Annotated in this window: 89 protein-coding genes, 1 tRNA gene and 2 pseudogenes (2 of these 92 running past the window's edge); 46 read left to right on the forward strand and 46 right to left on the reverse strand. The window is 58.2% G+C overall.

Annotated features, from left to right (window positions below; genetic code table 11):
• Positions 1-442: the beginning of a 2-oxoadipate dioxygenase/decarboxylase HglS gene (hglS, locus tag GNF76_RS04470; protein WP_155581974.1), read on the reverse strand. The gene continues 947 nt to the left of window position 1, outside the view; only the first 442 of its 1,389 coding nucleotides appear in the window; the start codon lies at positions 440-442; its stop codon lies beyond the left edge, outside the window.
• Between the two features lie 196 nt (positions 443-638).
• On the opposite strand from hglS, the gene GNF76_RS04475 reads away from it, so the two are divergent.
• On the forward strand, positions 639-3,275 hold the full coding sequence (locus tag GNF76_RS04475) for an MGH1-like glycoside hydrolase domain-containing protein (protein ID WP_155581975.1): 2,637 nt from the start codon (positions 639-641) through the stop codon (positions 3,273-3,275).
• 54 nt (positions 3,276-3,329) lie between these two features.
• On the opposite strand, the gene GNF76_RS04480 is transcribed toward GNF76_RS04475, so the two are convergent.
• Both GNF76_RS04480 and GNF76_RS04485 read right to left on the reverse strand, forming a co-directional pair.
• On the reverse strand, positions 3,330-3,644 hold the full coding sequence (locus tag GNF76_RS04480; RefSeq protein WP_155581976.1) for an SCP2 sterol-binding domain-containing protein: 315 nt from the start codon (positions 3,642-3,644) through the stop codon (positions 3,330-3,332).
• Positions 3,645-3,701: 57 nt separating this feature from the next.
• Positions 3,702-4,412, reverse strand: coding sequence for a histidine phosphatase family protein (locus GNF76_RS04485; protein ID WP_178123177.1), 711 nt, complete (start codon positions 4,410-4,412; stop codon positions 3,702-3,704).
• A 192-nt stretch (positions 4,413-4,604) separates the two neighbouring features.
• On the opposite strand from GNF76_RS04485, the gene sohB reads away from it, so the two are divergent.
• A complete protein-coding gene (gene sohB / locus GNF76_RS04490; protein WP_155581977.1) occupies positions 4,605-5,627 on the forward strand; it encodes a protease SohB in 1,023 nt (340 codons plus the stop codon).
• 7 nt (positions 5,628-5,634) lie between these two features.
• Positions 5,635-5,996, forward strand: a pseudogene (locus tag GNF76_RS04495) (type 2 periplasmic-binding domain-containing protein); the annotation flags it as partial.
• Positions 5,997-6,104: 108 nt separating this feature from the next.
• On the opposite strand, the gene GNF76_RS04500 reads toward GNF76_RS04495, so the two are convergent.
• From GNF76_RS04500 to GNF76_RS04535, 8 genes are all read right to left on the reverse strand, one after another.
• Positions 6,105-7,976, reverse strand: coding sequence for an L-tyrosine/L-tryptophan isonitrile synthase family protein (locus GNF76_RS04500; protein WP_155581978.1), 1,872 nt, complete (start codon positions 7,974-7,976; stop codon positions 6,105-6,107).
• A gap of 297 nt (positions 7,977-8,273) precedes the next feature.
• Complete coding sequence (gene dhaL / locus GNF76_RS04505) at positions 8,274-8,918, reverse strand: dihydroxyacetone kinase subunit DhaL (protein ID WP_155581979.1); 645 nt, start codon at positions 8,916-8,918, stop codon at positions 8,274-8,276.
• Between the two features lie 3 nt (positions 8,919-8,921).
• On the reverse strand, positions 8,922-9,923 hold the full coding sequence (locus GNF76_RS04510; RefSeq protein ID WP_155581980.1) for a dihydroxyacetone kinase subunit DhaK: 1,002 nt from the start codon (positions 9,921-9,923) through the stop codon (positions 8,922-8,924).
• A 172-nt stretch (positions 9,924-10,095) separates the two neighbouring features.
• Positions 10,096-11,205 carry an MDR/zinc-dependent alcohol dehydrogenase-like family protein gene (locus GNF76_RS04515; RefSeq protein ID WP_155581981.1) on the reverse strand — a complete coding sequence of 370 codons (1,110 nt, stop codon included), beginning with the start codon at positions 11,203-11,205 and terminating at the stop codon, positions 10,096-10,098.
• Positions 11,206-11,233: 28 nt separating this feature from the next.
• Positions 11,234-11,989 carry an SDR family oxidoreductase gene (locus GNF76_RS04520; protein WP_155581982.1) on the reverse strand — a complete coding sequence of 252 codons (756 nt, stop codon included), beginning with the start codon at positions 11,987-11,989 and terminating at the stop codon, positions 11,234-11,236.
• 152 nt (positions 11,990-12,141) lie between these two features.
• Positions 12,142-13,149: a substrate-binding domain-containing protein gene (locus GNF76_RS04525; protein ID WP_155581983.1), complete on the reverse strand. Its 1,008-nt coding sequence runs from the start codon at positions 13,147-13,149 to the stop codon at positions 12,142-12,144.
• 54 nt (positions 13,150-13,203) lie between these two features.
• A complete protein-coding gene (locus tag GNF76_RS04530; protein ID WP_155581984.1) occupies positions 13,204-14,196 on the reverse strand; it encodes an ABC transporter permease in 993 nt (330 codons plus the stop codon).
• Positions 14,193-15,680 (reverse strand): sugar ABC transporter ATP-binding protein, encoded by a 1,488-nt coding sequence (locus tag GNF76_RS04535; RefSeq protein ID WP_155581985.1) that lies wholly within the window; start codon positions 15,678-15,680, stop codon positions 14,193-14,195. The genes GNF76_RS04530 and GNF76_RS04535 overlap by 4 nt, the downstream gene beginning before the upstream one ends.
• A gap of 283 nt (positions 15,681-15,963) precedes the next feature.
• On the opposite strand from GNF76_RS04535, the gene rpiB reads away from it, so the two are divergent.
• From rpiB to GNF76_RS04555, 4 genes are all read left to right on the forward strand, one after another.
• On the forward strand, positions 15,964-16,425 hold the full coding sequence (gene rpiB, locus GNF76_RS04540) for a ribose 5-phosphate isomerase B (protein ID WP_155581986.1): 462 nt from the start codon (positions 15,964-15,966) through the stop codon (positions 16,423-16,425).
• A 63-nt stretch (positions 16,426-16,488) separates the two neighbouring features.
• A complete protein-coding gene (locus tag GNF76_RS04545; RefSeq protein ID WP_155581987.1) occupies positions 16,489-17,469 on the forward strand; it encodes a sugar-binding transcriptional regulator in 981 nt (326 codons plus the stop codon).
• 394 nt (positions 17,470-17,863) lie between these two features.
• On the forward strand, positions 17,864-19,432 hold the full coding sequence (locus tag GNF76_RS04550; protein WP_155581988.1) for a TerC family protein: 1,569 nt from the start codon (positions 17,864-17,866) through the stop codon (positions 19,430-19,432).
• 39 nt (positions 19,433-19,471) lie between these two features.
• The gene (locus GNF76_RS04555; RefSeq protein ID WP_155581989.1) at positions 19,472-20,314 is read left to right on the forward strand and encodes a PhzF family phenazine biosynthesis protein; all 843 of its coding nucleotides are present in this window, start codon (positions 19,472-19,474) and stop codon (positions 20,312-20,314) included.
• On the opposite strand, the gene GNF76_RS04560 is transcribed toward GNF76_RS04555, so the two are convergent.
• Positions 20,250-20,654 carry a thioredoxin family protein gene (locus tag GNF76_RS04560; protein WP_155581990.1) on the reverse strand — a complete coding sequence of 135 codons (405 nt, stop codon included), beginning with the start codon at positions 20,652-20,654 and terminating at the stop codon, positions 20,250-20,252. The genes GNF76_RS04555 and GNF76_RS04560 overlap by 65 nt on opposite strands.
• Before the next feature lie 345 nt (positions 20,655-20,999).
• Here GNF76_RS04560 and GNF76_RS04565 point away from each other — a divergent pair, with 345 nt between their 5' ends.
• From GNF76_RS04565 to GNF76_RS04600, 8 genes are all read left to right on the forward strand, one after another.
• The gene (locus GNF76_RS04565; RefSeq protein WP_155581991.1) at positions 21,000-21,848 is read left to right on the forward strand and encodes a transporter substrate-binding protein; all 849 of its coding nucleotides are present in this window, start codon (positions 21,000-21,002) and stop codon (positions 21,846-21,848) included.
• Between the two features lie 52 nt (positions 21,849-21,900).
• Positions 21,901-22,563: an amino acid ABC transporter permease gene (locus GNF76_RS04570; RefSeq protein WP_155581992.1), complete on the forward strand. Its 663-nt coding sequence runs from the start codon at positions 21,901-21,903 to the stop codon at positions 22,561-22,563.
• A gap of 9 nt (positions 22,564-22,572) precedes the next feature.
• A complete protein-coding gene (locus tag GNF76_RS04575; protein WP_155581993.1) occupies positions 22,573-23,235 on the forward strand; it encodes an amino acid ABC transporter permease in 663 nt (220 codons plus the stop codon).
• Positions 23,232-24,017, forward strand: coding sequence for an amino acid ABC transporter ATP-binding protein (locus GNF76_RS04580; protein WP_155581994.1), 786 nt, complete (start codon positions 23,232-23,234; stop codon positions 24,015-24,017). Before GNF76_RS04575 ends, GNF76_RS04580 begins: the two co-directional genes overlap by 4 nt.
• A 15-nt stretch (positions 24,018-24,032) precedes the next feature.
• On the forward strand, positions 24,033-24,422 hold the full coding sequence (locus tag GNF76_RS04585) for a RidA family protein (RefSeq protein WP_155581995.1): 390 nt from the start codon (positions 24,033-24,035) through the stop codon (positions 24,420-24,422).
• A gap of 191 nt (positions 24,423-24,613) precedes the next feature.
• On the forward strand, positions 24,614-25,378 hold the full coding sequence (locus GNF76_RS04590; RefSeq protein ID WP_155581996.1) for an IclR family transcriptional regulator: 765 nt from the start codon (positions 24,614-24,616) through the stop codon (positions 25,376-25,378).
• Positions 25,379-25,395: 17 nt separating this feature from the next.
• Complete coding sequence (locus GNF76_RS04595) at positions 25,396-26,604, forward strand: amino acid deaminase (protein ID WP_155581997.1); 1,209 nt, start codon at positions 25,396-25,398, stop codon at positions 26,602-26,604.
• Positions 26,605-26,704: 100 nt separating this feature from the next.
• Positions 26,705-27,625 (forward strand): sugar kinase, encoded by a 921-nt coding sequence (locus tag GNF76_RS04600; protein WP_155581998.1) that lies wholly within the window; start codon positions 26,705-26,707, stop codon positions 27,623-27,625.
• Positions 27,626-27,703: 78 nt separating this feature from the next.
• On the opposite strand, the gene GNF76_RS04605 is transcribed toward GNF76_RS04600, so the two are convergent.
• The 13 genes from GNF76_RS04605 to GNF76_RS29760 all read right to left on the reverse strand — a co-directional run bounded on the left by GNF76_RS04605 (position 27,704) and on the right by GNF76_RS29760 (position 44,662).
• Positions 27,704-27,979 (reverse strand): peptidylprolyl isomerase, encoded by a 276-nt coding sequence (locus GNF76_RS04605; protein ID WP_010564624.1) that lies wholly within the window; start codon positions 27,977-27,979, stop codon positions 27,704-27,706.
• A gap of 53 nt (positions 27,980-28,032) precedes the next feature.
• Positions 28,033-30,570: a PAS domain-containing hybrid sensor histidine kinase/response regulator gene (locus tag GNF76_RS04610; protein WP_155581999.1), complete on the reverse strand. Its 2,538-nt coding sequence runs from the start codon at positions 30,568-30,570 to the stop codon at positions 28,033-28,035.
• Between the two features lie 139 nt (positions 30,571-30,709).
• Positions 30,710-32,665: an acetoacetate--CoA ligase gene (locus tag GNF76_RS04615; RefSeq protein ID WP_155582000.1), complete on the reverse strand. Its 1,956-nt coding sequence runs from the start codon at positions 32,663-32,665 to the stop codon at positions 30,710-30,712.
• 173 nt (positions 32,666-32,838) lie between these two features.
• Complete coding sequence (hbdH, locus tag GNF76_RS04620; RefSeq protein ID WP_155582001.1) at positions 32,839-33,612, reverse strand: 3-hydroxybutyrate dehydrogenase; 774 nt, start codon at positions 33,610-33,612, stop codon at positions 32,839-32,841.
• A 7-nt stretch (positions 33,613-33,619) separates the two neighbouring features.
• Complete coding sequence (locus GNF76_RS04625; RefSeq protein WP_155582002.1) at positions 33,620-35,011, reverse strand: GntP family permease; 1,392 nt, start codon at positions 35,009-35,011, stop codon at positions 33,620-33,622.
• A gap of 299 nt (positions 35,012-35,310) precedes the next feature.
• On the reverse strand, positions 35,311-36,711 hold the full coding sequence (locus tag GNF76_RS04630; protein WP_155582003.1) for a sigma-54 interaction domain-containing protein: 1,401 nt from the start codon (positions 36,709-36,711) through the stop codon (positions 35,311-35,313).
• Positions 36,712-36,845: 134 nt separating this feature from the next.
• A complete protein-coding gene (locus GNF76_RS04635; protein WP_155582004.1) occupies positions 36,846-38,423 on the reverse strand; it encodes an ABC transporter ATP-binding protein in 1,578 nt (525 codons plus the stop codon).
• A 14-nt stretch (positions 38,424-38,437) separates the two neighbouring features.
• Positions 38,438-39,460: an ABC transporter permease gene (locus tag GNF76_RS04640; protein ID WP_155582005.1), complete on the reverse strand. Its 1,023-nt coding sequence runs from the start codon at positions 39,458-39,460 to the stop codon at positions 38,438-38,440.
• A complete protein-coding gene (locus GNF76_RS04645; RefSeq protein WP_155582006.1) occupies positions 39,460-40,521 on the reverse strand; it encodes a microcin C ABC transporter permease YejB in 1,062 nt (353 codons plus the stop codon). Before GNF76_RS04645 ends, GNF76_RS04640 begins: the two co-directional genes overlap by 1 nt.
• Positions 40,521-42,389, reverse strand: coding sequence for an extracellular solute-binding protein (locus tag GNF76_RS04650; protein ID WP_155582007.1), 1,869 nt, complete (start codon positions 42,387-42,389; stop codon positions 40,521-40,523). The genes GNF76_RS04645 and GNF76_RS04650 overlap by 1 nt, the downstream gene beginning before the upstream one ends.
• Before the next feature lie 136 nt (positions 42,390-42,525).
• Positions 42,526-42,807 (reverse strand): peptidylprolyl isomerase, encoded by a 282-nt coding sequence (locus GNF76_RS04655; protein WP_155582008.1) that lies wholly within the window; start codon positions 42,805-42,807, stop codon positions 42,526-42,528.
• Between the two features lie 286 nt (positions 42,808-43,093).
• Entirely contained in the window at positions 43,094-44,173 is a 1,080-nt protein-coding gene (locus GNF76_RS04660) for a 3-deoxy-7-phosphoheptulonate synthase (RefSeq protein ID WP_155582009.1), read from the reverse strand.
• A gap of 354 nt (positions 44,174-44,527) precedes the next feature.
• Positions 44,528-44,662, reverse strand: coding sequence for a hypothetical protein (locus GNF76_RS29760; protein ID WP_257034150.1), 135 nt, complete (start codon positions 44,660-44,662; stop codon positions 44,528-44,530).
• A gap of 149 nt (positions 44,663-44,811) precedes the next feature.
• On the opposite strand from GNF76_RS29760, the gene GNF76_RS04665 reads away from it, so the two are divergent.
• The 16 genes and pseudogenes from GNF76_RS04665 to GNF76_RS04740 all read left to right on the forward strand — a co-directional run.
• On the forward strand, positions 44,812-45,261 hold the full coding sequence (locus GNF76_RS04665; protein WP_155582010.1) for a GNAT family N-acetyltransferase: 450 nt from the start codon (positions 44,812-44,814) through the stop codon (positions 45,259-45,261).
• 80 nt (positions 45,262-45,341) lie between these two features.
• Positions 45,342-45,707, forward strand: coding sequence for a helix-turn-helix domain-containing protein (locus GNF76_RS04670; RefSeq protein ID WP_155582237.1), 366 nt, complete (start codon positions 45,342-45,344; stop codon positions 45,705-45,707).
• Between the two features lie 151 nt (positions 45,708-45,858).
• Positions 45,859-46,500 carry a response regulator transcription factor GacA gene (gacA, locus tag GNF76_RS04675; protein WP_008436066.1) on the forward strand — a complete coding sequence of 214 codons (642 nt, stop codon included), beginning with the start codon at positions 45,859-45,861 and terminating at the stop codon, positions 46,498-46,500.
• 1 nt (position 46,501) lies between these two features.
• Positions 46,502-48,325: an excinuclease ABC subunit UvrC gene (uvrC, locus tag GNF76_RS04680; RefSeq protein WP_155582238.1), complete on the forward strand. Its 1,824-nt coding sequence runs from the start codon at positions 46,502-46,504 to the stop codon at positions 48,323-48,325.
• Between the two features lie 32 nt (positions 48,326-48,357).
• Positions 48,358-48,918, forward strand: a complete 561-nt coding sequence (gene pgsA / locus GNF76_RS04685) for a CDP-diacylglycerol--glycerol-3-phosphate 3-phosphatidyltransferase (RefSeq protein WP_155582011.1) — start codon at positions 48,358-48,360, stop codon at positions 48,916-48,918.
• A 63-nt stretch (positions 48,919-48,981) separates the two neighbouring features.
• Positions 48,982-49,057: transfer RNA gene (locus tag GNF76_RS04690), tRNA-Gly, on the forward strand.
• A gap of 546 nt (positions 49,058-49,603) precedes the next feature.
• Positions 49,604-50,923: a purine-cytosine permease family protein gene (locus GNF76_RS04695; RefSeq protein WP_155582012.1), complete on the forward strand. Its 1,320-nt coding sequence runs from the start codon at positions 49,604-49,606 to the stop codon at positions 50,921-50,923.
• A 752-nt stretch (positions 50,924-51,675) separates the two neighbouring features.
• Positions 51,676-52,209, forward strand: coding sequence for a fimbrial protein (locus GNF76_RS04700; RefSeq protein WP_155582013.1), 534 nt, complete (start codon positions 51,676-51,678; stop codon positions 52,207-52,209).
• 71 nt (positions 52,210-52,280) lie between these two features.
• On the forward strand, positions 52,281-53,027 hold the full coding sequence (locus GNF76_RS04705; protein ID WP_155582014.1) for a fimbrial biogenesis chaperone: 747 nt from the start codon (positions 52,281-52,283) through the stop codon (positions 53,025-53,027).
• Positions 53,028-53,062: 35 nt separating this feature from the next.
• Positions 53,063-55,660, forward strand: a complete 2,598-nt coding sequence (locus GNF76_RS04710; protein ID WP_155582015.1) for a fimbria/pilus outer membrane usher protein — start codon at positions 53,063-53,065, stop codon at positions 55,658-55,660.
• Positions 55,657-56,736: a fimbrial protein gene (locus GNF76_RS04715; RefSeq protein ID WP_155582016.1), complete on the forward strand. Its 1,080-nt coding sequence runs from the start codon at positions 55,657-55,659 to the stop codon at positions 56,734-56,736. Before GNF76_RS04710 ends, GNF76_RS04715 begins: the two co-directional genes overlap by 4 nt.
• 155 nt (positions 56,737-56,891) lie before the next feature.
• A complete protein-coding gene (locus tag GNF76_RS04720; RefSeq protein ID WP_178123178.1) occupies positions 56,892-58,364 on the forward strand; it encodes an EAL domain-containing protein in 1,473 nt (490 codons plus the stop codon).
• 320 nt (positions 58,365-58,684) lie between these two features.
• Entirely contained in the window at positions 58,685-59,350 is a 666-nt protein-coding gene (locus GNF76_RS04725; protein ID WP_155582017.1) for a response regulator transcription factor, read from the forward strand.
• Positions 59,347-61,746, forward strand: coding sequence for an ATP-binding protein (locus GNF76_RS04730; protein WP_155582018.1), 2,400 nt, complete (start codon positions 59,347-59,349; stop codon positions 61,744-61,746). The genes GNF76_RS04725 and GNF76_RS04730 overlap by 4 nt, the downstream gene beginning before the upstream one ends.
• Positions 61,743-64,166, forward strand: a complete 2,424-nt coding sequence (locus GNF76_RS04735; protein WP_155582019.1) for an ATP-binding protein — start codon at positions 61,743-61,745, stop codon at positions 64,164-64,166. The genes GNF76_RS04730 and GNF76_RS04735 overlap by 4 nt, the downstream gene beginning before the upstream one ends.
• Before the next feature lie 119 nt (positions 64,167-64,285).
• A pseudogene (locus GNF76_RS04740) lies at positions 64,286-64,636 on the forward strand (TolC family protein); the annotation flags it as partial.
• A 170-nt stretch (positions 64,637-64,806) separates the two neighbouring features.
• Here GNF76_RS04740 and gspM read toward each other — a convergent pair.
• The 16 genes from gspM to GNF76_RS04820 all read right to left on the reverse strand — a co-directional run bounded on the left by gspM (position 64,807) and on the right by GNF76_RS04820 (position 81,956).
• Entirely contained in the window at positions 64,807-65,271 is a 465-nt protein-coding gene (gspM, locus tag GNF76_RS04745; RefSeq protein ID WP_155582021.1) for a type II secretion system protein GspM, read from the reverse strand.
• 3 nt (positions 65,272-65,274) lie between these two features.
• A complete protein-coding gene (gene gspL, locus GNF76_RS04750; protein WP_155582022.1) occupies positions 65,275-66,351 on the reverse strand; it encodes a type II secretion system protein GspL in 1,077 nt (358 codons plus the stop codon).
• 4 nt (positions 66,352-66,355) lie between these two features.
• The gene (gene gspK, locus GNF76_RS04755; RefSeq protein WP_155582023.1) at positions 66,356-67,228 is read right to left on the reverse strand and encodes a type II secretion system minor pseudopilin GspK; all 873 of its coding nucleotides are present in this window, start codon (positions 67,226-67,228) and stop codon (positions 66,356-66,358) included.
• Positions 67,221-67,823: a type II secretion system minor pseudopilin GspJ gene (gene gspJ / locus GNF76_RS04760; protein WP_155582024.1), complete on the reverse strand. Its 603-nt coding sequence runs from the start codon at positions 67,821-67,823 to the stop codon at positions 67,221-67,223. The genes gspK and gspJ overlap by 8 nt, the downstream gene beginning before the upstream one ends.
• Positions 67,820-68,194 carry a type II secretion system minor pseudopilin GspI gene (gene gspI, locus GNF76_RS04765; protein WP_155582025.1) on the reverse strand — a complete coding sequence of 125 codons (375 nt, stop codon included), beginning with the start codon at positions 68,192-68,194 and terminating at the stop codon, positions 67,820-67,822. The genes gspJ and gspI overlap by 4 nt, the downstream gene beginning before the upstream one ends.
• Complete coding sequence (gspH, locus tag GNF76_RS04770; RefSeq protein ID WP_178123179.1) at positions 68,178-68,648, reverse strand: type II secretion system minor pseudopilin GspH; 471 nt, start codon at positions 68,646-68,648, stop codon at positions 68,178-68,180. Before gspH ends, gspI begins: the two co-directional genes overlap by 17 nt.
• A gap of 1 nt (position 68,649) precedes the next feature.
• On the reverse strand, positions 68,650-69,084 hold the full coding sequence (gene gspG / locus GNF76_RS04775) for a type II secretion system major pseudopilin GspG (RefSeq protein WP_155582027.1): 435 nt from the start codon (positions 69,082-69,084) through the stop codon (positions 68,650-68,652).
• Between the two features lie 12 nt (positions 69,085-69,096).
• The gene (gspF, locus tag GNF76_RS04780) at positions 69,097-70,311 is read right to left on the reverse strand and encodes a type II secretion system inner membrane protein GspF (RefSeq protein WP_178123180.1); all 1,215 of its coding nucleotides are present in this window, start codon (positions 70,309-70,311) and stop codon (positions 69,097-69,099) included.
• 2 nt (positions 70,312-70,313) lie between these two features.
• Positions 70,314-71,798 carry a type II secretion system ATPase GspE gene (gspE, locus tag GNF76_RS04785; protein ID WP_155582028.1) on the reverse strand — a complete coding sequence of 495 codons (1,485 nt, stop codon included), beginning with the start codon at positions 71,796-71,798 and terminating at the stop codon, positions 70,314-70,316.
• Positions 71,795-73,696 carry a type II secretion system secretin GspD gene (gspD, locus tag GNF76_RS04790; RefSeq protein WP_155582029.1) on the reverse strand — a complete coding sequence of 634 codons (1,902 nt, stop codon included), beginning with the start codon at positions 73,694-73,696 and terminating at the stop codon, positions 71,795-71,797. Before gspD ends, gspE begins: the two co-directional genes overlap by 4 nt.
• Entirely contained in the window at positions 73,693-74,241 is a 549-nt protein-coding gene (locus tag GNF76_RS04795) for a type II secretion system protein N (RefSeq protein WP_155582030.1), read from the reverse strand. Before GNF76_RS04795 ends, gspD begins: the two co-directional genes overlap by 4 nt.
• The gene (locus GNF76_RS04800; RefSeq protein WP_155582031.1) at positions 74,238-74,759 is read right to left on the reverse strand and encodes a cytochrome b; all 522 of its coding nucleotides are present in this window, start codon (positions 74,757-74,759) and stop codon (positions 74,238-74,240) included. Before GNF76_RS04800 ends, GNF76_RS04795 begins: the two co-directional genes overlap by 4 nt.
• Positions 74,760-74,822: 63 nt before the next feature.
• On the reverse strand, positions 74,823-76,313 hold the full coding sequence (gbpA, locus tag GNF76_RS04805; RefSeq protein ID WP_155582032.1) for an N-acetylglucosamine-binding protein GbpA: 1,491 nt from the start codon (positions 76,311-76,313) through the stop codon (positions 74,823-74,825).
• A gap of 232 nt (positions 76,314-76,545) precedes the next feature.
• Entirely contained in the window at positions 76,546-80,127 is a 3,582-nt protein-coding gene (locus GNF76_RS04810; protein WP_155582033.1) for an ATP-binding protein, read from the reverse strand.
• Positions 80,128-80,143: 16 nt separating this feature from the next.
• Positions 80,144-80,770, reverse strand: a complete 627-nt coding sequence (locus GNF76_RS04815) for a response regulator (protein WP_155582034.1) — start codon at positions 80,768-80,770, stop codon at positions 80,144-80,146.
• A gap of 223 nt (positions 80,771-80,993) precedes the next feature.
• Complete coding sequence (locus GNF76_RS04820; protein ID WP_155582035.1) at positions 80,994-81,956, reverse strand: hypothetical protein; 963 nt, start codon at positions 81,954-81,956, stop codon at positions 80,994-80,996.
• Between the two features lie 310 nt (positions 81,957-82,266).
• Between GNF76_RS04820 and GNF76_RS04825 the strand changes: the two genes are divergently transcribed.
• The 5 genes from GNF76_RS04825 to GNF76_RS04845 all read left to right on the forward strand — a co-directional run bounded on the left by GNF76_RS04825 (position 82,267) and on the right by GNF76_RS04845 (position 87,334).
• Positions 82,267-83,190, forward strand: a complete 924-nt coding sequence (locus tag GNF76_RS04825) for an ABC transporter ATP-binding protein (RefSeq protein ID WP_155582241.1) — start codon at positions 82,267-82,269, stop codon at positions 83,188-83,190.
• Positions 83,187-83,921: an ABC transporter permease subunit gene (locus tag GNF76_RS04830; protein WP_155582036.1), complete on the forward strand. Its 735-nt coding sequence runs from the start codon at positions 83,187-83,189 to the stop codon at positions 83,919-83,921. The genes GNF76_RS04825 and GNF76_RS04830 overlap by 4 nt, the downstream gene beginning before the upstream one ends.
• A 10-nt stretch (positions 83,922-83,931) precedes the next feature.
• Positions 83,932-85,779, forward strand: coding sequence for a GldG family protein (locus GNF76_RS04835; RefSeq protein ID WP_155582037.1), 1,848 nt, complete (start codon positions 83,932-83,934; stop codon positions 85,777-85,779).
• A gap of 339 nt (positions 85,780-86,118) precedes the next feature.
• On the forward strand, positions 86,119-86,748 hold the full coding sequence (locus GNF76_RS04840) for a response regulator transcription factor (RefSeq protein ID WP_155582038.1): 630 nt from the start codon (positions 86,119-86,121) through the stop codon (positions 86,746-86,748).
• A gap of 157 nt (positions 86,749-86,905) precedes the next feature.
• Positions 86,906-87,334: a hypothetical protein gene (locus GNF76_RS04845; protein ID WP_155582039.1), complete on the forward strand. Its 429-nt coding sequence runs from the start codon at positions 86,906-86,908 to the stop codon at positions 87,332-87,334.
• On the opposite strand, the gene GNF76_RS04850 is transcribed toward GNF76_RS04845, so the two are convergent.
• The gene (locus GNF76_RS04850) at positions 87,318-90,986 is read right to left on the reverse strand and encodes a transporter substrate-binding domain-containing protein (RefSeq protein ID WP_155582040.1); all 3,669 of its coding nucleotides are present in this window, start codon (positions 90,984-90,986) and stop codon (positions 87,318-87,320) included. The genes GNF76_RS04845 and GNF76_RS04850 overlap by 17 nt on opposite strands.
• A 219-nt stretch (positions 90,987-91,205) precedes the next feature.
• On the reverse strand, positions 91,206-92,414 hold the full coding sequence (locus tag GNF76_RS04855) for an EAL domain-containing response regulator (protein ID WP_155582041.1): 1,209 nt from the start codon (positions 92,412-92,414) through the stop codon (positions 91,206-91,208).
• A gap of 280 nt (positions 92,415-92,694) precedes the next feature.
• Between GNF76_RS04855 and GNF76_RS04860 the strand changes: the two genes are divergently transcribed.
• Complete coding sequence (locus GNF76_RS04860; protein WP_155582042.1) at positions 92,695-95,955, forward strand: hybrid sensor histidine kinase/response regulator; 3,261 nt, start codon at positions 92,695-92,697, stop codon at positions 95,953-95,955.
• A 94-nt stretch (positions 95,956-96,049) separates the two neighbouring features.
• Here GNF76_RS04860 and GNF76_RS04865 read toward each other — a convergent pair whose 3' ends face one another.
• From GNF76_RS04865 to GNF76_RS04875, 3 genes are all read right to left on the reverse strand, one after another.
• Entirely contained in the window at positions 96,050-99,409 is a 3,360-nt protein-coding gene (locus tag GNF76_RS04865; RefSeq protein ID WP_155582043.1) for a two-partner secretion domain-containing protein, read from the reverse strand.
• Positions 99,410-99,462: 53 nt separating this feature from the next.
• Positions 99,463-101,136: a ShlB/FhaC/HecB family hemolysin secretion/activation protein gene (locus GNF76_RS04870; RefSeq protein WP_155582044.1), complete on the reverse strand. Its 1,674-nt coding sequence runs from the start codon at positions 101,134-101,136 to the stop codon at positions 99,463-99,465.
• Between the two features lie 470 nt (positions 101,137-101,606).
• Positions 101,607-102,230: a response regulator transcription factor gene (locus tag GNF76_RS04875; RefSeq protein ID WP_155582045.1), complete on the reverse strand. Its 624-nt coding sequence runs from the start codon at positions 102,228-102,230 to the stop codon at positions 101,607-101,609.
• A gap of 391 nt (positions 102,231-102,621) precedes the next feature.
• On the opposite strand from GNF76_RS04875, the gene GNF76_RS04880 reads away from it, so the two are divergent.
• The 9 genes from GNF76_RS04880 to GNF76_RS04920 all read left to right on the forward strand — a co-directional run.
• The gene (locus GNF76_RS04880; RefSeq protein ID WP_155582242.1) at positions 102,622-103,182 is read left to right on the forward strand and encodes a fimbrial protein; all 561 of its coding nucleotides are present in this window, start codon (positions 102,622-102,624) and stop codon (positions 103,180-103,182) included.
• A gap of 26 nt (positions 103,183-103,208) precedes the next feature.
• Positions 103,209-103,973: a fimbrial biogenesis chaperone gene (locus GNF76_RS04885; RefSeq protein WP_155582046.1), complete on the forward strand. Its 765-nt coding sequence runs from the start codon at positions 103,209-103,211 to the stop codon at positions 103,971-103,973.
• 151 nt (positions 103,974-104,124) lie between these two features.
• Entirely contained in the window at positions 104,125-106,755 is a 2,631-nt protein-coding gene (locus tag GNF76_RS04890; protein WP_425502789.1) for a fimbria/pilus outer membrane usher protein, read from the forward strand.
• Complete coding sequence (locus GNF76_RS04895; protein WP_155582047.1) at positions 106,755-107,489, forward strand: fimbrial biogenesis chaperone; 735 nt, start codon at positions 106,755-106,757, stop codon at positions 107,487-107,489. The genes GNF76_RS04890 and GNF76_RS04895 overlap by 1 nt, the downstream gene beginning before the upstream one ends.
• 148 nt (positions 107,490-107,637) lie before the next feature.
• Positions 107,638-110,658 (forward strand): two-partner secretion domain-containing protein, encoded by a 3,021-nt coding sequence (locus GNF76_RS04900; protein WP_178123181.1) that lies wholly within the window; start codon positions 107,638-107,640, stop codon positions 110,656-110,658.
• A gap of 243 nt (positions 110,659-110,901) precedes the next feature.
• The gene (locus GNF76_RS04905; protein WP_155582048.1) at positions 110,902-111,960 is read left to right on the forward strand and encodes a fimbrial protein; all 1,059 of its coding nucleotides are present in this window, start codon (positions 110,902-110,904) and stop codon (positions 111,958-111,960) included.
• Positions 111,961-112,346: 386 nt separating this feature from the next.
• Complete coding sequence (locus GNF76_RS04910) at positions 112,347-112,895, forward strand: fimbrial assembly protein (protein ID WP_155582049.1); 549 nt, start codon at positions 112,347-112,349, stop codon at positions 112,893-112,895.
• A gap of 438 nt (positions 112,896-113,333) precedes the next feature.
• Positions 113,334-115,232: a TcfC E-set like domain-containing protein gene (locus tag GNF76_RS04915; protein WP_218585280.1), complete on the forward strand. Its 1,899-nt coding sequence runs from the start codon at positions 113,334-113,336 to the stop codon at positions 115,230-115,232.
• A 25-nt stretch (positions 115,233-115,257) separates the two neighbouring features.
• On the forward strand, positions 115,258-115,343 hold the 5' portion of the coding sequence (locus tag GNF76_RS04920; protein WP_218585281.1) for a hypothetical protein. 583 nt of this gene lie beyond the right edge of the window; 86 of the gene's 669 nt are visible here — the first part of the coding sequence; it begins with the start codon at positions 115,258-115,260; its stop codon lies off the right edge, out of view.

Genomic DNA, 115,343 nt, shown 5'->3' on the forward strand with positions numbered 1-115,343 from the left:
GGGCAAACGCCCGCAGCTCAAGGTTTTCGATCAGTTCCAGGCGCAGCAACGAGGTGAAGACCCGGAACGGGCTGGCCTGCAAGGCGCTTTCATGCACGGCGCGAAAGGCCGTGGAGTGCACCGGAACCCCGGCCGGGGTCAGGTCGTAGTAACCCACCGGTTGCATGCCCATGACCGCAAACAGGCGACGGATGGTGGCCAGCTCCTCGGCGGTGCCCAGGCGGATGGCGCCGTGGCGCTCCATGTCCAGGCGCTGGATTTCACCGGTGCGGTGCAGTTGTTGTGCCAGGGCAAGGTCGGTCTCCAGTACACGCGCATTGGTCTCGGCCACCAACTCCATCAAGGCACCATACAGCGGCACTTCCTCTCGGTACATGTCGGACATGGCTTTGGAGAAGCCTTTGCGGATCTCGTCGGGACTGACATGGCGGGCACTTGGCATAGAAAAATTCCTGGCAGCGGTTTAGAAGGGCGTGGCCGTTTCCTTGATTTTGTTGGGTGCACCGACGGCTTGCAAACGAAGATTCCTCGGGACTTCATTCTGCAAATGAATGAGTGGAACCTATTCGCCTTCATGTGCATCTCACCGTCGATGGGCTCTACACTGGCCTCCACCTCAATGTGCGACGGAAGAATCGATGACGGCCAAGCCTGCGACGAACATTCTGCAAACGATTGAAGGCCAGCGCCTGGCCGCCGAAGACGGTGAGCGTTGGCGCCAATGGGGGCCTTACCTCAGCGAGCGGCAATGGGGCACGGTACGCGAGGACTACAGTGCCGACGGTGATGCCTGGCGCTATTTCCCCCACGAACATGCCCGCAGCCGCGCTTACCGCTGGGGCGAGGATGGCCTGGCGGGCTTTTCCGACAAGGCCCAACGCTGGTGCCTGGGCCTGGCACTGTGGAACGAGCACGACCGGATCCTCAAGGAACGCCTGTTCGGCCTGAACAACGCCGAAGGCAACCACGGCGAAGACGTCAAGGAACTGTACTTTTTCCTCGATGGCGTCCCCAGTCACGCCTACATGCGCATGCTCTATAAATACCCTCACGCAGCGTTCCCCTACGATGACCTGATCACCGAGAACGCCCGGCGTGGACTGGAGGATGCCGAATACGAAATCCTCGACACCGGGGTCTTCGAAGACAACCGTTACTGCGACGTCAGCGTCGAATACGCCAAGCACCAACCCGACGACGTGTTCATGCGGGTGACCGTGCACAACCGCTCGGGCCAGCCGACCCGCTTGCAAGTATTGCCGCAGCTCTGGGCGCGCAATGACTGGAGCTGGACGGCCGATTCGCCCAAGCCGCAATTGCGCCTGGAGGATGATCACGTCGTAGCACGCCACCATGAGCTGGCGGACCGTCACCTCAGCGCCTGGGGCCAGGATGGCGTGGAGTGGCTGTTCTGCGAGAACGAAACCAACTTTCCCAAACTCGATGCCACTCCGGCGCCGGGGCCGTTCAAGGACGGGATCAATGACTATGTCGTAGAGGGCGTGCAAACGGCGATTCGCCGGGATACGGGGACCAAGGTCGCAGCGCGTTTCATCCTTGAGTTGGCGAGCCAGGAAAGCAAAATCCTGTACCTGCGCTTCGCCCCGGCAGACGCACCTCAGGTCAATGCCCGCAAATTGTTCGAACAGCGCCGCCAGGAGGCCGACGACTTCTACGCCACCCTGCAACAAGGCATCACTGACGAAGACGCGCGTAATGTGCAGCGCCAGGCGCTGGCCGGGTTGCTGTGGTCCAAGCAGCTGTATTACTTGGATGTGAACCAGTGGCTCGACGGCGATCCGGCCCAGCCCGCGCCACCGCCCGAGCGCCTGCATATCCGCAATACCCATTGGCGGCATCTGTCCAACTTCGACATCCTGTCCATGCCTGATACCTGGGAATACCCGTGGTACGCGTCCTGGGACCAGGGCTTCCAGGCGGTGGCCTTTGCCCTGATCGATCCGGGGTTCGCCAAGCAACAATTGCTGTTGTTGGTGAAGGACCGCTTCATGCACCCCAACGGTCAGTTGCCGGCCTACGAGTGGCGCTTCGATGACGCCAACCCGCCGGTCCATGCCTGGGCCAGTTGGCGGGTGTATCAACAGGACAAGGCGCTGACCGGCGTCGGCGACATGGATTTTCTGGAGCGGATCTTCCACAAGCTGCTGCTGAATTTTTCCTGGTGGGTCAACCGCAAGGACGCCGAGGGTCGCAACCTGTTCCAGGGCGGCTTCCTGGGGTTGGATAACATTGCCTTGTTCGACCGCTCGGCCGACTTGCCGCCCGGCTATCAACTGGACCAGGCCGACGGCACCGCCTGGGTCGCCGCCTATGCCCTGGACCTGATGCGTATGGCGCTGGAACTGGCCAAGCGCAACGTGGTGTACGTCGACATCGCGGTGAAGTTTTTCGAGCATTTCCTGTATATCGCCGGAGCTATCAACCGGGTCGATGACAGCGCCGAAGGCCTGTGGGATGAGCAGGACCAATTCTTCTACGACGTGCTGCACCGTCCTGATGGCCGGAGCGAACCGGTGCGCCTGCGTTCGATCGTCGGCCTGATGCCGTTGTTTGCGGTGCTGGTGCTGGAACAGCGTGAACACGAAGGATTGGAAGGCTTGCGTGACCGTCTGGTGGGCTTTATGAAACACCGACCGGACCTGGCGAAACTGGTCTCACGCTGGAACGAACCGGGGCAGGGCAACCGTCTGTTGCTGGCGTTGTTGCGCGGAGAGCGCACCAAGGACTTGCTCAAGCGCATGCTCGATGACGCGGAGTTCCTTTCGGCCTTTGGCGTGCGCTCGCTGTCCAAGGCTTATGCCGAGCACCCTCTGGCGCTGAAGATGAACGGCAATACCTTGTGTGCCCGCTATACCCCTGCAGAGTCCGACTCACGCTTGTACGGCGGCAATTCCAATTGGCGCGGGCCGTTGTGGATGCCGGTCAACTACATGCTGATCGAGTCGTTGCGGGAATTTCACCGGTACTACGATGAAAACTTCTCGGTGGAGTACCCCACCGGCAGCGGTTACCTGTCGTCACTGGAAGAGGTGGCCGACAGCCTCAGCCAACGCCTGACCCGGCTGTTCTTGCGCGATGAAAATGGCCTGCGACCGTCCATGGCCGGTTACCCGCAGTTGGAGGCCGACCCGGCCAGTCGCGACCTGGTGCTGTTCCATGAGTACTTTCATGGTGACACGGGGCGCGGCCTTGGGGCTTCGCACCAGACGGGGTGGAGTGCGTTGGTGGCGTTGTTATTGCAGCCCAGGGCCTGAAATAAAAATCCCGCCTGAAAAGGCGGGATTTGGTCTAGCCAAGGTTGCCCTTGATCAGGCCGGGAACAGTTCGCTCAGCTTCATCGCCAGCATCATGTCGCCTTCGGTGCGCAGTTTGCCGCCCATGAAGGCCTGCATGCCGTCGGTGGAGCCGTCGACGATACCTTTCATGGTTTCGCCGTCCATGACCAGGGTCACTTGGGCGTCAGGGTTTTCGCCTTCCAGCAGTTCGCAGGTCTTGTCTTTGACCACCAGCGAGAAGTTCTGGGTGTCGTCGATACGGAAACCGAACACCAGGTCCAGGCCGTCGGCAGCGGCTGGGTTGAATTTGGCTTTCATTGCTTCTACGGCTTTAGCTACGTCAGTCATGGTTTCGATCCTTTTATGGGTGAGTCCAGTGACCTTGGGGTCACGGTTGGCCGCAATTCATCGGAAAGTGATGAGCTGCGGCGCCTTCAACAGTTGCAAGTGGGTATGGCTGTTGAAGGAAGCCAGTGCCACCTCGCGACCACGGAACTTCAGCTGGTTGAGCGAGGTGTTAACAATCTGCCAGTTCAATTCGAAGGCCTGGGCTGCAGGCATCCGGGTAATCAGGTGGAGCAGGGCGGTGATGGTGCCGCCGGAGGTAAACACGGCGATCTTGTCGCGATTGTCGGCAGCCTCAAGGATGCGTTGCAAGCCACCCTGTACTCGTTCGACAAACCCCAGCCAGCTTTCCAGGCCCGGTGGATCATACGTACCGGCGAGCCAGCGCTCGACGATCAGGGCGAAGATGCGTTGGAATTCGCTGCGGTTTTGTGGGGCGTTACGCAGGATCTCCAGGGCTTCGGGTTCGCTGTTCAACAGGTCCGGGAGCAAGGCGCGGATGATCGCGTCGGCATCGAATTCGTTGAACGCGCTGTCGATTTCCAGGGCCGGCACCGGCAGGCCCAGGGCGCTGTACTGTTCTAATACGGCCGTGGCGGTGTGCTGCTGGCGACGCAGGTCGCCGGACACGCAACGGTCGAAGTTCAGGCCCAGTTCTGCCAGGTGGCTGCCGAGGACTTGCGCCTGCTGCACGCCGATGGGCGACAACACGTCATAGTCGTCTGCACCGAAGGAGGCCTGGCCATGTCGAATCAAATAGATGCTGCCCACGTCCGTTTTCCCGGTACGTTGAAAGTCTGGCGAGGTTATGAGGATGCCGGGGAGCTGTCAATGAAAAAACATACGCTTGTTTTAAAAGGTCGTTAGAGCTTTGCTGCTGGCGGTTTGATCACTGGCTCCCCGGCAATCCCGTCGGTATGCTTGGGCAATTCGCGCCTGGCGCACCGCATGTGAAGGAGTCTTATGGAGTTTCTGGCTGAGTACGCAAGTTTTTTGGCTAAAACAGTCACCCTGGTGGTCGCCATTCTGGTGGTCCTGGCAAGCTTTGCGGCGTTGCGCAGCAAAGGCCGTCGCAAGGCGGCAGGCCAGTTGCAGGTCAGCAAGCTCAATGATTTCTACAAGGGCCTGCGTGAGCGCCTGGAGCAGACCTTGCTGGACAAGGATCAACTCAAGGCCCTGCGCAAGTCTGAAAGCAAGACCGAGAAGAAGAGCAAGAAAAAGCCCGAGACCAAGCCACGGGTATTCGTGCTGGATTTCGACGGCGACATCAAGGCTTCAGCTACCGAAAGCCTGCGCCACGAAATCACCGCGCTGTTGAGCCTGGCCACCCCCAAGGATGAAGTGGTGCTACGCCTTGAAAGCGGCGGCGGGATGGTCCACAGCTATGGCCTGGCGTCTTCGCAACTGGTGCGTATCCGCCAGGCGGGCGTACCGCTGACGGTGTGCATCGACAAGGTTGCCGCGAGCGGCGGCTATATGATGGCGTGCATTGGCGAGAAGATTATCAGTGCGCCGTTCGCCATCCTCGGCTCCATTGGCGTGGTTGCCCAGTTGCCCAACGTCAACCGTCTGCTGAAAAAGCATGACATCGACTTTGAAGTGCTGACGGCCGGTGAATACAAACGCACCCTGACGGTGTTTGGCGAAAACACCGAGAAGGGCCGGGAGAAGTTCCAGGAAGACCTGGACATCACCCACCAGTTGTTCAAGAACTTCGTTGCACGTTACCGCCCACAGCTGGCCATTGATGAAGTCGCCACCGGTGAAGTCTGGCTGGGTGTCGCGGCCCTGGACAAACAATTGGTGGACGAACTGCAAACCAGTGACGAATACCTGGCCTCCAAGGCCAAGACCGCCGAGCTGTACCACCTGCACTATGCCGAGCGCAAAAGCCTGCAAGAGCGGGTTGGCCTGGCGGCCAGCGGTTCGGTGGACCGGGTGTTGTTGACCTGGTGGAGTCGCTTGACCCAGCAGCGGTTCTGGTAATAACCGGTCGACAGTGTATTCAGGGGTATTGCAACGTCAGGTTCAGGCGTTCTGCGCTGACGTCTCCGATGTCAGCCTCAATGTGGGCGAGAGCCCAATGGCGAGGTGATCGGGATTGGTAATGGAAGGGCGTTATGACATCCCTGCGCCGATGGCGTGGGGGCGGTACGCTTGAACAGCGAAGGCTTTGTCTTGACGCTGCCTCAGGCATCCCGGTTGCTGGGGTTGAAGGCGACCAACTGCGGGCACTTGCAGAATGAGACGCTCATCCTGCCCGATCAGATCAGCGGCACGCTGCAAGTCGCCGCTCAGAGCGGTTATACGCCGCGCCTGGGGTCTCGGTCGGGTGGGGTGGTGGCGGTGATTGCGTCGTATGTTGACCGGGTCATGCGACCTCAATGAATAACCGTTTAAGTGACCTTAGGGACAATGCTCATGCTTGATCAGCACTCTCGGTCGATTCGTCTTTGTCGTTACTTACACTTCCCTGACCGTTGATTGTACAGCGGGGAGCTCTGGTTGCAGCTGAATTCGCCAAAGCTCTCGGTGGCCTTTGAATGCTGTTCGCCCGTGTAGGACTGTATGATTATTTACCAAAACAATGTCCCCGGTCCGAAATTCAAGAGTGAGATGATTTGCGTCGTTCAACGCGATGGCTGTTATTTCTTTTTCCAGTGTAGTGATGTCGTCATATAAGGGTGACTCTAATATTCTTGAATAATTGAATTGCACGCTGCCGGGATGGCTCTCCTCATCCCACATCTGCCACCAACGCAGTAGCTCTTTTTCTGTTCCAGGTACCGTCATGATGAGAGGGTAGTTTCTTTCTGTTCCACCAAAATAGGAGAGCCTGGTTCTATAAGCCAGTGTGGTTTCACGAAATGCTTTTCTCTTTCTTCCATTTATGGTGAGAGGAACCATGGAAGAGTTAATAATGGTGCTCAGGCCGCCCTCGGAGCTTTCATTGCTTTTGCAGTAGAGCAAGAACTCTTTCGGTGTGTATTCGTGATATTTGTGCTTGGTTTGATCGATTTTCATATAAGGTGGAGGAGAAACCATGTCCCAATGAAAAGGTAATGCTTCTTCTGATGTTACGGAAGATGTATATCCTTGTGTCTCTAACTCTGGCTTTACAATGTGGGTGGCGCCAAAGCTCCATTCCAAAAACTGACCTCTTCCCGAATACCATGATTCTAGATCATTGACTGTTTCAAATGTCTTTAAGTTTCGAAAAATTAATATGCCGAACTCATTCAATAAATTGCTTATTGCGATGTTGCTGATTTCGGATATGTTAAGGTCTGTGCTCGTGCTTTCGATGAATAAAGCGAAGTCCTCTTTGCGTAATGAGAATTTTATTTTTTTTAAGTATTCTCTCGAGTTAGGGTTTGGTGTTGGAAGCTCCAATAAAAGCCATGCTCTGTCTTCAAAATAAATTGGAGATATAATGCTCTGATGATTCTCGCCTTGGCAGGTCGCAGAATTTCGTCTATCGATCAGGTATTTTCCGGTTGCTGCTGAGAACGTTACGCAGTTATGCCAGGGTGTCTTGAATAAGCTTTTATCAAAAAGTTGGAGTGTATGCTTTGCGCTCTCATCAGGATGATGGTGAATACTCAAGCGGATATGGTGTGGAAAGGTCTGATGGAGAAAATTATCTAGCGCGACGCCTTGCGTCATCATGCCTCGGGCGATTTCCGAGATTCGTTTGTTTCTTTTGGACTTTCCAAGTGAACCGATAAGGGCTTTCTGATCGTCACCCATAAATTTTTTTAGTGAAATGTATTTTTTACGTACACTGCTATCGGTAGCGATTACTTTGTCTAGTGTGCTTTCATATGTTTCATCCCCGTAGAGTTCCCATAGAATATCCATTTGCTCGTCATCGTTGTACGAGGCGAAGGCCTCATGGTCTGACAGTGATTTCAGTTCCAGCGCACCATCGCAGTTGAAAGCATTGATTATTTTTTTCAAGCCTTCTCGATAGCGATAATAACTTTTTGCTTCTACGGATATATATTTTGAAAATGTGTGGTAGTCTGAGAATATGGTGAATTTTACGCCGTGTTCATATACTTCTTCGATTTTTCTTATGGTAGACACGATTTTTTTCAGAGCGAGCCACTCAGCCATGTCAGGAGTGTCGGATAGGCATTTTTCTGCGCTGATGCTCTTACATGGAAAGGCAGGAAGAAGAAATTTTAACGGTTGGTTGCAGGTGATGCTGTCAATCACTTGTTGTTTGAGTAGCTTGTAGCCGTAGGTGGATTTGTCGCGGCTCAAAAAAAGCTCTTCGTACATGATGCCGACTAACTCGTTTGAAATTTTTTCTGTTTTGAACGTTTGCATTTAAGGATTGCCGCTCTTTACTGGGTGAATAGAGTGTGGTTTGTGCGGATGCGGTTGGCGGGGTTGCTTGTGGGCGGTTTTATGTGTGGTTTAGTTGATGCTAAAACCCATGTAAGTCATTGTTAAGCGGTGAGCTTAAGGTTGAGAATTTATATCAATTTGATATTGCGCAATCTGTAGGAAAAATCTCGATTACGCTTTTTGGGGGGCAAGTGGGCTTTTTGAAGGGGCAGGAGAGGGAACTCTTTGGCTTATAGGGGCTGGCATTGCACCGGTGCCCCGTTGAGCTATCAGGTTTTATAAAAGTCTAGGCTGCACCGAATCCGCCAGCCGGGTCAGGATCAAACAGCACGACACTGCCCCCGCATCCAGTACTCCTAACGAACGTTCCCCCAGTCGGCTGGCGCGGCCGATTTTCGCCACAAGGTCCTTGGTTGAGTCACGCCCTTGAGACGCCGCACTTTTCATCGCGTCCAGGGCGTCGCTGAACGATGCGCCGGACGCATGGGCCTGCTCAAACGCTTCCACCGCCGGAATCAGGGTGTCCATCAAACACTTGTCACCCACGCCCGCTTCGGTGATGTCTTGCAAGGACGTGAGGCCGCCCCGCAACAAGTGAGCAAAGGTGGTGGCATCAATCTCGTCGCTGCCGCGTACTTCATCTGCCATGCCAATAAACAGGCTGCCATACAGCGGCCCCATGGAGCCGCCGATGCCTTCCATCAGGCTCAAGGTCAGCTCGTCCAGGGCTTCGGCCAGGGTCAATTGGCGGCCTTCAATGGTACGGCCGCAATGGGCAAAACCCTTGGCCATGTTGATGCCGTGGTCACCATCACCGATGGCGCCGTCGACTTCACTCAAATAGTCGCGGTTGGCGACGATCACGCTCACCAGGTCAGTGATGATGGCGCTGCCGTCATGGGTGGAGAAATGCTGGTTCATGGTTCACTCCGCCTGGGTCATGCCGATGGAGCGGCAAGGGTGGTCGATCAGGGTTTTCAGCTCGGCATCCAGGCCCAGCAAGGTCAAGGTCACGCCCATCATCTCCAGCGACGTGAAGTAGTTGCCGACGTAGCAGCGATGGATCTTCAGGCCCTTGGCCTTGAGCTGTTGCTCGACCTCGGCGTAGAAAATATACAGCTCCATCACCGGCGTTGCGCCCAGGCCCGAAACCAGCACCACCACGCTGTCGTCCTGGCTGAAATCACGGTCGGCGAGAATCGGCGCCAGCATGCGTTCGGCCATGGCGGCGGCGGACTCGATGGGGATCACTTCAATGCCCGGCTCGCCGTGATGGCCGATGCCCAGTTCCATCTGGCCGTCCGGGATCTGGAAATTCGGCTTGCCCACCGCCGCAATGGTGCAGGGCGTAAGGCCGATGCCGATGGAGCGGCAGTGGTCGACGGCTTTCTGTGCGACACGAATCACCCCGTCCAGGTCGTAATGCTGCGCGGCGGCGGCACCGCCAACTTTCCACATGAAGATTTCCCCGGCCACGCCACGACGCTTGGCGATGTCGGCTTTAGGCGCCGAGGCTACGTCGTCGTTGGCGACCACGGTGCGGATCTGCATGTCTTTGCTGGCGGCCATTTTCATTGCCAGCTTCACGTTCATATTGTCGCCGGCATAGTTGCCGTACAGGCACGCCACACCGGCCCCGTGGTCGGCAGCGCGGAAGGCGTCGAAGAAGCTTTTGGCGGTGGGCGAAGAAAAAATCTCGCCGACGGCCACGGCATCTACCAGGCCAGGGCCCACGTAGCCGAGAAAGGCGGGTTCATGGCCGGAGCCGCCGCCGGTGACGATGCCTACCTGGCCCTGGCGGGAAGGTTTGGCCTTGCTGATGACCCGGGGATTGCTGCCGCTTTGGCACAGCTCTGGATGGGCGACCAGAATGCCGCGCAGCATATCCTCGACCACGTGGTCCGGATCATTGATCACTCGATTCATAACGCGGTTTCCTGTGTTCTTGTTTTAATGTGTGGGCCGGTTTTTTGTGGGAGTCGGGCTTGCCCGCGATGCAGGCGACTCGGTCTGTCATGAGCACCGAGTCGATGCTATCGCAGGCAAGCCAGCTCCCACACAAGCCTGGCTCCCACAGAGATACGTGTCGTTGCGAAAATCAGGGTTCGAGTACGACTTTAAGGGACTTGTCCCCGCGCTCCATCACCGCAAATGCTTCCTTGAAGTCCGCGAGCGCAAATGTGTGGGTCACCACGTCGCGCATGTCGATCTTGCGGTTACCGATAAAATCGATGGCCCGCGGGTACATGTACGGGCCCAGGTGTGAGCCCAGCACGTCCAGTTCCTTGCGGTCGCCGATGATCGACCAATCTACCGTGGCCTCGTCGTTGAAGACGCTGAATTCGACGAAACGCCCCAGTTTGCGCAGCATCGCCAGGCCCTGGTTGACCGCCTTGTGATGCCCGGTGGCTTCGATATAGATGTCGCAGCCATAACCGTCGGTGATCTCGCGGATCTTCGCCATCACATCGACTTCGGCCGGGTTCCACACCTCGTCCGCGCCCATGCGCAAGGCGAGGGCGGCGCGTTCGGGTTTCATGTCGAGGACGATGAGTTTTTTCGGGTTGCGCATGCGCACCGCGCCGATAATCCCCAGGCCCAGTGTGCCGGCCCCGGCGACCACCACGATGTCATCGAAATCGACGTTGGCCCGTTCGGCGGCGTGCAGCGAGCAGGCCAGCGGTTCGATCAGGATCGCTTCCTCCGGGGCGATGGAATCCGGCACTTTGTGGATGATGCCTTCCTTGGTGAAAATCATGTACTGGGCCATGGCGCCCTGGACGTTGTTCTGGAAGCCGTAGAGGTCGTGTTTCTGGCACATCCAGTACTGACCGTGATTGCAGAAGCGGCAACCCCAGCACGGCACGATCTGTTCGGAAATCACTCGGTCACCGACCTTCACTCCGCGCTTTTCAGCGCCCGGGCCGAGGGCGACCACGCGGCAGACAAACTCATGACCGGGGATCATCGGTGGCTTGACGTAGCGTGGCTGCTCGGCGTCGCCCCAGAACGACGGCGCGCCGCGATAGGTCTTGATATCGCCCATACAAATGCCGCACAGCTCGACCTTGGTGAGGATTTCATCGGGGCCGGGTGTCGGCACGTCGACGGTTTCCAGGCGGTAGTCTTCGGGGCCATGGCAGACCACGGCTTGCATGGTCTTGGGGATGACGGGAGACAGTTGTTCGGACGTGCGTTCGGTGGACATGACGATAAACCTCACGACAAAAGGTGAATTATTGAATGCTGTAGCCGCCGTCGATCATCACGTTTTCGCCGGTGATCATCTTGGCGGCATCGCTGAGCAGGTACAGCGCCAGCCCGGCGATTTCCTCCGGCAGGGCGAAGCGGCCCGCCGGGATCTGCAATTTGGCGCGTTCGCCCAGCTCGCCCGCCCAGGCCTTCTTGCCCAGGGCGGTTTCAACGATGGTGGGGGAGATGGCGTTGACGTTGATGTGCGGCGCCCATTCCATGGCCAGCACCTTGGTCATGCCGACGATGGCCGCCTTGCTCGCGCAGTAGGCGACGTGGCGATCGAGGCCGATCACCGCCGCCTGGGAAGCCAGGTTGATGATGCGTCCGCTGCCCTGGGCAAGCATGTGCCGGGCGCAGGCCTGGGCCACGAAGAAGCTGGCCTTGAGGTTGATGTCGAGGGTGGTGTCCCAGGCGTTTTCGCTGACGTCCACGGCCTTGTCCAGCATCACGACACCGGCGCTGTTGACCAGGTAATCCAGGCGTTTGAAGTGATCGAACACGTAATCGACGGTGCTTTGCACCTGATCGAGCTGGCGCAGGTCCACGGCAATGCCGATGTTCCCGGCGCCGAGGCTGGCGGCCACGTCGACGACGGCCGGGTCACGGTCGAGCAGGGCGACCCGCGCGCCGCGTTCCACCAGCAGGCTGGCACAGGCCAGGCCAATCCCGGCGGCCCCGCCGGTGATCACGGCGCAGCGGCCGGTGAGGTCGAAGGCCTGATTCCAGAATCCAGACATGAACATGACTCCTTCTTGCTGACAGTGCAGATCTAATGGTGGACTCGGTTAAGTGTGGGAGCTGGCTTGCCTGCGATGGCATCGATCGGATGCACCTGATGCACCGAGGTGCCTGCATCGCAGGCAAGCCAGCTCCCACATTGACCGCGTTGCTACTTACCGCCACTGACTTGCTGATACAGCGCATCGGCATTGGCGTTGGTCACCGGTACCCACGGCAGGATGTAGTTCTTGTCGGTACCGTCACCCCATTTCACGTCCTTGGCATAGCGCTCCCAGATCACCGACTTGGGTTTGTAATCCTTACCGGCCAGGGCGCGCAGCGCGACATCGAGCGCACCTTGGGATTGGGCCTGGGCGTCTTGCAGGAAGGTGATGACTTCATCTTTCTTCACGGCCTGGATCGCATCCGGCATGCCGTCGATGGACGTCACCGGCACATCCTTGAATGACAAACCGTGGGACTTCAGCGCCTGCACGGCACCCAGGGCCATGTCGTCGTTCTGCGCGATCACCCCGTTGATGCCTTTGGGGTGGGCGTTCAGCCAGTCTTCCGTCAAGGTCAGGGCTTGGGCGCGGTCCCAGTTGGCGGTCTTTTTCTCGATGATCTTGATGTCCGGGTGCTTGCTCAGTACTTCCATCTCGCCCTTTTCCCGGTCGATCTGCGCCGACTGGCCAATCGGGCCCTGGATGATTACCACGTTGCCCTTACCCTTGAGCTTATCGACCATGGCCTGGGCCTGCAGGCGACCGCCCTCCACATCGTCGTTGCCCACGTACGGCACGTTGGCGTCGGCGACCTTGGCATTGGAGGCGATCACGACCACGTCATTGGCCATGGCCGCCTTCACGGTGCCGACACCGGCCTTGGTGTCGATCGGCACAAAGAGGATGGCGTCGTAGTGCTGGGTCACCATGTTTTCAATCTGGTTGTTCTGGGTCAGCGCGTCGTAGTTGCCGTCGAACACGGTCAATTGCACGGTGCCGTCCTTGACCGCCGGGTGTTCCTTCAGCTCGCGGACCCAGTTCTGCATGAACTGGCCCTTGAGCCCGTACACGGCGGCGCCGATCTTGTAGGTCTTGCCATCGGCGGCCAGGGCGATGCTGCTGGCGAGCAGGGAGAGTGCCGCGACGGCGGCTAAAGTCGTACCCAATTTCATGATGAGAACTCCGGTTATTGTTATGGTCGTTCAGTTCGGTTCAGAGCACAGGGACTAGCGTTTTTTCTTGCGCCACACGTCAATCAGCACGGCGAGCACGATGATCAGGCCCTTGGCGACCTGCTGGTAATAGGAGGACACGCCGAGCAGGTTCAGGCCGTTGTTGATCACCCCGATCAGCAGGGCGCCGAACAGCGTGCCGACGATGCTGCCGGTGCCGCCCGAGAGGCTGGTGCCACCGATCACCACGGCGGCGATGGCGTCCAGCTCATACGACATGCCGGCCTGGGGCAGGGCGGAGGTGGTGCGTGCCGACAACACCACGCCGGCCAGCCCGGCGAGCAGCCCGGACACCACGTACACCGAAAACATCACCTTGCGTACGCCGATCCCCGAGGTGCGTGCGCTCTTCTCGTTGCCGCCCACCGCATACACGTAGCGGCCGTAGGTGGTGTAGCGCAGCACCATCCAGAAAATCAGCGCCACCACCGCGAAGATGATGATCGGCACGCCGATCGGGCCGATCTTGCCGATGCCCAGCGCCAGGTAGGCGTCGGGCAGGTCGGTGACGGGGCTGCCGTCGTTGAGGATGAAGGTCATGCCTCGGGCTACGCTCAGCATGCCGAGGGTGGCGACAAAGGGGGGGATCGACAGGTTGGCAACCATGAAGCCGTTGACCACCCCGAGCATGGCGCCGGCAAACATCCCGGCACTGACCGCCGCCAGCAGGCCGTAGCCTTGGGTGGCGACCATCGCGCTACACAGCCCGGCAAAGGCCAGGATCGAGCCCACTGACAGGTCGATGCCCTTGGTCAGGATCACATAGGTCATGCCCACCGCGAGAATGCCGTTGATGGAGGTCTGGCGCAGGATGTCCATCCAGTTGCGCCAGGTCATGAAGTATTCGCTGGAAAACGCCATCACCACGCACAGCAGGATAAACACCAGCGGCAGGCCGAAACGGTCGAGGGACAGGCGCAGGCGGCTGCGCGGGGCGGCCTTGACTGGAGCGGCGACGGGTGTGGACAGGGTTGTTTTGGCGTTCATGAGGCAAGACTCAACAAGGCTTCCTGGGAAAGGGCGGTGTCAGTGCTGATGGTCACCAGTCGGCCGCCCTTGAAGACAGCGATTCGATCGCTCAGGTGCAGCAGTTCCGGTGCTTCCGACGACACCACAATGGCCGCACCACCGGCGCGCACGAATTGGTCCAGCAGGTGATAGATCTCCTGCTTGGCACCTTCATCGATACCGCGCGTGGGTTCGTCGCAGAGCAGGCAGATCGGCTGGGTCGACAGGCATTTGGCGAGCACCACTTTCTGCTGGTTGCCGCCGCTCATGGACTCCACCGGCAGCTCCAGGGAGGTGGTCTTGATCTGCAGGCGCTTGACCATGTCCTGGGCCAGTTGGTTTTCCTTGCGGGCATTGATCAGTGACCAACTCGACAGCTGCTTGTAGGCCGACAGCGCGATGTTGGAGAGGATGCTGCCACTGAGCACCAGGCCGCTGTCTTTGCGGTCTTCGGTGACCAGGGACATGCCGGCGCGAATGGTCGCCTTGGGCAAGCCGACGGGCATCGGTTTGCCTTGCAGGGTGACGCTGCCGGAGTCGGGTGTGGTCAGGCCGTAAATGCAGTTGAGGAACTCGCTGCGCCCGGAGCCCATCAGGCCATAGATGCCCAGAATTTCGCCCTGGCGCAGTTGCAGGCTGATGTCCTGGAACTCGCCGGCACGGCTCAGGCGGTCCACGTCCAGGCAGCACTCGGTAGCACATTCGCGGCCGACCTTGTGATCGATCCGCGTCAGTTCCTGGCCAACGATGCCGCGCACCAGATGCGCACGATCGATATCGGCCATGCGTCCGGTTTCGACGAAGGCGCCGTCGCGAAAGATGCTGTAGTCATCGGCAATCTGCGCCAGCTCGCTGAGGCGATGAGACACATAAACGATGCCGGCGCCACGGGCCGTCAGGCGGCGGATGGCCTTGAACAGGGTTTCTGCCTCACGCTCGCCGATGGCGGAGGTGGGCTCATCCATGATCATTACCTGGCAGTCGTGGCTGAACGCCTTGGCGATCTCCACCAGTTGGATCTGCGCCACGCTGAGGCGATGCATGGGGCTGGTGGCGTCCACCTCGAACTCCAGGCTTTCCAGCAACTCCCGAGTGCGGCGGTTCAATTCCTTGCTGTCGACGATGCAACCGGCATGGCGCGGTTCGCGGCCCAGCCAGATGTTTTCGGCGACGCTCATGTAGGGAATTGGTTCCAGCTCCTGGGTGATCATCGCGATCCCCGCCGCCAGGGCCTCACTGGGCCGATGGAAATGCACGGGCGAACCGTTGAGCGCGATGGTGCCGGCATCACGCGCCGTGATGCCCATCAGGATGCTGAGAAAAGTTGATTTGCCTGCGCCATTGCCGCCGCACAGGGCGTGAACGCTGCCGGCCCGCAGAGAGAGGCGCCCGTCACGCAGGGCAGGGATCCCGGCGTAGGCCTTGGCGACGTGTTCAGCCTGGAGCAGTAATGGCGTGGCCATCGGCGTGTCCTCGTGCTGTGAATTCTTATTAGGTCGCACAGTCATGTTTCGCTGTGATCATATGTGTATCAAATGAAATTCTGATCAGTCAATCTCTTTCATGGAAAAGATGTAAAAGCCTCTGTTTGCGCAAATCATGCCCTTTTAGAGGGCTTTGACTGGCGAGTCAGTTAAATCTTGCTTGACAGGGGGAGGCGAATATCTGAGAAATAGCTGATAGAAATTTCATAGAGTGATCATTTGATCAATCTTAAGCAGGACCACGGCAGCGGAGCCAGACGCCATGAACACACCCTTCCCGGTGGCTATCGGATGCGATGAAGCGGGTTACGAGCTCAAAGAACTGTTGAAGCGCCATATCGAAGCCCTGGGCTACCCGGTGACCGACTTTGGCACCCATTCCACTGCGCCGGTGCTGTACCCGGACATCGCCCTGGCGGTGGCCACCGCGATCAATGCCGGGCAGCAGCGACTGGGGGTATTGGTGTGCGGCACGGGGATTGGCATGGCCATTTCCGCCAACAAGGTCCTGGGGATTCGCGCAGCCCAGGCCCATGACACCTATTCGGCGGAGCGGGCACGCAAGAGCAACGATGCGCAGATCCTGTCCATCGGCGCGCGGGTGATCGGCGCGGAACTGGCGAAAAGCGTCGTCAAGTCGTTCCTGGAATCGGAGTTCGAGGCGGCGCGTTCCGGGGCCAAGGTCGACCGTATCAATGCGATCGAGCGCGACGGGCATCAGTAGTGGACGTGACGGGTCTATAGTCGGGAGAATGCGCCTTTGACGCCGAAACGGAAGCCCGTGCCCATGAGTGACAGTACCCAGCGCATTGCCAGCGATATCGATCTGATGACCGAAGTGGCGATGCTCTATTACCTTGAGAACGTCACTCAGGAAGCCATCGCCAAGCGCTTCGACCTGTCTCGGGCAAAAGTCAGCCGCCTGCTCAAGCGCGCACGGGATGAAGGGATTGTCGAGGTGCGGGTGCTGCAGCATCCGGCGATGAATAACGAACTGGAGCAGGCGCTGGTGCAGCGCTTCCAGTTGGACCGTGCGCTGATTGCGGTCGACCACAGTGACCCGGACACCCAGCGTTCGGCCGTTGCCAGCCTGGTGGCCAACTACCTGAACAAGACCTTGAGCGACGGCATGATTGTCGCCGTGGGCATGGGCCGTAACGTCGGCGCGGTGGCCGACAATGTGTTTTTGCCGGTGACCCGCAACTGCACGTTTGTCTGTGCCATCGGCGGTTCGCTCAAGGCCGGCGAATACATGAACCCCGACCACATCTGCCGACGCCTGGCCTTGCGTTTTGGCGGCGAGAGTGAAAGCTTGTACGCCCCGGCCCTGGTGGCCAACCCGGAGCTGCGCGGGGTGCTGATCAGCAACGACACCGTGCGCTCCACCCTGGACCGCGCCCGCCGTGCCGACATGGCGCTGATCGGCATTGGCGACATGAGCGAAAACAGCAACATGGTGCGCATGGGTTGGTTCTCGCCCCAGGAGATTGCCCAGGCCCGGTTGTCCGGCACCGTGGGTGACATGATGGGGTACGACTTCATTGATATTCACGGCCAGCCTGCGATCAACGCGATTCAGGGGCGGGTGATCGGCTTGACCGTGCAGGAGTTGTTTCGGATTCCGGACGTGGTGGCGATTGCCAGTGAAAACACCAAGGCGGCGGCGACGTTGGGGGCGTTGCGGTCGGGTGTGATCAATACATTGGCGACTACCGTGACCAATGCCCACACCATCCTGGCACTGGATGATGCGACCCGAAAAAACTGACACCCCATTGATCGAAATGTGGGAGCTGGCTTGCCTGCGATAGCGGTGGGTCAGCTTGCCTATTTATTGGCGGGTATGCCGCTATCGCAGGCAAGCCAGCTCCCACACGGGTATTTGGGTGCTTGCAGGTACAGATCTTGTAATAGTTTTGCGTTGTAGGGAATTTGCCTTTCGCCTGTACGATTCAAGTCCTTTTTCCGCTACAGGATTTGCATGAACACCCTCTCGGAGCCTCCCAGTCGTCTTTCCCCAAGACACTCGCCGTCCCCGTTCCCGCTGAGCGCCCGCATCCGGGCCAAGCATCCGGTCTTTCGATTATCAATGTTCTCCCGGTCTTCTGACCGCATCTTGCCGTGTCCGGCATTCTGAAAATTTTTAACGAGACGACATTGATATGGAATGGTTAGCGGATCCAACGGCCTGGCTCGGCCTGTTGACGTTGATTGTGTTGGAACTGGTGCTGGGCATCGACAATCTGGTGTTTATCGCGATCCTGGCGGACAAGCTGCCGCCGGAGCAGCGTGACCGTGCGCGGCTGATTGGCTTGTCCTTGGCCTTGCTGATGCGCCTGGGCCTGTTGGCGAGTATTTCCTGGCTGGTGACCCTGACCCAGCCGTTGTTCGAGGTGTTCGACAAGAGCTTCTCCGGTCGCGACCTGATCATGCTGTTTGGTGGTGTGTTCCTGCTGTTCAAGGCCACCATGGAATTGCATGAGCGCCTCGAAGGCCACATCAGCGTGCGCACCGGTAATGCCGCTTACGCCATGTTCTGGCCGATCGTGGCGCAGATTGTGGTGTTGGACGCGGTGTTCTCCCTGGACGCGGTGATTACCGCCGTGGGCATGGTGGACGAGTTGGCGGTGATGATGATCGCCGTGATCATCTCCATCGGCCTGATGATCATCGCCAGCAAGCCGCTGACCCGCTTCGTCAATGCGCACCCGACGGTGATCATGCTGTGCCTGGGCTTCCTGATGATGATCGGCTTTGCCCTGACCGCCGAAGGCTTGGGCTTCCACATTCCGAAAGGCTACCTGTACGCGGCCATTGGTTTCTCGATCCTGATCGAGGTGTTCAACCAGATCGCCCGGGCGCGCCGCAAGCAATCTGCCCAGGGCGCGTTGCCGATGCGTGAGCGTACGGCGCATGCGGTGATGCGCCTGCTGGGTGGCCGGACTCTGGCGGTGGAAGAGGTGGGTGAAGAGGTGGCTGACCTGCTGGGTGAAACGGATGCCAGCCAAGGTCCGCTATTCGACCGTCGCGAGCGTGTGATGATCAGCGGCGTGCTGCAATTGGCCGAGCGGCCGATCCGCAGCCTGATGACGCCGCGCGCCAACGTCGACACCATCGACCTGGCGGACGATGCCGACACGATTCGCCTGAAGCTGATGCACTCTTCCTATTCGCGCCTGCCGCTGATCCGCAATGGCGCGATCGATGAGCCGCTGGGCTTTGTGCACAAGAAAGAACTGCTCAAGGAATACTTGGCCGGTCATGAGCCCGACCTTGAGCTCCTGGCCCGTCGGGCGGTGAATCTGCTGGAGAGCTTTTCGATCCTCAATGCCCTGGAGCAGATGCGTCAGGCGTCAACTCACATTGCGTTCGTGATCAACGAATTTGGTGATTTCATGGGCGTATTGAGCATGACCGACATCCTCGAATCCATCGCTGGCGAATTGCCGGACGCCAGTGAAATCGAAGGGCCGGATGTGGTGGAGGAAGAGGGTGGGTTCAGGGTCAGTGGTGCCTTGAATCTCAGCCTGATCCGTCAGCGTACCGGCTTCAAGTCGGTGGAGACGCAGGACTATCAGACGCTGGCCGGGTTGGTCATGAGCCTGCTGGACCGCCTGCCGGTGGTGGGCGATAGCCTGGAGCATGAAGGTTGGCGCCTGACGGTGGCGGCGGTGGAAGAGCGGCGGGTGACCCAGGTTCGCCTGGTTCCTTTGGATGCGCAGTTTCGATAGGATCTCAAACCTGCCCACTCCTTCAAAAGGCCATGTGCAATGATCCTGGATGTTCTGAAAATCGCAGCGTTTTCCGATGGTGAGCAAGGCGGCAATCCCGCTGGTGTATGGATTGGCGACACGCTGCCAGATGTCGAGGATATGCAGCGCACCGCGCATGAGGTGGGTTATTCGGAAACGGTGTTCGCGTGTCCGCAAGAGGATGGTTGGCGGGTGCGTTACTTTTCGCCGGAAACCGAGGTGCCGTTTTGCGGGCATGCCACCATCGCCCTCGGTGCCGCCTTAAGCCTGGCGTTGGGAGATGGTGAGTTTCACCTGAGCTTGAACAATGGCGATATCACCGTCAGCGGCCGCAGCGAAGGCCAACTGATCGAGGCGGCGTTGCAATCGCCGCCGACCCGCAGCGGCCCGGCCAGTGATGCGCTGGTGACGGCGGGCCTGGCATTGTTCGGCTACAGCCGCAATGATCTGGACCCAGGCCTGCCGCCCGCGCTGATCAATGGCGGGGCGACTCATCTGGTATTGGCCCTCGACAGCCGTGCCAAGCTCAGTCAGATGCACTACGAGCTGGGCGCCGGCCGGCGCTTCATGACCGATGCCGGGCTGGTGACCGTGCTGTTGGTATTCGCTGAGGGGCCGACGTTGTTCCATACCCGCAACCCGTTTGCTTCGGGTGGGGTGTATGAGGACCCGGCAACCGGTGCGGCGACGGCGGCCTTTGCCGGTTACCTGCGGGACCTGGGTTGGCCGCACGAGGGCTGCATCAATATTGTCCAGGGTGAGGACATGGGCAGCCGCTCGCGGTTGCAGGCGCAGATTACCGATGAGAAGGGGGCGTCGATTCGGGTGTCGGGGACGGCTCGGTTGATGTTGGAGGACTGATCTCCATACCCGTGGCGTAGCGGCTGAATGTGTCCTTCACGGTTTGCTCCTGGTCTTCCTGGGGGCCAAACCCCTTGAGCTTCTCGACCATCTGGCCGTTTTGAAATATCAACAGCGTAGGGGTGCCGGTTACATCCGGGTGTCGTGGGGTCTGGGCGGTGTCCAGTACCAGGCTTTTCACGGTATTGGCATATTTTCCGGCAATGCGTTCAAAGAGCGGCCCGGCTTCCCCGCACGCCGGGCAGTGCTCGGAGATAAACAGCATGAAAACCGGCAAGGGTGTGCTCAGTTCCCGTTGGTAGTCCTCTGCATTGGCGATGACTGCCGTCGCAATCCCCATGATGATCTCCTTGAGCGAATAGGCCGGATGGCACCTTTGCTCACGCTAATCCACGAGACTGAACCGGTCTACTGTCAGAATTCACAGGTCCCCTGTGCGCGGTAACGTCACATTTGCGCACTTAAATGTGGCCCGTCCCCGATGTGTGTGGCCAACGGTAGCAATGTGATTCCAGCTGCAGGCTGACTTCCACTTCCGTCACCAATCTTTATCTATCTGATTTTAAAAGAGTTAATTAACTACGTATTTTTCCTACAGGTGCTGTGGCACACTTTCTGCTGTCTATTCCGTTGTTACATACTAAGTTCCGGTATAGCGGAATACACAACTCCTGGAGTGCTTGTCATGCATCACCGACCTTCCGTGTTTAAAGCGTGTGTTTTTCTCTTCGCCGCATCGGCGTCCCTCGCAAGCGTTGTGCAGGCGGCGGACAGCAAGCTCGACAATGTGCTCAAGCGTGGGCACCTGATCGTGGGTACAGGCAGTACCAATGCGCCGTGGCACTTCCAGGGAGCGGATGGCAAGTTGCAAGGTTTTGATATCGACATCGGCCGCATCGTGGCCAAGGGATTGTTCAACGATCCAAGCAAGGTCGAGTTTGTGGTGCAGTCCTCCGACGCGCGGATTCCCAACCTGTTGACCGACAAGGTCGACATGAGCTGCCAGTTCATCACCGTCACCGCCAGCCGTGCACAGCAGGTGGCGTTCACCCTGCCGTACTACCGCGAAGGCGTTGGCCTGCTGCTGCCGACCAACAGCAAGTACAAGGAAATCGAAGACCTGCAAGCTGCGGGCGACGGCGTCACCGTGGCGGTGCTGCAAAACGTCTACGCCGAAGAACTGGTGCACCAGGCGCTGCCCAAGGCCAAGGTCGACCAGTACGACAGCGTCGACCTGATGTACCAGGCGGTGAACTCCGGCCGCGCCGACGCTGCTGCCACTGACCAATCCTCGGTCAAGTACCTGATGGTGCAAAACCCTGGCCGCTATCGCAGCCCGACCTACGCCTGGAGCCCGCAGACCTACGCCTGCGCCGTCAAACGTGGCGATCAGGACTGGCTGAACTTCGTCAACACCGCACTGCATGAAGCCATGACCGGCGTTGAGTTTCCGACGTACAAGGCGTCGTTCAAGCAGTGGTTTGGTGTAGACCTGCCGGAGCCGGCGATTGGTTTTCCGGTCGAATTCAAATGATGTGTGAGCATGGGGTGTCGCTCGCGGCGCCCCGAACAAGGTACTGCTGACCATGAACTATCAGTTGAACTTCGCCGCCGTATGGCGCGATTTCGATACCTTGCTGGCGGGGCTCGGTCTGGGCCTTCAACTGGCATTGCTGTCGATCGCCATCGGCTGCGTGATTGGCCTGCTGGCAGCGTTTGCCCTGCTGTCCAAACACCGTGCGCTGCGCATCCTGGCGTCGGTGTATGTGACGGTGATCCGTAATACGCCGATCCTGGTGCTGATCCTGTTGATCTACTTCGCCTTGCCGAGCCTGGGGATTCGCCTGGACAAGATTCCCTCGTTCATCATCACCCTGTCGTTGTACGCCGGTGCCTACCTGACCGAAGTGTTCCGTGCCGGGCTGTTGAACATTCCCAAGGGCTTGCGTGAAGCGGGGTTGGCCATCGGCTTGGGCGAGTGGCGCATCCGGGCCTACATCACCGTGCCGGTGATGCTGCGCAATGTGTTGCCTGCGCTGTCGAACAACTTCATCTCGCTGTTCAAGGACACCTCCCTGGCGGCCGCGATTGCGGTGCCGGAGCTGACCTATTACGCCCGCAAGATCAACGTCGAAAGCTACCGGGTGATTGAAACCTGGCTGGTGACGACCGCGCTCTACGTGGCTGCCTGTTACCTCATCGCCATGCTGCTCCGTTACCTGGAACAGCGTCTGGCGATCCGTCGCTAAGGAGTTCCCATGTACGAATCCCCCAGCTGGCTGCATGAGTTGTGGATCGCCCGGGAAACCCTCTGGGCGGGGTTCCAGGCCAGCGTATCTGTCTCGGTGCTGGCGATTATCTTCGGCACTTTGATCGGCATTGTGGCCGGGTTGGTCCTGACCTACGGCAAGTTCTGGATGCGGGCGCCGTTCCGGTTATATGTCGACCTGATCCGTGGTACGCCGGTGTTTGTGCTGGTGTTGGCCTGCTTTTATATGCTGCCGGCGCTCGGGTGGCAGATCACCGCGTTCCAGGCCGGTGCCGTAGGCCTGACGCTGTTTTGCGGCTCCCACGTTTCGGAAATTGTGCGCGGCGCACTGCAAGCTATTCCCCGTGGGCAACTGGAAGCGGGCAAGGCCATCGGCCTGACCTTCTACCAGTCTCTGGGCTATGTGCTGTTGCCCCAGGCGCTGCGGCAGATCCTGCCGACCTGGGTCAACTCGTCCACGGAAATCGTCAAGGCCTCGACGCTGCTGTCGGTGATCGGCGTGGCCGAATTGCTGCTCAGCACGCAACAGGTGATCGCCCGGACCTTTATGACTCTGGAGTTCTATCTGTTCGCCGGATTTCTGTTTTTTGTCATCAACTACGCCATCGAGTTATTCGGGCGCTACATTGAAAAGCGGGTGGCCTTGCCATGACTCAATCTCACACTGCAACCCAGCCACTGCTGAATATCTGCGGCCTGCGTAAACAATACGGCCCGGTGGAAGTGCTCAAGGGCGTCGACCTGTCGATGCAGCGCGGCAACGTGGTCACGCTGATCGGCTCCAGCGGTTCGGGCAAGACCACGCTGCTGCGTTGCGTCAACCTGCTGGAAGAGTTCCAGGGCGGGCAGATCACCCTGGATGGCGAGTCCATCGGCTACAGCGACATTGCCGGCAAGCGTGTACGCCACCCGGAAAAAGTCATCGCCCGGCACCGGGCCATGACCGGCATGGCGTTCCAGCAATTCAACCTGTTCCCTCACCTGACGGCGTTGCAGAACGTCACCCTGGGCCTGCTCAAGGTCAAGAACATGAGCAAGGACGAAGCGGTGGCGCTGGCCGAAAAATGGCTGGAGCGGGTCGGCTTGCTGGAACGACGCAATCACTTTCCGGGTCAGTTGTCGGGTGGTCAGCAACAGCGCGTGGCGATCGCCCGGGCGATTGCCATGAACCCCAGCTTGATGCTGTTCGATGAAGTGACCTCGGCGCTGGACCCGGAGCTGGTGGGCGAAGTGCTCAGCGTGATCAAGGGCCTGGCGGAAGAGGGCATGACCATGTTGCTGGTCACTCACGAGATGCGGTTTGCCTATGAAGTCTCGGACAAGATTGTGTTCATGAACCAGGGCCGGATTGAAGAGCAGGGGCCGCCCAAAGACATTTTTGAACGCCCACAGTCGCCGCGGTTGGCGGAATTTCTGAAAAATATTCGTTTTTAATCAAGGAGAACCTTTATGAGCATTACTCGTTACGGCACTGGTAGCACCGCCGGCGGTGGCCAGCCTCGTCCTTTCGCCCGCGCCGTGGAAGCGGATGGCTGGTTGTACGTGTCGGGCCAGGTGCCGGCGGTGGATGGCGAAATCATCCAGGGCGGGATCGTCGAGCAGACTCGCCAGACTATGCGCAATGTGGTCGCCATTCTGGAAGAAGCCGGTTATGCGATTGAAGATGTCGTGCGGGTGGGTGTGTGGCTGGAAGACCCGCGGGATTTCTGGAGCTTCAACAAGGTGTTCGGTGAGTACTTCAGCCCTGAGCATGCACCGGCGCGGGCCTGTGTGCAGGCGAACATGATGGTGGATTGCAAGGTTGAGATTGATTGCGTGGCGTATAAGAAGAAAGGCTAAATGCACTGCTTTCCTGAATGCACATGATTCAAATGTGGGAGCGGGCTTGCTCGCGAAAGCGTTACGCCAGCCACTGATGCATCAACTGACACATCGCTTTCGCGAGCAAGCCCGCTCCCACAGGGGATTGTGCATCGAGAGCCCCTTGTGTTCGCCCAGCCATATGACTTTTGACGGGACCTGACACTGCCATGACCGAAGACACCATCAAACGCCGCGCCAAAGGTCTGGACCGGGCGTTCGATATCCTCGATTTCCTCAAGGAAGTCGGCCAGCCCCTGCGTCCGAATGATATCGCCAGCGGCATTGGCAGCCCGAAATCCACGGTCTACGAGCTGGTGGCTTCCTTGCTGGAGCGGCGGATTCTCGAGACCGTGGGCAAGGACGGCCACGTCTACCTCGGCCGCCAGCTGTACTTCCTCGGCCAGGCGCACTTGCGCCATTTTGACCTGACTCGCGAAGCCGACCATGCCTTGCAGGAAATCGTCAGCCAGACCCACGAAACCGCGCAGATGTGCCTGCTCAACGGCCGCAAGTACACGGTGGCGCTGATGCGTGAGGGCGAGCGGCATTTCCGTATTTCCTCCGATATCGGCGAGAACGCCCCCATCCCCTGGACCGCTTCCGGCCGCCTGTTGCTGGGGCACCTGAGCGACCAGCAAATCATTGATCTGATCGACCACGATGACTTCATCCTGCCGGACGGACAGCGCCTGCCCCTGGAGACCTTCCTCGGGCAAATCCGCCAGGCCACCCTTGATGGATTCTTCTCCTTCGACAGCGTGGCCGACACCTTTACCCATTGCTTTGCCGCCCCGGTACGGGACGCGCAAGGTATCAGCATTGCGACCCTGTGCATCGTCGCCCCACGGGACGATGCGCGGACAAACTACAACGACTACCGCCGGGTGTTGATTGAAAGTGCCAACAACCTGGCCCGTCGCATCAACGAATAGCGAATTGGAGTATCCCCATGCCTGCCCTCAATGCCGTTGAAAAAGGCGCCGCCCAAATCGGTGCTCACCTGGTCCGCGACGTCAGCCTGCCTGCGTTGGTGCTGCACCGTGAGGCCCTGGAACACAACATCCGCTGGATGCAGGCATTTGTCAGCAACAGCGGCGCGCAACTGGCGCCACACGGCAAGACCAGCATGATGCCGGCGTTGTTCCAGCGTCAGTTGGAGCAGGGCGCCTGGGGCATCACCCTGGCCACTGCGGTGCAGACCCGCGCCGCGTATGCCGGTGGTGTACGCCGAGTGCTGATGGCCAACCAACTGGTGGGTGCGCCGAACATGGCGCTGATTGCCGACTTGCTGGCCGACCCGGACTTCGACTTCCATTGCATGGTCGACCACCCGGACAACGTCGCTGATTTGGGCGCGTTCTTCGCCGCCCGTGGCTTGCGCTTGAATGTGATGATCGAATACGGCGTGGTCGGCGGCCGTTGCGGGTGTCGCAGCGAGCAGGAAGTGTTGGCCCTGGCCAAGGCGATCAAGGCCCAACCGGCGCTGGCCCTGACCGGCATTGAAGGTTACGAAGGCGTGATCCATGGCGACCACGCCGTCAGCGGCATCCGTGAGTTCGCCGCCAGCCTGGTGCGCCTGGCAGTGGACCTGCAGAACAGCGGCGCTTTCGACCTCGGCAAGCCGATCATCACCGCTTCAGGGTCGGCCTGGTACGACCTGATCGCCGAGTCCTTCGAAGCCCAGAACGCTGCCGGACGCTTCCTCAGCGTGTTGCGCCCAGGCAGCTATGTGGCCCATGACCACGGCATCTACAAAGAGGCGCAATGCTGCGTGCTCGACCGTCGCAGCGACCTCAACGAAGGCCTGCGCCCGGCCCTGGAAGTCTGGGCGCACGTGCAATCCATGCCGGAACCGGGATTTGCGGTGGTTGCGCTGGGCAAGCGCGACGTGGCCTACGACGCCGGCTTGCCTGTGCCGCTGCTGCGTTACAAGGCCGGCGTGCTGCCGGCGGTGGGTGAGGACGTGAGTGCGTGCAAGGTCACGGCGGTGATGGACCAGCATGCGTTCATGACGGTGGCCCCCGGGGTTGAGCTGAAGATTGGCGACATCGTCTCCTTCGGCACCTCCCATCCGTGCCTGACCTTCGACAAGTGGCAGGTGGGTTGCCTGGTGGATGAGCAGTTGCAGGTGGTCGAAAGCCTGCATACCTGCTTCTAGACCTGGCCGCGCAAGCCGGCTCCCACATTGGAATGCAATCCCATGTGGGAGCTGGCTTGCCTGCGATGAGGCCCTCAAGCCCACCAAGAGAGTTTCCTGCATGAACACACCTCCACGCATCGCCCTCATCGGCGAATGCATGATCGAACTGCAACACCGCGCTGACGGCAGCTTGCAACAGAGCTTCGGCGGCGACACCTTGAATGCGGCGGTGTACCTGCGTCGCGAACTGGGTGAAGGGCCTGTTGTGGATTACGTCACGGCGCTGGGCGATGACAGCTTCAGCGATGCCATGTGCAAGCAATGGGCTGAGGAGGGCCTGGGTTTGGGTATGGTGCAACGTCTGCCGGGGCGTTTGCCGGGCTTGTATTGCATCCAGACCGACGCCCGAGGGGAGCGCAAATTCCTCTACTGGCGCAACGAAGCAGCCGTGCGCGACTGCTTCACCACCCCGGCAGCGGAGCCGATCCTGGCGGCGTTGCCGGCTTATGACGTGCTGTATTTCAGCGGTATTACCCTGGCCGTGCTGGGCGAGGTTGGGCGCGAGCGCCTGTTGCACACCCTGATCGAAACCCGCAAGCGCGGTGGCAAGGTGGTGTTCGACAACAACTACCGTCCGCGCTTGTGGGCCAGTGTCGACGCGGCGCGTGCGGCTTACCACAAGGTTTTGGCGCAGGTGGACATCGCCTTGCTGACCGAGGATGACGAGCGAGCGTTGTTTGGTTACGCAGACAGCGAACAGGTGTTCGCGGCGTATCCAGAGATCACCGAGGTGGTGCTCAAACGTGGGGCTGATGAATGCCTGATTCGTTGTGAGGGCGAGCGCTTTGCCGTGCCGGCGCGGGTGGTCGAGAAGGTGGTTGATACGACGGCGGCGGGGGATTCGTTCAGTGCGGCGTACCTGGCCAGTCGGCTCAAGGGTGGCACGCCTGCGCAGGCGGCATTGGCCGGGCATCGCTTGGCCAGCCGGGTGATTCAGGTGCCGGGGGCGTTGATTCCGCGCAGTTGGTCGAAGGCCTGAATGTTGAAAACGGTGGAGATCAAATGTGGGAGCGGGCTTGCTCGCTCCCACATGACACTGTGAGGCAGCGGCTACAGATCAATCCCGGTAGAACACCTGCACCAGGTGATAACCAAACTTGCTCTTGATCGGCCCGTGCACCACTTTCACGGGCTTTTTGAAGATCACCGCATCAATCACGCCCACCATCTGCCCCGGCCGCACTTCACCCAAATCACCGCCGCGCTTGCCGGACGGGCAGGTGGAGTATTTCTTGGCCAGCACATCAAACGCTTCGCCCTTGGCAATGCGTTGCTTGAGTTGTTCAGCTTCTTCGCTGGTTTTCACCAGGATATGGCGAGCTTGGGCTTTCATGAGGCGGTTACCTTGCAACGGTCGAACGTAAGGGCGCGCGATTATGCCTGAACTCATTCATCGACGCTGATCATGCTGCGGATTTTATTGGCCAGCAGGTCAATCGAAAACGGCTTGGCCACCATGTCCATGCCTTCCTCCAGGAAGCCCTGGCGCTCGGCGGCTTTCTCGGCATAGCCGGTCATGAACAGCACTTTGAGCCCCGGGCGATATTGACGGGCGATTTCCGCCAGTTGCCGGCCATTCATGCCCGGCAGGCCGACATCGGTCACCAGCAGGTCCACCCGCAAGTCGGATTCAAGTAACGGCAACGCCGCGCGGGCATCGACGGCCTGATGGGCGGTGTAGCCCAATTCATCCAGCACGTTGACCACCAGCATACGCACGGCCTCGTCGTCTTCAACCACCACTACGGCTTCTCCGGCCAGGGCCACAGGGGCTTCTGCGAGGCTCTCGGGTTTGCTGGTTTCCAGGGCGGTGCCATGCAGGCGCGGCAGGTACACGCGCACGCAAGTCCCCACGCCCGGGGTGCTTTGAATGGTTACATGGCCGCCGGACTGTTGGGCAAAACCATAAATCATCGACAGGCCGAGTCCGGTGCCCTGGCCAATCGGCTTGGTGGTGAAGAACGGGTCGAAGGCCTTGGCCAGGATCGAGGGGGTCATGCCGGCACCGTTGTCGCAGACGCCGAGCATCACGTAGTCACCGGCCTTGACCGGTTCGAGCGTGTTGATGTCGGTGTCGTTGAGGTAACTGTTGGCGGTCTCGATGCGCAGCTCACCGCCTTCAGGCATGGCGTCACGGGCGTTGATCACCAGGTTGAGCAGGGCGTTTTCCAGTTGGCTGGCGTCGGTGTTCACCGGCCAGATGTCGCTGCCCAGTTGCACCTTGAGTTCGATATGGGCGCCCTTGGTGCGGCGAAACAACTCTTCCAGGGACGTGACCAGATGGTTGGGGTCAATGGGCCTGCGGTCCAGGGATTGGCGTCGGGAGAAGGCCAGCAGGCGGTGGGTCAGTGCCGCTGCGCGATGGGCGGAGGACACGGCGGCGTCGGTGAACCGGCCGATTTCCGCACTGCGCCCGGCAGCGATATAGCGTTGCATCAAGTCCAGGCTGCCGATGATCCCGGTGAGCATGTTGTTGAAGTCGTGGGCGATGCCGCCAGTGAGTTGGCCGACCGCTTCCATCTTCTGTGCGTGGCGCAGGGCATCTTCGGCACGTGCGCGTTCGAACATCTCGTTTTGCAGGCGCTGGTTGGCTTCGGCCAGCGCCTGGGTACGCTGGTCGACCCGTTCTTCGAGGTTTTCGTTGAGGTGGCGCAGCGCCTCTTCGGTCAGCTTGCGCTCGGTCTCATCGATGACAAAGATGTAGAAACCGTTGACCGAGCCGTCATTGCTGAAGCGCGGCAAGTACTTCATCAAGGCCTGCCGTGGCCGGCCGTCCCGATGGGGCGTGACGGTGACAAAACTGCAGGCCTTGCCCTTGAGGGCGGCGGCGATCTTGTCGGCGCGCCCGGCGTAGACCTCTTCGCCCACCACTTCGAGAATACTCTTGCCGTAGAGCTCCTGCGGGGTCATGCCGTACCAGTCCAGGTAGGCGCTGTTGTTCAGGCGAAAGCGCTGGTCGTGGTCGACATAACCGATCAGCACCGGCATGGCGTTGATGATCAGTTGCAGCTCGGTCTGGCTTTGGCGTAGGGCCTGCTCGGTGTGCTTGCGTTCGGTCAGGTCCAGGGCGGCACCGAGAAAGCGCGCCGGGCGCCCATGGTGATTCTTGTAGCAGCGGCCTCGGGCAAACACCCAGCGCACTTGGCCATCGGCTTGCAGCAGGCGGTATTCTTCGGCGTATTCGGTGCCGTGGGTGATGCAATGCTTGATGCTGCGGGTGACCATGCCCCGGTCTTCGGGGTGCACGCCTTGCAGGTATGCGCTGATGGGCAGCAGGCCTGCGTCGCAGGCGTCGACACCATGCAAGTGGGCAAAATGGGCGTCGGCAATAAAGCGGTCTTCGCCGATGTCCCAGTCCCAGGTGCCCACGGCATCGGTGGCGGCCAGGGCCAGTTGCAGGCGTTGCTCGGTGTTGTGCTGGGCCTTGAGGCTTTGTTCGGAGCGTTGTTGCAGTTCCAGGGTGATCCGGCGGCGCTCGTTGGTCTCGATGGCGGTGGCCAGGATTCCGGCGACGGCACCGCGTTCGTCGCGAATCGGGCTGTAGGTCAGGTCCAGCCAGATCTCGGTGTCGCGGCCATGGCGTTGCAGGACAAAGCGTTGGTCGCTGAAGGTGCGCACCTCGCCGTTCAGCACGGCGCTGTAGATTGGATCGGTGAAGCTTTTCATCTCCGGCCAGATCAGGTCGATCGGTTGGCCGAAGGCCTGAGGGTGCTTGTTGCCAGCCAGACGGGCGAAGCCGTCGTTGTAGATTTGCGTGAGTTGAGTGCCCCACAACAACAGCATCGGCATGGGCGAGTGGATGACGATGTCGACTGCCGTGCGCAGGCTTTGTGGCCAGGCAATGGCATCACCGAGGGGGCTTTGCGCCCAGTCCAGCTGCGCAATCAATGCTGCTGTCTCGCTGCCGGCGGGTGTTGGGTTCATGTAAATGCCCTGGGCTTAACGCTTTGAAGAGTGACTAGGGCCAATTATCCCGTGAGTCGGGAGTGGCTTACTACCCTCGAAAAATAGCATGCTTGAGGGATTTTTCTTCAAATGGGTGCGTCAGGGCTCAAACCCTTCGTTAGCTCATCAGTTCCCGGCGGTTACGGAACTGCTCCAGTGCTTCAGGGTTGGCCAACGCATCGGTATTTTTGACCACCTCGCCATGCACCACGTTCCGGACCGCCAGCTCGACGATCTTGCCGCTGATGGTGCGCGGAATATCCGTCACCGCGAGAATCTTCGCCGGTACGTGCCGGGGTGTGGTATTGGCGCGGATCACCTGGCGAATCTGTTGCTCCAGCGCCTCATCCAGTTCGGCGTCATCGCTCAAGCGTACAAACAACACCACCCGCACATCGTCTTGCCAGCGCTGCCCGATGGCCAGGCTCTCGATCACCTGAGGGACTTTTTCCACCTGCCGGTAAATTTCCGCCGTGCCGATGCGCACGCCGCCGGGGTTGAGCACTGCATCCGAGCGGCCATGGATCAGCAGGCTGCCATTAGGGCGTTGTTCGGCATAGTCACCCTGGGCCCAGACACCGGGGAACTGGCTGAAGTAGGAGGCCCGCAACTTTTCCTGGAGCGGGTCGTTCCACAAACCAATGGGCATCGCCGGAAAGTGCCGGGTACACACCAGTTCGCCTTTTTCACCCACCAGGGGGCGGCCCTGGTCATCCCAGACCTCAATGGCCATCCCCAGGCTCTTGCATTGCATCTCGCCACGCCGTACCGGCAGCACCGGATTGCCGATTACAAAGCAGGAGACGATATCGGTGCCGCCCGACATGGAGGACAGGCAAAGCTCCTGTTTGATATCGCGGTACACGTAATCGTAGCTCTGGGGTGACAGAGGTGAGCCGGTGGAGATGAGGCTCTTGAGACTGCCCAGATCGTGGCTCAGGCGTGGCTTGAGGCCGGCCTTTTCCAGGGTCGCGAGAAATTTTGGGCTGGTGCCGAAGACGCTGATGTTTTCCTGGTCGATCAGGTCCATCAGGTGTTCCGGGCCTGGATGAAACGGCGAGCCGTCATACAGCACGGCCGTAGCACCGATGGCCAGTACCGACACCAGCCAGTTCCACATCATCCAGCCGCAGGTGGTGTAGTAGAACAGGCAATCGTCCCCAGACAGGTCGGCGTGCAGGCCGTGTTCCTTGAGGTGGGTCAGCAATACACCGCCAGTGCCGTGGATGATGCACTTGGGCACGCCGGTGGTGCCGCTGGAGTAGAGGATGTACAGCGGATGATCGAAGGGCACAGCGACGAATTCGGGCTCGCCGCCAGCCTGGTAGAAGTCATCCCACAGCGCGACGTTGGCCTGGGTTCGGTAATCCTCGGGTCGTGCCTGTGGGCGCGCATAAGGCACGATGATCAGTTGCTTCAGGGACGGCAGGCGTTCGAGGATTTCATTGAGCTTGGTGCTCTGGTCGATGTCCTTGCCGGCGTAGCGATAGCCGGCGCAGGTGATCAGCACCTTGGGCTCGATCTGGCCGAAACGGTCGATCACCCCCTGGGTGCCGAAGTCCGGCGAGGAGCAGGACCAGATCGCTCCCAGGCTGGTGGTGGCGAGCATACCCACCAGGGTTTGCCAGGTGTTGGGCATGCACGCGGCGACCCGGTCGCCGACACCGACACCCGCTGCGCGCAGGCTGCGTTGCAGGCCGGCGACATGGCGGGCCAGTTCGGCGTAGGTGAGTGGCGCGCGTTGGCCGTCTTCGCTGATCGCTACCACCGCCAGGTGATCGTCGCGACGGCGCAGCAGGTGTTCGGCGAAATTCAGGGTGGCGCCGGGAAACCACTGGGCGCTGGGCATCTGCGCACCTTCGGCCAGCACGGTGCTGGGCGGGGTGCGAAACTGCACGTCGAAGTAATCGACAATCGCCTGCCAGAAGTCCGGTCGCTGGTCGATGCTCCACTGGTGCAGGGCCGGGTAATCGGTGAGCTGCAAGGCATGGCGATCATTGATAAAGCGCCGGAAGCGGTCCATGCGGGTGTTGCGGATGCGTTCGGGGCTGGGTTGCCAGAGGATGTCGGACATAGCGCAAAGTCTCTTGTTCTTGTATGAAGCCTTCCAGACAACAACGATCCAGTGTGGGAGCTGGCTTGCCTGCGATAGCGGTGGGTCAGCTTGCATTTTCGGTACTGATACACCGCTATCGCAGGCAAGCCAGCTCCCACATTGGATCTTCTTTGTTTTGAAAGGGGGGGGGGTTACTGAGCCAACCAGCCCCCATCGATGTTCCACGCGGCGCCGCGCACCTGGCTGCCGGCCTCGCTGCACAAGAACAGCACCAACTCTCCAAGCTGCGGCGGCGTCACGAACTCCAGTGACGGTTGCTTTTCCGCCAGCAAATCATGTTGCGCCTGCTGTGGATCAACGCCCGCCGCCGCGCGATCATCAATCTGCTTCTGCACCAGCGGCGTCAGTACCCAGCCTGGGCAGATGGCGTTGCAGGTGACGTTGCTGGTGGCGGTTTCCAGGCCCACCACTTTGGTCAGGCCGATCACGCCGTGCTTGGCGGCGACGTAGGCGGCTTTGCCCACCGAGCCGACCTGGCCGTGGACCGAGGCGATATTGACGATTCGTCCCCAGCCTTTGGCTTTCATGCCCGGCAGGCTCAGGCGCGTGCTGTGGAACACCGAAGACAGGTTGATGGCGATGATCGCGTCCCAACGCTCCACCGGAAAATCTTCCACGGCGGCCACGTGCTGGATACCGGCGTTGTTTACCAGGATGTCGACGCCGCCGAATTCACGCTCGGCGTAGGCGATCATGTCGGCAATCTGCGCCGGGTCGCTGACGTCGGCCGGGTGATGGCCGACCTTGACGCCGAAGGCTTGCACCTGGGCGATCACCGCGCTGGCGTCGCCAAAACCGTTGAGGATCAGATTGGCACCGGCCTTGGCCAGGCTCAAGGCGATGCCCAGGCCGATGCCGCTGGTGGAGCCGGTCACGAGGGCGGTCTTGCCGTTCAAAGTCGTCATGGAAACCTCACACAATGCCGGTGGCGTAGAAAGTACCGATCACCACGAACACCGCGAGGGTCTTGATGATCGTGATGCCGAAAATATCCTTGTAGGCTTCGCGGTGGGTCAGCCCGGTTACCGCCAGCAGCGTGATCACCGCGCCGTTGTGGGGCAGGGTGTCCATGCCGCCGCTGGCCATGGCCGCGACCCGGTGCAGCACTTCAAGGGGGATATTGGCCGCATGGGCCGCCGAAATAAAGCTCTCGGACATCGCCGCCAGGGCGATGCTCATGCCGCCGGACGCGGAGCCGGTGATGCCGGCCAGCAGGGTCACGGTAATGGCTTCGTTGACCAGTGGGTTGGGAATGCCCTTGAGCCAGTCCGCCAGCACCAGGAAACCTGGCAGCGAGGCGATTACGGCGCCAAAGCCATATTCCGAGGCGGTATTCATCGCCGCCAGCAACGCACCGCTGACTGCGCTTTTGCTGCCTTCGGCCAGCTTGCTGCGGATCGCCGAGAAGCCGAACACCAGCACCATGATGATCCCCACCAGCAACGCGGCCTGTACCGCCCAGATTGCGGTCAACTTGGCGATGTCAGTGGTCACCGGCGCGCTCATGCCCGGCAGGCTGAGGCTGTGGGTCTTGCCGTACCACAGCGGGATCCAGTGGGTGAACAGCAGGTTCATGATCCCCACCAGCAGCAGCGGCGACAGGGCAACCCACGGGTTAGGCAGCTTGATGTCTTCGGCGGTTTCCGGCTCGTTGCGCAGTTCAGTGCCGTAGCCTTCGCCGGCCCGTTGCGCCTTGTTGCGTTGGCGGGCGAGGTAGAGCATGCCGGCGCAGAACACGAAAATCGTGCCGATCAAGCCCAGCCATGGAGCGGCCCAGGCGGTGGTGTTGAAGAAGGTGCTGGGGATGATGTTCTGGATCTGTGGGGTGCCGGGCAGTGCGTCCATGGTGAAGGAAAACGCACCCAGGGCGATGGTGGCCGGGATCAGGCGCTTGGGGATATTGCTCTGGCGGAACATCTCGGCGGCGAATGGGTACACCGCGAATACCACGACGAACAGCGACACGCCGCCGTAGGTCAGCAGGGCGCACACCAACACGATCACCAGCATTGCCTGGCGAGTGCCGAGTAACTGAATGGCGGCGGCAACGATGGAGCGCGAGAAGCCGGAGATTTCAATCAGCTTGCCGAACACCGCACCCAGCAGGAACACCGGGAAATACAGTTTGATAAAGCCGACCATTTTTTCCATGAACACCCCGGTAAAGGCGGGGGCGACAGCGGAAGGGTCGGTGAGCAGCACGGCGCCGAGGGCGGCAATGGGGGCAAACAGGATGACGCTGTAGCCACGGTAGGCGGCCAGCATCAGCAACCCGAGGGCGGCGAGGGCAATGATTACACTCATGGAGTGTCTCCAGATCGAATTGTTATTTTTGTGGGGTGAGGCGTTGGGGAGGGGCTATAGCGAGATGTGTGCCATGTTTTTAACTTGTTGATATTTATAGTTATTTATTGATTTTGGAGTAGGAGTTGGTGGGTTTGTCTCTCATTTGAGACAAGGCGCAAGATTAATGTGGGAGCGGGCTTGCCCGCGATAGCAGTCTGTCAGTGCCCGATGTGCTGTCTGGTGCACCGTAATCGCAGGCAAGCCAGCTCCCACATTTGGATTGTCTCTGTATGTGGAATTGTGTCTCTTTGGTGAGATCAGGCAATGCCCAAAGCCACCATTTTCTTGTAAAGAGTCGACCGGCCCAGCCCCAGATGCTTGGCCGTCTCCACTACATTGCCTTCGCATTTCCTGAGCGCCGCCCCTATCACCTGCCGATCAAACCGCTCCCGCGCCGCACTGAAGGTTTCCCCTTCAACCTGCGCCACCACCGCGTCCCGCGCCACCGGACTGAACGTGCCAATCGCTGCCCGTATCTCGCTGGCATTCAGCACCAGGTCATCGCTCAACAGCGCCGCTCGCTCCAGCACATTGCGCAGCTCGCGAATATTCCCCGGCCACGCGTGTTGCGCCAGCAACGCCAGCGCCTCGCGGTCCAGTTCATGCTGGCTGCGCAACTCCTCCAGAATCGCCTCACTCAACGCCGGCAGGTCATCCAGCCGCTCGCGCAACGGCGGCACCTGGATCGGCAGCACGTTGAGCCGGTAATACAAATCCGCACGGAACTCGCCACGCTTGATCGCCGCTTCCAGGTCCATGGACGTCGCGGCAATCACCCGCACGTCACTGTGGATCATCTCGTTGGAGCCCACCGGCTCGTACTCTTTCTCCTGCAGTACCCGCAGTAATTTACTTTGCAGCGGCAGCGGCATGTCACCGATTTCATCGAGGAACAGCGTGCCGCCCTGGGCGATTTGCAGTTTGCCGGGACGCCCCTTGCGGTCGGCGCCGGTGAAGGCGCCAGGGGCGGTGCCGAAGAACTCGGCTTCCAGCAGGTCATGGGGAATCGCTGCGCTGTTGATGCTGACAAACGCCTTGTGGGCACGCGGCGATGCACCGTGTATGGCCTGGGCCAGCAACTCTTTGCCGGTACCGGTTTCCCCCAGCAGCAACACCGGCGACTCGGCACTGGCACTGCGTCGGGCGCGGCGTTTGACTTCCAGGCTGGCGGTGCTGGTGCCGATAAAGTGGGCGAAGTTGTACTTGCTCTGGCGTGAGCGCAGCAGTGAACGGGTGGACGCCAGTTCCTGCTGCATGCTCAGGTAGCGTTCGATCAGCGGTGACAGGTTGCGCAGCTCATCGAACAGGGCAAAGCCGATGGCACCGATCACCTGGCCGGTGTCGTCGTGGATCGGCAGGCGCATCACCACCAGCGGGCCTTTGGGGGTGTCCTGGATATCCAGCAGGATCGGCCGGTCGTTGCGCACCACCTGGCGCAGCAGGCTGTTGGAAATCACCTGCTCGCAGGGCTGGCCGATGGCTTCGTCAGCGCTTTTCAAGCCAAAGCGCCGGGCGTAGCGCTCGTTCATCCAGACGATAGTGGCGTCACTGTCGACAATCACTGTGCCTTCGCTGGATTGCTCGATGATCTCGAACAGCGACTGGATCGCCAGGCCGCGAACGTGTTGGTAATCCTTGAGGCTTTCGGTGCTGTTCATATCGGATTGTCCTTGTGTGTAGCCGCTGCCGAGGTACGAGGCTGCGATGGTTTGCGCAGCAAGCCCCGAGGGCGGTCCTGCGGACACGCATCGCAGCCTCGTGCCTCGGCAGCGGCTACAACGCATTGCAGCGGCTACAGGGGAACGTGCGAAGCGGCTAGCAACTCTTGGGTGTAGGGATGCTGCGGTGATGCAAACACTTCATCGCTCGGCCCACGCTCCACCACCTTGCCATCCTTGATCACGATCATGTCGTGGGCCAGGGCGCGTACCACCGCCAGGTCGTGGCTGATAAACAGGTAGGTCAGGCCGTACTTTTCCTGCAGCTCACGCAGCAGCGCCACCACTTGTTTTTGCACGGTGCGGTCGAGGGCCGAGGTGGGTTCGTCCAGCAGCATCAGCGCCGGTTTTAGCACCAGGGCGCGGGCGATGGCGATACGTTGGCGCTGGCCGCCGGAAAATTCATGGGGGTAGCGATGCCGGCTGGCGGGGTCGAGGCCGACGTCGAGCAGCACCTGGATTACCTGGGCTTCGCGGTCCTTTAGGCTGCACGGGGCGTGGACTTCCAGGCCTTCGCTGATGATCTGTTCCACCGACATCCGCGGGCTGAGGCTGCCGAACGGGTCCTGGAATACCACCTGCATCTGCTTGCGCCATGGGCGCATCTGTTTGTGGCTCAGGCTGTCGAGGGCCTCACCCTGGAAGCGAATGCCACCGCTGGAATCCAGCAGGCGCAAAATGGCCTGGCCCAGGGTGGATTTGCCGGAGCCGGACTCGCCGACAATCCCCAGGGTCTTGCCGCGCTGCACGCTCAAGCTGATGCCGTCCACTGCCCGCAGGTAGTGCTTGCGTCGAAACAGCCCGCCGCCGAGGGGGAATTGCACGTGCAGGTCGTCCACCTCCAACACCGTTTCACGCTGGTCGCGGGACAGCGCGACGCCTGCCGGTTCCGCATCCAGCAGCAGGCGGCTGTAAGGGTGTTGCGGGGTGTTGAACAGGGTTTGGCAGTCGGCCTGTTCGACGATCTCCCCGGCGCGCATTACGCAGACCCGCTGGGCGATGCTGCGAACCAGATTGAGGTCGTGGCTGATCAGCAGCAGCGACATGCCCAGGCGCTGTTGCAGGGATTTGAGCAGCACCAGGATCTTGCGCTGTACGGTCACGTCCAGGGCGGTGGTCGGCTCGTCGGCGATCAGCAATTCCGGCTCGCAGGCCAGGGCCATGGCAATCATCACCCGCTGGCGCTGGCCGCCGGACAACTGATGGGGGTAGGCCTTGAGCCGCTCCTTGGGTTTCTGGATGCCCACCAGCTCCAGTAGTTCGAGGATCCGCGACTGGGCTTGTTTGCCGCCCAGGCCCTTGTGCAGCAGCAGGGTTTCGCCGATCTGCTTTTCGATGCTGTGCAGCGGGTTAAGGGAGGTCATCGGCTCCTGGAAGATCATGGCGATGCGGTTGCCCCGCAGTTGTTGCAAGGTCGAGGGCGACGCGCCCAGCAGTTCCGCGCCACGATAGCGCACTGAACCGGTGGTTTCGGTGCCGGCTTCAGGCAGCAGTTGCAGGATCGAATGCGCCGTCACTGACTTGCCCGAACCCGACTCGCCCACCAGCGCCAGGCATTCGCCGGGGCGGATATCCAGGCACAGGTTGCGCACCACGGTCTGGCCGCTGAAGGCGACACACAGGTCGCGGATCTCGATCAGAGTGTCTGTCATCGTTTCGTTGCCTTTCATGAGCGTGGGTCAAAGGCGTCGCGCAACGCCTCGCCGATAAACACCAGCAGCGACAGAATCAGCGCCAGGGTGAAAAACGCCGTCAGCCCAAGCCAAGGCGCTTCCAGGTTCTGCTTGCCCTGGGCGATCAGTTCACCCAATGAGGCGCTGCCGGCCGGCATGCCGAAACCGAGAAAGTCCAGGGCGCTCAAGGTGGAGATCGCCCCGGTCAAGATGAACGGCAAGTAGCTCAAGGTGGCGGTCATCGCGTTCGGCAGGATATGCCGGCGGATGATCTTGCCATCGCCCAGGCCCAGGGCCCGTGCGGCCTTGACGTACTCCAGGTTGCGCCCACGCAGGAACTCGGCACGCACCACGTCCACCAGGGCCAGCCACGAAAACAGCGCCATGATCCCCAGCAGCCACCAGAAATTGGGCTCGACAAACCCCGAGAGGATGATCAGCAGGTACAGCACCGGCAACCCGGACCACACCTCCAGTATCCGCTGGCCAAGCAGGTCGACCCAGCCACCGTAATACCCCTGCAAGGCACCGGCGGCGATGCCGATCGCGGCGCTGATGGCGGTCAGGGCCAGGGCAAACAGGATCGACACCCGCGCACCGAAGATTACCCGAGCCAGCACGTCGCGGGACTGATCGTCGGTGCCCAGCCAGTTCACCGAAGAAGGCGGGCTGGGGGCAGGGCGGGTCAGTTCGTAGTTGGGCGTGTCGTCGCTGAAAGGGATCGGCGGGAACAGCATCCAGCCGCCGTCCTTTTTGATCAGTTGCTGCACGTACTCGCTGCGGTAGTCGGCCTGGAACGGCAGTTGGCCGCCGAACTGCTGCTCGGTGTAGCGCTTGAAGGCCGGGAAATACAGTGAGTTCTGGTAGCTGAGCACCAGGGGCTTGTCATTGGCGATCAGCTCGCCGCCGAGGGTCAGGATGAACAGGCCGATAAACAGCCACAGCGACCACCAGCCACGCCGGTTTTTCTTGAAGCGTTCAAAGCGCCGACGGGCCACGGGAGACAGTCTGAGCATCAGGCATTCCTCCCGGCGAAGTCGATACGTGGGTCCACCAGGGTGTAGCAGAGGTCGCCGATCAGTTTTATCAGCAGGCCGAACAGGGTGAAGATAAACAGCGAGCCGAACACCACCGGATAATCCCGGGACACCGCCGCTTCGTAGCTCATGCGGCCCAGGCCATCGAGGGAGAAGATCACTTCGATCAACAGCGAGCCGGCAAAGAACACGCTGATAAAGGCCTGGGGAATCCCCGAAATCACCAACAGCATGGCGTTGCGAAACACATGGCCGTACAGCACCCGGCGTTCGCTCAGGCCCTTGGCTCGGGCAGTGACCACGTACTGGCGGGTGATTTCATTGAGGAACGAGTTTTTGGTGAGGATGGTCAAGGTGGCGAAACCACCGATCACCAGGGCACTGACCGGCAGCACCAGGTGCCAGAAGTAGTCGGCGATCTTGCCCACGGTGCTCAACTGGTCGAAATTTTCCGAGACCAGGCCACGTACCGGAAACCAGTTCAGTGAAGTGCCCCCGGCAAACACCACGATCAGGAACATCGCGAACAAAAACGCCGGCATCGCATAGCCGATCACGATGGCGGTGCTGCTCCAGATATCGAACTGGCTGCCATGCTTGACCGCCTTGCGAATGCCCAGAGGGATCGACACCAGGTAAGTGATCAACGTGGCCCAGAGCCCGAGGGAAATGGTCACTGGCATTTTTTCCAGGATCAGGTCGACCACGGTTGCGCCGCGAAAGAAGCTGTTGCCGAAGTCCAGTTGGGCGTAGTTCTTGAGCATCAGCCACAGGCGCTCCGGCGCCGGTTTGTCGAAGCCGTACTGTTTTTCGATGTCCTTGATCAGTTTCGGGTCCAGGCCGCGGCTGGCCCGTGAGCCACTGCTGATGCTTTCGCCGGAGCCGCCACCGATGCCACTGCCGCCGATGCCTTGCAGGTGGGCGATGGCTTGTTCCACCGGCCCGCCGGGTGCGGCTTGCACGATGACAAAATTCACCAGCAGGATGATCACCAGCGTGGGAATGATCAGCAGCAGGCGCCGCACGATATAGGCAAACATCAGTGGGCCCCTCCCGGCTGGCCGCGCTTGATCAGCTCGGCTTTCATCTGCTCGTTGGTCAGCGGCGTGGAGCTGACTTGCCACCAGGTTTCCAGGGCTTCGTCATTGCTGGCTTCCACCGCCGGGCGGCCGAAACGGTTCCACCACGCGGCGGAGGTGCCCGGTGGGTAGTAATTGGGGATCCACAGGTAATTCCATTGCAGCACCCGGTCCAGGGCATGGGCATAGGTGAGCATCTGCGCCTGGGTGGTGGCCTTGACCAGCCCGGAGATCAGGCTGTCGACGGCCGGGTCCTTGAGGACGATGTAGTTGTTGGCACCCGGATCGAACGCGGCGGCCGAGCCGAAGTAGTTGTACAGCTCCATCCCTGGCGAGGTAGTGACCGGGAAGCCGGTGACGATCATGTCGTAATCCCGCGCCATGATGCGGTTGACGTACTGCGAGGAGTCGATACGGCGGATATTGAAGGTGATGCCGATCTGCGCCAGGTTGCGTTTATAGGGCAGCAGCAAACGCTCAAGACCGGCCTGGGCGTTGAGGAAGGTGAACTCCAGTGGCTCGCCTTCGCTGTTGACCAGTTTGTCGCCATCGGGTTTCCAGCCGGCCTGTTCCAGCAGGGCCAGGGCTTGCAGCTGTTTGTCGCGGATCATCCCGGTGCCGTCGGTGGTGGGTGCCTTGAACACCTGGGTGAAGACCTCGTCGGGAATCTGCCCGCGCAAAGGCTCCAGGATCGCCAACTCGGCAGCGCTCGGCAGTTGGGTGGCGGCCAGGGGACTGTTGGAGAAGTAGCTTTGTTGGCGGATGTACAGGTTGCGCATCATCTGCCGGTTGGCCCATTCGAAATCCCACAGCATCGCCAGGGCCTGACGCACGCGGCGGTCCTTGAACATCGGTTTTTGCACGTTGAACACGTAGCCCTGGGCCGGTTGCGGTGCGTCCTTGGCCAGGTGCGCCCGTTGCAGGCGGCCATCGTCCAGGGCCGGTCCGTTGTAGCCGATGGAGTAGCCGGTGGCGGAAAATTCGCGGTTGAAATCGTAGGCGCCGCCCCGAAGCACCTGGCGGGCGACTTCGGTGTCGCCGAAGTATTCAAGGCTCAGGTGATCGAAGTTGTACAGGCCACGGCTGACGGGCAGGTCCTTGCCCCACCAATTGGGGTCACGTTTGAAGCTGATGGTGTTGCCGGAATCGACCTTGCTCACCTGGTAGGGGCCGCTGCCCAGGGGCGCCTCGTAGCCACCGCCGTTGGCGAAGTCGCGGGTCTTCCACCAATGTTCGGGGAAGACCGGCAAGGTGGCGACGTCCAGGGGCAGCGTGCGGTTTTCATTGCTGGAGAAGTCGAAGCGCACTTGTCGTGGGCCTTCCACTTCGACGTGCTTGACGTCGGCGAACAGCGTCCGGTAGCGCAGGCTGCCCTGGGTCATCAGCAGGTCGTAGCTGTAGCGTACGTCCTCGGCGGTGATGGGCTGGCCGTCGGCAAAGCGTGCCTTGGGATTGAGGTAGAAACGCAGGGACAGGCCGTCGTCTGAGCGCTCCATTTTTTCCGCCACCAGGCCGTAGACCGTGTAGGGCTCATCCAGGGAGCGCTGGGCCAGGGGCGAGTACACCCAGCCGTCGATCTGGCTGACGCCGATGCCTTTGTCGATGTAGGGCATGACATGGTCATAGCGGCCAATCTCCAGGGCCGAACGCCGCAGGCTGCCGCCCTTGGGGGCGTTGGGGTTGGCATAGGCAAAATGGCTGAAGCCGGCGGGGTATTTTGCAGGTTCCCCGTACACCGTCAGCGACGGTTGCGGTGCCGCAATCACGGCCGTGCTTGCCATCAGCAGGGCCAGGGTAGAGCCAATCAGAGCAGAAAAAACCAGTCGCATTATCAGCCTTGAGCGCCGGGTGAAGAAGGAAGGGGATTTGTACGCTAACGGCGCACGCCTCGCCAGTCACCATGCTGTCACACAAACACAACGGCCCACCAAAAGGCGGGCCGTTGTGTTGAGCATAGGCGAAGGATCAGTCCTGACGGCTGGTCACTTCCAGCAGGTGATAACCGAACTGGGTTTTCACCGGGCCCTGTACGGTGTTGACCGGGGCACTGAACACCACGGTGTCGAACTCCTTGACCATCTGGCCTGGACCGAACGAACCCAGGTTGCCGCCGTCACGGCTGGATGGGCAGGTGGAGTTGGCTTTGGCGATTTCTGCGAAATCGGCGCCGCCTTCGATTTGGGCCTTCAGTTCGTTGCACTTGTCTTCAGTGGCAACCAGGATGTGACGGGCGGTAGCTTTGGCCATGGGGGGTAACTCCTTGAATAAAAAAGGTGAGCCTACCGGATTCGGGCGGTTATTTCCTGGCAAAGTTCCACTGCTTTGTTGGTGAAACCGGATCGATGTGGGAGCTGGCCTGCGATAGGCATAAGTATCTACACAATTGCGCAGGAGCCTGACTTTCTGTAGCCGCTGCCGAGGCACGAGGCTGCGATGGGTTGCGAAGCGACCCCCGAGGGCGGTCCTGCGGCCCGCATCGCAGCCTCGTGCCTCGGCAGCGGCTACAGAAGTCATCAAGACAGTAGTTGCCCTATCAGACGGTAATCCGATGCTCACGCAGGCGCCGCGCCGCTTCGCGCAACAATTGCTCGGTGCTGTCCCAGCCCAGGCAACCGTCGGTCACCGAGACCCCGTAGCGCATCGATGGGCTCAGCGGCTGGCAACCTTCGAACAGGTGACTTTCCAGCATCATGCCGATCAGCGAGGTGTCACCCTGCAAGCGCTGCTCCAACACGTCATTGAAAACCGCCGGCTGGCGCAACGGGTCTTTGCCGCTGTTGGCGTGGCTGCAATCGACCATGATCCGTGGCGTGACTTTGGTTTTTGCCAGGTCGGCCTTGACCTGGGCCACGCTCTGGCGGTCGTAGTTCGGTCCGCGATGGCCGCCGCGCAGCACCAGATGGGTGTCGGCGTTCCCTGAGGTCTGGATGATCGCCGGATGGCCCTGGCTGTCGACACCGAAGTGGCGGTGCGGGTGACTGGCAGAGCGCATCGCGTCGCAGGCGATGGCGACGCCGCCGTCAGTGCCGTTCTTGAAGCCCACGGGCATGCCCAGGCCGCTGGCCATCTCGCGGTGGATCTGCGATTCGGTGGTGCGCGCGCCAATGGCTACCCAACTGAGCAGGTCGTCGAAGTAGCCGGCAGCCATGGGTTGCAGCAATTCAGTGGCAACGGGCAGGCCCAGGCGCAGCATCTCGCGCATCAGTTCCCGGGACAGGGTCAGGCCGGCGGCCATGTCGTCGCTGCCATCGAGGTGCGGATCGTAGGCCAGGCCTTTCCAGCCAATGGTGGTGCGGGGTTTTTCGACGTAGGCGCGAATCACCAGCAGCATCTGGTCGCTGACTTCATGGGCCAGCTTCTTCAGGTTGCGGGCGTATTCCATGGCCGATTTCGGGTCATGGATCGAGCACGGGCCGACGATCACCAGCAGGCGGGAGTCTTCACCGTTGAGGATGGCGCGCACGGCCTGGCGATGAGCGTGGATCTGCTCGCTCAGGAATGGGCTCAGGGGCAGTTGGTGCTTGAGTTCAAGGGAACTGGGCAAACGCTGGGTCAGCGCTTCATTGGCACAGGACAAGGCAGAAACAGGCAGAGCGGCGATGGAGGAGTTCATATTCAAGGCTTCCTGGACAAGCGGCGGGCGTCTCCCGCGCGCTTGGCCCTACTGGGGTGTTCGACAATTGGCCGAATTGGCTACGTGTGTTGGCTTGCCACCTGTAGGTGACCGATCGGAGGCGGCAGGCTGTCCCGAGCGGAGCTTGCTAAATCGCCAGGCGGTGGAGGTGTCGTAGCGGTAATAGGTGGCGTAGTTCATGGCGTAATTCCTTCAAGTGTTCTGGATGAAACGAAATATTAAGGAGGCTCTTTACTGGGCCCTGAAAAAACAAAACCCCCGGTCGGGGAGCCGACCGGGGGTTAGATTTCTCTGGTAGGCGACCCCTTGAGTAGTGGGCGCCGATTTCAGGTATCAGGCGCGCCAGTGGCTAAACCAATACCCAAAATAAAAGCTGACCAGTGCGCTCAAACCGTTCACGCGGGTAGCCACGGCCGAACGCTGTGCGTTGGCGGTAGGGCAAGCCTGAGTGAGGGTGAGTTGCAACATGGCAGGTCTCCAAATGATGGGGGGAGCTTACTAGAGGCTGGCGGGTGGATTCAATCAGTAATTTCTATGGAGGTTGAGTACTTATGGCTATGGTGCTGGTGCCGGTGTGCTTGACTGAATTGAGAGAGGAGTTGAGGGAGTACGACCTCATGGTGTTTCAACTAAGTGCCGCGACGGACCGGGACCTGGCGTTCGCCCGGACCCTGACGCAGCAGGCGATGGGCAACTATTATCGTCAATACGATCTGCTGTGGTCTGACAAAGGCTTTGATACGGCCTGGGGCGGGCGGGAAAACTGGCTGGTCTGTCGAGAGGGGCTGGTGTTGGGATTTGTCAGCCTGAGTTGGGATAGCCGTGCACTCTATATCCGTGAGCTGCACATTCTTGATAAGTATCGTCGGCAGGGGGCCGGCGGTTGGGTCCTGGAGCAAATGGTCTTGAAAGCCCAGGCCCAAGGCTTGAGTCTGCTGCGGCTGACGGTGTTCAAGACCAACCCGGCGCGAAGGCTCTATCAGCGCAAGGGCTTGAGTATTGTCGGCGAGGAGGATTGTTTCTGGCGGATGGAACTGGGTTGTCAGCCGACGTCTTCAGGCGGATAACAGTATTCACTGTGCTTGTGTAGAAAGAGATGAGCAGCATGCCACCTCTTGAGGTGTGCCAGACAGGAGCATTCATCCAAATGGGTGGAATCGGGTTGCGATTGCGGCAAGAAAGAGAGCGACTTGGCCTGTCGCAGCGTGCTTTTGCTGAAATAGGTGGCGTGGAAGCCAACGCACAAGGTCGGTATGAAAACGGCGGCCGGACACCAAGGGCTGACTATTTGTCGCGGGTGGCCGAAAGAGGTGTGGATATTTTGTACGTGCTGACGGGTAACGTGACACCGACGCAGTTGGAAAACTTGAGCCAGACCGAAGAAAAAGTCCTGGGTAACTACCGGGCGATGTTCAAGGAGGATCAGGACGCCATCCGCCGGTTGACCTCTACCCTGGCCGAACATTCGTCTAGGCTCAGTGGGAAAATCAGGCCGGTGCCCCCGGATTCTTGACCCTTTACCCAGGAAATACAGTCGTTTGCCATCCGGCAGACGTCTGCCATGCGCTGAAACTCTATATATATGACGCTTGCAGCTAGGTCTGCGCCTTGGTTTTTTGCTAAGGTGTTCAGCAACCTATAAGACCATATCGCGAGGTGTCTGCTTGATTAGGGTGCTAGTAGTCGATGACCATGATCTCGTTCGTACAGGCATTACACGAATGCTGGCTGACATCGATGGCCTGCAAGTAGTCGGCCAGGCCGAGTCAGGGGAGGAGTCCCTGATCAAGGCCCGGGAATTGAAGCCCGATGTGGTTTTGATGGACGTCAAGATGCCCGGGATCGGCGGTCTTGGCGCCACTACCAAATTGTTACGCAGCCATCCGGACATCAAAGTCGTGGTAGTGACCGTGTGCGAGGAAGATCCGTTTCCTACACGGCTTCTACAGGCCGGTGCGGCGGGCTATCTGACAAAGGGCGCGGGCCTGGCGGAGATGGTTCAGGCCATTCGCCTGGTGTTTGCCGGCCAGCGTTACATCAGCCCGCAGATTGCCCAGCAGTTGGCGATCAAGTCGTTCCAACCCACCAGCGACTCGCCGTTCGATGCGTTGTCGGAGCGGGAAATCCAGATTGCCCTGATGATTGTCGGCTGCCAGAAGGTTCAGTCCATTTCCGACAAGCTGTGCCTGTCGCCAAAAACCGTCAACACCTACCGTTATCGTATTTTCGAGAAGCTCTCTATCAGCAGTGATGTTGAATTGACCTTGCTGGCGGTACGCCACGGCATGGTGGATGCCAGCGCCTGAAATGACAGACCTGTTCGATCCGAGTGCTTTTCTTTCCACCTGCAGTGGCCGTCCTGGCGTGTATCGCATGTTCGACAGCGATGCGCGCCTGCTGTATGTCGGCAAAGCCAAGAACCTCAAGAGCCGCCTGGCGAGTTACTTTCGCAAGACCGGCCTGACCACCAAGACCGCTGCGCTGGTGGGGCGTATCGCCCAGGTGGAAACCACCATCACCGCCAATGAAACCGAGGCGCTGCTGCTTGAGCAGACGCTGATCAAGGAATGGCGGCCGCCCTACAATATCCTGCTGCGTGACGATAAGTCCTACCCGTACGTGTTTTTATCCGACGGTGACTTTCCACGGCTGAGCATTCATCGCGGGGCGAAGAAGCAGAAAGGCAAGTATTTCGGTCCTTATCCCAGCGCCGGTGCCATCCGCGAAAGCCTCAGCCTGCTGCAAAAGGCTTTTTTTGTTCGCCAGTGCGAAGACAGCTTCTACAAGAACCGCACCCGGCCATGCCTGCAGTATCAGATCAAGCGCTGCAAGGCGCCCTGCGTGGGCTTCGTTGAACCTCAGGAGTACGCCGAGGACGTGCGTCACTCGGTGATGTTCCTCGAGGGGCGCAGCAATGCCTTGGCGGATGAACTGTCGGGTGCCATGGAACAAGCGGCCAGTACCCTGGATTTCGAGCGTGCGGCCGAATTGCGCGACCAAGTGTCCCTGGTACGCCGGGTTCAGGATCAGCAGAGCATGGAAGGCGGAACCGGCGACGTTGACGTCATCGCCGCCTTCGTCAACCCGGGCGGCGCCTGCGTCCACCTGATCAGCGTGCGTGGCGGGCGAGTGCTGGGCAGCAAGAACTTCTTTCCCCAGACCGGTATTGATGAAGAGGTCGCCGAGGTCATGGCGGCGTTTCTTGGCCAGTATTACGTCAGCAGCCCCGAGCGCGACCTGCCGGCGGAACTGATCGTTAACGTGGTGCATGAAGACTTCCCGGCGTTGATCGAAGCGATTCACGAACTGCGCGGCCGCGACCTGGATATCAGCCACCGGGTGCGCGGTACCCGGGCACGCTGGCAGCAATTGGCCGTGACCAACGCCGAGCAGGCCCTGAGTGCGCGCCTGGCCAACCGGCAGCACGTGGCTGCACGCTTTGAAGCGCTGGCCGAAGTCCTCAACCTGGATGAGCCGCCCCAACGCCTGGAGTGCTATGACATCAGCCACTCCAGCGGCGAGGCCACCGTGGCATCCTGCGTGGTGTTCGGGCCGGAAGGGCCGATCAAGTCCGACTATCGGCGCTACAATATCGAAGGCGTTACCGCCGGCGACGACTACGCCGCGATGCACCAGGCCCTGACCCGACGCTTCAGCAAACTGAAGGACGGCGAGGGCAAGCTGCCGGATATCCTGCTGGTGGACGGCGGCAAGGGCCAGTTATCCATGGCCCGTGACGTGCTCAATGAGTTGGCGGTGCCTGACCTGATCTTGCTCGGCGTGGCCAAGGGCGCCACCCGCAAGGCCGGTTTTGAAACCTTGTACTTGAATGATGCCGCCCATGAGTTCACCTTGAAGGGTGATTCCCCGGCGCTGCACCTGATCCAGCAGATCCGCGACGAAGCCCACCGTTTCGCCATTACCGGCCACCGCGCCCGCCGTGGTAAAACCCGGCGTACGTCAACCCTGGAAGGGATTGCAGGGGTAGGGCCGACGCGTCGGCGCGACTTGTTGAAACATTTTGGTGGCTTGCAGGAGCTGTCCCGTGCCAGCATCGAAGAAATAGCCAAAGCTCCCGGTATCAGTAAAAAGCTCGCTGAGTTGATTTATGCAAACCTGCACAGCGAGTAGAATGCCTTCTCACCTCGTAGCCAGTTGTGCCGATGAATATCCCTAATCTGATCACCGTACTACGCGTCCTGCTCATTCCGATTTTCATTTTGCTGTTCTACCTGCCGTACGAATGGAGTTACATGGCCTCCAGTTCAGTCTTTGCCTTTGCGGCGGCGACCGACTGGCTGGACGGATACCTGGCCCGTCGCCTGGAGCAGAGCACGCCGTTTGGCGCGTTCCTTGATCCCGTGGCTGACAAACTGATGGTGGCCGTGGCCTTGGTGCTGCTGGTACAGGAACACGGCAACTTGTGGCTGACCCTGCCAGCCGCGGTGATCATCGGTCGCGAGATCGTCGTGTCCGCGCTGCGCGAATGGATGGCCGAAATCGGCGCCCGCGCCCACGTGGCCGTGTCCAACATGGGCAAATGGAAAACCGCGGCGCAGATGCTTGCCTTGGTTATCCTGCTGGCTAACCCTTCGCAATTTTCCTTCTGGGTATTCCTGGGTTATGCCCTGTTGCTGGTTGCGGCTGGCCTGACCTTGTGGTCCATGCTGCAATACCTGCGCGCTGCCTGGCCTCATCTGCGGACCACCGTTGAAAAGAAATAAAACTTTTTTGAATCAAAGGGTTGACGGGTGTTCTGGATTCTATAGAATGCACACCACCAAGACGCGGGAATAGCTCAGTTGGTAGAGCACGACCTTGCCAAGGTCGGGGTCGCGAGTTCGAGTCTCGTTTCCCGCTCCAAGATTCAGAAAAAAAGCCACTCTAACGAGTGGCTTTTTTTTGCCTGCGATTTGCGTTGAGCTTTGTAAACGCTTGAAATCGGCACCGTAAGACCATTTTTTTGCTTCTGCGAGGACCTGCGAAAACGGGCAGTGACTATCCGTCGGCGCCAGGGATGATTTCACCTTGCTTGAGCGAACAGCAATGGTTGCCAGGCGACTTAACCGATGGGCAGGATCAAACCCCAGTGTGAAGATTAAAGTCCGAGGCGCACTGTGGGACTTGAAAAGTTGCCAGCGAGGCGTTCAGTTCGGTAGCCCGATTGGCACAAGCATATTTCTGATTTTTGACTAGAGGGGGTTCTTTATTTTGGCGACTTCTATCAGCTCCAAGAGGGTGGTCGAATTAAATTTTCTCAGTAGCCTTGATTTGGGTGAGCAAACTATTCTCCTTTGATTTTGCCTACCGCATTGCGCAAGTTTTGCAGAGCGGTAAAGTAACCCCGTACCTTGGTGTGAAGACGGCTGGCCGTGCTTCATCTTAGACTGGTTCTGGGGCTTCACGCGTATGCCTGTATTTTCACAATCCCAAAAACCCGGGAAAAACCCGGTCAATAATCGCGTTCCGACCAAGGCACGCATGGGCAGGCTGTCTCTGACCATGGCCTGGTGGGCGGCATGCAGTGCGGTGTTTTACATCGTGGTGGGTGCTTCACTGGCCCTGCAGTACGGTACCCGTAATGCACTGATCGGTATGGTGTTATCGGTGGTTAGCTACGGGCTGATTAACAGTGTGCTCAGCCGTTTCGCGATCCGCAGCGGTTTGTCGGTCGCTTTGTTTTCACGGCTGTTATTCGGCAGTGTGGGTGCCAGCTTGGCAACTTTGATTTTCTTTTCTTCGGCGATCTACTACGCGGTTTTTGAGGGTTCGGTGATTGCCGTGGCGCTCAATTATCTGTTCCCGGCAATGACCTATCCGCTGGCCGCGTTGCTGGTGGTGCTGTACAGCGTGCCGTTGATATTGGGTAGCGTTCAACACTGGCTGGATAAGCTTAACGGCGTGTTGTTGCCGGTTTATCTGGGTGGCTTGTTGATGGCGGTAGGGTTGTCGATTAATCGTTATGGCTACCAATCGCACTGGCTGGATTTCGGTCCTGCAACCGCCAGTGCATTTGGTTGGTGGGATTGCTTTGTAGCGTATATGGGTGTGTGGGTGCTGATGTTGTTCACCTTTGACTATGCACGGCTTGGTAAGCCAGAGGACGCCGCCTATCATGGTCGCTGGAACTTCGGCATGCCCTTCTACGCGGTGGCCTTTTTGCTTAACGGGGCGGCAGGTATTTATCTGATCAGCAGCATTCGCCACGAAGGTGGACTGAACGAGGCATCGGTGATGGTAGCGATTCTGCAGTTGATGGGGGGGTGGGGGTTGTTGTTTATCTGGGCCACGCAAACCCGTATCAACACCGCCAATTACTATTTGGCGACGATGAACATGCAGGTGTTCTTCAGACGTTTTGGTCTACACAGTTCGTACGTGATGTGGGCACTTGTCGTCGGCTTTATCGTTTACGGCTTGATGCTCGCGGATGTGTTCGCCTATTTGCTCAAAGCATTAGCCTACCAAGGGATTTTTGTGGTGGCATGGGTCGGTGTGGCGTTGGCACAGATTCTCTGCGGACGATTTGACGTGACAGCGCTCGACCGCGTGACCGCGTTTAATACGGTGGGTTTGATCGCCTGGTTTGGCGCCACTGCGCTTGGGCTTGCATTGATACTTTTCAGTGGCGATCTGAGCAGTTTTTCCGCACCTGCAACCGTGGTGTTTGCATTTTCATTGCAGGCGGGCTTGGGTTATCGAAGCCGTTTACAAGAAACTCAGGACTGATCCTGGAGTCGCTGTCGGCACTGACCTTCCCCGGGGCATCGACGTCCTACTCGACAAGGGGGGATCAGGCCTTAAAGCAGCAAACATGTCCATCACCCATCCGCTGGCAATTGATATTTGAGCAATCTTCGACTCGGCGTCGGGGAAGGCCGTGTTGGTGATTGCCGACCACCTTGAATGGAGTAACAAAGTTGATTGGGGTTAACCATCTAATGGTGCCTCAGGAAAAGCTCAATACCTATGTTGCCGTCATTGAAAGTGGATGATTTTACATTGGAACTCCTGACTCGACTGATAAATATCCCATCATTAAAAATACGGGCACGTATAAACTACCCGAACAAGGTCAATATTCTATTGATCGTCTCGCTATTGAGCTGAAGGACGCGGGTGTCGGCCAGTAGCATGTTTTAAAAAAGAGTGGTCAGCTCAGATACTCAGGTTGTAAGAGTGAGCCGATGCGCCTGGCCGTCACGACCGTGGCTTTACTGTTTTTAGGAGCAGTCCTATAGACGCCGATGTCAGTCCAAGTATTTTTTAAGTGTGCTTCGCGCTAGCAAGTCCGGGCGGTTTGGTTTTTCAATTCTGCCTTTGTGTGTACCGGTCAATGTACCAAGCTGTCAATTTTTAGGAGCACTCCTATATTTAGCACCGAGCGCTGTCTCTACACTTCGCCTGGCAATACATGGGTTCTCGAATGAATGAGGGCTCACAACCTGGCGTAAAAAAGACAGTTTTCTCGGAGTTGCCTCATGAATTACAAAGCCCACGTACTCGCTGTATTAGTTACTGCATCCATTGCTCCATTCGCCATGGCGTCGGATGGCACGATTAACTTCACCGGTCAGCTCCTGGCTGCCACCTGTGCCGTTACCGTCAACGGTGCCGCCAGCCCGGCTACCGTAACGTTGCCATCCATCACAGCGGGCTCGCTGAGCGCCACAGGTAAAGTCGCTGGCCAAACCAATTTCAACATTAAGCTGACGGGGTGCACTGGCACCGCAACAACCGCTACAGCCTTTTTCGAAGCCGGCGGTGGTGTGGATCCAGTGAGCGGTAATCTGAAAAACACCGGCACGGCGACCAACGTCCAACTGCAACTGGTTGACGGTACCAGCAATCTGGCGATCAAAGCCGGCGACGTTGCGCAGGTAACTACTAACAGCCGTGGCACCATTGCTTCCAATGCTGCGACCTTGCCGTATGCCGTGCAGTACTACGCCACCGGCCTCGCGACGGCGGGCACCGTACTCGGCACCGTGACCTACTCCCTCAACTACCAGTAAGTACACGCCCTGGACACACGCCTGCATCCGGCAAGGACGGGCGTGCTTCCAGGCTGCAACGGGACTTTTTCATGTTGTATGCACGTCCATTAAAACAACTGTTGCTGACAGGCCTTGCGCTACTGGTTTGTTCGCAGGCCATGGCGGGAGTGGTGATCACCGGCACTCGCTTGATCTACCTGGCGGGCCAGCAAGAAATGACCGTCAAGCTCAACAATAATGGTAGTCAGCCAGTGTTGATGCAGGCATGGGTTGACACTGGCAACGCTGATTCCACACCCACCAGTTCCAAGGCTCCTTTCGTACTGTCGCCGCCACTGGCTCGTATTGATCCGGGTAAGGGCCAGAGCCTGCGCCTGATGTTCACCGGCCCGGCGTTGCCCGCGAACCAGGAATCAGTGTTCTGGTTCAACATGCTGGAGATTCCACCAAAATCCCAGGCGGCTGCAGATCTCAACACATTGCAAATGGCATTTCGTTCGCGCATCAAGATCTTCTATCGGCCCGATGCCTTGCCAGGCACGCCCACCGAGGCGATCGGGCAGGTGCAGTGGAAGGTCGTCTCGGCCAGCAGCGGTCAGGGGTTTGCTTTGCAGGCCTACAACCCTTCGGCCTTTCACGTCTCGCTGGTCGAGTTGAAGTTGGTGGCCGGTGCGCAACGTTGGCTCAGTGAAGAAGGCATGGTCGCACCTGGCCAGACTCGGCAATTCGCCTTGCCGGCACTCAAGGCGATGCCCGGCGCTGGCGCTCGGGTTGAGTTCAGCGCGATCAACGATTACGGCGCCTTGCTGCCGACCGAGCAACTGCTCAAACCTTGATTTTGTAGCCGACGTTTTCAACGCGCGAGTAAGTTATGACGCCTTCTTCCAGCTCCAGGGCTTCCCTGTGGGTACAGCCGTTCTTTGTCTTGAATTTGATCTCGGCTTTGATCCGCAAGGCGCTGGCTATCGCTCCGTGCGTATTTGTAATCAATAGTGCACTGGCGGAAGACGTGCAGTTCAACGATGCGTTTCTGCCGGCAGATTCCCGTAACCTCGACCTGGGTGCTTACCAGAACGGTAACCCGGTGACACCTGGCGAGTATCGAGCGGACGTGGTACTGAACGGCGATCTAAGCAGCCGCCAGGACATTCGCATCGAGGGGCCGAAAGACGGTAGTAAACCGGTGATCTGCGTCTCGCGCGCGCTGCTCGAGCGTATTGGTGTGGACATGACGCACCTGCTGCCCGAGGTTAATCTGGCGCTCGACAGTGAGCATTGTCCGACCCTGGTCAGCGTGGTTCCGGGGGCTACGGCGAGCTTCTCGCCAGAGGATCAGCGCCTTGAGATCAGCATTCCCCAAGCGGCTCTGCGACGTAATGCCCGCGGTTATGTCAGCCCCGAACTGTGGGATCGTGGCGTCACGGCTGCGATGCTCAGCTACAGTTTCAACGGTAACCGCAATCAAACCCAAACCGGTCACTACGACTCGGCTTATCTAGGGCTAAACGCCGGCCTCAACCTGGGCGACTGGCGCTTGCGTCACGACGGCTCGATGAGCTGGCAGACAGTTTTAGGGGCCAAGTACCAGTCCCTGGACAGCTACGCCCAACGTGATGTCACCTCATTAAAAAGCCAGCTGACTGTGGGCGAGTCCAACACCAGCGGTGATATTTTTGACACCTTGTCTTATCGGGGGGTGCAGTTGGCAAGTGACGACCGTATGTTGCCTGACTCCATGCGGGGTTATGCGCCGGTGATCCGTGGTATTGCCCGCACCAATGCCCGGGTGACGATTAGCCAGGCAGGTAACGTGTTGTTGGAAACGACCGTGGCCCCCGGCGCCTTTGTGATCGACGACCTGTACTCGACGGGTTACGGCGGCGATCTGAGCGTGATCGTCCACGAGGCGGACGGGACCGAGCAGAGCTTTATAGTGCCCTATGCTTCGGTCAGCCAATTGCTGCGCCCCGGGACTTCGCGTTATAGCCTGACCCTCGGTGAAACCCGCGACAATTACATCGACAAACAGGCGAAGGTACTGCAAGGCACGCTGCAATACGGTCTGAACAATACCTTCACCGGCTACGGCGGGATGCAGTCGAGCGAAGGCTACATGGCCGTGCTCACCGGTCTGGCGTTCGGAACCCCGATCGGCGCCTTGGCGCTGGACGTCACCCATGCCCAAACCGACTTGGCTGCTGGCGCCTCCAAAGGCCAAAGTATGCGGGTGTCCTACAGCAAGAATATCATCAGCACCGGGAGCAACTTTTCGGTGGCTGCCTACCGCTTTTCCACCAGCGGTTACCTGGACTTCAGTAATGCCGTGCAAATGCTCGATGCCGAGAGAAACGGCTATGACTCCAGTCAGTGGGGGCGGCCACGCAGCCGTCTTTCGGTGACTGCCGACCAGGACCTGGGGCGCTGGGGGCATTTTGCTGTCAGCGGTTTCACCCAGAACTATTGGAACCTCCCGGGCAGCGACCTGCAGTATCAGCTCAGTTACAGCAAGCAGATCAATCGAGTGTCTTTCAGCGTCAACGCCGTCCGCAGTCGAGCGGGCTTGGGCGAGATGCAAGACACTCTGTTGTTTACCTTGAACATGCCGCTGGAGTTCGGCAGCTCGGGTAAAAGCCCGCAATTGAGCGCCCAGGTTGGACGCGATGCCCAGGGTAACTACAGCCAGCAAGCGAGTATCAGCGGCAGTGCTGGCGAGGATCACCAGTACGGCTATGGCGCGACTGTCGGCCACGACGGTGCTGGCAATACCAATACTACCTCGCTCAACGGTCAATACACGGGGGCCCGCGCCATGCTGAGCGCCGCTCTGAGTCGTGGCGAGGGTTACACCAGCACGTCGGTGGGAGCCAGCGGCACGGTGGTAGCCCATGCCAATGGTGTGACCCTGACGCCGTATCGCGGCGATACCATGGCCATCGTCACCGCCGAGGGCGCTGAAGGAGCCAAAGTGGGCGGGTATGCGGGGTTGCGAATCGATAGCCAGGGTAACGCGGTGGTGCCCTACCTGCGTCCGTATGAACTCAATGATGTGGCCATCGATCCGCTGGGCAGTTCGATGGATGTTGAGTTGAGCGAAACCAGCCAGCAAGTGGCGCCGCGCGCGGGTGCAGTGGTGCACCTGACATACGGCACCAATCATGGGCGCGCGATAGTGTTCAACGTTCGCCTGGAGGATGGCAGCACCTTGCCGTTCGGCGCCGGCGTAGTGGACTCCGAGGGCACATCGGTGGGGATGGTAGGGCAGGGCGGCCAGTTGTACGCACGCGTCAAGCCACAGATACATCAGTTGTTAGTCAATTGGGGCGATAAAGCCAGTCAGCAATGCGTGCTGGTCATTCCTCCTGCACCAGACAATGGCCAATCACTTCAACAAGTGGACGCGATCTGCACGGCAGGCCAGCAGGTGACCGATAGAGCACTCTCTGCCAACACTCAAAAGGTAAAGCGATGAACATGTTTCTGTCGTGTGAGGTACTCAGGAGAGCATTTGGCATCCTGATGATGTGTGCCGCCGGTTATGCAGGGATGATCTTTAGTGCGTCGGCGCATGCGGAGGTCGCGCCATGCACGATTAGTTACGGGGCGATCACCTTCGGTTCGGTGGCGGTGCCGCTCAATGCCTCGGTGGGCACGCCGATCGGTTCGCCGGTGACGTCGTCGGGAACGTGGAGCTGTCTGTCGAATCCTATCACGGGGTCGGCGTCGAACACTGGTGGCTTCAACCTGGGCTTTAGCCAGCTATTGACCCCAAGTTCGGTGGCCGGCGTATGGAATACCGGCACCCCGGGGATTGGTATCAAAGTGACAGACCAGACCTTCGCGTATAACGGTAACTTCAATGGGGTGCTTTCTGCGGATACGCAAGCCGGCACGTGGATGTACTTCACCGATCCGGATAAAACAACTTTCTCTGGTCCATCCGACACCGGCCGCACGTCGAGCGGCAGCTTCACGCTCAGCTATCAACTGATCGTAACTGGGCCGGTGACGGCGGGCGACTTACCTAGCACGGTGGTGGGTTATTTGGGTAGTAGTAATCCTGTGTCGGGGACGACTATGACGAAAACGACGTCTGTGATAGTGAATAACACGAAGATTGTCTCGACGACTTGCATGGTGACGACAAAGGCGATCAACGTGACGTTGCCCACCGTCACCGCGAACTTATTGAGTCCGGTTGGCAAGACGGCGGGCGACACCAACTTCAGCATTGGATTATCTTGCCAGGCTGGCGCGAACGTCTACATCACATTGACCGACGTCACCAACACCAGCAACACCACCAGTAATCTGACACTCGCTAGCGGATCGACCGCGACCGGCGTGAAGCTGCGCCTGTTGAACAGCAGTGGTTTGCCGGTGAGCTACGGACCGGACTCGGCGGGCGCGGGTAATCCGAATCAGTGGCTGGTCGGCGCGTCGGCGAGCACAACAAGCATCCCGTTGACCGTGCAATACATCTCGACGGGAACGGTGGGCCCCGGCGTGGTGAAGGGGACCACGACGTTCACGATGAGCTATCAGTGAGCGTACCTCAGCCAACGCGTCTGTGACGTTTACCCTCACTTACCAATGAGTCCGCAGGGGACGATTAGTCCCGGTCCAATGCATGTCTGCTTTATTCGGGTGATGTGGCTGCCTACACAAAAAATGACGCCTGCAATCGCGCGAAAGAGGCCGAAATGTGTCGACTGTTCAGCGCGAAATTTGCTTTTAGTCCCAGTCCTATTGGTTTCATTTTTGGCGCTGATAAGCTTCTCCACGAAGAAACTTTCCGGAGTCACCGTGTCATGATTGCAAGCGCTGTTGTACCCCAAGAGTTCAGTGCATTGAGCGTAATCACACTGGCTGCTGATGCATTTTATGCGAACCGGCTTGCTTCCTCGTTGCGGGGCATGGGGGTCACAGCATTGGAAAATTTCGACTCTCTGAGCACGATGACCGCCCGATTGGGTGAAGTTAATGTCGATGTCATTGTCTGCGAGATTCGCACGGAATGCGGTGACGGTCTGATGTTGCCCAGCTTGCTCAAGAGTCTGTATGAGACCGGCACGCTGACCCGGTTTCCGAGTGTCTTCTGGACCGGTGAAACCACGCTGGATCCGGCGCCGATAGTGGTCGACGGAACATCGTCACGGCTGCCCGACTCGGTGCTTGGAAAACACTGGATAAAACGTATGGGGGGCGTGCCGATCAGTTCGCTCGAGTCTCATGCGCGATTGGCCCGGGCCGCCGGGATTGTTGTGGAGATCCTTCGCGAGGGCGGTGGTATGGATTTGGGTGATGCCCTGCGTGCGCTGGTGGATCGGCAGTCGCAAAAGAAAGAGCAAATTGACACCGCAACGTTTGACGCCTTGGCCGAAGATGATGTGATCAGTGCCTTGACCACCGGCAAGGGGCTTCGTTTTGTGTACCAACCGCAGTTCGATTTGCAGACCCGACGCGTGGTCGGCGCCGAAGCATTTGTGCGTTGGCACCATCCGAAACACGGAGAGGTTCCGCCTTCGGTGCTAATACCTTTGGTTCACCGTTTGGGGTTGGACCTGTTGTTATTCAGTTTGGTGGAGGCCTGGACGATCAAGGTCTTAATGGCCTTGAAAAAGGCGCATATAGAGATTCCGATCGCAGTGAATGCATCGGCCCAGACCATCTGTACACCGAATTTCGCTGAGCGTTTAGCGGCGCGAATGGGTGAGGCTGACCTCTCAGCCAACTTGCTGAAAGTTGAGCTCACCGAAGATGTGCCAGCTGCGGACGAGTTGCATTTGTCAGCTTCGTTGACCGCCATTCGCTCAAAGGGGTTTCAGGTCTCGATGGATGATTTTGGCACGGGTTCGGCGACGCTGAAGCTTTTGACGAATCTGTCTTTCGATGAGATGAAAATTGATGGTTCATTTGTTCGCGAAGTTCAGCAGACGACCTCTTCGCGCAAATTGATCTCCGGTATTGTCAGTTGGGCCCGGCTGCTTAATCTGAATTTGGTCGCAGAAGGTATCGAGGACGAGCAGACCATTGCGTTGTTGTATCGTTTGGGCTGTCGAGTGGGGCAGGGGTACGCCTTGGCGCGGCCGATGGAAATGGACGAGTTTTTTGATTTTATGATCCAGGAAGATCGCAGTAGATTAAGTGCTGGCGTGAATGACGTATCATTATGAATAGTCGCAGAGACTCTGATTGTGATACTTGAGGTTTTACGGGTTGTTATTGTTGTTGCAGTGTTCGCTCTGCAGGGTTGTGTGGTAGCTTTAATATTTATAGGTTTGAGTTTTTTATTGTGTGTTTTTCATGTGAAGTAATTGAAGGTTGTTTAAGTTTTTGAACTTGTGCTTTTTATGTGTGTGTCTGTATTGAATTTTTTGATTGGTTGCTTGTGTAATTAGTTGAAGTTTCGATTGTTTGTCATTTGTGTTTTTTTGCTTATACTTCTTAAAGCTGGCATGCGTTCTGTGTGCTTCGTCGAGTGGATTTGTGCGCTATGAAAAGTATCCGCATCGCTTTACTGGATGACCACGCTATCGTGCGCCATGGACTGGTGAATAGCCTTGCGGCGGAGAAGGGCTTTGAGGTGGTCGGTATCTATGAAAAAAGCCGTGACCTGATCGCCGGACTGGCCAAAACGCCCGCCGACCTTTTGCTGCTGGATTTTTCGCTCGGCCCGGATGAGTTGGACGGTGTATCGCTGATCCGCGCCTTGCGGGTCAAGTTTTCTGGGTGTCACATCCTGGTGTTGTCAACCCACCATGACCCGGCAACCGTAGCCTTGGCCATGCGTGTGGGCGCCCGGGGCTTTGTCGGTAAAGGGGAAGAGCTGGAGCAACTGAAAAAGGCCATCCGCACTGTTGCCAGTGGCGCCGCCTATTTGAGCCCTGATATGTCCTATCGAGTGGCCGATGCCGTTGTGTGCGCCACCGTCGTGGCTGATGGTGTGGTGGCGGACCCGATGCAACAGGCTGAACTGACGGCTCGTGAGCAAGAGGTGATCCGTTGTTTCCTGGCGGGTATGACGGTGACTGACATCGCCGATAAATTCAATCGCAGCATCAAGACCATCAGTACACAAAAGGCATCGGCATTTCGTAAGCTGGGGGTTACCTCCAATAACGAGCTGTTCAAACTCAAGAAAATAATAGGCCAGTCATGAGCTGGCTGGCCCGGATTGCGGCGCCACTTCTGGTGCTGCTGGTTTGGGGGTTGCCGTTTGGGGTACAGGAGTCGGTAGCGTCAGTCGAGCTGACGGCCGAGGAGCAGGAATGGATCAAGCAGCAGCCGCCGTTACGAGTGGGGGTGGTTGAGAAGTTGATTCCATTCGAATACCTGAGTGAGGCGCAGCTGCATGGGCTGTCGGCGCAATATCTGGATTTCGTTACCCGCGAAACCGGCCTGAAGTTCATCTATGTTCCTGGTGGCACGACGAAAGCGCGTATCAATGCCCTGCTGCAAGGGCAGGTGGACCTGCTGTCTTTCTATCCTGACAACACGGATGCGCAGACCCCGGCGGTCCGGGCACTGCCTCCCTATCACACCAGCGCGGTAGTCATTGTCACTCGAGTCGGTGGTACCGAGGTTCTAAAGCTTCAGCAATTGGCAGGCAAGACTGTGGTGATTCCGGATGTGGAGCGCTACGTAGCTATGTTCAATGAACAGGGGGTCAAGGCTCACCTTATCAAGAGCAAATCCGTTCTGGAAATGCTGACAATGGTTAAGGACGGTACCGCGGATGCGGCGGTTGATTCGGAAATCTTCCTGATTCCTTATCTGTACCGGCAGTTCCAGGGCATCCTGCATTTGTCGGGGGTCGTCGGCAACGAGCAAGTGGCCGTGGGAATGGCTGTGCGCGCGGATCATGTGATGCTGTATTCGATTCTCGACAAGACCCTGGAGGCGATTTCCGCCGAGCAACGCAAGGAGATCTACCAGCAGTGGTTTAGGGCGCTTGACCTGGATATCCCTTCGATGCGGACCATCACCCGGCATTATTTACATGTGTTCATTCTGGGTGGAGTAGCGCTGATCATACTGTTCGTACTGGTCTACCAGAGCCATCGCCAGCGTCGGCTGGCAGTGCGTAGCGATCAGGAAAAGGCCCTGTTTCTGGCGGTGATGAGTCATGAAATCCGCTCACCTATGAACGCCGTGCTGGCCGCAGTCGAGTTGCTGGGGAACACCCCGCTCGATGAGCAACAACGGCGTTACACGCAACTGGCCAACAGCTGCGCCAACACCTTGCTGCGGTTACTGGATGACGTGCTGGATGTGTCCAGGCTGGAAGCGGGGCAACTGAGCCTCAGTGTTGAAGCGGTCGATGTTCAGGCACTGATTCAGGACGTGGTAGACCTGCATTGGTTGCATGCACGGGGGAAAAACCTGCAACTGAACGTCAGCGCCAAAGCACATCTGCCTCTGCTATTGATGGATGGCACACGCCTGGCGCAGATCTTCCATAACCTGATTTCCAATGCCATCAAGTTCACCGATGCCGGCGGGATCGAGATCAGCCTTGGCCTGATGGAGGCGAAGATCGGGCAAGACCGGCAACTGGTGATTGAGGTGCGTGACACTGGTATTGGTATTTCGGCATCGGTTCAGGCGTCTCTCTTCCGCCCCTATGCCCAGGCCAGTCACTCCTACAAACGCTCAGGTGGGACTGGTCTGGGCTTGGTGATCTGCCGCCAACTGGTGAGCCTGATGCAGGGCAAACTGGAGCTCGGCAGTGAACCGGGAATCGGTACGACGGTGACAATCAGCTTGCCGGTTGCACCCGCACAGGACTGCAGCGCGGGGCTTGTCGATGAGGCTCTACTTGCGCAACCGTTGGCGTCAACACATAGCGGATTGCGCATTCTGGTGGTGGAAGACTCCCTCGCTAATCAGGAAATGCTGCGCGTGCAGCTCAGTAGCTTCGGCTGCTGGCCGGTGATGGCTTCGAACGCCGCTCAAGCGCTGGTGCTGTTTAGTGAGACCCCCTTTAACCTGGTGTTGATGAACTGCGTTTTGCCTGACCAGGAGGGTTATAGCCTGGCCCGCGAACTGCGCAACGTCGAACGGCAACTGCACCATTCACACTGCCCGATAATTGCCCTTTCGGCACTGACCGGTATCCAGCTTTTTGAACGTTGCTTCGATGCGGGGATGGATGGCGTCTTGAACACGCCTCTGCACGCGGCCAAATTGCGAGAAGTCATTGAATTGTGGTGCGAAGTGACGTTGGTGGCCCCCAGCGAGGCTTCGTTGGAGGTGATGCTCGACCAGACCGCAGTGACCCGTGAAATGGCCCGTGACCTGGGCAGCCTGATCAAGGCCAGCGCATTACGTGATTATCCGGTGGCCTTGCATGCTGTTAATCGCCTGCAAAGCACTGCGCTGATTCTGGATTGGACGGGATTGGCCACGGCTGGGGAAGCCCTGGAAGACTTGTTGCGGGCTGACATGTGCTGGGACGATCCAGGTTATCTGCAAGCACTGAAGGAGCTGGTTCAACATTGGCAGGTTCTGGGAGGCGATCAGTCTTTTGATGCATTGCCGCGGTACAGGCCATGAATGGTAATTGCGCGGTGAGTATGGTTTATCGCGGCGTCTTGTTGGTGCTCCTGCTCCTGTGCTTTTTACTGGGTGGTTCTCCATTGTTAAATGCGGACGAGCGGCCAGAGCTGTCGTTGACCCAAGAGGAGCGCGATTGGATTGCCAACCATCCGGTGCTGCGTGTTGCGGTATTCAGTAATCTTGTGCCATTCGAATACATGAATGGCAGCAGGTTGCATGGATTATCTTCCAGATATCTGACGCTGATTGCATCGAGGACAGGCCTGAGTTTTATTTTCATTGCCAATCCCGAGAACCGTGCTCACTTGGACTTGTTGGCCAAAGGCGAGGCCGACCTGGTGTCCTCTGCACGCAATACGCATAACCAGGCGGATGCTTCAGGACTGTCGTTCACCGCGTCTTATTACACCACCTCGGCGATCATCATTACTCGGGTCGGTAAGGGCGGCATCGTTGATCTTGGACAATTGGCCGGCAAAACCGCAGTCGTTCCGGGGCTTGATCGATACCTGCCAATACTAAGCAACGTGGCACCTGGCGTGAAGCTCATCAGTGAACGAAATCCAGTCAAAATGCTGACGATGGTCAGGGACGGCATGGTTGACGCAGCAGTGGCTTCCGATGGATTGCTGATTCCCTATCTGTACCGGCGGTTTCAGGGTGAGTTACAGATTTCCGGAGGTGTGCCGGCGTTGTATGCCGAAATCGGAATGGCCGTGCGAGCGGATCAATTGATCCTGCTGTCAGTTTTACAGAAGACATTGAGGTCCATCAGTGCGGACGAAAACAAGGCGATTTACGACAGCTGGTTTGCTGACATGGACCTGGATGGTCCGTCAATGGAACAAATTGCCGACTATTTCGACCGCGAGTTGCTGCTGCTGTTGGTGGTGATTGTGCTGTTGTTGGCGGTGGCCTGGCAAAATCGCCAACAGCGCCGTCGGGCTATCCGCAACGAGCGGGAAAAAGCCATGTTTTTGGCGGTCATGAGCCATGAAATTCGTTCGCCCATGAATGCTGTGCTGGCTGCTGTAGAGCTACTAGGGCACACCCCGCTCGATGAGCAACAACGGCATTTCACCGACCTGGCTCAAAACGGTGCCAATGCTTTGCTGCGATTGCTGGACGATGTGCTGGATATTTCCAAACTCGAAGCCGGGCAGCTCAAGCTCAACCTGGAGCCTGTGGACGTGCTCGCATTGGTTCAAAACGTGGTGGACCTCAATCAGCTGCGCGCTACGGAGAAAGCTTTGGCGCTGAACATTACCGGCGAGCGTGCCATACCTGCATTGTTGCTGGATGACACCCGACTGGCTCAGGTCCTGCACAACCTGGTTTCCAATGCGATCAAGTTCACAGAGTCGGGGGGGGTCGAGGTCGATTTACAACTGCTCAAGGACCAGGCAGGTGACCCGCAGCAATTGGTGATCTGTATCATTGACAGCGGAATCGGTCTGTCTGAAAACGCGCAAACTTCGCTGTTTCAATCGAATGTTCACACCGAACACGTTGACAAGCGCAAGGGGGATACCGGCCTGGGCTTGGCGATCTGCAAAGAGCTGGTCAAGTTAATGCACGGCGAACTGACCCTGAAGAGCAAACTCGGCGTAGGCACCACCGTCCAGGTTTCTTTGCGGGTCTCTATGGCGCCGGATCTCGATGCGCCGGTGGTGGTTGAAGCGGTTCCGCCTATGGCTGAAATTCCTTTAGTCGATACCAGCCCACGATTACTGGTGGTGGAAGATACCCTGGCTAACCTGGAAGTATTGCGCGCGCAGATCCAGGGTTTCGGTTGCGAGGTGCTGCTAGCGGCCGATGGCGCCCAAGGGCTGGCGTTGTTCACTGCGAATCGGGTCAACCTCGTGTTGATGGACTGTAACCTGCCAGATCAGGACGGCTACAGCCTGGCGAGTGAGTTTCGCGATCTGGAGCTGACTCACCACTGGCCTCATTGCCCGATAATCGCCATTTCGGCGCTTACCGGCGACGAGCATCTTGAGCGTTGTTTCGATGCCGGGATGGATGGAGCGTTGAGCAAACCAATACGATTGAGTCAACTGCAGGAAATTATTGAACTGTGGTGCAACGTGGCAGTGGTACAGCAGGTACAACCACTGATTCCCCAAGTGCTGGATCTGTCCGCCGTGCACGAAGAGGTGCACCGGGATTTGGACAGCCTGCTCAAGGCTGTGGCGCTGTGTGAAGGTGATGCCGCATTGCGTGCTGCACATCGACTGCACGGTGCAACGTTGGTTCTGAAGTGGACGACCATGGTCCAATCAGCCGAAACCCTGGAACGGCTCTTGCGCGATCAAGTCGATTGGAGTGACGAAGCTTATGTCAGAGTTCTTGGTGGTCTAGTCGACCAATGGTACGACCTGACTGACGCGCCTGCTCAAGAGATGCTGCCCCGATAGTTACTGAGCCCCAAGCCTGTCCCCGGTGTTTTCGCATTCATATTTTCAGGACGAGAGCAGAGGTTTCAAATGGCTTCTTTACTGATACGAGGTTTCGGTGACCCCGGCGTTTTCTTGCATATCAGGTCCGCAATGCACTGGCACGGGTCGAATCCCGCCGTGCCGAATTGGCCGATACCGAACAGCAGGTATCACTGGATGTCTGGAGCAGCTACCAGAGCTTCAATATCGAGACGAAAAGCCTGTCTCGTACCCGCGAGCTGGTCGAGCAGTCGCGTCAGGCACTGGAAGTGGTTCAAGGGCGCTACCGCTCTGGAGTTGGAAGCATGATCGAACTGCTCAATGCGCTGACCACCTACGCCAGTGCCGAAGAACTGTATATCCAGGCTCTGGGCAATTGGCAGCGTTCACGCCTGAAGCTGGCTGCGGGCTTGGGCCGTCTTGGGTTCTGGACGATGGATACAAAGTAGTGGCGGCATGATCCAGCGAATAAGCAGGCCTATCTTTTGGGCTTTCTAGTCGGACGGACGGGTAGATCGCAATAGCGTCAACAGAGAGCGCGGACGTCTCTGCTGAGCGAGCGGCAAGGGAGGTTCATCCATCGCTGGGGCTACTGAAGGTGATCTCCTGGCGGTACACATTAGTACGGTTCGATGCTCAAACGGGCCTGGACCATGGCTTGAGGACTGACCTCCAGCTGCAGCGACACCAGGTTGATGCCTTGGTTTTCCACCTCGTCCAGCCATTTGAGCAGGCCTTCGAGGGGGCCTCCGAGGTTGAGATTGAGGCGCCCGGAGTCTTCGCTGTCCATACGTTCGATGATCAGGTTGGCCGCGGCGGTGCTGCTGGTAACCAGGCCGGCCAGGGTATTGGGCTGTGGGTTATGAGCGGTAGTGAGCATGGGGAGCTTGAGCAGATCAGCTTGCAATTGTAATACCTCCTGGAAGTGCTGTTCAGCTTGTTGCAGGGCTTGGTGTTGAGGACGATAGAGTAGGGTCCAAAATAGCGTCGCCGCTAAAAACAGGGTGAGCAACTGCAGGGTCAGGCGATCGCGGGCCGGGAGCTGTTGCCAGCGGTTCGAGTAACGGGCGAATAGGGGAGTCATGGCTTAATCCGTAATTTTCAAGCGTGCGCTGACCCCGTCAGGGGCGAGCACAGCCGAGTCGGCCTGCACGTTCGCTCCTTGCTGCGCGAGGTCTTCACGCAGGCGTTCCAGGGTGGAGAAATTCGGCGCGCTGACTTGCAGCACCCAGCCTTGCGCCTGTTGGTAGTCCAGTCGACGTATCAGGGTATCGCCGTCGGTGGTCCATTGGCTGGCCAGGCTTTCGAGCCTACGCGCCAGGCTTTGTCGCGGCTGGCTGGCTTGATGGGCGCGGGCCTGAACCTGGCGGGCGAGATCGATCACCCGGGGTTCATCGGGAAAGCGTTGCTGCCAGAGCGCTAAGCTGGCTTCGGTTACTTGCGCGGTATTGTGTTGCAGCAACCATCGATGGCCCACGTCCTGTGCCACTTGGGCGCCCCAGGCGATGGCCAGGATTGCGATAAGCGCCCTCCAGGGCGTTCGTGAGGCGCTACGCAGGGCGAATGCCCCCTGGCGCAGGTTGATGGCTTGAGCGCTGCCGCGTGCCAAGAGTGGCCAGGGCGTTTCCTGGCTGTATTGCAGGTTGTCAGGCAGCAGTGGTGCCAGTTCCTCTATTGCCCGGTCGCAGAGTGCCAGGCGTTGCTGACAGCCCCCGCCAATCAACCAACGGTCGTGGCAGCGCAGGGCCAGCGGGTGGGTATCCGGCAGGCAATCAGCATCGACGTGAATGCGTTCGACAGTCAAGTCATGGCGGGTCAGTCGCTCCAGCAGTTGCTCCAACCACTGTCGTTGCAGAACGAACAGACGACAGTGACGACGCACCTGCAACGGCCCGCGGGCCAGGTGTAACTGCTCGGGGTCGTCCAGCAGGCGCTCCTCCAGTACCGAATGGATAGCTTGCTGTAGCCAGCGGCCGCTGCGCGGCGGTACCTCGAAGCAGTGATGGCTGGTGACTTCGGCAGGCACCAGTAGGGTCAGTTTCAGGCCAGCCAGTACGGTTGCCTGCTGCAGCGTGCCTTGCATCGGTTCGCCGTCGGTTTTCCACCAGGTGACAGGCGAGTCGTCGGCCGCTGTCACGGTGGTGAGATAAAGCCAGGCTTGCATGCAGTTACTCCGGAAAAGGGAAAGGGGCGGTCAGACTGCGCTGTAGTACGCTGACCTGACCGTCCGGCTCGATGCGCAGTCGGCTGATCAGGCGCAGTTGACGGTCACCCAACTCGACATCCAGCACCGCCTGAAAATGTCGGCTACTGACATCGAGCCCTTGGGCATTGATCTCGTGGTGTTTCAGCAAGGGCGTTTCGAGAAACTCCTGGACGCTGGTATAGCCATCGGTGGGGCGTGTTTGCACCAGGGCGCTGGCTTGAGTCAGGTCGAGCTGACCGAGACTGGCCAACTGCTCAGGGGTGGCGGTATTGAGATTCAGCCCGCCCGGTGTGGTTCTGACCCAGGGGCGCAGGCGCGCCATAACGGCTGCGTCGACGGACTCCAGACGCATCAGTTCGCTGCTGTCGTTCCAGGCCAAGGGCTTGCCGTCAAAACCCCGTGACAACGGCAGGCGTCCTGGATCGTGCGACGGCAGGGCGAGTTCCATCAGCAAGCGTTGATAGCGGGCGCGGCTGATACGATCATTGGGCGTACGCAGGGTATTGAGGTTGAAACGTGCACTGAGGTCTTGCACCCGGATGTGTATACGTGCGCCGTCGATGTCGAAGGTCGGCGTACTCTGTGCCCAGCGTTGACCCAGATGCATCCGCTTGGGTTCCGGTGCGTCGCGCCAGTCGTCGCGCAGTTGCCCACGCGCCCAAGCTTCGCCGCTGAGCGCCAGTTGCCACAGTTGCTGTTGCGACATCTGGTTGGAGCTGCTGATCAGGCTCAGGCGCTGGCGGGCGAGCATGTCACTGACGATCAGCGTGGCGAGTGAGGTGATCAATAATACGCTGATCAGCGCAATGCCCCGTTGTTTATAGACCTTAACCATTGTCCTGCCCCTTGAATCCCGGCAGCAGGATCACCCGCCGCAGGCCCGGATACCCGGGGGCGTCAAATTCCAGTTCAATGGCCTGAGGCAAGCTCAGCGGAGCATGGCCAACGGGCCATTTGAGATGCGCCTGACCCTGCGCATCAATGTAACGCAGACGTTCGAGCCTGACGCCATCGAGCAGCAACTGTTGTGTGGTGCTCCCGGACAGGACAGGACTGTCGATCGGGCTGCGGTACTCTCGTCGCCATTGGCCGTCGTCCCAGCGATGGTTGACCAGCAGCAAATCGTTGCGCGCCTGCTGCAGTGGATTGCTCCAGCCGCCACGCACCCACTGAATCCGCTCAGGCTCGCCAATCAGTGCGTTGCGCGCCGAGCTGCCGTTGACCGGATAGGAGATAGCCTGGGTCAGGTCCCGCTCGAAGATACCGACGGCGCGCTGCAGACGGCGTAGTTGTAGTTCGTGCTGATGAATTCGCTGGTCGGTATGCATCATGCGCTCCAGCAGTTGATAGCAAGCCAAGCCGAGCAGACTGAACAGTGCCATAGCGATCAGCACTTCGAGGAGGGTAAAGCCACGCTGTTTGCAGCTCATGGGCGCGCCTCGATGAAACCCACCAGACGCGCACGTTGCCGTGAACTGTCACCGCCGGTGAAGACTTCAATGGTGATTTTGAGTAGGCGCGGGTCGGGTGCCGTGGCCATCTCGCTGGTCAGCAGCCAGTCGCGGCCGGCGAAGCGCATCGGCTCCTGCCGTTGGCTGTCGGGTTGGCGTATGCCTGCGCGTAGTTCGTTCAGGCGATTGTCCGCCAGCCATCGCGCCAGGGTACGTTCGCTTAGGCCTCCGTTATTGCCGATAAGGTGCTCGGTGGCGCTGTAGAGCGCTAGGGACAGCGTGGCGAATATCGCCAGGGCGACCATCACTTCGAGCAGGGTGAAACCTGCTTGTTCATTGCGCAGGGGCAAGACGCACCTCCTCGACACCGTCGCTGGACAGTGACAGCAGGGGTTGCTGACGGTACTCGAACAACAGGCTGAAAGGCGACATCTGCTCGCTGGGCAGCATCCACAATTGCGGCTCTTGGCTCTGGCTTTGTGGCGGTGGCTCATGCAGATTCAGGCGTAGCTCGTCAGGTACCCGGTGTTCGGTGAAGCGTTTGTCCGGTTGCCATTGGCCACGAAGGTCCAGGCTGAGGACCGCATAGTGGGTCGGCTCCAGGCGCAGACCGTGGCTGACGTTATTCAGCACGGCGTCTTCGCGCAGCACACCGATGAGGTTGCGCAGGCGTTCAGCCTCGCGCCGGGCCTTTTGCCCCCCCGAGTCATTCTGTACCAGCCCGACGAGGCCGGCCATCAAGCCGATGATCAGTATGACTACGAGTAGCTCCAGCAGAGAGAAACCGGCCATTGGCTTGCGCACTTCAAGGCTCCCAGTTGCCGATGTCGGCATTGGTTCCATCGCCGCCGCTGCGGCCGTCGGCACCGAACGAGTACAGGTCGTAGGCCGAGCCTTCGCGGCCAGGCGTTAGAAACTGATAGGGATTACCCCACGGGTCCTTGGGCAGGCGTTTGAGGTAGCCGTCGGGGTTCCAATTGAGTGCCGACGACAGGCCGGTCGGTTTTTTTACCAGGGCCTCCAGGCCCTGCTGGGTCGTGGGGTAGCGATGGTTGTCGAGCTTGTAGATTTCCAGGGCCGTGGCTATCGCCTTGATATCGCTGCGGGTGGCGGTAATCTTGGCCTGCTCCGGCCGGCTCATGATCTGCGGAACGACCAGGGCGGCCAGGACACCGAGAATCACCACGACCACCATGATTTCGATCAAGGTGAAGCCACGTTGGCGGGAGGGGGTTTGCATACTGTGTGCCTTTCAGGTGATGAGTTGGTTGAGGTTGAGAATGGGCATCAGGATCGCCAGGACGATGACAAGTACGCTGGCTCCCATGAAGACCAACATGGCCGGCTCAAACAAGCCGACCAGCATGGCGATACCGTGGGACAGCTGGGTCTGCTGCTGGTGGGCGGCGCGTTCAAGCATGCTGTCCAATTCGCCTGAGCGTTCGCCGCTGGCGATCATGTAAAGCATCATCGGCGGGAAGTCGCCGCTCTGTTCCAGGGCCCGGGTCAGCCCGCTACCTTCGCGTACCGCGCGGGCCACGTCTTTCATACGAATACGAATCTGCTGGTTGGCGACTACTTCGGCGGAGATTTCCAGCGCATCCACCAACGGCACTCCGCTGTGTCCGAGAATCGCCAGGGTGCTGACAAAACGCGTGCTGTTGCTGGCCTGGATGACACGTCCGACCACCGGCAATATCAGCTGCATTCGGTGCCAGCGCAGGGCGAGCGCGGGTTTGCGCAAGGCGAGTCGCAGGCTGGCGACACCGCTGGCAAGGGTCAGGAGCAGTAGCAGGCCGTAGTCCCGGGCGAAGTCGCTGGTGGCGATCAGGCCGCGCGTGAGCAGCGGCAGTTGTTGGCCGCTGTCGATGAAGACCTTGACCACATCCGGGACGACGAAACTGAGCAAGAAGCCGACGATGCCGAAGGCCGCCAGCAGCAGGATGCTCGGGTACAGCATGGCCAACTGAAGCTGCTGGCGGGCGGCGTGTCGGGCTTCGGTGTAGTCTGCCAGTTGCATCAGGACTTGAGCCAGATGGCCGGCGCGCTCGCCGGCAGCCACTGTGGCCCGGTACATAGACGCGAAGGCTCGCGGGTATTCGGCCATGGCCCGCGCGAGGTCATGTCCTTCCAGGACCCGTGCACGGATCGCTAGCATCATGCTTTGTTGTGCACGCTTGCTGCATTGTGCGGCGACGGCAGCCAGCACTTCTTCCAACGGCAAGGCTGCTTGGACCAGGGTCGCGAGTTGACGGGTCAGCAAGGCCAACTTGGCCGGGCTGAGGCTTTGCCCGCTGGTCAGCGTGGTGCCTGATCGATCCTGTTGCCCTCGAGCAGGTTTGACCTGCAGGGCGATCAGGTTGCGCTCGCGCAGCCACTGGCGGACCTGCCTGGCGCTGTCGGCTTCTTGCACACCGCGGGTCTTGCGCCCGGCGTTGCACATAGCGAGGTATTCGTAGGCGGCCACAGTCAGTGCTCCCGGGTGACGCGCAGCAGTTCTTCGACGCTGGTGACCCCTTCCAGGACCTTGTTCCGGCCGTCGGCGAACAGGCTGTCGGCATGCTGGCGCGCGTAGTGGGTCAAGGCAGCCTCGCCGGCCCCTTCGTGGATCAGTTGGCGCAGTGGCTCGTCGAACAGCACCAGTTCGTAGATGCCCTGGCGGCCGCGATAACCGCTGTTCTGGCAGGCCGGGCAGCCGATGGGCTGATACAGGACTGGCGGCTGTTGCGGATCGAAGTTCAGTTGGCAGCAGGCGGCGGCGTCGGCCACGGCAGCCTTCTTGCAATCGCTGCAGAGCACCCGCACCAAGCGCTGTGCGACCACACCGAGCAGCGAGGTGCAGAGCAGAAAGGATTCGATGCCCATATCCAGCAGGCGGGTGACGGCGCCGATAGCACTGTTGGTGTGCAGGGTGGACAGCACCAAGTGACCGGTGAGGGAGGCCTGTACGGCAATGTCGGCGGTTTCCCGGTCGCGAATTTCCCCGACCATGACCACGTCCGGGTCCTGGCGCAATATGGCGCGCAGGCCACGGGCGAAGGTCATGTCGACCTTGGTGTTGACCTGTGTCTGGCCGATACCTGCGAGGTGGTACTCCACCGGGTCTTCGATGGTCAGGATATTGCGCGTTTGATTGTTCAGGCTGCTCAGTCCGGCATAGAGCGTGGTGGTTTTACCGGAGCCGGTCGGGCCGGTGACCAGCAGGATCCCGTGGGGGCGCAACAGGGCGTCTTCCAGTTTGGCGCGGATCGCTTCGGCCATTCCCAGTCGTGCCAGGTTCAGCCGCCCGGCCTGTTTGTCGAGCAAGCGCATGACCACCCGTTCTCCATAGGCCGAAGGCAGCGTGGACACCCGTACATCCACTTCGTGGCTGCCGATACGCAGGGCAATGCGTCCGTCCTGGGGGATGCGCTTCTCCGCAATGTCGAGTTTGGACATGACCTTGATTCGTGACACCAGCAGGCCTGCCAGCTCCCGACGCGGTCGCAATACCTCGCGCAGCAGGCCGTCGACCCGCAGGCGCACAGAGAGATGCTCCTCGAAGGTTTCCAGGTGGATATCCGAGGCCTTGAGCTTTACTGCCTCGCCCAGAATCGCGTTGATCAGGCGAATGATTGGGGCATCGTCTTCCTGCTCCAGCAGGTCAGTGATCTGTGGCAGCAGTTCGGCCAGGCTGGCGAGGTCGTTTTGGCCGGCAATCTGGTCGCCAAGCCCTTCGGCCATCTGCATGGCGTCATTGCGGCCGTCGCGATATTGCTCGGCCAGTAGCTCGGCGAAGCGATCACCATCGAGTATCTGGCAGCCCAGGAGAGGGCCATGGCAGCGCCGGATTTCGGTGAGAGTCTCCAACGGTGTGTCGCCACGGAAATAGAGCTGCAGGCCATGTTCCTGGTGCTCCAGTAGTACGCCATGGCGTTTGGCGAAGCCAAAGGGCAGGCGAGTGACCTGATTCATTGGCGCGGCTCTTTGACGCGCATATCGATGGCCGAATCTTGCGGCGCGGCGTCGAACAATTGTCGTGAGTCGGTTGGCAATGCCAGGCTGTTGTGGCTATCCCCGGTTGCTCGAAGCTTGCGCAGGTCGTTGTACTTGCGATCACTGACATTAGCGGCATCCACACTGCCGCGGACCAGGGTCGGACGCAGAAAGATCATCAGGTTGGTCTTCTCGGTGATGTCCTTGGTACTGGTAAACAGCCTGCCGAGCCACGGGATACTACCCAGCACGGGCACTTTGCTGACTTGGGTCTTGACGTTGTCCTTGATCAGTCCTCCCAGAACGATGATTTGTCCGTCATCGGCGAGGATGGTGCTTTTCACCGAGCGCTTGTTGGTAATCACGTCACTGGTGGTGATGCCGGGTGGGGCGCTGGCGAGTTCCGAGCTTTCCTGTTCGACCTTCAGGCGTAGGGTATTACCCTCGTTGATATGCGGCGTCACTTTGAGGGTGACCCCGACATCCTGACGTTCCACGGTGGTGAAGGGGTTGCTGGCCCCAGCGGTATCGGTGGTGTAGGAGCCGGTCTGGAAGGGCACGTTCTGGCCCACGAGGATTTCCGCGGCTTCGTTGTCCAGCGTCAGTAGGCTTGGGGTAGACAGCAGGTTGTTCTTGGAGTCGCTGGAGAGGGCCGTGACCAGCGCACCGAAATTGCTCGAACCGATACCAATGATGGCGCCGTCCGGCAGGGCGGCGTTCTTGTCTTTGTCCTGACTCAGCAGCGTACCGATCGACAGGCCGGTGCCACTGAAGTTGGTACCACCGGCGACGTTGCCCGCGCGCGCCGCCCATTGCACGCCTAGGGCTTCGTTGATGTCGCCACTGACTTCGACGATGGCTGCCTCGACCAGCACCTGGGCCCGTGGTTGGTCCAGTTGGGTGATGACTTTATTGAGCATGCTCAGTTGCGCCGGGTCGGCCATCAGCACTAGGGCATTCTGGCTCTCGTCTGCGCTCACGAGTATCGAGCTGCCGCTACCTTTGCTGTCGCCACCACCGCGATTACCGTCTTCCATGCGCTTGCCAATGCCGTTGAGCAGCTTCGCCAGCTGTTTGGCATCGCTGTGATGCAGGCGCACCACGCGTGCGCTGTCATTGGCATTGCTCGGTACGTCGAGGGTCTTGACCAGGTCGGCCATGTGTTGGCGGGCCTGTGCCGGGCCTGCGAGGATCACCCGGTTGCTACGGGCGTCGCCCACGGCCTTCGCCTGGCTGGGGCCATTGCCATTCTGGCTGATACTTTCGTTCAGGACTCGCGCCACATCGTTGGCCCAGGCGTGTTTGAGGACAACGGTGCTGAACGAGCGGTTGCCGGCCTGGTCCAGCTCGTTAACCACCTGGCGGATACGTTCGACGTTGCTGGCGCTGTCGGAGACCACCAGTGCGTTAGAGCTGGCCGAGGGGGCGACATAGGCGTCATCGCCCACCAGCGGGCGGACCACGCCGGAGACTTCTGCGGCGTTGGCGTTGCGCAAGTCGAGGACTCGGGTGACGAATTCATCGCCAGAGTGCTGACTGGATTTGGTCTTGGCTTCGACCGCCGGCATGATCAGCACTCGATCGCCTTGATCCAGGGCGACGAAGCCCTGGCTACGCAATACGCTGAGGAACAGCGAGTAGATACCGTCCTTGTCCAGGGCCTTGGACGATTGCACGCTGACCTTGCCTTGAAGCCGGTCATCGACCACCAGGGTTTTTCCGGTGATTTCACCGACTTCGCTGACCAGGTCGCGTAGTTCGGCGTCTTTCATGTTCAACGTCCACAGGCTCTGAGTGGTGAGCGTCGCGGAGCTGGGCATGGCGTGCAACAGGAGGCTGAAGCCGAGCACGGCGCCTGCAATTTTTGGCAGTTTCATGGTGTGTTCTCTATGGCGTGCAGAAGGGTCGTGGCATTTCGGTCGACGACCTCCGGTGGGGTTGCCTGGGGGCTGAGCAGGCGCATCGGGCGCCTGGGCAGAAGCAGATTCTGTTCACGACCGTTACGCACTATCACGACCTGATCGGCGCTGACGCTCTTGAGCAGTGAGCCGTCGGGCAGGCGTTCTCCCTGGGAGTAAAAAGCCCGGCTGTTGGTATGTTGGATCAGGGCCCTGGATTGCTCGGGCTGGTTGCCCAGCAAGCTGGCAAGCAAGATCAACGGATGGCTTGATTGCGAGCTGTCTAGTTCGATCGGCAGGGCCCCGAAAACCCTGGCGATGTTGTGGTTGTCCAGCGGCGCGGGCAGCCGTTTTGCGGTGCTGAGCGGCACCGTCGTCGGCGCCAGTTGGCCTGTCGCCGTTTGCTGGTAGGTCCAGCTGTTGAGGCCTAGCCAGGTCAGCCAAAGACAAAGGGCGATCAGGCTGACGGGCAGCAGACAGTGTTGCCTGGGCCAGCGTCGCCACATTGAAAAAATGGCATTCATGGTTGTTTCGGCAGCATGCGTCCGAGCACGCCATGTCCGCGCAACTGATGGATGATCACCGCGGCGATATGGCCTGCCACTAGCAGCGCCAGGGCTACGCAGCTGTAGTGGTGAAGCTCCTCGAAGAAGAGGATGGCCGTCAGGTTCTGTAAGGGTTGAGGGATGAGCAGGCCGAATACATCGATCGGTCGCGACATCATTAGCACGCCGCTGAGCAGCGCCGTGCCAAGGGTGATCAACAGTGCGGCGTGCCCGGCGTGCACCAGGAGGCGTTCACGCGGGCTCTGATGAGCGGGAGCCGCTGGAGCGGGATGAAGTACAAGGTAGAGTAGCCGCAGGGCGAACAGCGGTACCAACAGGGTGGTCAGCGATACGTTGATAAACGCGAGGACTTGTTTGACCGACGGCGGTGGCTGTAGCAGGGCACTGGCGTAACCGCTGATGGTTGCCCAAAGGACAACGGCGGCGAAAATCCAGTGCAGCAGTCTGCGTGGTTTTGAGTAGTGAGGGTGGCTCATGTCGATTCCCTAGGCCCGCAGCGTGGTGGCGAGGCACCACGCTGCGGTTGGTCAGGTTATGGATTACTTGCGGATCCAAGCGTCCTGCCAGTTGCTACCAACGCCAGGTTCAAACTGAGTGGCGCCTGCGTTCCACTGGATGCAGTAGCCGCTGTAAGGAAACGGCTTGCACTCATAGACGTTGCCGTCTTTGGCCAGGACTTTGGTACCCGCCTTGTAGCCGCTCAGGCCTTTAGGAAAGATAAAGTCGTAGTCGCCGCTGTTGGCATCTTCGGCTTTCAGGGTGAAGTGATGGGTTTGTTGCAGCAGTTCTCCTTTTTCCGGTTTGGCGACTACTACCACGTCATACCCACCGTCGTTCACATTACGCAGAGGGATGGAAAAGTGTGGTGTGTTGTTGCCAGGCTCTGCCTGCTGGTAGGCGATGCTTTCGTTCTTGTCGTTGTAGACGGTAGAGCTGATGGTGTACTTGCCGCCCTGGGCGATGGCGTTGAAGTGCAGGTCGGCGGCGTTGTCTTTCAGGGTGTACTCGGCCTGCAAGCCGGAAAGTTTCAGCTCGCCAGGGATACTCGGCTGCTCTTTCTGAATCTCCACGCTCACCACGTCGCTGTTGTTTTTGGCGTACATGGTGTTTTTGCCGTAGTTGGGGACTACTTCGTTATTGGCGTTGAGTTCGCCCATGACGTAACCCGCATTGGCCTTGTTGACCTTTTGCGCCAACAGGAACGGCCAGGTGTTGGCCTGGGCCTGTTCTTCGGTATCGATGTTCAAGCGTGTCTGGCGGTTCTGCTGCTCCCCGGCGCTGGTGAACACACGGGTGCTGACCTTGTCACCGACATGCAGTGGCTCTGGCTGGACCGCCCCGAGGATTTTCCAATCGGGAATCGGTGCACCGTCGTTGTCGATATTCAGGTCAATGACCTGGTAGAAGGTGGCCGCCGTGTCGGCGATCTTCCAGGTAGCCAGCATCACGTGATAGCCGCTGTGGTCGGCAGGAATATTGACTTTGTGCTGCGTCTTGCCGCCGGCAGGCGGACGCACGCCGCCAGCGTTTTCATTGAGCAGCGGTTTGAGTTCGAAGGCGTCGCGGGTCAGCGGCTGGTTCGGGTTCCAGTCCTTTTTGGTGATGTAGAACTGGTAGTAGGCGCTGGCGTGACCGGCGGCGTAGTGCCAGGTGAATTCGTTCATACCTGGCTTGACTGTGGTTTTCTGCCAGCGTGTCACCGATTGCTCGTTGAGCTGGGCGAAACTGTTGATGCCGCCAGCTGCAATGGTGCCGTTTGCCGGTCCGCACTGGGTGAAGTCACCCGCGCAGTACTGATTTGGGTAGTGGTGGTTGACCGATGGCGAGTACTCGACACTTTGCGGTTCATAAGTGACGGCACCGCAATCACGGTTAAGGCTGCCCCCGGTCGAGGAACACATGAAGGCGCGGGACTTTGGACTTTCGACATAGCCGTGAGCAAAGGCTTGTTGCGTGGCCAACGAAACCAGGCCGAGGGTAATGGCCAACGGTAGCTTGCGCATGGCGCTGGCGCGGGTGTTATGAAGCATCGAGTCACCTTGATATAGGGATATGAAATAGCTTTGTTGAAGGCTTCGATGTCGGATACCCCTTTGACGTAGCCAAGGTTTCCCGTGGCCAGCAGCGTCCGGTATCGAAGGGTGCCTAGGATGCCGAGCACAGCTGTGACTTTGTATGATACGAGTACGAAAGTCGGGAGCAGGGAGGGAAAGGTGTTTCAACGAGGTGAGGTAGAAGCTGTCCAGGGCCGCTTGCAGCGGGTCAGCTGTGCCGTTCGATGTCGCGCAGCATCCGTTCAATGACGGACAGCAGATCCGCGTGTTGCGCATCCAGGTTTTGCGCACCCTGTTGGGCGGCGAGTTGAAGATTGAGGCAGGCCCGCATGAGTGTCGGCGAGTCGATAATGCAGGCCAGACCGCTGACCCGGTGGACCAACTGTTCGAGGAAATCCGGCGTGGTGGGCAGTGGTGCGCTCAGCAGATCGCGCTCTTGCTCCAGGTTCGAGCGAAGCTCCCGGAGCAGCCGCTCTTTGAGGCGCGGATCTTCCTGGAAGCCTTGCAATTGAGAGACATCGAACGTTGGGGGCGCCATTTCGTCAGGCGGTAGCTCGCGCAGGGCCGCGACGGGGGCGCCAAGTAGATTCAGTCCGTCGAGAATTTCATGCAGCCGCTCAAGGATGATGGGCTTGATCATCAGGTCGTCCATTCCTGCCGCCTGACAGCGTTGTTTTTCACCCGCCAGGGCGCGGGCGGTATAGCCAATTATCGGCAACCTGGCCAGTCCGCGCGCCTGCTCGGCCGCGCGCACGTTGCGGGTGAGGGCGTAGCCGTCCATTTCCGGCATGTTGCAATCGGCGATCAGGACATCGAAGCGACCTTTTTCCCAGGCCTGCAACGCGGCCTCGCCGCTGCAAACATAGGTTCCTCGATGACCGAGCCTAAGCAGTTGTTGCTCGAGCACTACGCCGTTGGTGGACACGTCGTCGACGATCAGCACATTCAGCGCGGCAGCAGTCACGAGTCCTTGAGGGATATGTTGCGATTCGTCTTCGACCAGTTGCCATGGCAGTTTCAGTTCGAAACTGACCCGGCAACCCTGGCCTGGAGCACTGACGAGCCGGATGTTGCCACCCATCAGTTCGACCAGTTGTTTGCAGATGCTCAACCCCAGGCCGGAGCCACCATGCAGATGAGATATCTCGGCATGAGCTTGTTGGTACGGCGCGAAAATCTGCGACTGAAATTCCTCTGCGATACCGATGCCGGTGTCGTTGACCTGGAATATCAGCCGGCTCTGGCGAGGGGCTGACTCCAGTTCCTGGACCGTCAGTTCGACCCGTCCTTGGGCCGTGAATTTCAGGGCGTTGGATAACAGATTATGAAGAGTTTGCGTCAAGCGCATGGCATCTACTTGATAGCGCCGCTGAGGGTCCAGGCTGCATTCCAGTTTCAACTCCAGGTGTTTTTCCCGGGCTTGTGCGGCAAACAACTCAAGACAGTTCGTCAGCAGTTGGTCGAGTGCGGTGGGGCTTGGTGCCAGCTCCATCTGGCCTGTCTCGACTTTATCCAGATCAAGAATATTACCGATCATATCAATCATCGATTTCGCCGACTGCTGTGCGATGCACAGGTTTTGTGAGGGCGAGAGCGAGCCGCTGGTCTCTAGCTCCAGCAGACCAACCACGGCATTCAACGGGGTGCGCAATTCATGGCTCATGGTCGCGAGAAACTGGCTTTTTGCTGCACTGGCTTGCAGTGCCTGCTGTTGGGCTTCGAGCAGTTTGATTTCCAGGTGCTTGCGCACGCTGATGTCGATCCAGCCGCCCAACAGACCCTGTTGCTTGCCGAGCGCAGTATAGAAGGGCACCAACCATTGATAGATATGGTGGGTTTGGCCGTCGACTTCGATCACGCTGTCGAGAAACTGCGACTGGCGGTTATCCAGCAGCCGTTGATGTTGTTCCTCCAACTCCAGGGCGAGTGCGGGCGGCGCGATGCCTTGCTCTTGTGGTGTGGTGCCGCGTATTTCGCCGAGGGATTTGCCGAAGAACTTCTCATAGGCGCGGTTGCAGGTGCTCAGGCGACCTTGCAGGTCGCGTACGTAGAGGGGAATGGGCAAGCCGTTGAGCAAGGCGAACTGAAAGGCCAGTTGGTCCTTGAGCTGATTTTGCGCAGTACGACGCTTGCGGACCTGAATCCGTAGTCGCCAGTTCCAGTGCAGTGACAGCACCACCAGTACGAGGACTAACGTAGTGGCCTGCCACACCCAGTTCGGCAGGTAGTCCCAGAGCGAGCCTTCGGCGGCGGTCCACGACAGAATGCTCAGGCGATCCTGGTTCTCGTCGGCGTTTTTCACCGACTGCAGCAGCTTGTTGAGGATACTCAGGAGCTCGGGGTGGTTAGCTGATACGGCGAACACCAAGGGCTCGGGTTGAGCCTGGAACTGTTTGCCGGCCCGCAGCTTGGGGTTGTTCAATTGGTGGGCATCGGAGGTGCTGTTCAGGGTGGCGTCGACTATGCCCTGTTCGACCAGATGCACCGCCTGAATGTAGTCGTCGGTGAGTACCAGTTCGATCGTCGGGTAGCGGCTCTCGAGCAGCGAGCGCAGGGGGTGTCTGGCCGGGAGGGCCAGACGTCTGCCAGCCATAGCCTCCAATGAGCTTGGGGAGCTGGCGGCAGTGCGGGTGATGAATGTCCAGTGTACGGTGCCGAAGCCATCACTGAATAACAGGTTCTTTTGTCGGGCTGGGGTAATCGTCAGTGACAGGGCTATTTGTGCCTCGTCGTTTTCCAGGCTCCGCTGGTCGATTTCTGGCGATTGACTGTCGATGATATTCAGTGGCAGTCGATAGGCATCCGCCAGGCTGCGCAACACATTGAAGACGAGCCCCGCCCACTGGCCGTTGGCGTCGTGGTACAGGTAGTTGGGCACTTCACTGGCGATCAGGTTCAGGGACGGGAGTTGTTTCAATAAGGTGTCTTCTTCGCTGTCCAGTGCGAAGGAGTACGCCGCTGCGACTAGCGATGGCGACCGTTCCCAGAGGTGGAGAATTTGTTGTTTTCTAGCCCTGGATATGGTCTTCAGTGAGGTGTTGATCAGGATCACTAAATTGGGTTCAGTCTTGCGCACGGCGAAGCTGAAACCCATGGCCGGCAGGTTGGCGACATACTTGTTCTGCAGTTTTAGCGCCGACAGGCTGTGCATGTAGAAGTGGGTGCGCAGTTGATCGCCAATCAGTGCATCAGCCTCGCCATCGGACAGGCGTTGCAGGCCTTCGACAATGCTTTTGGTCTCGACTATTTCCGCGTGGGGGTAGGCCCTGCTGACCGTTTCTGTCCGTACATAGTAGGCTGGAACCAACACTCGCTTGCCTGCCAGGTCAGGAGGGAGATCGCTGTCACTGATGCGGCCGACGATGATCGGTTCGTTGTCCAAGTAGGGTGTGCTGTAGACGAGACCGGATTGTCTCTTTTCGTATTCGGTGGCGCGCGGTACCACGTCGACGTCCCCAGCGGCCAGTGCGGCGATGGCACTGTTCACTGAGGGATAGTGCACTCGCTGAATAGGCAGCTCGAGAAACTGGCTGATATGTTCCAGGTAATCGTTGGTGATCTGGTTGAGGATATCGTTGCCATGGGGCTCTGGATGTTCGTTGGAAATGCTTACCTCGGCGACAAGTAGCGGGCGTGCGGGTAGCGTCTGGCGCATGGCCGTCAGAGTAGCCAGGGGCAGGCTATGAGTCGATGGCATGGGCTCAGCGGCATTTAGGGGAAATGCACTGATCAGCAGCAGGAGCGCGATCCAGACAATCAGCCGTTGCGCGCCCGCTAGAATCGTAGACATATGGGGATCTTGGTGCTCAAGTCAGCCCGACTTCCTGGATAAACTGGTATAAGCCGGCGTTGTTATCCAGACCCAGTTTGCGCATGGCGCTGCTCTTCTGGTTGCTGATGGTCTGTTTGGAGCGATTCAGGTTCAGGGCTATTTCACTGATCGAAAGCCCTGTGCCGTATAGGCGCAATACTTCTGCTTCGCGAGGGGATAGCTGTTCGTTCCGGGCCATTGACTGGTCTGGGTTGAGCAGGTACCTGATGGAAGGGGATATGAAGGGTTTAGCCCGGCTGGCTCGAATCGCCATGTTCAGGTCACCTTGTAACCCTCGTTTGCTGATCAGCCCCTGAACCCCTAGTTTCAGGATAGAGGCGAGCAGCACTGGGTTATTGAGCATTGTCACCACGATGATCGCGACATCGGGGTGGTGTCGGCGCAACTGCTCGATCAGACGGGTACCATCAGCCTGTTGGCTGTTGGGCATCATCAGATCGGTAATGATCAGCTCACAGTGTTGTTGGGTCAGTAACTCGAACAGCCCTTCGACGTCCTGCGCTTCGCCGACAATTTGCAGCGTTCGGTCGCCATTGAGCAAGGCGCGGATGCCTATGAGCGTCAGCACGTGATCATCGACAACGATAACTTTCTTTTGCATCTGTGGTGGAGCCCTGTCGTTGTGTAGCTATGATCGAGTGCATAACGTTAAGCGGAACAGTTGTAAGTGTTGCTCTAATCTATTGTTTACAGAGTAATTTTATCTGTCTTTGCCATGAAGCACCCGTGTTTTTCGGGCGAAACGCGGTCAAGTGGGCATGGGGCGCAAACGGGTGTCGGACCCCGAGGGAGGATGGCGCGTACACGTAACCTCTCAGAGCAATCTAGGTTTTGCTTGAGTCGAATGGCAGAGCCTTGAGAATGATGCTGAGCTTGTTTTTTGCCTCCCCCAGTTTTTTCAGATTGATCGATAACTCCATCGCCTTGCGTTGCAACGCTTTTTCACGCAGATCCAATTCAGATTGCCGTGTGTTTTGTTGCAGTTGCTGTTCACTATAATTTTTTAGGTCTTGCAGCAACGCTTCTTTTTTCTGATTGAACAAAAGTTCTCTGTCTTGCAGTTGTAACTCTCTGGATGCCAACGTTTCCTGTTGAATCTGACGTTGGCTTTCTTGGGCCGTCAACTTTTCTGCCAGTTCAGAAAAATCATCAAGCGTCGTTTGCACTTCAGTTAGAAAGCTCTCGGCGCCAAGACCCTGAAATACTGACTCATCATCGCCTGATTCCTGGGTTTCAGTATCGTGATTGAAAGACGCCAGGTCAGAGGACGAGGCGTCTGCAGGCCCGTGGAAGTTGGGTTTCGGACCAAGTTGTTCCGGATGGGTTTCGGTCTCACCCGGTTTAGCGGGTACAGCTGTTTCAAGGGCCGGGCCCAAGGAGGCCGAGGGTTGGAAATTGAATAATTTAACAATCCAGTCTTTTGCGACGTTCAGGGTGCGATGCTCGTTGATGACTGCTGAGGTCACTGTCTGTTCACCCAGGTCCAAGAGGTAGAAGGACGCATGGGGCATACCGGTTTCCCCCGTGACGGCTTCTCGCAGGATTTGTCTGAACGCCTGTGCCGCCCCTTGCCAGTCCGCATCAGACGTCAGGGCGTGCAGACTGAAACCATCGGCCTTTTTATGCAAAGAGACGAGATAAACCCGGGAGTTAGTGTCATCAACGTCCTCGTTCAGGCTGTAGGCGAGGAAGTTTCGGTTGAGTTCCGGAATCGCAAAACCGAACAGCAGCGCCGCCGTCAAGACGTTCTGCTCATCGTGTTTGATGGAAAGGGTTCGTACCAGCATGTGGGCACCATGAAGTCAAAAATAATATACCTGGAAGAATACGAAGGATTTAACTTTCAGGCTTTAAGTCATTGCTGGCATTGATTCTGATAAATCTTAAAGTTATCAGGATTTATCTGATGGCGACTGATCCGTCCGGTGAGCACCGGCTGTAATGTTTATTGTTTCAGGCTTAGCCAGAATGGTTCGTGGCGTGATCACCATTTGCTCTAAAAGTGGTCCTGAGCATGAATATTCGTTTCGTCCTCTGATGAATGAGCCGGTGTTAGCAGCTCAATTATCACGGTCTTTTTTGCTGAATTCGGAAGCCATGATCGAAATATCCAAACTCACCAAGCGTTTCTCCGGGCATATAGCTGTGGACGATCTGTCGCTGCACATCGGTCCCGGAGAAATTCTGGGCGTTCTGGGGCCAAACGGTGCCGGAAAGTCCACCACAATGAAAATGCTGACAGGCTTCCTTGCGCCGACGTCTGGCACAGCGAGCATTCTCGGGTTTGATATTCGCAAACAGAGGCTTCTGGCTCAGCGCCAAATGGGTTATTTGCCGGAAGGCGCCCCCTGTTATGACGGCATGCGGGTCCAGAGTTTTCTCGAGTTCATTGCCAGCATTCGCGGTTACCGTGGAGCAGAGAAGCGTGAGCGCGTGGACCGGGCGATAGATCTGCTCGAACTGGGAGGCGTTTACAGGCAGCCTATTGAAGCACTTTCCAAGGGGTTTACGCGTCGGGTTGGATTGGCTCAAGCGATCCTGCATGACCCCAAGGTGTTGATTCTCGATGAGCCCACCGACGGGCTTGACCCGAACCAGAAGCATCAGGTTCGTGAGCTAATCCAGGGGCTGGGACGGGACAAGACGGTCATTATCTCGACACATATCCTCGAAGAGGTCTCGGCTATTTGCCAGCGGGCCTTGATCATCAGCAATGGCCGGGTCTTGGCGGATGAGTCACCCGCCGAGTTACAAAGTCGCTCTCGTTATCACCAGGCCGTTACTGTGCAGGCTGACGGTCCGTTGGACTTGCTGGCCTTGGCCGTGCTGCCAGGCGTCGCCGGGGTCGAAGAGAACAGGGAAGAGCAGAGCCTCACGGTGCTGGCCCGTCCAGGCGCGGTCATTTTTCCTCAGATCAATGCGCTCGTGGCTGCTCGGGGCTGGCGCCTGAACAGATTGGAGCTGGAGCAGGGGCGCCTCGATGAGGTCTTCCGTAGCCTGACCCGAGGAGAGACGGCATGAAGCAGCTGCCAGTGATCTTCAAGCGTGAGTTGGCCAGCTACTTTACCTCGCCGTTGGCCTATGTGTTCATCGAGATATTTCTGGTCCTGTCCGGCATCTTCACGTTTTACGCAGGCGAGTTCTATGAGCGTAATCAGGCGGATCTGGCGCCTTTCTTCGGCATTCATCCCTGGCTGTATCTTTTCCTGATTCCGGCGTTGGCCATGCGTCTGTGGGCCGAGGAGCGCAAGTCCGGCAGCATAGAGTTGCTGATGACCCTGCCGGTTTCCTGCTTCGATGCGGTGCTCGGCAAGTTTCTCGCGGCATGGGTTGTAGCCGGCATCAGCTTGATTCTGACGGTGCCCATGGTGTTCACCGTGAATTATCTAGGGGACCCAGACAATGGCGCGATTCTCACCGGTTATTTGGGCAGTTGGTTACTCGCCGGGGCCTATCTGGCAATTGGTTCCTGCATGTCGGCATTGGCGAAGAGCCAGGTCATCGCGTTGATTCTTGCGGCGGTGGTGTGCCTGCTGTTTATCGCTTGTGGTTTTCCACCCCTGCTGGACGCTCTTAATCCTTGGGTACCGCAATGGCTGTTGGATCTGCTGGCCTCGCTGAGTTTCCTGACCCGTTTCGATGCAATCAGCAAGGGGGTGATCGATCTGCGTGATCTGCTCTATTTCGTCAGCGTGATCATGGCCTGGCTGGCGGCCACCGCCGTAGCCGTCAATCTGAAGAAAGCCGAATAAGGAAGAATCCATGAAGCGTGTGATGTATTCCGGAGCCGGCCTGTTGGTGGTTGCTTTATTGTTCCTGGTGTTCAATATCGGGGTTGGTAAGTGGCTCACGGGTGTTCGTCTGGATCTGACCGAGCACAAGCTTTACTCCATAAGCCCCGGTACCCGGCAGATTCTCTCTGGCCTGGAAAAGCCCATTGACCTGTACTTCTTCTATTCCAACAGTGGTTCGAAGGAGCTGGTACCACTGCGCGGTTACGCCTTACGTGTCGAGGAGCTGCTCAAGGCCTATGAGCGTGAGGCCGGGGGTAAGCTTCGTCTGCACATCATTGACCCACAGCCATTTTCCGATGAGGAGGATCGGGCGAACGGGTTCGGCCTTCAGGCGATGCCACTGAGGCAGGGCGTGGCGCCGGTTTATTTCGGTCTGGTCGGTACCGATTCACACAACAATGCCCAAGTGATCCCGTTCTTTCCCCTGGAGCAGGAAGAGCGGCTTGAGTACGACATCAGCCGACTGATACAGACCCTGGCTCAACCAAAGCGGCCGGTGGTGGGGCTGCTCTCCACCTTGCCGGTCAATGGTGGCTTCGATATGAGCAGACAGCGCAAGATCGAGCCTTGGGTGCTGATCCAGGAAATTCGTCGGGAGTTCGAACTTCGAGAGTTGATGAGCGACGTTGCGCAGATACCGCCTGAGATCACTGTGCTGATGCTCGTGCATCCCCAGAAATTGACGCAGTCGACGCTGTACGCCATCGATCAATTCGTGCTGCGCGGCGGTAAGTTGCTGGCCTTTGTCGACCCGCTGAGCGAACAGGATCCCGGTGCGGAACATTTCGGGATTACCAGCAAGGACAAGTCCTCGGACCTGGCGCCGTTGTTCAAGGCCTGGGGCGTGCAGATGCAGCCGGGCAAGCTCCTGGCGGACGGTTCCTATGCGCTGTTCGATAGTGCAGGAGAAGGACGGCGCCCGATTCCCCGACCCTTCACCCTCGAATTGCCGCAGGCAGCGTTGAGTCGGGATGATCCGAGCACATCCGGACTGGAAAGCATCAGTCTGAGCACTGTCGGAATAATCGAGCCGATAGAAGGTGCTACCACGCGATTTACACCGCTGATGCACAGCTCGGATTACGCAATGCCATTGGACGTCATCCGCTTCGAAAAGACCGTTGACCTCGATCGGCTGATGCAGGAATTCCCGCTTCATAGTCAGCGGTATGTCACGGCGGCGCGAATTCAAGGGCCTGCGAGGTCGGCATTTGCCGATGGCATCGACGGTCATCGAGACGGCCTCAAGCAGACGCAGCAGATCAACGTGATTGTGGTGGCCGATACTGACCTGTTGAGTGACCGGATGTGGCTGCACATTCAAGACTTCAACGGGCGCCCCATACCGCAACCCTGGACGGATAATGCGTCCTTTGTAATCAATGCATTGGATAACCTGAGTGGATCGGATGCCCTCAATAGCCTCCGCTCTCGTGGTCGCTACAGCCGTCCCTTTACTGTAGTAGAGCAAATGCAGCGTAAGGCCGAAGCGAGTTTCAGGGAAAAGCAGTCGGCCCTTCAACGGCGCCTCGATGAGACCGAGCGCAAGCTGGCCCAATTGCAAGAGCTGAGAGTAGACAAAACCCAGGCGCCTGATGCGCAGCAGCAGGCGGCGATTCGTCAGTTCGAGCAGGAAAAAATGCGCATACGTCAGCAGCTGCGTGAGGTGCAGTATCAATTAAATGTTGATATTGATGCGTTGGGGGGGCTGTTGAAGGTGGTCAACATCATCCTGGTACCGCTGCTGCTGACCTTGTGCATGCTGATGGTCTGGGGCATTCGGCGTGTTCGCCAGAAGAGGAGCCTGTGTCGCTAGCGTTGGGGGTTGGGTGGGCGTCTGTAGGATGTATCTGATGCCGGGGTTCGCTTTGTCTGGGTGGGTATGTGGAAATGTGCAGTTCTTTCCCGGTGGTTATTTGGGTAAGATTTTTCCCGCTCTCCAGAAATCCAATACAGACGTTAATCTACCGGACGATTAAACATGGTGGCATTACACACCAGGTTTATTCTTCTGGGCGAGGATCCGTCTGGCCCTTATAGTCGTATGCGGTCGTGAGGGGGAGGGAAGTACTCTGTACTGGAAGTATCAGGGCTTCGGACTGCGCCTTCTACATTTGTAGACAATCAGGCATCGATTTTTTAGGGAAGGCTGCACATGGGAAGCATCGTTATCGTTGATGATCATCCCCTGATCCGTTTGGCGGTCAGGATGATGCTGGAGAAAGAAGGCCATACGATCATGGCCGAAGTAGATAATGGCTCGGATGCGCTGGAGATCGTGCGCAAGCTTCTGCCTGACCTGATCATCCTCGACCTCAGTATTCCCAATATGGATGGTTTTGCGGTGATTTCCCACCTCAAGTCCATCGGTCTGGCGGTGAAAGTCCTGATCCTGACCTCGGGTGACTCGCGTAATTTCGCCATGCGCTGCCTGCAGGCTGGAGCGGCGGGATTCATCTGCAAGGACGATAACCTGGATGAGTTGGTGGGGGCGGTCAAGGCCGTGCTGTCGGGGTACTCCTATTTCCCCGAGGACACTATTTTCATGCTGCGGGAAAACGTCCAGGCGGCCAACCAGGAAGGCACCCTCATTGCACAGCTTTCCGATCGTGAAATTACCGTGTTGAAGCTGCTTGCCCAAGGACTTGGCAACCAGGAAATCGCCGAGACCCTGATCATCAGCCACAAGACCGTGAGCACTTATAAAGTTCGCTTGCAGAGAAAGCTCAATACACCCAACCTCGTGGCCCTGGTTGAGTTGGCCAAGCGCAACGGCGTTGCGTGATCGTAGCCAGATACGACTTCCTTTCCCTGATTGGCAAGTGATCAGACCGTTCGGTGTGATCTTCCGATAAGTCCTTGGGGGTGTAAGTAGCCTGCTGACATTCGACCTGGCAGCATTTGGATAACATCAGGCATCTCCTTATTTATGGCTTGGCCTGATGTCGATCAACGAAGCTATCCCTCCAAAACTCATCTTGTATAGCCAATCCCCAGGACTGCTGTTGCAGTACTGGGCTTCGCTGAATGCCCTTGGAATCTACAACGTAACGCCGTGCGCTATCTGGGCAACCCTTATGCAGTGTCCGCCATCAGCCGATCGCTATGATCTGCTGCTGTACGACCACTCGGGGGTCGATGAGTGTCTGAGCGATGTGTTGCCACGTCTGGCTGAAAGAAGAGTCGCCCGGCAGATTATTGTGCTGACGCATATCGATCCCGCGCCCCGTCACAGATTGTTGGCCTGGGCAATGGACAAGGGCATTGCGCTGCTCGATGTCGCCAATCCACCGATGGACAGCAAGACCTTGCTTGGCCTGCTGGAAAAATGGGGCACCGGTCGTCAGCAATCCCTCAGTCGATCAGGCTGAATCCGCGTTCCAGTTCAACCATGGCCTGTTCGACCTGGGCAGCTTTCTCCTCAAGCTTCGACAGGTCGCTGGAGCCGCAGGCGTCTTCCATTTCCCGGCAACGGGCGATCAATTGCTCGGCTTTTACCACGCTGGCGGCCCCCCTGATCCGATGTGACAGTTCGCGGAGAGCCCGTATGTCGCGCTTTTGCAAAAGTAGTTGGAGCGTTCCCAGGTCCTGTCGGTTGCTACTCAGCAATTCGCGCACCAACTCCTGCACCTGTGAAGTATTACCTCCGGCCAGTCGACTCAAGGCGTTGATACCGATGTGGTCCTGATCGTCTTCGATGTTCACCACCCGTTGAGGTTTGGCAGCGTCGTGTGCGTGCGTTGACGAGCGGCTGAACGTAAACGAGGACAGGCGTGCCTCCAGCTCATCCAGGCTCGTCGGCTTGATCAGGCAGTCATCCATGCCGATCGAGAGGTAGCGTTCGATGTCCACTTGCCGGGCGTCGGCAGTTAAACCCAGGATCACCGTCGGCGTCAGGCCCGAAAGTCGTTCTTCCTCGCGTATCGCCAGGGTCAGCTCTGCCCCCGTCATGATCGGCATGTGGCAGTCGGTGATGATCAGCTCGCAGTGAAGATTACGCCATGCCGCCAGGGCCACCTCGCCGTTCTCGGCACCTGCAGCTTCATAGCCGAGAAACTGGAGTTGCTGAAGGAGCAACTGGCGATTCATGAGGTGATCGTCAACGACCAGTATTCGCACCCTGCCATGACGTGGCGCCACGCTTGTCAACGGGGGAGAGGACTCACGTGGCGGTACCGGATCGAGTCGCGTCAGGGTCAGGTTCACCCTGATCCGGGTGCCGGTGCCGGGTATGCTGATCATATGCAGCGTCCCCCCCATCATTTCGCACAGCGAACGACTGATGACCAGTCCCAGCCCGGTGCCGCCTCGTGCGTTCGCCGGGTCCTGATTCACCTGCGCAAATGGACGGAACAGGCGGGTTTGGTCTTCCTGCGAGATTCCGATTCCGCTGTCTTCAACCAGTAGCGTAAGCGCAAGGCTGAACGGCTCCACCCACTCGCCGGCCACGGTGATTTTCACGCAACCTTCATGGCTGAACTTGATGGCGTTGCTGACCAGATTGGACAGTACTTGTTTGAAACGCAGCGGATCGATGAGTACATCGCCATTGATGTTAGGGTCGACGTCCAGAATCAGCTGCAGGCCTTTGTGCCTGGCCGCGCCATCGAAAACCCGGAACACCGACTCCACCAGCTCCCGCAGGTTGTCGCGCTTGGGCGCAAGGCTAAGACGACCGGACTCGATACGCACGATATCGAGAATGTCACCAATGAGCTCCAGCAGGTTGTTTGCGGCCGTACGGGCAATTTCGATACCGGCACGATCGAGTACACCTTGATCGGCGCGCTTTAACGCCAGCTCGAGGGTCCCGATGACCGCGCTCATGGGGGTACGGATTTCATGACTCATCGTGGCCAGGAAGGTGGTTTTGGCGCGACTGGCATCTTCGGCCTGAACTTTTGCCGCTCGCAGAGCTTCAATCAGGGTGTGCTGTTCCGTGGTATCGAGCCAGCCGCAGATAACGCCCTTGATGGTGCCGCCCGAATCACGGAATGGCTGGATCCAGTGGTCGATCCAGATGGTTTTGTTGCCCAGGGTAATTTCGCAGCGTTGCTGGATCGGCTCGCCACTCTCCATGGCGAGCAGGTAGTTGCGATGGAAGTCCCGGACGGTTTCGAAACAGTCGATGGGCATTTCCAGGGTGGTTTTTCCCAGTATGTCGCTCAAGGAAAGGCCAAGGGCCTGCTCATAGCTGCGTGTACAGGAAAGCATACGACCCTCCCGATCACGCGCGTAAACCGGTTGGGGCATAGCGTCGCTGAGTGTTTGCAGAAACTGCAATTGATCATTCAACGCCTGTTCGGCCGCCACGCGTTTTTGTATTTCCCGACGCAGGAACACAACCTTGAGCAAAATGATCGCGACGACTGTCAGCGCGACTGCGATGATTTCTCCAATGACCTCGCGGTAATCTCGCCAGGTCTGACCACTCATGGCGGTGTTGGCGCGCCAGCGGTTGGTGATCGAGTTCATGTCGTCGGGCGGAATACTCAGAATTACCTTGTTCAGGATCGACTGCAATTCGGTATCGCTGCGGCGCATGGCAAAATTGTTGGTGGCCTCGTTACCGCTCGTGATCCCTGCGATCTGCAAGGTATTGTCGTAGAGTCGGCTGGTGTAATAGCGCGCGGACGAGAGGGGCATCATCGCCGCATCGGCCTTGCCTTCGGCCACCATGCTGAGTGAGTCCAGTGTCGTTGCCGGCGTGACGAGACGGATATCCGGATGTTCACTGCGGATCTGTGCAATGACCGCCTGGCCCTTGGCGATGGCCAGACGCTTGCCTTTGAGGCTTTGAAGTCCGTTGAATGCCTTGTTGGACCTGGCGTTGACCACGGCAAATGAACTGGTCGCAAAAGAGTGGGTGAAGCGCAAAAAGGTTTCCCTTTCAGGGGTGGGAATCAGCATCGCCAGGTCAGCCCTTCCGGCTTTCAGAGCTCGCTGAAGATTGTTGAAGCTGCCCGTGCGTTCAACCTCGAACTGCAATCCGGTGCGTAACGAAATGATGTCGAACAAATCAGCGACAATGCCGTTGAAGTTGCCGTTGGCGTCAAAAAAGGCGGCAGGTGCCAAGTCATCGTTGACGACCATCCGGACCACCGGATGCTGCGCTATCCATCGCCGTTCCTGGGCACTCAAAATCACTTTGTCCCCGGACAAGACAAAGCCACTGCCTGCCCAGCGTTTGATGATATGGGAGAGCTTTGCCTGGCCCAGCGTATCGATGCTGTTATTCAGGATCTGCAGCAGACGCGTGTTGTCCTGCTTTACGGCAAAGCTGAACCCATTGGAGGTCATTTCCACGGGGCGATCGAATTTCACATAATTGAAAAAGCTCTGGTTGACCATGTAGTAGGCCGAAAGCGAGTCCCCCAGATAAACGTCGACCTGTTCAAAGGCCAGCGCCGCCATGGCTTCGGTCTGTGACTTGAATTGCACCAGTCGTGCCTGCGGAAACAGATTCTGCACTTCCTGGGAGGACCGATAATCTTCGGCCATGGCGATCGTCGCTCCGCTGAGGTTTTTGGGGAGCAAGCGACTGTCGCCCTGGCGGCGGAAAATGGCCGGAAAATCTTCCGCGTACGACCGACTCAATGCCACGGGGTAGGCGTCAAGTTCAAAATTGTTGGCACCGCTGAGCAGGTCGATTGTTCCAGCTTGGAGCGCCTCCAGCGCCTCGGCCCGATCCGGCAGATTAAGAACGCTGATTTCGATGCCCAATTGTTGGCTGAGCAAGGCCGCCACGTCGGCGCTGATGCCCTCATAGTCACCGTCGCTATACACGATATCCAGGGGTGGGAAACTTGGCAGAGAGACCCCAAGCGTCAGCTTGCGTTTGTGCCTGAGCCAGGCCCAGTCCTGTTCGGAAAGCTGTATGTCCTGATGTTCTGAAGCGAGCTGGCTCAATAAATGGAGGCGCTCAGGAGTCTTGGTCGCACCCCAGGCAGACATAATTGGCAGCAGCAGGAGTAGGGCGCCCATAACAATGGAAGGACGGATCAATGAGCCGGGTTTGCACATGGGGGTTACCAGAATGAGGTCGAGAGCCTGTTACCATTCCTTGGCGGCTTGCTGTCATGAGGGGTTTTGCAGTGTGTGGGCACGACGCCGTCTACCGATAAACAACGTGGTCTTAAGGTAACGAACACGCCTGTTGTAAATTGTTGATTAAGGGGCGAACGAGCCTGACCTGATCGGTTCCAGATGAGAAACGTGGCGGGTGATTTCAGGGCGAGGCGTTCAGGCCGTAAGCAAGTAATTGCGCTTGTCGCGTTCAGCGTCCAGGCAATACTGGAAAAAACGCGTCGTGGGCATCGGGCGTGCCAAGCCATAACCTTGACCAATGGAACAGCCCATCCTGTGCAATTGCGCCTGCTGCTCCGACGTCTCGACGCCTTCCACCACGAGTGACAGACCCAGTGAGTCGGCCAGCGTGACTGCGCTTTCGATGACCGCACGGTGATCAGGGCGCGACTCAAGTTCGCGCACAAAGGAACCGTCCAGTTTGAGCTGACTGAACGGAAGGCCGCAAAGTCGTTGCAGTGATGAATAACCACTGCCGAAGTCGTCCATCGCTAAGCCACATCCCATCAATCGCAGGCGTATCAGGTTTTCCAGGCTGTTGACCGTGGAATTGACCAAACCTGTTTCAGTGATTTCGAAGAGTAATCCGTGGGCGGGCAGCCCGAGTCTGTTCAAGGCTTTTTCAATCTTATCGACAAAGGTTGTTGAACCCAGTTGTGTCGCGTGCACATTGAACGCTAACTCAACGGACAGACCGGTTAGCGCCAAGGCTTTCTGTAGCATCAGTCCCTTCTCCAGCAACCGAGCGAGCAGTTTGTCAAGCAGATGATGGGCTTCGAGGGTTGCTAGAAAGTAGGCGGGTGACAGAAGCCCCAGGCGCGGATGGTTCCAGCGCGCCAGGACTTCCGCCCCTTTTAATTCGCCGCTATTGAGCATGAACTTGGGTTGATAGTAGGGCTCGAACTCATCGTCATCGAACGCCCGCTGAATTTCTGCAAAGGACGGCGGAGCATCCAACTCAGGTGTCACAAGCTTGTCGCTGCCAGCGCGATAAGCATCAAGTACCACCTGTATTTGCTCGACGTCGCTGGTTTGCCCCAGATCTCCGAGCACTTGCAGGCCAAGGCAGGTGATCATGGAGTGGGCCGCGCTGCGCAATGAGGCGTCCATTTGACCGGTGATCAAAATGGCTCGGGCCAGGTGGGCTTTGCTGACCTCGCGCAGGAAGGTCAAACCATCCCTGCCGGCCGTGCGCAGATTGCAGATCGCGATATCGACCCCGCCACAGCGACGAAGTCCTTCGAGGGCCTCCTGGCTGGTCGAGGCTTGATGTACCGGCCCCGGTTCGAGTGGTTGTAAAAGCGCGACGATACGCTGCCGCTCACAGAGCTGTGCGTCGAGTACAAGAAAACTGATGGGTTGCATGACGGGTCAACCGGAAGTAAGCAATGGACCTACCTTGAAGGAAAAGCGCCTAAGTGACGATCAGTGCTTTCCATCCAAACCATAGGATATATCCTGTCAATACTTAGGATTTATCGTAAAACCAGTTAATCTGCTTACATGGGGTTTGTTTCAGGCTATGCAAGACAGCCGGGCTGATGGATAGAACCACAGTACGCGGCCTGGCGACAGGTAGCCGCGCGGCGGGGCCGATTGCTCAGTCGTCGACAGGGTGAAGCTGATAATTTGAATTGGGCTGTCCATGAAATCCATTCGCTCCAACCTGCGTAAATTGTCCAGGTCTTCGCTGCGCTTCAATTTTATTCTGCTGTCTTCATTTCTTCTGACGATCTTCTTTTTTGGCGCGAGCTATTGGGTCATTTACAAGGTGCTCGAAACGCAACGAGCCAAAGTCAACTATCACTATTTCAGAATGGTCGGTGCGATCCACGAGCACGAGCTTTTTCTGCTGCAAGTCATTCGGTCGACCTCCGCGCCTTACCATCCGAATGTTGGCACCATGCTGCCAAGCATTACCGAAGTGAAGTCTCTGCATCTGACGCGTTATGAGGTGGCCGGGACGCCGCGTACCTCAACATTTTCCATGGTGCTGCCCGATTCTGCCTCTCAAGGCGCCGATCATCAGACGGCGTCCCGTAAGCTGGAATTGGGCATGATGCTGTCGAACTTTCACCATGGGTTCTGGAACGACTCACCTTATTCGGCACCACAAATGTTCTTGCTGGATCTTAACAGCGAAGTCGGATTGGCTATTCCAGCCATCGAACGTCGGGGTAGGCACGGCGAAGAGGCTCCTAACGGCTTTCTGCACGTTGTCGAGAAAGTGAGTCGTGCCTTGCATGAGAACCCACCGGACCCCATTGCCCATCGTGTGTACTGGCGGGCGGGTGCAGCATTCTTGGGAAGAGAGCATTCGGAAATGCTCGCTTATGTGGCCGACGCGGTGCCCGATGACTCCTGGATCATGAACGGCGCGACCCCGCAGGTAGTTGCAGCCACACTGTTCGAGCTGAACAGTATCAATGATTACAACCCGCTGCTGCGAACACCGGTATTTGACTCACTGGATCTGATCTCTCCAGATGGCGTGGTCTTGCTGGGTTCCGGCAGCTCGAAGTCTGATTATGAAGACGGTATCTATCTCACCTGGAAGGGGCTGTTGATCAAGCGCAGTTCCGGATCCGAGAACAGCTGGCATGCCCTTTATCATGTGGGCTATCAGCAACTTTTCCAGGACGCCAAATGGCAGTTGTTCAATGTGGTGCTACTGCTCGTTACCTGTGTGGGATTGGGCTGGTTGCTGTTGCGGTGGCAACGGAAAAACATCGTCAAGCCTGCCGATCACTATTACGGTTCTCTGGTCAGCCGTAATGAGTTCAGTCAGGGCATCATCCAGGCAACGCCTGTGGCACTGTGTGTGATCAAGGAAAGTGACCGGCAACTGGTCATGCAAAACTCTTTGGCTTTGCAATGGTTCGGTGAACAGAACGATCTGGCGCAGCTGACGCGTGACTGGCACATGTTTGAGGATGGCAATCCGGTCTATGGCGAGACCTGCGCCATGATCGGTTCACTGTGCTTGCATGCGCGTTTTGCTCCGACGACCTATCAAGGTGAGCCCGCATCGCTTTGTGCGTTCATTGATATAACGGCCCATAAAGAGGCTGAGTCCGAATTGGTGGTGTCGCGCAATAGGGCGAACGCCGCCAATGCAGAAAAAAGCCGTTTTTTGGCGACCATGAGTCATGAAATCAGAACCCCCTTGTATGGCGTCGTCGGGACTCTGGAATTGCTGGGGCTGACGCACCTTAGCCAGCAGCAGGATGGCTACCTGCGAACGATTAAGGGCTCCTCCAACATTCTGCTGCAACTGATCAGCGACATTCTTGATCTCTCGAAGATCGAAGCCGGAGAAATGTCGTTGGAACTCGGGCACTTTGCTCCACTGGAGGTGGTGGAGGAGGCGCTGCGCAACTATTCGGCTATCGCCGAAGGCAAGGGACTGCTCTTGTACAGTTGCGTCGACACGGACTTGCCCGGACTTGTTCTGGGCGACGGCATGCGGGTTCGCCAGATCATCAATAACCTGCTGAACAACGCCATCAAGTTCACCAAGGAGGGCAGAGTAACGCTTCACTTGAACGTGCTCGGGCGCGAAGACGGGCGCGTACGCCTTCATTGGCAGATCATCGATACGGGCGTGGGCATTTCCAAAGAGCAGCAAGTCAATTTGTTCGAACCGTTTTTTCAGGCCAACAACCAACAGCCTGCGTCGAGCGGCACCGGGCTGGGCTTGTCCATTTGTTCCCAGCTCAGCCAGATGATGGAGGGGACTCTGGAAGTAGTCAGTGCACCGGGTTTGGGTAGCAGTTTCAGTTTTGAAGTGGAGCTGCAGGAAGTGCAAAGCAGTGTTCAACTTCCAGAGGTGATCGAGGCAGGGAACGCAGAAATCCATGTCCGCTCTCCGGTTGCCGAACTCACCCACGATATTTGCCAATGGCTTGAGATGTCGGTGGGCAACGTCGTTGCGTGGGACGAACAGACGCAAGAGCCGCCGGACCGGACAGCGCTGCTGCTGGAGTTGCTGCCAGAGTCATTGCTTGCGGTGGACTGGCAGGGCCCTCGGGTCGTGGCCGGGCATGATGCCAGTGTTCAGCCGCTGCTGAGCGAGCATCGATGGCGGGTCAATGTGCATAACCGCCTGGGTGTGGCCCATGGAGTGATGCTGGCGCTGGGTTGGCCGGTGGCATTGCCCACCCCCTCTGATTCGGAGCGCCCCAAGGGAATACTCGGCTTGAGGGTATTGCTGGCCGAAGACCATCCGGTCAATCAGGCGCTGCTCAGCGAGCAGCTGGAACAGCTTGGCTGTTCGGTTACGCTGGTTGGTAACGGGCAGGAAGCTCTGGAATGCCTGAAAGATGCCGACTTCGATGTAGTGTTGACGGATGTGAACATGCCGGTAATGGACGGCTACGAATTTGTCACGCGATTGAGACTGACCCACGGTGTGTTGCCGGTTATTGCCGTGACCGCCAATGCGTTTCAGGAAGAGGGTGATCGTTGCATCGCGGCGGGGATGAACGCTTGGCTGACGAAGCCCATCAGTCTGCATGCCCTGCTTACTTGCCTGAGGAAAGTGACAGACGAAAAAGCGGTCAGGATGATCAGGGCGAAGTCCCGGAACGAAACCCGTTCACAAGGCGACGCAGAAGACCTTCTGGCGTTACCGGAGCGGATCCGTACTCTGTTTGTCAGCTCCATGGAAGAAGATCTCAAAGCCATTCACGCGGCCATGGAACGTAACGATATTGACGAAATCATCCGTCTGCTTCATCGCATTCGCGGGGCACTGTCGGTTGCCAGAATACCCAGCCTGATAGCTGCCAGTCGTGAGGTGGAGATTGCGTTGAAGGAGGGTGTGACTGTTTCATCGGTTCCTGGTTTGAGGCGTTTGCTTGGGCGTTTTCAAGCACTCCTGAACCAGCTTGTGGATACCCATTAACCTGACACACAGGTCCTATAGACACGACCGAGAAAATGGCCTGACACACTTTCGCATGACAGGCCATCTGTCCTATCCGGACATTTTGGGAAGGTTAAAAGCCGAAATTACGACCGATCATGGGGACGTTGAGCGCGCTCCCGTAAACGTTATTGAGGTACTGCCGACCAAAGTTTACGCCGATCAAGCCTCCGTACGTCTGGTTGTAGGCCGGGGAAAAGTCGATCTTGCCGCTCGCCGATGACAGAAGGACAGAGCCAGCGTTCATCCCGATCAGGCCGCCGAGGGTGGCACCGTAGCCACCCTTCACGGTCACTGAGGCCGAAGAAGTGCTGATCTGGCCGGCATTCATGCCAACCAGACCACCGACCCGACTAGTTTGTCCACCGCTGACGCTGCCTTTGGTACGGGACGTATCAACCCGCCCACTGGCCAGGTTGCCTACCAGTGCGCCAACCCGCGCATCCTGGCCACCGACTGCACTGCCAGAGGTGATGGCATTGGTAATGGCTGCCTTTTGACTGTAACCGACCAGACCACCGACATTGGCATTGTTGCCGCCGATCACGGTATTGCTCGTCGTAGCGTTGGCGATGGCGCCACCCTCATTGTTACCCACCAGCCCGCCGACATCACGGCTCATCATGTCGCTGACGTTGCCGCTTGCCGAAACATTGGCGAGGGCATTGTTCAGGTTTTTCCCGATCAGGCCGCCGATGGCCTTCGTGGCGTTGCCAGTCACCTGGCCACTGGCCGAGGAGTTGGCAACCGAACCTTGCTGGTTAAAGCCGACCAGGCCGCCAACCACGCCGTTGCGCCCGCCCGAAACGCGGGTGGACGAGTTGCTGTTGGTAATACTGCCGTTGTTGCGGTTATGGCCAACCAGTCCCCCGATGTTCAAATTGTCGCCCGTCAGATTGATGGAGCCTTGGCTGCTTGAGTTGGTGACACGTCCACCATCGTTCAAGCCGAGGAGGCCACCTGCGCCGTAATTCGTTGAGTCGCTCGACATTTGCCCGGAGACGATTGTGTCGGCTTGGCTGTTGCTGATCCGTCCTACGCCATTGGTCGATGTGATGTTCTCACCGACCAAGCCACCCAAGGCATAGGTATAACGATCACCGCTCACCTTGCCGCTGACGCTGGAATTTTCAATGTTACCGCCAAGGTTGATAGACACCAGGCCACCCAGGGTATTGAGGTGGGAGGTGCCGGTGATGTTGACGTCTTTGGCTTTGACGTTACGCACGGAACCGAGATTGATCCCGACGAGCGAGGCAACCTGAGTGTTGTAGTGGGTCGACGAACCGCCGTTGGCCGAGATGCGCTCAAGGTTCAGGTTACTGATCTGTCCCCAGTTTGCACCAAACAAACCGACATAGGCGGAGGTGCCATAGATGGAAAGGTCGCTGATGGTGTTACCCAGGCCATCCAGAACGCCAGTGAAGGTTTTGCCATCGCCGATGCTCTTGAAACGCCCGGTCCCGCCAATAGCGTTACCCAGTACGTAATGGCCCGTCATGTCGTTTTCGATCTTGCGCAGTTGGTCCAGGTTCTGGACCACGTCATAGGCTTGACCATTGGCTCGGAACGCAGCACCACTGCCCGACAGTGTCACCGCCTTGCCGTCCTTGAGGGCATAACCGTTCTTGCCGGCGTTGAGCTCCAGGCTGGCGCCGGCCCCGCTCAATACGACATGGTCATTGAGTTGAATGCTGCCTTGCTTGGCGTTCAGTTGCACGCGAGCGTTGGAACCTCTGGCGTTCAGGGCGCCGTTCACCTGTATATTGCCGCGCTCGGCCGTCAGGCCCAACCTGTTGGAGCTGCTCCAGGACACCGGAGCACCCAGCGTCATATCGCCGTGATTGCTGACCAGTTCTATATTGGTATTGGCCAGGTTTTTCGACAGGGTATCGGCGTGCAGGGTGGGCGTGCTGTTGCCTGTCGAGACATTGCCACCATTGCTGCTATTGATGCCGCCACCGATGCTTACGCTGCGGCCAGCAACCTGTGTTGATCCCATCCAGTTGCCATTGATGTTGCCGATTTGCTGGCCAATGATATTTCCACCCGACCAGTTGCTGCCGATACCGTTGTTATTACCGATCTGGCTACCAATGATGCTGCCGGTCCCGGACAGATTGATGTTGTTGCCGCTGCCATTGCCAATCTGGCTGTTGGTAATGTTGCCAGCGCCGGAAGCGCTTATGTTGTTGCCGTTCCCGTTCCCGTTCCCGATCTGACTATTGGTTACGCTACCGGAGCCTGCCAGGCTGATGGTGTTGTTATCACTGTTGCCGATCACGTTATTGACGATGTTCCCGGCGCCAATAATGTTGTTATTGCCAACGGGATTTTTGCCAAGGGTGTCGGTGTCCGCCACGACTACTTCGTTCGAGCGAATTTTCCAGGTCCCGGTGGCACCTCTGTTGGCCCGGGTGTCGACCTGTGCGGCCAACTGCACCTCGACCTTGGCGCCACGGTTCTCCACTATGCCGCCGTTACCCTGACCATTCAGGGCGCTGGCATCCTGTCTGCCCGCGACCTGAACGGTACCGCTGTCGCCACCATCGAGCATGATCTTGCCGGCCTTGTTCTGCAGGGTCCTGGCTTCGATGACGCCCAGGTTGCTGACTACGGTCTTGAGCAGACCGTTAGCGCTCTTGGCTGTCATCAATACCTGACCGCCGTCAGCCTTGAGCACGCCGCCGTTGTGTACCAGTGCATCTACTGCACCACTGTTCACCTGCAGGTTGAGCAAGCCGTTACCGTCGAAGTTGACGCTGAAGTCCTTGCCTGCGCCCAGTGCCACGCTACCCATCTGCGCTCGGATCACACCACTGTTACTGACCTGCGCGCCGAGCAACGCAACACTACCGCCTTCTCTGGTAACGAGGAGGCCGGCGTTGCTGACACCTGCACTGGAGCTGCCGGCGAAGCGGTAGTTACCATCGAGGAAGTCTTTGTCGGCGATGTTCTGGCTGGAGGCTACCAGACCTCCGACGTTGACCTGGGCAGACTTGCCGAACACCACGCCGTTGGGGTTGACCAGGAACACCTTGCCATTGGCGTCAATGCGGCCCTGGATGTCACTGCCGTGGGTACCGATCACGCGGTTGAGGGCGATGGAGTCCTGGCCCGGCTGGTGGAAGCTGACGCGTTCGTCGCCGCTGACGCTGAACTCGTTCCAGTTGGTGATCAGTTTGCCGCTCTGCTGATCGATGTTCATATGTTTGCCATCGGCAGAGGTGTGCAGGCTGGCATTACCCGCGACCACCGTTGCACCGTTGGGCAAGGCGAAGGCGGGCGCCTGGCACAGCAGTCCCAGCAGTGATACGCCAGTGGCGACCACGGCCTTGCTGCGTCCCCCCTTGCCGCGCCGTCGGGCCCACTCGCTGGCAACATTCCAGCAGCCCAGGGCTTGGTTCCAGACCAGTGCATAGCTCTTGTTCATGGTAAATCCTCTCGTATGGAAACTCTGCTGATCCCCAGCAGAATGGGTAATGCTCAGAAGTACTGAGTGGCCTGGAGCCAGAGCCGTGGGTTGCGTTCAGGCTCGATGTTCTTCTCGGCCTTCCCCATGGGCCAGGCGGCGGTGAGGCTGACTTGCTGGGTGCTGGTGAACCAGGTGGCGCCAGTACCGGAGCCGGACATGTGGTTGTGATTGGCCTCCCGGGTCCAGGGCTGCTTGTTGAATGTCACCGCCCCCTGGTCGACAAAGGTGCTCAGTTGCCAGTTGGGCGTCAGGCTGTAGCGCAACTCCAGGCTGGCCTGCCAGCCTTCGTCACCACTGCCGCTGGTGCTGCTGGCCGGATAGGCGCGTACGCCATACGGGCCGCCCAGAGTGAATTTTTCCGCGCTGTCCAGGTTGCCCGAAGCCCATTGCGCGTTGAGTTGGGCGAAGAGCTGGAAGCGGTCGGTCAGCCTTTGCAGGCGCACGGCATTGAGGTTCACCTTGTCGAAGTCACCAGCCTTGCCGGCGCTGTAGCGGTCCTGACGACGATCCTCCGGGTCACCGATACTCAGACGCCCATGCCCGTAGGTCAGTGCAAAGCCGTTCTGTCCGCCGCCGAGCAAACGGTCCTGGCTGTTGCCATTGACGCCAATCGTCCACAGCTCGATATCCTTTTGGCCACGTATCTCGAAAAGATCGAAGTCATCGCGTAACTGTTTGGCCTCGTACTGCAACTGTGCAGACAAGCCGAAGGTTCGGCCACGCAGCAGCGGTTGTGAGACAAACAGGCTCTGGACCCCCGCGCGACCATGAAGGCCAAGATCCGTGTCCCCCGGATTTTTGATCACGTGGTAGTAGGCCTCGGAGTTGGCCACGCCGATCTGGGTGGACCAGGGCCCGACGGGCAGTTGATAGGCCACGCGGTAATAGCGTTCGCGCCAGTCGCCGCTCTGCAGACGCAGGTTCAGTCGGTCACCCAGGCCCAGTGGGCTGTTGACGTTGATATTCCCGCCGAGGCGGTATTCGCCGGTGGAATAATCGCCATAGTTGTTGGCATCCAGGCTGCCAGAGACCAACGCAGTGGACTGTGCTTCGACCAGCAGGTCGGTTGTCCCGCCCTTCGTGCCGGGACGCAGGGTGCCCTTGGCCTGAACACCCGGGATGTCGCTGAGCATTTGCAGGCTGCGTTCCAACTCCTGCCCCTGTACCGCGGCGCCGCTTTCCAGTTTGGCCAGCGGTTGGCGCAGCACCTGGTCCCGAGTGCGCGAGTGGTTCTGTAGTTCGATCTGTCCGTAGCGGCCTTCAATCACCTTGATAAGAACTTGGCCGTCGTCGATTTCCTGGCGTGGCAGGTAGGCGCGTGCCAGCACGTATCCGGATTCCTGATAGAACTCACTGATACGGTCAGCGGCATCGTTCAGCTCGGCGAGGTTCAGTTCGCGTCCTTTCAGATCGTCAAGCATCGCCAGAAGTTGTTGTGAGTCGAACAGCTGGTTACCGTCGATACGAAAGCCGTTGACCCTGATCCGTGGGCCTTGTTCAGCCGCTGCGCTTGCCGGGTTTTGCCGGGCCTTGGGCGTTTTTGGCTTCAGCTCTGCTGGCGCCGGCAAGCTTGGCCGTTCGCTTTCGATGTCACGTATGATTTGCCCGGCGTTGGGTAGTTGGGCCCAAGCCATAGGAGAAGACAAACACAGCACCACCCCTATACTAGATATATGAGCTCTCATAAAAACCGTCAGATCCTATTGCAGAGAAGATGACCATCGACACGACCAAACATTTACCCAGTTGCAGACTTATTATCCACATGGTTTGCATAGGCTTATAAAAGCTCAGGCAGTGAACAGGGGATCTAAAAGTTGTCGCCCGGTAAGTTAATAGGCCTTGCTGTCAATGCGGGGCAGTAGCTGTGCTACAACTTATCAAGCTAGACGCTACAATAAAAAAAACAAAAAAACCGTGTAATAAAGACAAAGCCGGAGGTTCTTATGGGGGGCATAGAAAAATCCTACATGAGGATGGAAATATCGTTGAGTGCTTGGAGGGTAATGCCTCAACGAGTCCGGGCCTTATTACGTTGTCCGGATTGTGTTCACGATGCTGTGAACTGTCAGGGCGCTAGTACACTCTTGCTCGGCCCCGTATGTCAGTTCGGCGGCCTTACTACCAGACGCCCTGGCATTACGGGGCATGCAACCTAGAGGGCGTTCCCCCGTCCGGCCACCTCAACCAGCTCCAAGAGATTTGTTGCATTGAATTTTCTCAATAGCCTTGACTTATGGGTGCTGACGGTCTTGTGACTGATAAACAGGGTGGTAGCGATATCCCGGTTTTTTCTGCCTTTCAGCAACAGCCGTAAAATGGTGATTTCGCGGTTTGTCAGGGGAGAGGAGGGTGTGTTTTTCGTGTGCCCGCTATTTTCCTGTGGTGAATGAATGGTGCAGCTTGGGAAGTAGCGAAGGCCGAGTAACAAGGCCGTCACCGCATCAGTCACTTCGCTTAGCTCCCCACTCTTGGAAACGAACCCTGACGCGCCAGCCTTCAAGCAACGCGCCGCGAAATCGGCGGGGTCGCCGGCGGTCAATACCAATATTTTGGCGGTCAATTGATTTGACTTGAAGTGGGTCAGCACGGAGAGGCCATCCAATTTAGGGATGTCCAGATCAAGAATCACCACATCAGGTTTGTGTGTACGCACAAGTTGAATAGCGTCTACGCCGTTACCGGCTTCGGCCATTATGGTGTGCCCCTTGTTTTCCAGCAGGCTTCGGACTGCAACTCGAATCAAAGGGTGATCATCTACTATGACAACAGTACCCATGCGTAAAATTCCTTTTAAATTGCGCGTGTAATGGTTGTCATGAATTTGCCATATTTTTTTATGTTGTCGTTGATAACTATAAAAACCAGACTTGTCTTGCTTTGTGGTGGATTTTTCTCGTGGTGCTCGTGGTTGTTTTTATGTTTATCAAGCCTCTGGGGGGCAAGGTGAAAATTCAGACCTATCTGATCCGGGTCTCAGTTCCGTCTTAAAGAATGCTAGTGGCATTGCAGGTACTATTTGGTCTCTCTTCTGACGGCATTACTTATGAGTGTCTAAACGCAGGGAGATACTTATCTTTGTTGTTGCGTCTGATGCGAGACGGAGTTTGGTAATGAATAACTCGACCAAACTTCGTAGTTCGTTCGGAAAACTTGAAAAAGGAAGTCAAATGAAACGAGTGATTTTAAAAACATTGGCCGCTTCAGGCTTGGCCATCGTTGCAGTGACACCCTGCTTGTCATTTGCCACCGATGGCGTGATCAACTTCTCCGGGAGCATTACCGACGTTACCTGTGACATCAATGGCAAGGCGCCAGGTGAAGGTAACATCACCAATGTCGACCTGGGACGAACCACGCCGGCCACCTTTGTCAGCGTTGGGACGGCCTCCACTTTCGTACCTTTCAAGCTGCAATTGTCCGGCTCGCAATGTACGAACAAGGCCAAGGTCGCTATCGATTTTGAGCAGATCGGCAACATCGATCCTGTGACAGGTAACTTGAAGCTGATCGGCAGCGCTCCGGCCCAAGGGGTACAAATCCAGATCTACAACGACACGAAAGACGGCAAGAAAATTCTGCTTGGGCAGGCCGAAACAGCTCCACAGGTGGCCACTATCGCAGGAAACACTGCGACCCTTTCTTATAAGGCGTCCTATGTTTCAACCGCCGCCGCGGTAACTGCGGGTTCGGGTATTTCGTACGTTCGCTACACGCTGTCGTACCAGTAAACCCTATAGACACAAGGAGGTAGTCCATGACGCCGATAGCGCGTGTTTTTTCTTCTCTCGCCGTCGGCGTTGTGTTTCTGAGTACCTTCAGCGCCGTGCAGGCGGCCATTGTCATTCAGGGCACCCGTGTGGTGTTTGCTGCTGATGCTCGTGAAGTAACAGTGCCAATCAATAACGCCAGCAGTGAGCCGGTACTGGTTCAAAGCTGGGTGGATGATGGGCGCGCCAATGTACCTCCTGAACAGATGAAGGTTCCATTCGTGGTCGCACCGGCGGTGGGTCGTGTCGAACCCAGTAGCGGGGCGGTACTCAGGATTGGACACACACAAGAGTCTCTTCCAAAGGATCGTGAGTCGTTGTTCTGGCTCAACGTATTGGAGATGCCACTTCGGCAGGAATCGGATGAAAACGTTTTGCAGTTCGCTTTCAGGACCCGCATCAAGCTGTTCTTTCGCCCGCCACATTTGCCTGGCGATGTCGATTCGGCAGTGGACAAACTCACTTGGAAGTTACAGAGCCCTGAGCGCCTTAAACCCGGAACAGCGGATGTTGGAGGATTTGCCGTGCGGGTCACTAACCCCACCGCTTATTACGTTTCCTTCGGTGATGTGAAGGCATCTTTCAAAGGCAAGCTCATGCCTTTGGGCACAAGAACTGTCGCTCCGTTCAGTTCAGAGATTTTCGTTTTACCTAAGGCTACTGCCAAGGAACTTCGCCAGGCCTCGGTTCAATACGAGGTGATTAACGACTACGGCGGTCGACGTACGCTGGAACAACCGTTGGTGGAATAACCACCCCCCGTTCAGTCTCTTACGTGGTGCCCTCGCAGCAGGGGCCATCGGTGTTGTTATGTTGATATCCCTCCTGTATCGATCGGGTTTTCCCGCTCGTGTTGCGCGGTCGTGCGCGCGTCAAACCGCGCAGTACATTGCAGTGCTCGCCATGATCATGCTGTCTGCAACCACCCGGGGCGAGGTCGTGGCCACAACGTCATCCGCACAGGCGAGTCTACCTTCGCATACCCATGCTCAGCAGCCCAGGGACTCTGAAAAGCACATTGTTTTCGACCCACAGATGCTCAATCAGGGGGAGGGCAGCACGCTCATCGACATTACCCGGTTCGAGCGCCCGGACATCATCGCGCCTGGGAAATACCGCATCGATCTGTTGGTCAATGGGCTGTGGCGGGGCACCGAGGAGGTCGAGTTCAAAACCGTCGCCGGACAAGACAGCGCACAGTTCTGTTACGACCGCGCACTGCTGCTTCGTGCAGGTATCGATCTGCTCCGCAGTGCTGATGGTCAAGGGTCCGGACGCAAGAGAGCGGCCGTTTCGCAAAGGCAGACGTGTACCTCGCTGGACCGCTATGTGCCGGGAGCTCTGGTCAAGTTCGATGTGGCGCAGCAGAAGCTTTATATCGTGGTGGCGCAGTATTACCTGCAGTCAGCAGCGTCCAGTACTTACGTCGACCCCCAAGCCTGGGACAGTGGCGTGACTGCGGCGCTGCTTAACTACAACAGCAATCTGTTCAGTTCCAAAAGCACGGGGGCAAGTTACACCAGTGGTTATACAGGGCTGAACATGGGGCTCAATCTGGGCGCCTGGCGCCTGCGTCACAATGGCACCGCGAGCTGGTCGTCACTGGCAGGAAGCCAATACCAACGTGGTTATACCTATGCCCAGAGCGATCTGACGGCGTGGAACTCGCAGTTGTTGCTGGGCGAAAACTCGACTAACGGAGACCTGTTCGACGCAGTTTCATTTCGCGGTGTTCAGCTATTCAGTGATGACCGCATGCTGCCGGATACACAACGCTATTACGCACCGGTCGTGAGAGGTACCGCGAGTTCAAACGCGCGGGTTTCGGTGTATCAGCGTGGCTATCTGGTCTATGAAACAACTGTGGCCCCTGGCCCCTTCGAAATCGGCGATCTGCAGGCGGCCAGCTTTGGTGGCGACTTGCAGGTGACGGTAACCGAAGCCAACGGCGAAGCCCGATCCTTCACGGTTCCTTTTGCGACGACTGTTCAGCTGTTGCGCCCCGGCGCCACGCGTTATAGCGCAACGGTGGGTCAAGTCACTGACCTGGGCCTGAACCAAAGTAAACAGTTCGTCGCTCAGGGCACCCTGCAACGGGGCCTGGATAATCGGTTCACGGGTTACGGCGGGTTTGCCCTGACGGGTGACTATAGATCCGGGTTGTTCGGCACCGCGGTCAATACGGCCATCGGTGGTTTTGCGGTTGACCTGACGCTGGCGAGCACCGATCTACCTGATGGGCAGGACCTTCAAGGTTCGAGTGCAAGGCTCTCTTTCAGCAAAAACCTGCCCAATACCGGCACCCACTTTTCCCTGCTTACATACCGCTATTCCACCGGCGGCTATCTGGGGCTGCGCGATGCCGTTGCGCTGCATGACCTGATGCGAACAGAGGCTCCAAGAGCTGATTCGTTCGCACGTTTACGCAGTCGCCTGGATGCCAACATCAGCCAACGCCTTGGAGGGGACAGTGGCAGCATTTATCTCAATGGATCATCGATTGAATACTGGAATCAACCCGGCAAAACGCTGAACTTCTCTGTGGGGTACAGCAATCAGTGGTTCGGTAACAGCTATTCAATCACAGCACAGCGCACCCAGGGCTTGTCTGGCGGCACGTTGAATGGAGGGGCAGGGGGCAACACTATGCTGACGCTGAACCTGTCCATCCCGCTGGGGCGTGAGACACGCGGGGCTCCGGTCATGAACGGTTTTGTCAGTCATGACGATTTCTCCGGTACCAGGCTCTCCAGCGGGGTGTCCGGAACGATGGATGCGGCGGGAAATGCCGCTTACGCAGTCTCGATGTCCGGTGACGATCAGACCCCGGGAGCGACCAGCAATGCCAGCCTGAATTATCGGCTGCCTCAGGTTTCCCTCGGGGCGAGCCTTTCGCAAGGACGGGACTACCGTCAAGGATCGATCGGTGCATCGGGCGGTGTTGTTATGCACGAAGGCGGCCTGACGTTTTCGCAGCCATTGGGCGAGACCGTAGGGCTGGTGCATGTGCCCAGGGCAAAGGGCGCATACGTTGGTTATGCCGGTTCCAGTGTGGACGGCAATGGCTACGCGATAGTCCCCAGCCTGATGCCTTATCAGCTCAATAACATCGATATCGACCCTGCGGGCATGCCTGACGACATTGAGCTCCAACTCAGCTCGCGCAGCGTCGCACCGCGCGCGGGTGCGGTGGTGAAGCTGGATTACCCCACACGAAAATCCCGGCCTTTCCTGATCGACAGCCGATTGTCGAACGGCGATCCACTGCCGTTCGCTGCGATGGCCCTCGACAGCGAAAGCGGTCTTCCTGTCGGTGCAGTGGGGCAAGGCAGCCGCTTGGTGGTGCGTAGTGATAAGGACGCGGGCTCGATCCGTGTCGAATGGGGGCGTGAGCGAAGCCAGCAGTGCCTGATCGATTACGTATTACCCGTCAAGGAGGCGGGCTACCAGAACGGTTATACCGTACTGACGTTGATCTGCCGGGCGTTGTCTGTGAGCGGTCTTGAGCCCGTCGCTAAGGACGGAGGGGCATGATGAGACCGTCGAAAAAACGTTGGAGCGCTCTGGTATGGCCTGTCCTGGTGATGCTGTGTGGCCTCGATGCCCAGGCCGCGCTGACGGTGATCGGGACCCGTTTTGTCTATCCCGCCGATACAACGCTACTGCCGATCAGGGTGGGTAATAACGCAGAGCAGCCAATCCTGTTGCAGGCCTGGCTCGACAAGGGCGACGCCGTGGCGGACCCAGGCAAGTTGCACGTGCCCTTCGTACTTTTCCCGCCGATTGTCCGGCTCGAGCCGCAACAGCGTGCGGCACTGGAGTTGCGTTACACCCGTGAGCCACTGCCTCGGGATCGAGAGTCGGTGTTCTGGATCAACCTGCTTGAAGTCCCTGCGCAATCAGCAGGCAGCGAGCACCGGCTGCAGCTTTCTTATCGCATGCGAATGAAGGTGCTGTTCCGTCCAGAGGGATTGCCTGGCCGTCCCGATCAGGCTGCGGAGCAGCTTTCATGGGGCCTTGAGTCGTTGCCAGAGCGAACGCTGAAGATCGGCAATCGCTCGGCTTACTACGTCTCGGTAGCGCATCTGACACTCGGCAGCGGTCCTCAAGCCGTTCAGCTCGAGGGGATCACCATCGAACCTTATGGAACGACGCGAGTTGCCCTGCCCGATACACAAAGGCACCTCACAAACGGTACGCCGATTCACTACGACATCGTTGATGACAACGGGGCGACCTTCAGTGCAAACGCACGGATACAAGACTGAAGAGGCGCCTAGGTGCAAGACCCAAGCGTCCATCAGGCCCCAAGGGGATAGATGGGTGCAAACCGATCTTTCCGAACTTGCATATTCGGAAGGTGCTGGCGTTCTGCAAAGGGTTGCAGAACGTGAATAACCAAAGAAAGGAATAAACGTGAACAAGATCTACGCATTGGTTTGGAATCACTCTCAGGGCTGCTGGCAGGTCGCACATGAAGGTGCCCGGCGTCGTTGTAAATCCAGCCGCAAGCAGATCATCGGCGGCGTGCTGGCACTGCTGGGTATGGGCGGACTGGCTCCGGCGTTTGCATTGCCTACCGGTGGGGCCGTCGTGTCGGGCGGCGCGGACATACTGAGTTATGAGGGGGGGCAGAAGATGTCGGTCAATCAGCACACCGACAAGCTGATCACCAACTGGACTGATTTCAGCGTTGGCGCCGGCCAGAGTGTCAAGTTTAATCAGCCAAGCGCCTCTTCTGTTGCCCTCAACCGAGTTATTGGCAACAACGTCAGCAGTATCAAGGGACAGGTGGAGGCCAACGGCCGGGTCTTCCTGGTGAACCCTAATGGCGTGATATTCGGCCAGGGTGCGCAAGTGAACGTCGGCAGCTTGATCGCTACAACCCAGGGCATCAGTGATGCTGACTTCCTTGCCGGTAAATATGTATTCGCGGGGAACTCAAATGCCGAAATCGTCAATAACGGTACGCTGACGGCTGCACAAGGCGGTAGCGTGGCGTTGTTGGGTTCGCACGTCAGAAACGACGGGACGATCAAGGCGCAGATGGGACGGGTGGCGCTAGGGGCCGGTAGCGGTTTCAAGGTGAACTTCGATGGCAACAACTTGCTCGATCTACAGGTCGAGGGTGCGGCCATCAATGCCCTGGCGCAAAACGGCGGCTTGCTCAAGGCCGATGGCGGCCAAGTACTGATGACGGCGAAAAGTGCCGGCACCATGCTGCAAGCGGTGGTGAACAACCAGGGAGCAATTGAGGCCAAAACGCTGTCGGGCAGCACCGGCCGGATCATTCTTGATGGTGCTGATGCGGGCACGGTCCGGGTGGGTGGGGCATTGGCCGCCAGTGCACTCAACAGCTACGGCAACGGCGGTGTGATCGAGGTCAAGGGCCGTGATGTGGAAGCACAGTTGGGCACCCAAGTTGACACTCAGGCCAGCAACGGCCAGACCGGGACCTGGAAAATCAGCTCATCCAACGTCAGTGTCAATCCGACCGCGGCTACGCCTGCCGGTACGGCCTTTACCGATACACTGTCGCGCAACCTGTCGAGCACTAACATCGAGCTGACCAGCACCGCAGGCGACGTGTCGATAGGGGGGCCGATCACCTGGAACAGTGCTAATAAACTGACCTTGAACGCTGCAGCCGATGTCAACCTGAACGGCGCGTTGAGTGCTTCGGGAACCGGTGCCGGCGTGGTGTTGAACGCTGCCCGGGACTTGCACCTGAACGACAAGATTACCCTGAGTGGGATCAACAATAGCCTGGGCCTGGACTACGGTTCGCGTTCCTCCATGAGTACTGATGCACTGGTCACGCTCTCGGGCGCAGGCGCTGGGTTCAACTCGAACGGCGCGAGCTACACCGTGATTCAGAATGTCGCGCAGTTGCAGAACGTCAACGCCAACCTTAACGGCCTGTATGTCCTGGGTAACAAGATCGCCGGCTATGGTTCTTTCAAGTCGATCGGCGGCGACGCTCGGTTCAATGGGGTTTTTGATGGCCTGGGTAATACCATCAGCGGGCTTTCAGTGAGTAATACCGGATCGAGCGTAGGGCTGTTTTCCTCGTCGTCCGGCAGCATCAGCAATGTCAACCTGCTGTCCATGAGCGTCACGGGCGGGAGCAGCAACCTGGGTTTTTCATCGATAGGCGGTCTGGTCGGTACGAACTTCGGGATGATAGCCAACGTGACTACCCGAGGCGTTAACGTGAGCGCCGGCTCTCGCAGCTCCAACGTTGTGGGTGGCCTGGTCGGCAGCAACCTTGGCGGCGTCATCGATAAGGCATCCAGCGGTGGCACCTTGAGTGGCAACAGCTATACCAACTCGATCGGTGGACTGGTGGGGGAAAACGTCACCAATACCCTGGGCGTTGCCAGCGTGAGCAACAGCACCTCACTCGCCAACATTTCCGGCTACATGCAACGAAACATGACAGGAGGCGTGGGCGGGCTGATTGGCGCGAATATTGGCGGTAACGTCTTTGACTCGTCGAGTCAGGGGGCCACTCAAGCCAGTTACACCGGGCTGAATATGGGGGGGGGTATCGGGTTCAACCAAAATGGCATTGTCGAGCGTGTGGTCTCCTCAGGCACCGTACGCGGCAGCGCAGCGAGCAACGTGGGTGGTTTGGTCGGTCTCAACGCCAACAGCTCGATCAGCCAGTCCAGCAGCAGTAGCGTAGTGACAGGTTCCGGCTCGGCGGCGATCGGCGGCCTGGTTGGCCTGAACCAGGACAGCACGCTATCTGACGTCAAGGCACGCGGGAATGTGACGGACTCATCAGGCGCTAATGTCGGTGGGCTCGTGGGGAGCAACCACCGTGGCCGCATCGACACCGCCGAAGCCGTGGGCATCGTGGTGGCGGGAAACAATAGCCGGGTCGGCGGCCTGATCGGCAACAACTATGCCGGTGACGTGGCGCATTCTGTTGCGCGCGGCAAAACCACCGGAGGGTCGAACAGTCACGTTGGGGGGCTTGTAGGGTTCAACGACGGCAATTTGCAGTCGGTCGAGGCGAGCGGCGACGTGTATGGCTACAGCAACAGTTTTGTCGGTGGCTTGGTGGGAACCAGCGGTAACAATATTGGCGGTACCATCGAGTCGGCGTCGGCCAGCGGCAACGTCAAGGGTGAAAGCCGTAGCCTGGTGGGTGGTCTGGTTGGGCAGAACGACGCTCAGATCATCAACTCCTCGGCCAGTGGGATGGTCAGTGGCGGCACCTATGTGACCATGGGCGGGCTGGTAGGGTTGAACAAGGGTAACGTTCGTCAATCGGTCGCCAGCGGCAAAATCAACTTCCTCTCCTCTGGCTACAATCAGACCTATGGTGGCCTGGTGGGGGCCAACTATGGCGAGATGTTGTACAACGGCGTTTCGGGCAATGCGCTGCTGGTACCGCTTGCGGGGCTCAATCAGGGAATTATTCGCTAATCGGGAATAGCGCTTTCGCCTAACCACTGAGTCAGTGAACCCTGCGTGACGCACGCTTGCGTGGAGCATGCAGGGTTCACGTCTTCGAGTCGTAACGCCCAAGATATCGAGAACACCATGATCACTCCTCCAATGACCTTCATACGTTGTGTGAGGGATGGGTTCACCCCTCATAAATCTGCCTTACTCATCTCCGGCCTATTGCTCATGTACGCTTTGACGGGTGGCATCTCGAATGCAGCCATGATCAACAGCCATGCGATCAATTGCGGGTTCAGCAACGGCATGGGCGGTACCTGGGTAGAAGTGACCCCGTTGACCAGTTCCACACCCGTAGGGTCGATTCTTTGGCAACGTGCTGTCGGGTTAAACGCCAACTATGTCTATGGACCGGCCTCTGGCAATACACACCATGAGCTGGTTTCAGCAGGCTATTGGACGGGGGGAACCCCTTTGCCTGAAGGTATCGCACCAACGAATGTCAGTGGCATTGGATTCAAGATCGCCGTCAGCTCTTCAGACGGCGTCCTCAGGCCAATCACGCAAAGCCCTTTGCCCGTTGCGTTCGAGAAAGAGTCCATACAGTACGATTCAAGCGCCGGACAGAACCAGCGATCCAGCCTTGCCACCAATTACATCCAATACCTGATCCTCACGGTGCCGCCGAGTCAGTTGCCGGGTGGCAAACTGATCGTTGAGCGTGTCGATGGCAGTGCCCAACTGATGCTGTATGCGGTTGACCTGGTACAGGGTGAGGCTCGTCTTGGAGGCGGCATCACTGTCCCAGTGACGAATATCCCAAATGGCATTTGCCGAACCCCTTATCCGCTGATGGGGCCGGCGATTATTAACGTGGGGGGAGGAGGGCCGATCACTCTGCCCAATACCTGTCAGGTTGAAGCGTATAAGACGCTACCCGTCGAATTAGGACGCTTCGCCATCAACACGTTTCCCGAAGTGGGTTCGACCTCTACGCCAACACCTTTCAGCATTGAACTGAGCCAATGTGCGGTGAATGCCCGTCCAGCTATAACCTTTCGTGACAAGTACGCAAAGAGTACGGACTCAACGATACTTGGCATTGACCCCGTACAGAATGCGGCCAAAGGCTTTGGCATTATTGTGATCAATGGTCTTACTGAGCAACGTATCAGATATGACTTTACGAGTTACGAGATGCAACGTGTTGGTGATCGGGCTCGAATGCCTTTGCGAGCAAGTTATATTCGCACGGGTGGCGTGGGTGAACTAAAGGCAGGGAAGGCCAATGGTGCAGTAGAGTTTACATTTACGTTTCCATGAGTGGATGTGATTGTCAAAAGCGTAATGACTTTCTACAGCTGTGCTTCGTAATGATAAGTTTGGTTGCCTGGCAACTCTGCCTGAGTGTGTAGGTTTGAAAGTAATGGTTAGGTCGTTACGTTAAGGGCGTACCCAGTGAAAAGTATATTGTGTTTGCAAAGCGGTGCGGACCTTTAAGTGCTGGCTTGTACTGATAGGTCTGTAGTGAATATTTAGTGTCAGAGATTGCGCTATGTAGGATTTATCTGATGGTCGTGTGGGATGTGGCTGATTTTTCGCGCTGGGAATATGGGTTTTAATCTCTTCCGTGGAAAACAAGAACCCACGCTTAAACATCCTGCTTCTTTATTGGAAGCAGCAATGCACAGATAGATAGAGCTAACTATATGAAAATCAGCCAACTTATTCTGGCCCTGGGAATGGGCAGTGTACTTATCGGTTCGGTGAGTGCCGCGCCATTGCCTGCCAATACTATTTCCAAGAAAATCACTCTGACTGCCCAGATCAACGATGCTCTCTTCGTTTCCAAGCCAGATGGTTCGAGCTGGTACGGCACAGAGGAACTGGATGCGGATGACTACAAGCAGCAGAAATTCACCAAGACTCTGCCGGTTCGCATCTGGACCAAAAACGCTGACTTCAACGCCTCTCTGGCTCAGCCGCTGAAAATGTCCAGCGGCAGCTATGAGATGGTCGACGCCAAGGTAACCCTGAGCAGCGCCCAAGGTGAAAAGACCCTTTCTTTCGGTGCCGTTCAGAAGATTACTCAGATCGTCAGCACCGCTGATGGCTATGACGAAGTCCATAACGTGAATATTAGCGTTAGTGCCCCAACCAAGGTTGGCACGCTGAGCACCAATGGTAGCTACAGCGGCGACCTGGTTATGTTGTTCGAGCCTGTTGCAGCAGCAGAGCCGGAGAAGCCAGCAGCTTAATCTGTCTCACGTGGTATAGCCCCGGCTTGTTCGGGGCTTTGCCTTCAGGAAGTCTCCTCCTAAAAGAAAAAGTGCATGTTCGCTTATCAGTCCCTGTTTCGACTAAATAGGCTTTGGTTAGGTGTTTTTCTAGCGTTTTCATTTCAGGTAGATGCACAGGTCAAAGTATCTTACGGAGTGCCAGAGGGCTTCAGTGCAGCCGAAATGGACAATGGCGCAAAATATATGGCTACCTTTAATGGGAGAACATTGCCTGGGTTCACCAGTTACTCTCCAGAGGACGGCTCGCTTGTATTTGATGCGATCGGATATGAAGAGAATGGGGTGTCCCGACAGGATACAGAGGTGATCCGAGGCGTATTGTCTCAGATTGACTATAAGCGCTGTCACAACGGATGTGATCTGAAAGTAGGCGACTACTACGTTACGATCGATAAGTTGCGACGATCGCTGGTTATTCGCGATTCAAACAATGACTTTCTGGAGCCCAGCACCACATGGGGGTTGGTCAACAACCAGGCGGTGGATGTTCGTGCTTCTTCGGAAGGTTACCGTGCCCTGAACCTGGCGGGTAATACCTGGTTAGGGATGCCTTCGCGTAGTTTCGGTTACATGAACTGGTTTGCCAACAATACCCAAACACGCAATCAGAAGAGTCGCAGTCAGGGGGTGTCATCCTACTACCTTCAGAAAAACTTTACGGGTACCTATTTACGCACGGGTAAGCAGAACAGCATCGACTACGCCTCAGGCTCGGTCAGTACGTTGCTGTCGCCCAGTTTCGACCAATTTGTCACCTTTGGCAGCCAGGCCCATCTGAATGCGAGCCGTAATGCGGGTTCTCTCATTCTGTATTCCACGTCCGAAGGCAATTATGAGTTCTACCGTAACGGCCGATTAATCCTCAAGCGTCCGGCTTCTCTGGGGCGTAACGAGATCAGCTTCGTAGACCTGCCCGGTGGTTATTACCCGGTCGAGGTCCGTCTGGTAGACCGTAACGGCAACCTGGTGACCCAGGAGAGCCGTGAAATCAACAACGTTAACTTCGATTCCGGTGCCGGTAACGCATGGAACCTGACCGTTGGTAACGAGATGGAAGAAGCAAAAGGGCGCCTGATTCAGGGCTCGATGAGCCGCAATTTGCGTCAGTTCTATTTGAATGCATCGGCGGTCAGTGGTGGTCAGGGCAGTTGGGCGAGTGAGGTCAACGTCACGCGTCCGAGTAAGCTCGGGAACATTGACGTCACCCCGACGTTGGGTATGTTGAGCGGCGAACGCACCACTGGCGGTTACGTCAACCTGTCGATGTCCGACGACAGACTGGGCAGCCTCATGCTTAGCCGTTATCAGAACAACAACGTGTCCCGCTTCTATTGGGGGGCACCGAGCAGCAGCCTGTCCTATAGCCGAAACGTGGCGGGTGTCACTCTGTCTTACAACTATCAGAAGTACAGTCGGGGGGAATCACAACAGGCCGAAGCACGCTGGAACTATCGCCCCAACGGGCTGTGGTCGACGTTCTCGGTCGGTGTTCAGAAAGACGGCTACACGCAGGCCAAGGGTAGTTACGGTGTGTATTTCAACATGAGCTGGATGCTTGACAACAGTCAGGCCAGTTTCAGTGCCGCGCACTCCGGCGGGCAAACCCAAATGAGCGGTGACTACCGCAAGGACTTCCAGGACCGTTTTGGTACCACGACAAGCGGGGTGACAGTCAGCCGCATCGATGAGCGTAACAACGTCAACCTCTATGGCAGCCGATCCGGCACGCGAGGAGACGCGTCCCTCAATCTGGGCCATAGCGACACCGCCAGCAACCTGGACATGAACTACCGCGGCATGCTGGCCGCCAGCGCCGACGGGGTCGCACTGGGCCGTTACAGCAACAGTGGCAGCGCCATGCTGCTCAAGACGCCGGACATTGGCGGTACCGAATACGGCTTCAACGTCGAGGGCCATCCGGTTGCGGGTAACAGTACTTATGCGGTTCCAATCAACAGCTACAGCGACGTTACCTTCGCAAGGGTGCAGAGCAACAGTGAAGAAATGGATATGAACATCGAGGTGCCGGCGAACATCGTCCGTGCCCATCCAGGCCAGGTGTATGCGGCACAGGCCAAGGTCGATATCAACATGATCTACAGCGGCTTCCTGGTGGACGCTGCCGGACGTCCGATTGGCGGCAAAATTCTGGAAACTGGCGATATCGCCCATCCCAACGGTCTGTTTTCGATATTCAGTAAGGCAGTGCTTGCTCAGATTACCGTTGACCAAATGGGGCGTCGCTACAGGTGTGACCTGAGCAAGGCCACCGGCAGTTACTACCACTGCCTGTGATCGATCATATAAACAGGAACGAACCATGAAATTGCGAACATCTCTGCCGATGCTGGTTGGCTTGGTACTCCTGGCCTGCGGGCCGGTGCAGGCCGAGGGCGAACTGATGGT

It is taken from the genome of Pseudomonas spelaei (assembly GCF_009724245.1).
In the GTDB taxonomy this organism is placed as follows: Bacteria; Pseudomonadota; Gammaproteobacteria; order Pseudomonadales; family Pseudomonadaceae; genus Aquipseudomonas; species Aquipseudomonas spelaei.

Excerpts from the sequence above, each read along its gene's own strand:
- GNF76_RS04535 (WP_155581985.1), bottom strand. The coding sequence starts at position 15,680 with ATGGCCACGCCATTACTGCTCCAGGCTGAACACGTCGCCAAGGCCTAC.
- GNF76_RS04705 (WP_155582014.1), top strand. The coding sequence starts at position 52,281 with ATGTTGTATGCACGTCCATTAAAACAACTGTTGCTGACAGGCCTTGCG.
- gspM (WP_155582021.1), bottom strand. The coding sequence starts at position 65,271 with ATGACTCCCCTATTCGCCCGTTACTCGAACCGCTGGCAACAGCTCCCG.
- GNF76_RS04850 (WP_155582040.1), bottom strand. The coding sequence starts at position 90,986 with ATGTGCAAACCCGGCTCATTGATCCGTCCTTCCATTGTTATGGGCGCC.
- gspL (WP_155582022.1), bottom strand. The coding sequence starts at position 66,351 with ATGCAAGCCTGGCTTTATCTCACCACCGTGACAGCGGCCGACGACTCG.
- GNF76_RS04550 (WP_155581988.1), top strand. The coding sequence starts at position 17,864 with ATGGAATGGTTAGCGGATCCAACGGCCTGGCTCGGCCTGTTGACGTTG.
- GNF76_RS04890 (WP_425502789.1), top strand. The coding sequence starts at position 104,125 with ATGATCATGCTGTCTGCAACCACCCGGGGCGAGGTCGTGGCCACAACG.
- GNF76_RS04570 (WP_155581992.1), top strand. The coding sequence starts at position 21,901 with ATGAACTATCAGTTGAACTTCGCCGCCGTATGGCGCGATTTCGATACC.
- rpiB (WP_155581986.1), top strand. The coding sequence starts at position 15,964 with ATGAACACACCCTTCCCGGTGGCTATCGGATGCGATGAAGCGGGTTAC.
- GNF76_RS04840 (WP_155582038.1), top strand. The coding sequence starts at position 86,119 with ATGGGAAGCATCGTTATCGTTGATGATCATCCCCTGATCCGTTTGGCG.
- GNF76_RS04645 (WP_155582006.1), bottom strand. The coding sequence starts at position 40,521 with ATGTTTGCCTATATCGTGCGGCGCCTGCTGCTGATCATTCCCACGCTG.
- GNF76_RS04865 (WP_155582043.1), bottom strand. The coding sequence starts at position 99,409 with ATGAACAAGAGCTATGCACTGGTCTGGAACCAAGCCCTGGGCTGCTGG.
- GNF76_RS04580 (WP_155581994.1), top strand. The coding sequence starts at position 23,232 with ATGACTCAATCTCACACTGCAACCCAGCCACTGCTGAATATCTGCGGC.
- GNF76_RS04860 (WP_155582042.1), top strand. The coding sequence starts at position 92,695 with ATGAAATCCATTCGCTCCAACCTGCGTAAATTGTCCAGGTCTTCGCTG.
- GNF76_RS04640 (WP_155582005.1), bottom strand. The coding sequence starts at position 39,460 with ATGCTCAGACTGTCTCCCGTGGCCCGTCGGCGCTTTGAACGCTTCAAG.
- GNF76_RS04660 (WP_155582009.1), bottom strand. The coding sequence starts at position 44,173 with ATGAACTCCTCCATCGCCGCTCTGCCTGTTTCTGCCTTGTCCTGTGCC.
- GNF76_RS04820 (WP_155582035.1), bottom strand. The coding sequence starts at position 81,956 with ATGCTGGTACGAACCCTTTCCATCAAACACGATGAGCAGAACGTCTTG.
- gspG (WP_155582027.1), bottom strand. The coding sequence starts at position 69,084 with ATGCAAACCCCCTCCCGCCAACGTGGCTTCACCTTGATCGAAATCATG.
- GNF76_RS04565 (WP_155581991.1), top strand. The coding sequence starts at position 21,000 with ATGCATCACCGACCTTCCGTGTTTAAAGCGTGTGTTTTTCTCTTCGCC.
- GNF76_RS04835 (WP_155582037.1), top strand. The coding sequence starts at position 83,932 with ATGAAGCGTGTGATGTATTCCGGAGCCGGCCTGTTGGTGGTTGCTTTA.
- GNF76_RS04615 (WP_155582000.1), bottom strand. The coding sequence starts at position 32,665 with ATGTCCGACATCCTCTGGCAACCCAGCCCCGAACGCATCCGCAACACC.
- GNF76_RS04575 (WP_155581993.1), top strand. The coding sequence starts at position 22,573 with ATGTACGAATCCCCCAGCTGGCTGCATGAGTTGTGGATCGCCCGGGAA.
- GNF76_RS04590 (WP_155581996.1), top strand. The coding sequence starts at position 24,614 with ATGACCGAAGACACCATCAAACGCCGCGCCAAAGGTCTGGACCGGGCG.
- GNF76_RS04670 (WP_155582237.1), top strand. The coding sequence starts at position 45,342 with ATGGGTGGAATCGGGTTGCGATTGCGGCAAGAAAGAGAGCGACTTGGC.
- GNF76_RS04525 (WP_155581983.1), bottom strand. The coding sequence starts at position 13,149 with ATGAAATTGGGTACGACTTTAGCCGCCGTCGCGGCACTCTCCCTGCTC.
- GNF76_RS29760 (WP_257034150.1), bottom strand. The coding sequence starts at position 44,662 with ATGTTGCAACTCACCCTCACTCAGGCTTGCCCTACCGCCAACGCACAG.
- gspJ (WP_155582024.1), bottom strand. The coding sequence starts at position 67,823 with ATGAGCTGCAAACAGCGTGGCTTTACCCTCCTCGAAGTGCTGATCGCT.
- GNF76_RS04710 (WP_155582015.1), top strand. The coding sequence starts at position 53,063 with ATGACGCCTTCTTCCAGCTCCAGGGCTTCCCTGTGGGTACAGCCGTTC.
- gspE (WP_155582028.1), bottom strand. The coding sequence starts at position 71,798 with ATGAATCAGGTCACTCGCCTGCCCTTTGGCTTCGCCAAACGCCATGGC.
- GNF76_RS04800 (WP_155582031.1), bottom strand. The coding sequence starts at position 74,759 with ATGAGCCACCCTCACTACTCAAAACCACGCAGACTGCTGCACTGGATT.
- GNF76_RS04635 (WP_155582004.1), bottom strand. The coding sequence starts at position 38,423 with ATGACAGACACTCTGATCGAGATCCGCGACCTGTGTGTCGCCTTCAGC.
- GNF76_RS04475 (WP_155581975.1), top strand. The coding sequence starts at position 639 with ATGACGGCCAAGCCTGCGACGAACATTCTGCAAACGATTGAAGGCCAG.
- GNF76_RS04555 (WP_155581989.1), top strand. The coding sequence starts at position 19,472 with ATGATCCTGGATGTTCTGAAAATCGCAGCGTTTTCCGATGGTGAGCAA.
- uvrC (WP_155582238.1), top strand. The coding sequence starts at position 46,502 with ATGACAGACCTGTTCGATCCGAGTGCTTTTCTTTCCACCTGCAGTGGC.
- GNF76_RS04655 (WP_155582008.1), bottom strand. The coding sequence starts at position 42,807 with ATGGCCAAAGCTACCGCCCGTCACATCCTGGTTGCCACTGAAGACAAG.
- GNF76_RS04630 (WP_155582003.1), bottom strand. The coding sequence starts at position 36,711 with ATGAACAGCACCGAAAGCCTCAAGGATTACCAACACGTTCGCGGCCTG.
- GNF76_RS04910 (WP_155582049.1), top strand. The coding sequence starts at position 112,347 with ATGAAAATCAGCCAACTTATTCTGGCCCTGGGAATGGGCAGTGTACTT.
- GNF76_RS04605 (WP_010564624.1), bottom strand. The coding sequence starts at position 27,979 with ATGAAAGCCCAAGCTCGCCATATCCTGGTGAAAACCAGCGAAGAAGCT.
- GNF76_RS04545 (WP_155581987.1), top strand. The coding sequence starts at position 16,489 with ATGAGTGACAGTACCCAGCGCATTGCCAGCGATATCGATCTGATGACC.
- dhaL (WP_155581979.1), bottom strand. The coding sequence starts at position 8,918 with ATGAACCAGCATTTCTCCACCCATGACGGCAGCGCCATCATCACTGAC.
- GNF76_RS04480 (WP_155581976.1), bottom strand. The coding sequence starts at position 3,644 with ATGACTGACGTAGCTAAAGCCGTAGAAGCAATGAAAGCCAAATTCAAC.
- gbpA (WP_155582032.1), bottom strand. The coding sequence starts at position 76,313 with ATGCTTCATAACACCCGCGCCAGCGCCATGCGCAAGCTACCGTTGGCC.
- GNF76_RS04500 (WP_155581978.1), bottom strand. The coding sequence starts at position 7,976 with ATGCAAACGTTCAAAACAGAAAAAATTTCAAACGAGTTAGTCGGCATC.
- GNF76_RS04595 (WP_155581997.1), top strand. The coding sequence starts at position 25,396 with ATGCCTGCCCTCAATGCCGTTGAAAAAGGCGCCGCCCAAATCGGTGCT.
- GNF76_RS04870 (WP_155582044.1), bottom strand. The coding sequence starts at position 101,136 with ATGAGAGCTCATATATCTAGTATAGGGGTGGTGCTGTGTTTGTCTTCT.
- GNF76_RS04895 (WP_155582047.1), top strand. The coding sequence starts at position 106,755 with ATGAGACCGTCGAAAAAACGTTGGAGCGCTCTGGTATGGCCTGTCCTG.
- GNF76_RS04625 (WP_155582002.1), bottom strand. The coding sequence starts at position 35,011 with ATGAGTGTAATCATTGCCCTCGCCGCCCTCGGGTTGCTGATGCTGGCC.
- GNF76_RS04825 (WP_155582241.1), top strand. The coding sequence starts at position 82,267 with ATGATCGAAATATCCAAACTCACCAAGCGTTTCTCCGGGCATATAGCT.
- GNF76_RS04530 (WP_155581984.1), bottom strand. The coding sequence starts at position 14,196 with ATGAACGCCAAAACAACCCTGTCCACACCCGTCGCCGCTCCAGTCAAG.
- GNF76_RS04650 (WP_155582007.1), bottom strand. The coding sequence starts at position 42,389 with ATGCGACTGGTTTTTTCTGCTCTGATTGGCTCTACCCTGGCCCTGCTG.
- GNF76_RS04855 (WP_155582041.1), bottom strand. The coding sequence starts at position 92,414 with ATGCAACCCATCAGTTTTCTTGTACTCGACGCACAGCTCTGTGAGCGG.
- GNF76_RS04845 (WP_155582039.1), top strand. The coding sequence starts at position 86,906 with ATGTCGATCAACGAAGCTATCCCTCCAAAACTCATCTTGTATAGCCAA.
- GNF76_RS04515 (WP_155581981.1), bottom strand. The coding sequence starts at position 11,205 with ATGTCCACCGAACGCACGTCCGAACAACTGTCTCCCGTCATCCCCAAG.
- GNF76_RS04665 (WP_155582010.1), top strand. The coding sequence starts at position 44,812 with ATGGTGTTTCAACTAAGTGCCGCGACGGACCGGGACCTGGCGTTCGCC.
- GNF76_RS04880 (WP_155582242.1), top strand. The coding sequence starts at position 102,622 with ATGAAACGAGTGATTTTAAAAACATTGGCCGCTTCAGGCTTGGCCATC.
- GNF76_RS04735 (WP_155582019.1), top strand. The coding sequence starts at position 61,743 with ATGAATGGTAATTGCGCGGTGAGTATGGTTTATCGCGGCGTCTTGTTG.
- GNF76_RS04725 (WP_155582017.1), top strand. The coding sequence starts at position 58,685 with ATGAAAAGTATCCGCATCGCTTTACTGGATGACCACGCTATCGTGCGC.
- sohB (WP_155581977.1), top strand. The coding sequence starts at position 4,605 with ATGGAGTTTCTGGCTGAGTACGCAAGTTTTTTGGCTAAAACAGTCACC.
- GNF76_RS04510 (WP_155581980.1), bottom strand. The coding sequence starts at position 9,923 with ATGAATCGAGTGATCAATGATCCGGACCACGTGGTCGAGGATATGCTG.
- GNF76_RS04720 (WP_178123178.1), top strand. The coding sequence starts at position 56,892 with ATGTGTCGACTGTTCAGCGCGAAATTTGCTTTTAGTCCCAGTCCTATT.
- GNF76_RS04520 (WP_155581982.1), bottom strand. The coding sequence starts at position 11,989 with ATGTCTGGATTCTGGAATCAGGCCTTCGACCTCACCGGCCGCTGCGCC.
- pgsA (WP_155582011.1), top strand. The coding sequence starts at position 48,358 with ATGAATATCCCTAATCTGATCACCGTACTACGCGTCCTGCTCATTCCG.
- GNF76_RS04730 (WP_155582018.1), top strand. The coding sequence starts at position 59,347 with ATGAGCTGGCTGGCCCGGATTGCGGCGCCACTTCTGGTGCTGCTGGTT.
- GNF76_RS04695 (WP_155582012.1), top strand. The coding sequence starts at position 49,604 with ATGCCTGTATTTTCACAATCCCAAAAACCCGGGAAAAACCCGGTCAAT.
- GNF76_RS04885 (WP_155582046.1), top strand. The coding sequence starts at position 103,209 with ATGACGCCGATAGCGCGTGTTTTTTCTTCTCTCGCCGTCGGCGTTGTG.
- GNF76_RS04830 (WP_155582036.1), top strand. The coding sequence starts at position 83,187 with ATGAAGCAGCTGCCAGTGATCTTCAAGCGTGAGTTGGCCAGCTACTTT.
- GNF76_RS04600 (WP_155581998.1), top strand. The coding sequence starts at position 26,705 with ATGAACACACCTCCACGCATCGCCCTCATCGGCGAATGCATGATCGAA.
- gspK (WP_155582023.1), bottom strand. The coding sequence starts at position 67,228 with ATGGTTAAGGTCTATAAACAACGGGGCATTGCGCTGATCAGCGTATTA.
- GNF76_RS04810 (WP_155582033.1), bottom strand. The coding sequence starts at position 80,127 with ATGTCTACGATTCTAGCGGGCGCGCAACGGCTGATTGTCTGGATCGCG.
- GNF76_RS04585 (WP_155581995.1), top strand. The coding sequence starts at position 24,033 with ATGAGCATTACTCGTTACGGCACTGGTAGCACCGCCGGCGGTGGCCAG.
- GNF76_RS04715 (WP_155582016.1), top strand. The coding sequence starts at position 55,657 with ATGAACATGTTTCTGTCGTGTGAGGTACTCAGGAGAGCATTTGGCATC.
- gspD (WP_155582029.1), bottom strand. The coding sequence starts at position 73,696 with ATGAAACTGCCAAAAATTGCAGGCGCCGTGCTCGGCTTCAGCCTCCTG.
- GNF76_RS04905 (WP_155582048.1), top strand. The coding sequence starts at position 110,902 with ATGATCAACAGCCATGCGATCAATTGCGGGTTCAGCAACGGCATGGGC.
- hbdH (WP_155582001.1), bottom strand. The coding sequence starts at position 33,612 with ATGACGACTTTGAACGGCAAGACCGCCCTCGTGACCGGCTCCACCAGC.
- GNF76_RS04795 (WP_155582030.1), bottom strand. The coding sequence starts at position 74,241 with ATGAATGCCATTTTTTCAATGTGGCGACGCTGGCCCAGGCAACACTGT.
- GNF76_RS04875 (WP_155582045.1), bottom strand. The coding sequence starts at position 102,230 with ATGGGTACTGTTGTCATAGTAGATGATCACCCTTTGATTCGAGTTGCA.
- GNF76_RS04700 (WP_155582013.1), top strand. The coding sequence starts at position 51,676 with ATGAATTACAAAGCCCACGTACTCGCTGTATTAGTTACTGCATCCATT.
- GNF76_RS04610 (WP_155581999.1), bottom strand. The coding sequence starts at position 30,570 with ATGAACCCAACACCCGCCGGCAGCGAGACAGCAGCATTGATTGCGCAG.
- GNF76_RS04560 (WP_155581990.1), bottom strand. The coding sequence starts at position 20,654 with ATGGGGATTGCGACGGCAGTCATCGCCAATGCAGAGGACTACCAACGG.
- GNF76_RS04815 (WP_155582034.1), bottom strand. The coding sequence starts at position 80,770 with ATGCAAAAGAAAGTTATCGTTGTCGATGATCACGTGCTGACGCTCATA.